Source organism: Ruegeria arenilitoris, from assembly GCF_013030985.1.
In the GTDB taxonomy this organism is placed as follows: domain Bacteria; phylum Pseudomonadota; class Alphaproteobacteria; order Rhodobacterales; family Rhodobacteraceae; genus Ruegeria; species Ruegeria arenilitoris_B.
The window spans coordinates 170,565-281,500 of record NZ_WPYP01000008.1 but is presented as its reverse complement, the minus strand read 5'-3'; the positions used below and the strand labels follow the sequence as shown (position 1 = coordinate 281,500).

At 59.1% G+C, this 110,936-nt stretch carries 118 protein-coding genes and 2 tRNA genes (2 of these 120 cut by a window edge); 53 read left to right on the top strand and 67 right to left on the bottom strand.

Annotated features, from left to right (window positions below; genetic code table 11):
• On the bottom strand, positions 1–1,985 hold the 5' portion of the coding sequence (locus GOX88_RS17165; RefSeq protein ID WP_170404467.1) for a hypothetical protein. It extends 361 nt beyond the left edge of the window; 1,985 of the gene's 2,346 nt are visible here — the first part of the coding sequence; its start codon is at positions 1,983–1,985; its stop codon lies off the left edge, out of view.
• A gap of 602 nt (positions 1,986–2,587) precedes the next feature.
• Here GOX88_RS17165 and GOX88_RS17160 point away from each other — a divergent pair.
• Positions 2,588–3,355 carry a helix-turn-helix transcriptional regulator gene (locus GOX88_RS17160; RefSeq protein WP_170404465.1) on the top strand — a complete coding sequence of 256 codons (768 nt, stop codon included), beginning with the start codon at positions 2,588–2,590 and terminating at the stop codon, positions 3,353–3,355.
• Entirely contained in the window at positions 3,348–3,845 is a 498-nt protein-coding gene (locus GOX88_RS17155; protein ID WP_170404462.1) for a hypothetical protein, read from the top strand. Before GOX88_RS17160 ends, GOX88_RS17155 begins: the two co-directional genes overlap by 8 nt.
• A 9-nt stretch (positions 3,846–3,854) precedes the next feature.
• Here the strand turns inward: GOX88_RS17155 and GOX88_RS17150 are convergent.
• A tRNA-Leu gene (locus GOX88_RS17150) sits at positions 3,855–3,939 on the bottom strand.
• Positions 3,940–4,467: 528 nt separating this feature from the next.
• Here GOX88_RS17150 and GOX88_RS17145 point away from each other — a divergent pair.
• The 12 genes from GOX88_RS17145 (at position 4,468) to GOX88_RS17090 (ending at position 14,051) form a co-directional block, all read left to right on the top strand.
• Positions 4,468–5,703: a tyrosine-type recombinase/integrase gene (locus GOX88_RS17145; protein ID WP_170404459.1), complete on the top strand. Its 1,236-nt coding sequence runs from the start codon at positions 4,468–4,470 to the stop codon at positions 5,701–5,703.
• A 169-nt stretch (positions 5,704–5,872) separates the two neighbouring features.
• Positions 5,873–6,118 carry a helix-turn-helix transcriptional regulator gene (locus GOX88_RS17140; RefSeq protein ID WP_170404456.1) on the top strand — a complete coding sequence of 82 codons (246 nt, stop codon included), beginning with the start codon at positions 5,873–5,875 and terminating at the stop codon, positions 6,116–6,118.
• 107 nt (positions 6,119–6,225) lie between these two features.
• On the top strand, positions 6,226–8,562 hold the full coding sequence (locus GOX88_RS17135) for a bifunctional DNA primase/polymerase (protein ID WP_170404453.1): 2,337 nt from the start codon (positions 6,226–6,228) through the stop codon (positions 8,560–8,562).
• 706 nt (positions 8,563–9,268) lie between these two features.
• Positions 9,269–9,673 (top strand): hypothetical protein, encoded by a 405-nt coding sequence (locus GOX88_RS17130; RefSeq protein WP_170404451.1) that lies wholly within the window; start codon positions 9,269–9,271, stop codon positions 9,671–9,673.
• A 300-nt stretch (positions 9,674–9,973) separates the two neighbouring features.
• Positions 9,974–10,243 (top strand): hypothetical protein, encoded by a 270-nt coding sequence (locus GOX88_RS17125; RefSeq protein ID WP_170404448.1) that lies wholly within the window; start codon positions 9,974–9,976, stop codon positions 10,241–10,243.
• Positions 10,236–10,466 (top strand): hypothetical protein, encoded by a 231-nt coding sequence (locus GOX88_RS17120; protein ID WP_170404445.1) that lies wholly within the window; start codon positions 10,236–10,238, stop codon positions 10,464–10,466. The genes GOX88_RS17125 and GOX88_RS17120 overlap by 8 nt, the downstream gene beginning before the upstream one ends.
• Positions 10,467–10,507: 41 nt before the next feature.
• Entirely contained in the window at positions 10,508–10,882 is a 375-nt protein-coding gene (locus GOX88_RS17115; RefSeq protein WP_170404444.1) for a hypothetical protein, read from the top strand.
• Between the two features lie 100 nt (positions 10,883–10,982).
• The gene (locus tag GOX88_RS17110; protein WP_170404441.1) at positions 10,983–11,615 is read left to right on the top strand and encodes a hypothetical protein; all 633 of its coding nucleotides are present in this window, start codon (positions 10,983–10,985) and stop codon (positions 11,613–11,615) included.
• Entirely contained in the window at positions 11,599–11,997 is a 399-nt protein-coding gene (locus tag GOX88_RS17105) for a hypothetical protein (RefSeq protein WP_170404438.1), read from the top strand. The genes GOX88_RS17110 and GOX88_RS17105 overlap by 17 nt, the downstream gene beginning before the upstream one ends.
• A gap of 2 nt (positions 11,998–11,999) precedes the next feature.
• On the top strand, positions 12,000–12,578 hold the full coding sequence (locus GOX88_RS17100; protein WP_170404433.1) for a hypothetical protein: 579 nt from the start codon (positions 12,000–12,002) through the stop codon (positions 12,576–12,578).
• Entirely contained in the window at positions 12,568–13,350 is a 783-nt protein-coding gene (locus GOX88_RS17095) for a terminase large subunit domain-containing protein (protein WP_170404430.1), read from the top strand. The genes GOX88_RS17100 and GOX88_RS17095 overlap by 11 nt, the downstream gene beginning before the upstream one ends.
• Positions 13,335–14,051, top strand: a complete 717-nt coding sequence (locus GOX88_RS17090; RefSeq protein WP_170404427.1) for a hypothetical protein — start codon at positions 13,335–13,337, stop codon at positions 14,049–14,051. The genes GOX88_RS17095 and GOX88_RS17090 overlap by 16 nt, the downstream gene beginning before the upstream one ends.
• 23 nt (positions 14,052–14,074) lie before the next feature.
• On the opposite strand, the gene GOX88_RS17085 is transcribed toward GOX88_RS17090, so the two are convergent.
• From GOX88_RS17085 to GOX88_RS17060, 6 genes are all read right to left on the bottom strand, one after another.
• Positions 14,075–14,491 carry a hypothetical protein gene (locus GOX88_RS17085; protein ID WP_254443354.1) on the bottom strand — a complete coding sequence of 139 codons (417 nt, stop codon included), beginning with the start codon at positions 14,489–14,491 and terminating at the stop codon, positions 14,075–14,077.
• Positions 14,488–14,874: a hypothetical protein gene (locus tag GOX88_RS17080; protein ID WP_170404424.1), complete on the bottom strand. Its 387-nt coding sequence runs from the start codon at positions 14,872–14,874 to the stop codon at positions 14,488–14,490. The genes GOX88_RS17085 and GOX88_RS17080 overlap by 4 nt, the downstream gene beginning before the upstream one ends.
• An 8-nt stretch (positions 14,875–14,882) precedes the next feature.
• The gene (locus GOX88_RS17075; protein ID WP_254443353.1) at positions 14,883–16,253 is read right to left on the bottom strand and encodes a hypothetical protein; all 1,371 of its coding nucleotides are present in this window, start codon (positions 16,251–16,253) and stop codon (positions 14,883–14,885) included.
• A 472-nt stretch (positions 16,254–16,725) separates the two neighbouring features.
• Complete coding sequence (locus GOX88_RS17070; RefSeq protein ID WP_170404421.1) at positions 16,726–17,349, bottom strand: hypothetical protein; 624 nt, start codon at positions 17,347–17,349, stop codon at positions 16,726–16,728.
• A complete protein-coding gene (locus GOX88_RS17065; RefSeq protein WP_170404417.1) occupies positions 17,346–18,065 on the bottom strand; it encodes a hypothetical protein in 720 nt (239 codons plus the stop codon). The genes GOX88_RS17070 and GOX88_RS17065 overlap by 4 nt, the downstream gene beginning before the upstream one ends.
• Positions 18,066–18,339: 274 nt before the next feature.
• Positions 18,340–18,415: transfer RNA gene (locus tag GOX88_RS17060), tRNA-Thr, on the bottom strand.
• Between the two features lie 180 nt (positions 18,416–18,595).
• Here GOX88_RS17060 and GOX88_RS17055 point away from each other — a divergent pair.
• Positions 18,596–19,471: a hypothetical protein gene (locus GOX88_RS17055; protein WP_170404414.1), complete on the top strand. Its 876-nt coding sequence runs from the start codon at positions 18,596–18,598 to the stop codon at positions 19,469–19,471.
• Between the two features lie 216 nt (positions 19,472–19,687).
• On the opposite strand, the gene GOX88_RS17050 is transcribed toward GOX88_RS17055, so the two are convergent.
• Entirely contained in the window at positions 19,688–19,957 is a 270-nt protein-coding gene (locus GOX88_RS17050) for a DUF2312 domain-containing protein (protein ID WP_170326790.1), read from the bottom strand.
• Between the two features lie 162 nt (positions 19,958–20,119).
• On the opposite strand from GOX88_RS17050, the gene GOX88_RS17045 reads away from it, so the two are divergent.
• Entirely contained in the window at positions 20,120–20,338 is a 219-nt protein-coding gene (locus GOX88_RS17045) for a hypothetical protein (RefSeq protein WP_170326791.1), read from the top strand.
• A 9-nt stretch (positions 20,339–20,347) separates the two neighbouring features.
• On the opposite strand, the gene GOX88_RS17040 is transcribed toward GOX88_RS17045, so the two are convergent.
• On the bottom strand, positions 20,348–20,563 hold the full coding sequence (locus GOX88_RS17040; RefSeq protein ID WP_170404411.1) for a hypothetical protein: 216 nt from the start codon (positions 20,561–20,563) through the stop codon (positions 20,348–20,350).
• Between the two features lie 244 nt (positions 20,564–20,807).
• On the opposite strand from GOX88_RS17040, the gene GOX88_RS17035 reads away from it, so the two are divergent.
• Genes GOX88_RS17035 through GOX88_RS17020 form a run of 4 tightly spaced genes read left to right on the top strand, consistent with a single transcriptional unit; the run spans position 20,808 to position 22,997 of the window.
• Entirely contained in the window at positions 20,808–21,671 is an 864-nt protein-coding gene (locus tag GOX88_RS17035) for an MBL fold metallo-hydrolase (RefSeq protein ID WP_170404408.1), read from the top strand.
• A 31-nt stretch (positions 21,672–21,702) separates the two neighbouring features.
• Positions 21,703–22,125 carry a YeeE/YedE family protein gene (locus tag GOX88_RS17030; RefSeq protein ID WP_170404406.1) on the top strand — a complete coding sequence of 141 codons (423 nt, stop codon included), beginning with the start codon at positions 21,703–21,705 and terminating at the stop codon, positions 22,123–22,125.
• Entirely contained in the window at positions 22,125–22,556 is a 432-nt protein-coding gene (locus tag GOX88_RS17025) for a DUF6691 family protein (RefSeq protein WP_170404403.1), read from the top strand. Before GOX88_RS17030 ends, GOX88_RS17025 begins: the two co-directional genes overlap by 1 nt.
• Positions 22,557–22,565: 9 nt before the next feature.
• Complete coding sequence (locus GOX88_RS17020; RefSeq protein ID WP_170404400.1) at positions 22,566–22,997, top strand: TIGR01244 family sulfur transferase; 432 nt, start codon at positions 22,566–22,568, stop codon at positions 22,995–22,997.
• 1 nt (position 22,998) lies between these two features.
• Here the strand turns inward: GOX88_RS17020 and GOX88_RS17015 are convergent, their stop codons facing one another.
• From GOX88_RS17015 to GOX88_RS16995, 5 genes are all read right to left on the bottom strand, one after another.
• Complete coding sequence (locus GOX88_RS17015) at positions 22,999–24,105, bottom strand: FliM/FliN family flagellar motor C-terminal domain-containing protein (RefSeq protein ID WP_170404396.1); 1,107 nt, start codon at positions 24,103–24,105, stop codon at positions 22,999–23,001.
• Between the two features lie 77 nt (positions 24,106–24,182).
• Complete coding sequence (locus GOX88_RS17010) at positions 24,183–26,861, bottom strand: sensor histidine kinase (protein WP_170404393.1); 2,679 nt, start codon at positions 26,859–26,861, stop codon at positions 24,183–24,185.
• Positions 26,849–27,163, bottom strand: a complete 315-nt coding sequence (locus GOX88_RS17005) for a hypothetical protein (RefSeq protein WP_170404390.1) — start codon at positions 27,161–27,163, stop codon at positions 26,849–26,851. The genes GOX88_RS17010 and GOX88_RS17005 overlap by 13 nt, the downstream gene beginning before the upstream one ends.
• A complete protein-coding gene (locus GOX88_RS17000; RefSeq protein ID WP_170326800.1) occupies positions 27,160–27,540 on the bottom strand; it encodes a response regulator transcription factor in 381 nt (126 codons plus the stop codon). The genes GOX88_RS17005 and GOX88_RS17000 overlap by 4 nt, the downstream gene beginning before the upstream one ends.
• A gap of 78 nt (positions 27,541–27,618) precedes the next feature.
• The gene (locus tag GOX88_RS16995) at positions 27,619–28,914 is read right to left on the bottom strand and encodes a helix-turn-helix domain-containing protein (protein ID WP_170404387.1); all 1,296 of its coding nucleotides are present in this window, start codon (positions 28,912–28,914) and stop codon (positions 27,619–27,621) included.
• A gap of 205 nt (positions 28,915–29,119) precedes the next feature.
• Here GOX88_RS16995 and GOX88_RS16990 point away from each other — a divergent pair, with 205 nt between their 5' ends.
• From GOX88_RS16990 to aat, 4 genes are all read left to right on the top strand, one after another.
• On the top strand, positions 29,120–29,656 hold the full coding sequence (locus GOX88_RS16990) for a LuxR C-terminal-related transcriptional regulator (protein ID WP_170404384.1): 537 nt from the start codon (positions 29,120–29,122) through the stop codon (positions 29,654–29,656).
• Positions 29,657–29,808: 152 nt separating this feature from the next.
• Positions 29,809–30,309: an acetyl-CoA carboxylase biotin carboxyl carrier protein gene (accB, locus tag GOX88_RS16985; protein WP_170404381.1), complete on the top strand. Its 501-nt coding sequence runs from the start codon at positions 29,809–29,811 to the stop codon at positions 30,307–30,309.
• Between the two features lie 9 nt (positions 30,310–30,318).
• Positions 30,319–31,668: an acetyl-CoA carboxylase biotin carboxylase subunit gene (gene accC, locus GOX88_RS16980; protein WP_170404379.1), complete on the top strand. Its 1,350-nt coding sequence runs from the start codon at positions 30,319–30,321 to the stop codon at positions 31,666–31,668.
• A 48-nt stretch (positions 31,669–31,716) separates the two neighbouring features.
• A complete protein-coding gene (aat, locus tag GOX88_RS16975; RefSeq protein ID WP_170404376.1) occupies positions 31,717–32,349 on the top strand; it encodes a leucyl/phenylalanyl-tRNA--protein transferase in 633 nt (210 codons plus the stop codon).
• On the opposite strand, the gene GOX88_RS16970 is transcribed toward aat, so the two are convergent.
• From GOX88_RS16970 to GOX88_RS16945, 6 genes are all read right to left on the bottom strand, one after another.
• Positions 32,304–32,672: a DUF2155 domain-containing protein gene (locus GOX88_RS16970; RefSeq protein ID WP_170404373.1), complete on the bottom strand. Its 369-nt coding sequence runs from the start codon at positions 32,670–32,672 to the stop codon at positions 32,304–32,306. The two genes, aat and GOX88_RS16970, sit on opposite strands and share 46 nt — an antisense overlap.
• Positions 32,669–33,121, bottom strand: coding sequence for an outer membrane lipid asymmetry maintenance protein MlaD (mlaD, locus tag GOX88_RS16965; RefSeq protein WP_170404370.1), 453 nt, complete (start codon positions 33,119–33,121; stop codon positions 32,669–32,671). Before mlaD ends, GOX88_RS16970 begins: the two co-directional genes overlap by 4 nt.
• A gap of 12 nt (positions 33,122–33,133) precedes the next feature.
• On the bottom strand, positions 33,134–33,517 hold the full coding sequence (locus GOX88_RS16960) for an NADH:ubiquinone oxidoreductase subunit NDUFA12 (RefSeq protein WP_170404367.1): 384 nt from the start codon (positions 33,515–33,517) through the stop codon (positions 33,134–33,136).
• A gap of 79 nt (positions 33,518–33,596) precedes the next feature.
• Entirely contained in the window at positions 33,597–33,959 is a 363-nt protein-coding gene (locus tag GOX88_RS16955) for a RidA family protein (RefSeq protein WP_170404364.1), read from the bottom strand.
• A gap of 63 nt (positions 33,960–34,022) precedes the next feature.
• Complete coding sequence (gene clpX, locus GOX88_RS16950) at positions 34,023–35,288, bottom strand: ATP-dependent Clp protease ATP-binding subunit ClpX (RefSeq protein WP_170332602.1); 1,266 nt, start codon at positions 35,286–35,288, stop codon at positions 34,023–34,025.
• 131 nt (positions 35,289–35,419) lie between these two features.
• Positions 35,420–36,052, bottom strand: a complete 633-nt coding sequence (locus tag GOX88_RS16945; protein WP_170384786.1) for an ATP-dependent Clp protease proteolytic subunit — start codon at positions 36,050–36,052, stop codon at positions 35,420–35,422.
• 308 nt (positions 36,053–36,360) lie between these two features.
• Between GOX88_RS16945 and GOX88_RS16940 the strand changes: the two genes are divergently transcribed.
• Positions 36,361–36,702 carry an ArsR/SmtB family transcription factor gene (locus GOX88_RS16940; protein ID WP_170404361.1) on the top strand — a complete coding sequence of 114 codons (342 nt, stop codon included), beginning with the start codon at positions 36,361–36,363 and terminating at the stop codon, positions 36,700–36,702.
• A 133-nt stretch (positions 36,703–36,835) separates the two neighbouring features.
• A complete protein-coding gene (locus tag GOX88_RS16935; protein WP_170404358.1) occupies positions 36,836–36,973 on the top strand; it encodes an entericidin A/B family lipoprotein in 138 nt (45 codons plus the stop codon).
• A gap of 1,112 nt (positions 36,974–38,085) precedes the next feature.
• Here GOX88_RS16935 and GOX88_RS16930 read toward each other — a convergent pair.
• The 6 genes from GOX88_RS16930 to lepA form a co-directional block, all read right to left on the bottom strand.
• A complete protein-coding gene (locus GOX88_RS16930; protein ID WP_170404356.1) occupies positions 38,086–38,532 on the bottom strand; it encodes a hypothetical protein in 447 nt (148 codons plus the stop codon).
• A gap of 171 nt (positions 38,533–38,703) precedes the next feature.
• Positions 38,704–39,189 carry a hypothetical protein gene (locus GOX88_RS16925; RefSeq protein WP_170404353.1) on the bottom strand — a complete coding sequence of 162 codons (486 nt, stop codon included), beginning with the start codon at positions 39,187–39,189 and terminating at the stop codon, positions 38,704–38,706.
• Positions 39,190–39,305: 116 nt separating this feature from the next.
• A complete protein-coding gene (locus GOX88_RS16920) occupies positions 39,306–39,485 on the bottom strand; it encodes a CTP synthetase (protein WP_170332614.1) in 180 nt (59 codons plus the stop codon).
• 419 nt (positions 39,486–39,904) lie between these two features.
• The gene (locus GOX88_RS16915) at positions 39,905–40,147 is read right to left on the bottom strand and encodes a hypothetical protein (RefSeq protein WP_170404350.1); all 243 of its coding nucleotides are present in this window, start codon (positions 40,145–40,147) and stop codon (positions 39,905–39,907) included.
• A 262-nt stretch (positions 40,148–40,409) separates the two neighbouring features.
• Positions 40,410–41,255, bottom strand: a complete 846-nt coding sequence (locus GOX88_RS16910) for a hypothetical protein (RefSeq protein WP_170404347.1) — start codon at positions 41,253–41,255, stop codon at positions 40,410–40,412.
• 98 nt (positions 41,256–41,353) lie between these two features.
• Positions 41,354–43,153 (bottom strand): translation elongation factor 4, encoded by a 1,800-nt coding sequence (gene lepA, locus GOX88_RS16905; protein ID WP_170404344.1) that lies wholly within the window; start codon positions 43,151–43,153, stop codon positions 41,354–41,356.
• 162 nt (positions 43,154–43,315) lie between these two features.
• Here lepA and GOX88_RS16900 point away from each other — a divergent pair, with 162 nt between their 5' ends.
• The 3 genes from GOX88_RS16900 (at position 43,316) to GOX88_RS16890 (ending at position 45,738) form a co-directional block, all read left to right on the top strand.
• Entirely contained in the window at positions 43,316–44,422 is a 1,107-nt protein-coding gene (locus GOX88_RS16900) for a Hint domain-containing protein (RefSeq protein ID WP_170404341.1), read from the top strand.
• A complete protein-coding gene (locus GOX88_RS16895; RefSeq protein WP_170404338.1) occupies positions 44,419–44,730 on the top strand; it encodes a hypothetical protein in 312 nt (103 codons plus the stop codon). Before GOX88_RS16900 ends, GOX88_RS16895 begins: the two co-directional genes overlap by 4 nt.
• 66 nt (positions 44,731–44,796) lie before the next feature.
• Positions 44,797–45,738 (top strand): LysR family transcriptional regulator, encoded by a 942-nt coding sequence (locus tag GOX88_RS16890; RefSeq protein WP_170404335.1) that lies wholly within the window; start codon positions 44,797–44,799, stop codon positions 45,736–45,738.
• On the opposite strand, the gene GOX88_RS16885 is transcribed toward GOX88_RS16890, so the two are convergent.
• Complete coding sequence (locus tag GOX88_RS16885; protein ID WP_170404332.1) at positions 45,735–46,178, bottom strand: low molecular weight protein-tyrosine-phosphatase; 444 nt, start codon at positions 46,176–46,178, stop codon at positions 45,735–45,737. The two genes, GOX88_RS16890 and GOX88_RS16885, sit on opposite strands and share 4 nt — an antisense overlap.
• Before the next feature lie 28 nt (positions 46,179–46,206).
• On the opposite strand from GOX88_RS16885, the gene GOX88_RS16880 reads away from it, so the two are divergent.
• Both GOX88_RS16880 and GOX88_RS16875 read left to right on the top strand, forming a co-directional pair.
• Positions 46,207–46,902 (top strand): NAD-dependent deacylase, encoded by a 696-nt coding sequence (locus GOX88_RS16880; protein ID WP_170404530.1) that lies wholly within the window; start codon positions 46,207–46,209, stop codon positions 46,900–46,902.
• 69 nt (positions 46,903–46,971) lie between these two features.
• Positions 46,972–47,580 (top strand): HdeD family acid-resistance protein, encoded by a 609-nt coding sequence (locus tag GOX88_RS16875; protein ID WP_170404330.1) that lies wholly within the window; start codon positions 46,972–46,974, stop codon positions 47,578–47,580.
• An 88-nt stretch (positions 47,581–47,668) separates the two neighbouring features.
• On the opposite strand, the gene GOX88_RS16870 is transcribed toward GOX88_RS16875, so the two are convergent.
• The 5 genes from GOX88_RS16870 to meaB all read right to left on the bottom strand — a co-directional run bounded on the left by GOX88_RS16870 (position 47,669) and on the right by meaB (position 51,617).
• Positions 47,669–48,142, bottom strand: coding sequence for a copper chaperone PCu(A)C (locus GOX88_RS16870; RefSeq protein WP_170404327.1), 474 nt, complete (start codon positions 48,140–48,142; stop codon positions 47,669–47,671).
• Between the two features lie 40 nt (positions 48,143–48,182).
• Complete coding sequence (locus tag GOX88_RS16865; protein ID WP_254436197.1) at positions 48,183–48,578, bottom strand: hypothetical protein; 396 nt, start codon at positions 48,576–48,578, stop codon at positions 48,183–48,185.
• Between the two features lie 358 nt (positions 48,579–48,936).
• A complete protein-coding gene (gene rpmB / locus GOX88_RS16860; RefSeq protein WP_039532366.1) occupies positions 48,937–49,224 on the bottom strand; it encodes a 50S ribosomal protein L28 in 288 nt (95 codons plus the stop codon).
• A gap of 119 nt (positions 49,225–49,343) precedes the next feature.
• Positions 49,344–50,528, bottom strand: a complete 1,185-nt coding sequence (locus GOX88_RS16855; protein ID WP_170404324.1) for a Hint domain-containing protein — start codon at positions 50,526–50,528, stop codon at positions 49,344–49,346.
• Between the two features lie 99 nt (positions 50,529–50,627).
• A complete protein-coding gene (gene meaB / locus GOX88_RS16850) occupies positions 50,628–51,617 on the bottom strand; it encodes a methylmalonyl Co-A mutase-associated GTPase MeaB (RefSeq protein ID WP_170404322.1) in 990 nt (329 codons plus the stop codon).
• Between the two features lie 130 nt (positions 51,618–51,747).
• On the opposite strand from meaB, the gene hrpB reads away from it, so the two are divergent.
• The 3 genes from hrpB to GOX88_RS16835 all read left to right on the top strand — a co-directional run bounded on the left by hrpB (position 51,748) and on the right by GOX88_RS16835 (position 56,381).
• Positions 51,748–54,201, top strand: a complete 2,454-nt coding sequence (gene hrpB / locus GOX88_RS16845) for an ATP-dependent helicase HrpB (protein ID WP_170404525.1) — start codon at positions 51,748–51,750, stop codon at positions 54,199–54,201.
• A gap of 151 nt (positions 54,202–54,352) precedes the next feature.
• Complete coding sequence (locus tag GOX88_RS16840) at positions 54,353–54,811, top strand: NUDIX hydrolase (protein ID WP_170404319.1); 459 nt, start codon at positions 54,353–54,355, stop codon at positions 54,809–54,811.
• A gap of 91 nt (positions 54,812–54,902) precedes the next feature.
• Positions 54,903–56,381 carry an inorganic phosphate transporter gene (locus GOX88_RS16835; protein WP_170404317.1) on the top strand — a complete coding sequence of 493 codons (1,479 nt, stop codon included), beginning with the start codon at positions 54,903–54,905 and terminating at the stop codon, positions 56,379–56,381.
• A 6-nt stretch (positions 56,382–56,387) separates the two neighbouring features.
• Here the strand turns inward: GOX88_RS16835 and GOX88_RS16830 are convergent, their stop codons facing one another.
• From GOX88_RS16830 to GOX88_RS16820, 3 genes are all read right to left on the bottom strand, one after another.
• Positions 56,388–57,362: a 2-dehydropantoate 2-reductase gene (locus tag GOX88_RS16830; RefSeq protein WP_170404314.1), complete on the bottom strand. Its 975-nt coding sequence runs from the start codon at positions 57,360–57,362 to the stop codon at positions 56,388–56,390.
• 66 nt (positions 57,363–57,428) lie between these two features.
• Positions 57,429–58,391: a pirin family protein gene (locus GOX88_RS16825; RefSeq protein ID WP_170404312.1), complete on the bottom strand. Its 963-nt coding sequence runs from the start codon at positions 58,389–58,391 to the stop codon at positions 57,429–57,431.
• 113 nt (positions 58,392–58,504) lie between these two features.
• Entirely contained in the window at positions 58,505–59,335 is an 831-nt protein-coding gene (locus tag GOX88_RS16820; RefSeq protein WP_170404309.1) for a phytanoyl-CoA dioxygenase family protein, read from the bottom strand.
• Between the two features lie 180 nt (positions 59,336–59,515).
• Between GOX88_RS16820 and GOX88_RS16815 the strand changes: the two genes are divergently transcribed.
• Positions 59,516–60,004, top strand: a complete 489-nt coding sequence (locus tag GOX88_RS16815) for a twin-arginine translocation pathway signal (protein ID WP_170404306.1) — start codon at positions 59,516–59,518, stop codon at positions 60,002–60,004.
• 6 nt (positions 60,005–60,010) lie between these two features.
• Entirely contained in the window at positions 60,011–60,607 is a 597-nt protein-coding gene (locus tag GOX88_RS16810) for a ferric reductase-like transmembrane domain-containing protein (RefSeq protein WP_170404302.1), read from the top strand.
• Here GOX88_RS16810 and argF read toward each other — a convergent pair.
• Together argF and GOX88_RS16800 are read right to left on the bottom strand one after the other, a co-directional pair.
• Positions 60,604–61,530 carry an ornithine carbamoyltransferase gene (gene argF / locus GOX88_RS16805; protein WP_170404299.1) on the bottom strand — a complete coding sequence of 309 codons (927 nt, stop codon included), beginning with the start codon at positions 61,528–61,530 and terminating at the stop codon, positions 60,604–60,606. The two genes, GOX88_RS16810 and argF, sit on opposite strands and share 4 nt — an antisense overlap.
• 72 nt (positions 61,531–61,602) lie before the next feature.
• A complete protein-coding gene (locus tag GOX88_RS16800; protein ID WP_170404298.1) occupies positions 61,603–62,790 on the bottom strand; it encodes an aspartate aminotransferase family protein in 1,188 nt (395 codons plus the stop codon).
• 293 nt (positions 62,791–63,083) lie between these two features.
• Here GOX88_RS16800 and GOX88_RS16795 point away from each other — a divergent pair, with 293 nt between their 5' ends.
• Positions 63,084–63,974, top strand: a complete 891-nt coding sequence (locus GOX88_RS16795) for a DMT family transporter (protein ID WP_170404294.1) — start codon at positions 63,084–63,086, stop codon at positions 63,972–63,974.
• Here GOX88_RS16795 and GOX88_RS16790 read toward each other — a convergent pair.
• Complete coding sequence (locus GOX88_RS16790; protein WP_170404292.1) at positions 63,956–64,759, bottom strand: ABC transporter permease; 804 nt, start codon at positions 64,757–64,759, stop codon at positions 63,956–63,958. The two genes, GOX88_RS16795 and GOX88_RS16790, sit on opposite strands and share 19 nt — an antisense overlap.
• A 125-nt stretch (positions 64,760–64,884) precedes the next feature.
• Between GOX88_RS16790 and GOX88_RS16785 the strand changes: the two genes are divergently transcribed.
• Both GOX88_RS16785 and GOX88_RS16780 read left to right on the top strand, forming a co-directional pair.
• A complete protein-coding gene (locus GOX88_RS16785; protein WP_170377923.1) occupies positions 64,885–65,460 on the top strand; it encodes a GcrA family cell cycle regulator in 576 nt (191 codons plus the stop codon).
• A gap of 223 nt (positions 65,461–65,683) precedes the next feature.
• Positions 65,684–66,301: a hypothetical protein gene (locus tag GOX88_RS16780; protein WP_170404288.1), complete on the top strand. Its 618-nt coding sequence runs from the start codon at positions 65,684–65,686 to the stop codon at positions 66,299–66,301.
• Positions 66,302–66,305: 4 nt separating this feature from the next.
• Here the strand turns inward: GOX88_RS16780 and GOX88_RS16775 are convergent, their stop codons facing one another.
• Positions 66,306–67,382 carry a DUF2235 domain-containing protein gene (locus GOX88_RS16775; protein WP_170404285.1) on the bottom strand — a complete coding sequence of 359 codons (1,077 nt, stop codon included), beginning with the start codon at positions 67,380–67,382 and terminating at the stop codon, positions 66,306–66,308.
• Positions 67,360–69,651 carry a xanthine dehydrogenase family protein molybdopterin-binding subunit gene (locus GOX88_RS16770; RefSeq protein WP_170404282.1) on the bottom strand — a complete coding sequence of 764 codons (2,292 nt, stop codon included), beginning with the start codon at positions 69,649–69,651 and terminating at the stop codon, positions 67,360–67,362. The genes GOX88_RS16775 and GOX88_RS16770 overlap by 23 nt, the downstream gene beginning before the upstream one ends.
• A gap of 151 nt (positions 69,652–69,802) precedes the next feature.
• Between GOX88_RS16770 and GOX88_RS16765 the strand changes: the two genes are divergently transcribed.
• From GOX88_RS16765 to GOX88_RS16755, 3 genes are all read left to right on the top strand, one after another.
• A complete protein-coding gene (locus GOX88_RS16765; RefSeq protein WP_170404280.1) occupies positions 69,803–72,964 on the top strand; it encodes a valine--tRNA ligase in 3,162 nt (1,053 codons plus the stop codon).
• Positions 72,965–73,079: 115 nt separating this feature from the next.
• Positions 73,080–74,264 (top strand): benzoate/H(+) symporter BenE family transporter, encoded by a 1,185-nt coding sequence (locus GOX88_RS16760; RefSeq protein WP_254443352.1) that lies wholly within the window; start codon positions 73,080–73,082, stop codon positions 74,262–74,264.
• A 39-nt stretch (positions 74,265–74,303) separates the two neighbouring features.
• Complete coding sequence (locus GOX88_RS16755) at positions 74,304–74,636, top strand: DUF1992 domain-containing protein (RefSeq protein WP_170404277.1); 333 nt, start codon at positions 74,304–74,306, stop codon at positions 74,634–74,636.
• Here GOX88_RS16755 and GOX88_RS16750 read toward each other — a convergent pair whose 3' ends face one another.
• Complete coding sequence (locus tag GOX88_RS16750; protein WP_170404275.1) at positions 74,637–75,419, bottom strand: crotonase/enoyl-CoA hydratase family protein; 783 nt, start codon at positions 75,417–75,419, stop codon at positions 74,637–74,639.
• 133 nt (positions 75,420–75,552) lie between these two features.
• On the opposite strand from GOX88_RS16750, the gene GOX88_RS16745 reads away from it, so the two are divergent.
• Positions 75,553–76,662, top strand: coding sequence for a pyridoxal phosphate-dependent aminotransferase (locus GOX88_RS16745; RefSeq protein ID WP_170404273.1), 1,110 nt, complete (start codon positions 75,553–75,555; stop codon positions 76,660–76,662).
• 84 nt (positions 76,663–76,746) lie between these two features.
• On the opposite strand, the gene GOX88_RS16740 is transcribed toward GOX88_RS16745, so the two are convergent.
• The 6 genes from GOX88_RS16740 to GOX88_RS16715 all read right to left on the bottom strand — a co-directional run bounded on the left by GOX88_RS16740 (position 76,747) and on the right by GOX88_RS16715 (position 85,548).
• Positions 76,747–77,937, bottom strand: coding sequence for a pyridoxal-phosphate-dependent aminotransferase family protein (locus tag GOX88_RS16740; RefSeq protein WP_170404271.1), 1,191 nt, complete (start codon positions 77,935–77,937; stop codon positions 76,747–76,749).
• Positions 77,938–77,988: 51 nt separating this feature from the next.
• Positions 77,989–78,621 carry a bifunctional 4-hydroxy-2-oxoglutarate aldolase/2-dehydro-3-deoxy-phosphogluconate aldolase gene (locus GOX88_RS16735; protein ID WP_170404269.1) on the bottom strand — a complete coding sequence of 211 codons (633 nt, stop codon included), beginning with the start codon at positions 78,619–78,621 and terminating at the stop codon, positions 77,989–77,991.
• 5 nt (positions 78,622–78,626) lie between these two features.
• A complete protein-coding gene (gene edd, locus GOX88_RS16730) occupies positions 78,627–80,432 on the bottom strand; it encodes a phosphogluconate dehydratase (RefSeq protein ID WP_174826149.1) in 1,806 nt (601 codons plus the stop codon).
• Between the two features lie 2 nt (positions 80,433–80,434).
• Positions 80,435–81,880 carry a glucose-6-phosphate dehydrogenase gene (gene zwf, locus GOX88_RS16725; RefSeq protein WP_170404265.1) on the bottom strand — a complete coding sequence of 482 codons (1,446 nt, stop codon included), beginning with the start codon at positions 81,878–81,880 and terminating at the stop codon, positions 80,435–80,437.
• Between the two features lie 139 nt (positions 81,881–82,019).
• Entirely contained in the window at positions 82,020–84,263 is a 2,244-nt protein-coding gene (gene ptsP / locus GOX88_RS16720) for a phosphoenolpyruvate--protein phosphotransferase (protein WP_170404263.1), read from the bottom strand.
• A 46-nt stretch (positions 84,264–84,309) separates the two neighbouring features.
• A complete protein-coding gene (locus GOX88_RS16715; protein WP_170404260.1) occupies positions 84,310–85,548 on the bottom strand; it encodes an aspartate kinase in 1,239 nt (412 codons plus the stop codon).
• 163 nt (positions 85,549–85,711) lie between these two features.
• Between GOX88_RS16715 and GOX88_RS16710 the strand changes: the two genes are divergently transcribed.
• Positions 85,712–86,065 carry a hypothetical protein gene (locus GOX88_RS16710; RefSeq protein WP_170404257.1) on the top strand — a complete coding sequence of 118 codons (354 nt, stop codon included), beginning with the start codon at positions 85,712–85,714 and terminating at the stop codon, positions 86,063–86,065.
• Here the strand turns inward: GOX88_RS16710 and GOX88_RS16705 are convergent.
• The 5 genes from GOX88_RS16705 to GOX88_RS16685 form a co-directional block, all read right to left on the bottom strand.
• Positions 86,059–86,697, bottom strand: a complete 639-nt coding sequence (locus GOX88_RS16705; RefSeq protein ID WP_170404254.1) for an SDR family NAD(P)-dependent oxidoreductase — start codon at positions 86,695–86,697, stop codon at positions 86,059–86,061. The two genes, GOX88_RS16710 and GOX88_RS16705, sit on opposite strands and share 7 nt — an antisense overlap.
• A 3-nt stretch (positions 86,698–86,700) precedes the next feature.
• Complete coding sequence (locus tag GOX88_RS16700; RefSeq protein ID WP_170404251.1) at positions 86,701–87,156, bottom strand: DUF1178 family protein; 456 nt, start codon at positions 87,154–87,156, stop codon at positions 86,701–86,703.
• A 71-nt stretch (positions 87,157–87,227) separates the two neighbouring features.
• Positions 87,228–87,692 carry an NUDIX hydrolase gene (locus tag GOX88_RS16695; RefSeq protein ID WP_170404248.1) on the bottom strand — a complete coding sequence of 155 codons (465 nt, stop codon included), beginning with the start codon at positions 87,690–87,692 and terminating at the stop codon, positions 87,228–87,230.
• 119 nt (positions 87,693–87,811) lie between these two features.
• A complete protein-coding gene (locus GOX88_RS16690) occupies positions 87,812–88,555 on the bottom strand; it encodes an EcsC family protein (protein WP_170404246.1) in 744 nt (247 codons plus the stop codon).
• 53 nt (positions 88,556–88,608) lie between these two features.
• A complete protein-coding gene (locus tag GOX88_RS16685; protein ID WP_170404243.1) occupies positions 88,609–89,103 on the bottom strand; it encodes a GNAT family N-acetyltransferase in 495 nt (164 codons plus the stop codon).
• 72 nt (positions 89,104–89,175) lie between these two features.
• Between GOX88_RS16685 and GOX88_RS16680 the strand changes: the two genes are divergently transcribed.
• The gene (locus GOX88_RS16680; RefSeq protein WP_170404240.1) at positions 89,176–89,781 is read left to right on the top strand and encodes a flavin reductase family protein; all 606 of its coding nucleotides are present in this window, start codon (positions 89,176–89,178) and stop codon (positions 89,779–89,781) included.
• A 132-nt stretch (positions 89,782–89,913) separates the two neighbouring features.
• On the opposite strand, the gene GOX88_RS16675 is transcribed toward GOX88_RS16680, so the two are convergent.
• Positions 89,914–91,548, bottom strand: a complete 1,635-nt coding sequence (locus tag GOX88_RS16675) for a SulP family inorganic anion transporter (RefSeq protein WP_170404237.1) — start codon at positions 91,546–91,548, stop codon at positions 89,914–89,916.
• A 207-nt stretch (positions 91,549–91,755) separates the two neighbouring features.
• Between GOX88_RS16675 and GOX88_RS16670 the strand changes: the two genes are divergently transcribed.
• Positions 91,756–92,628 carry an S-methyl-5'-thioadenosine phosphorylase gene (locus GOX88_RS16670; protein ID WP_170404234.1) on the top strand — a complete coding sequence of 291 codons (873 nt, stop codon included), beginning with the start codon at positions 91,756–91,758 and terminating at the stop codon, positions 92,626–92,628.
• On the opposite strand, the gene GOX88_RS16665 is transcribed toward GOX88_RS16670, so the two are convergent.
• Complete coding sequence (locus GOX88_RS16665; protein ID WP_254443351.1) at positions 92,625–93,497, bottom strand: alpha/beta hydrolase; 873 nt, start codon at positions 93,495–93,497, stop codon at positions 92,625–92,627. The two genes, GOX88_RS16670 and GOX88_RS16665, sit on opposite strands and share 4 nt — an antisense overlap.
• A gap of 249 nt (positions 93,498–93,746) precedes the next feature.
• Here GOX88_RS16665 and GOX88_RS16660 point away from each other — a divergent pair, with 249 nt between their 5' ends.
• Positions 93,747–94,376, top strand: a complete 630-nt coding sequence (locus GOX88_RS16660; RefSeq protein WP_170404231.1) for a LysE family translocator — start codon at positions 93,747–93,749, stop codon at positions 94,374–94,376.
• A 3-nt stretch (positions 94,377–94,379) separates the two neighbouring features.
• Here GOX88_RS16660 and GOX88_RS16655 read toward each other — a convergent pair whose 3' ends face one another.
• Complete coding sequence (locus GOX88_RS16655; protein WP_170404228.1) at positions 94,380–94,553, bottom strand: hypothetical protein; 174 nt, start codon at positions 94,551–94,553, stop codon at positions 94,380–94,382.
• Positions 94,554–94,658: 105 nt separating this feature from the next.
• Here GOX88_RS16655 and GOX88_RS23665 point away from each other — a divergent pair, with 105 nt between their 5' ends.
• The 3 genes from GOX88_RS23665 (at position 94,659) to GOX88_RS16645 (ending at position 96,061) form a co-directional block, all read left to right on the top strand.
• On the top strand, positions 94,659–94,793 hold the full coding sequence (locus GOX88_RS23665) for a hypothetical protein (protein ID WP_302477135.1): 135 nt from the start codon (positions 94,659–94,661) through the stop codon (positions 94,791–94,793).
• Positions 94,794–94,873: 80 nt separating this feature from the next.
• Positions 94,874–95,413, top strand: coding sequence for an adenine phosphoribosyltransferase (locus tag GOX88_RS16650; protein WP_170404226.1), 540 nt, complete (start codon positions 94,874–94,876; stop codon positions 95,411–95,413).
• Between the two features lie 168 nt (positions 95,414–95,581).
• Positions 95,582–96,061, top strand: a complete 480-nt coding sequence (locus GOX88_RS16645) for a fasciclin domain-containing protein (RefSeq protein WP_170326871.1) — start codon at positions 95,582–95,584, stop codon at positions 96,059–96,061.
• Between the two features lie 39 nt (positions 96,062–96,100).
• On the opposite strand, the gene GOX88_RS16640 is transcribed toward GOX88_RS16645, so the two are convergent.
• From GOX88_RS16640 to coxB, 11 genes are all read right to left on the bottom strand, one after another.
• Positions 96,101–97,513 (bottom strand): FAD-binding oxidoreductase, encoded by a 1,413-nt coding sequence (locus tag GOX88_RS16640; protein WP_170404223.1) that lies wholly within the window; start codon positions 97,511–97,513, stop codon positions 96,101–96,103.
• Positions 97,514–97,551: 38 nt separating this feature from the next.
• Positions 97,552–98,370, bottom strand: a complete 819-nt coding sequence (locus tag GOX88_RS16635) for an MBL fold metallo-hydrolase (protein ID WP_170404222.1) — start codon at positions 98,368–98,370, stop codon at positions 97,552–97,554.
• 102 nt (positions 98,371–98,472) lie between these two features.
• Positions 98,473–99,057: a GNAT family N-acetyltransferase gene (locus GOX88_RS16630; protein WP_170404220.1), complete on the bottom strand. Its 585-nt coding sequence runs from the start codon at positions 99,055–99,057 to the stop codon at positions 98,473–98,475.
• Positions 99,057–100,319, bottom strand: coding sequence for a M16 family metallopeptidase (locus GOX88_RS16625; protein ID WP_170404218.1), 1,263 nt, complete (start codon positions 100,317–100,319; stop codon positions 99,057–99,059). The genes GOX88_RS16630 and GOX88_RS16625 overlap by 1 nt, the downstream gene beginning before the upstream one ends.
• Positions 100,316–101,704 carry a threonine synthase gene (thrC, locus tag GOX88_RS16620; protein WP_170404216.1) on the bottom strand — a complete coding sequence of 463 codons (1,389 nt, stop codon included), beginning with the start codon at positions 101,702–101,704 and terminating at the stop codon, positions 100,316–100,318. The genes GOX88_RS16625 and thrC overlap by 4 nt, the downstream gene beginning before the upstream one ends.
• On the bottom strand, positions 101,701–102,378 hold the full coding sequence (locus tag GOX88_RS16615; protein ID WP_170404213.1) for an SURF1 family protein: 678 nt from the start codon (positions 102,376–102,378) through the stop codon (positions 101,701–101,703). The genes thrC and GOX88_RS16615 overlap by 4 nt, the downstream gene beginning before the upstream one ends.
• 156 nt (positions 102,379–102,534) lie before the next feature.
• On the bottom strand, positions 102,535–103,350 hold the full coding sequence (locus GOX88_RS16610) for a cytochrome c oxidase subunit 3 (RefSeq protein WP_170404210.1): 816 nt from the start codon (positions 103,348–103,350) through the stop codon (positions 102,535–102,537).
• Between the two features lie 22 nt (positions 103,351–103,372).
• On the bottom strand, positions 103,373–103,948 hold the full coding sequence (locus tag GOX88_RS16605; protein ID WP_170404207.1) for a cytochrome c oxidase assembly protein: 576 nt from the start codon (positions 103,946–103,948) through the stop codon (positions 103,373–103,375).
• Positions 103,948–104,109: a hypothetical protein gene (locus tag GOX88_RS16600; RefSeq protein WP_170326880.1), complete on the bottom strand. Its 162-nt coding sequence runs from the start codon at positions 104,107–104,109 to the stop codon at positions 103,948–103,950. The genes GOX88_RS16605 and GOX88_RS16600 overlap by 1 nt, the downstream gene beginning before the upstream one ends.
• Entirely contained in the window at positions 104,106–105,062 is a 957-nt protein-coding gene (gene cyoE / locus GOX88_RS16595) for a heme o synthase (RefSeq protein WP_170404204.1), read from the bottom strand. The genes GOX88_RS16600 and cyoE overlap by 4 nt, the downstream gene beginning before the upstream one ends.
• Before the next feature lie 72 nt (positions 105,063–105,134).
• A complete protein-coding gene (coxB, locus tag GOX88_RS16590) occupies positions 105,135–106,046 on the bottom strand; it encodes a cytochrome c oxidase subunit II (protein WP_170404202.1) in 912 nt (303 codons plus the stop codon).
• A 176-nt stretch (positions 106,047–106,222) separates the two neighbouring features.
• Between coxB and tldD the strand changes: the two genes are divergently transcribed.
• The 3 genes from tldD to topA form a co-directional block, all read left to right on the top strand.
• Positions 106,223–107,644 (top strand): metalloprotease TldD, encoded by a 1,422-nt coding sequence (tldD, locus tag GOX88_RS16585; protein WP_170404197.1) that lies wholly within the window; start codon positions 106,223–106,225, stop codon positions 107,642–107,644.
• Positions 107,645–107,872: 228 nt separating this feature from the next.
• On the top strand, positions 107,873–109,000 hold the full coding sequence (gene dprA, locus GOX88_RS16580; protein WP_170404194.1) for a DNA-processing protein DprA: 1,128 nt from the start codon (positions 107,873–107,875) through the stop codon (positions 108,998–109,000).
• A gap of 161 nt (positions 109,001–109,161) precedes the next feature.
• Positions 109,162–110,936: the 5' portion of a type I DNA topoisomerase gene (topA, locus tag GOX88_RS16575; RefSeq protein ID WP_170404191.1), read on the top strand. Its footprint extends 832 nt past the window's final position; only the first 1,775 of its 2,607 coding nucleotides appear in the window; it begins with the start codon at positions 109,162–109,164; its stop codon lies beyond the right edge, outside the window.

The following is a 110,936-nucleotide window of genomic DNA, read 5'->3' as shown; positions in this document are numbered from 1 at the left end:
GATGTGCCGTCAGATTTGGCCCAACCGGTCGATGTCGCATCGTTGTCCGAGCTGCCAGCGCCGCCGTAGCCCGAAATTGCCGCGGCCAGGCTGTCTGCGCTTCCGTCAGTGTCCGCTTTCGCGAATACTTCGGAATCTCCGCCGTTACCGGCGTCGTTGTCGGCATCTACAGATCCGGTGCCATCGGAACGCGCATCCTGGTCGATTGCGCCACCGCCGCCGCCGACGCCGTCAGCCGTCGCCGTGGCGATTCCGTCCGCGTCCGCGGTACCGTCGGTATCGTTGGTTCCACCGTTGCCGGCATCGGAGTCCGCATCCTGATCGTTGCGGGCCGTACCAACAACGTCACCAGCAGTCGGGGTTACAACCGGACCGGTTGCATCCTGATCGCCTACGCCTTGGGCGTCTGCGTCAGCATCGACGTTACCGCCGTTGCCGTTACCACCGTCGCCGGCACCACCAGGACCGTCACCACCGATACCGGTGCCGCCGCGACCTTCGCCAGCGTCACCGCCACCAGCGTTGGCGTTGCCACCTTCGTTGTTGTCACCACCACCGTTGCTGGCATCTGCGTCGCCCTTGTTCAGACCAACCAGACCGTTCAGTTGCTTGTTAGCTGCAACAGCAATGTCACCCTGATTAGCGTCACCGGCGGTACCGCCGCCACCGTTGGCGTCGCCGCCGTCACCCATGGCACCGTTGCCTTCGCCGCCGTCACCAGAGCCACCAGTACCGGTTCCGCCATCGGTATCTGTGATACCTCCGGCACCAGCACCTGCGAGGCCGAGACCGATGTTGCCACCCGAAGCATTGTCATTTCCTTCGGCTTCACTTTCGGCTTCGTTCTTGGCCAGACCAAGGTTACCTGCACCGCTGTCGCCGCCTTCTGCGCCGTCAGCCGATGCGTCGTTGGCTGCAAGGGCTCCGCCTTTGGCAAGTGCTACGCTGTCATTTTCGCCACCGGTCGACTGACCGTTGTTGCCAGCGCCCGACAGGCCAAGACCCAGTCCCAGCGATGCGGCAGTTCCGCCGTCACCACCGTCGCCGTCGGTGTCATTTACGTTCGACGAACCAGCATTTTCGGCCTTCGAAAGGCCGACTGCATCGCCAGAATTGCCACCATCACCAGAACCACTGGCGTTTGCTTCGGACTTACCAAAGTTCAGACCCAGGGTTGTTGCATCACCCGAGTCGCCACCGTTTCCGGCATCTGCGTCAGCGTCGGCGTCACCGGTCTTGCCGCCATCACCGTAGGCCTCGCCGCCTTTGGTGAAGGAAATAGCCTTACCACCTTCGGTTGCACCGCCGTCACCGGAGTTTCCTCCGTCTGCCTGCGATCCGATACCTTCGTCGGCGTAAGCTTTACCACCGGTGGCATTACCTGACTGCGAGAAGCTACCATAGTCATTCGACACCTCGGCATTGCCCAGGGTGTCGTCGTCTGACAGATGACCCAGTTGGTTGTTGATTGACAACATATCGTTGCCCTGACCATCCATTGAGATGTCCAGGTTCATATCGTCGCCAGGATCATAGTCAAAGTTGTTACCAACGGAGATGATGTCTTCGACAGAGCCAACGTTCTTCAGGTCGACGTCGATCTGGTCATCGTCGCGCGGAATCCACTCGCCGCCACCAAAGTCGATGTTGACTTGGTTCGAGTTGTCGTTGTCATTATCGCCGTTTTTCTGGGCCTGACCTTGTTTCTGACCTTGGCCTTGGTCCTGACCCTGACCGTTTTTGTTTTCAACGTCGTTGTCGTTCTTGTTTTCAACGTCGTTCTTGTTATCAACGTCGGTCTTCTGCCCCTGCAGCTGACCCTGTTGCTGACCTTGGTCCTGGTCGTTCTTGTTGTCGTTGTCTTGCTTGTTCACATCAGCATCGATTTCAGCGTGCTTGATATCAACGTCTGCTTTGACCGGAACATATGCCTTTTCGACATTCACTTCACCGATTGCGGTATTATGCGGTTGTTGACGTTTCATATTAAAATTCCACTTTTTAAGCGCCCGACCGTCATTCATCTACAAAACGGCTACTGGCGCAGTTGAAACAAAATTTATGCAATCAAGCGCAACACGCGCATGATGCGGTCTTGTTCAGTGAATTCGTCTTCCACCTCCCTTTCCCGGCTAAGCCGATGTGCTGACCGCGGAATTGAAATTCACGTAAATGCGCGATTCGCGGACACGTCAGGACATTGCTTCCCAAATTGAAGCAGGGTCATGGTTGCAGCAGGGAGGCGGCCTGAATAGCTGCCCTAAAGCATTAGACAGCCTATCAGATTGATTTTAAATATAAATTTCCGAAAACTACTCTGAAAATCCAAGCCTAGGCACGAAAATGAGGCCGAATTTCGGCCAAACGGTTAAAACCATATTTTTGCTCTACTTTTACGAGAGAACCGATGATGAACCTATACTAAAGTTCTAATCCCTATCGGCAGGACAACACGGAATGTTGATGAAAAATAGACTTTAGGGTATAGTTACTAGGCAATAGCAGTTAATTTACCGTTAATTTACGCACCGCGTGTTGTTTACGATTTCGCCGCAGATTAGGCGGCGTGGGTTTATAGGGGGAAGTAATGAGCAATCCATTGCAGGATAGTGCTGCCCAACTAAACGTTTGTTCCGAGGACTTTTCGATCAATTTCATCGGCAAGGAACTCTTCTATTCAAATCAAACTCTACGAAGTGTTCAGTCGGAGTTCGGCGTGTCCGCGCACCGCTATGAGGACATCGCCGATCTGAAACCGATAGGAGATCCGGGCTTGGTGGCCGGCAAGGTGGTGGTGGTCGATCAGATCATGCTGGATGATCTGCTTGCCCGTCCAGACGCCTATAAAGAAGCCGCCGGGACAGGCTGTCTGGCCTTCGCCTACCGCAAGGAGGACGCCGCGCGGTCATTGTTCGAAACCTGGGACCGGGCTCAGTTCGGAGATATCGGCTATCTCCCCATGAACGTCGCGCCGGATGTATGGCGCTCGATCTTGCGACTGCTGATGCATGAAGAGCTTTACCTGCCCAGCTTTCTGGCCGATTGCGTCTCTGCGCCCCGCCCCCAGAGCAAACCCCGCCTGCTGAGCAAAAGCCCCGTAGAGCCAAAACCGAGACCGAAAGAACCTCATCCGATCTATTCTCGGCTGACCCGGCGGGAAAAACAGGTTCTGCAACTGGTCTCGAAAGGCCAGAGCAACAAGATCATCGCAGCAAACCTCGGCATTACCGAGCACACGGTAAAGCTGCACATGCACAATGTTGCGGGCAAGATAGGCGTCAGCAACAGGACTGCGGCTGCGCAGTTCTATTTCGAAGTGACCGCAGACCAAACACACGGTCAGACCATTGAATGAAACACTCGAAACCCGTTTTGACCGCCTGATCCTACTGGTCGGCAAGTTGAACTACATGTGGACCAACACGGAAAGCCTGTTGATCCACCTGATCGCCGGCCTGAGCGGCACCAACAAGGATGTCGCGGTCATCATATTCCTGACCCTCAACACAACGCGCGCCCGGATCGATCTGGTCGAGCGGCTGGCCAAGATGGACGGCCGGCCGGCCGAAATCCGCGATCCGATTCTGGAGCACACCCAGCGGCTGAGCAAACTGTCCTTCATCCGCAACAGGTACAATCACTGCATCTACTCGTTCGATGCCGACAGCGGAAACCCCAAAACCATCCTGATGCGCATCGCGGATCGAAAGACCGACATAAAGCTGGGGCGCGAAGACACCGTTGACGAAAAGGCCATTCAGGAGATCGAAGACATCGTGGCTCAACTCTCTGCTGCGAACCGCGACATCTGGCGGCTGATCACCCAGCTGGGTTTTCCGGTCTGACCGGTTGAGTGGTGCGGATGGCGGGGATCGAACCCGCAAGCCCTAGGGCGAGGGATTTTAAGTCCCTTGCGTTTACCAGTTTCGCCACATCCGCGCGTCACCAAGGCCCCAAGGCCAGCGACGTCTGAGAACTCTTACTGCCAACCAAACTGATTGAAAAGCCGCTAAGTGAGCCTTTGCAAAGGGAACCTGTCAACTGCTCGTTTTGCGACAGGGTGACTGCTTCAACCCGAGCCGATCCGAGGTTCCGCTGCAGGATGACCGCCAGCCTAGCCACCGCACGTTCCGTCCAGAGGTTTCGGCTTTTGGTTCCCCATGTTCGCCCCCAAAACAATGAAGGCGCCCTTATTTGCGCCCCAAATCTCGGGCCGCCAGCCCGATGAAACAAGGAATAATGGCTCTGAAGTGACGATGGTGGTGCCCCCACACGGACTCGAACCGCGGACCTACTGATTACAAATCAGAAAAGTAGATTTATACGGATACTGCACGTTGGTGCAGTAATTTATAAAAAACAATACATTAAATGATATTTCAAACGATAATCAGTCGGTTGACACTGCATATTGGCGCAACTTAATGTCGCGTTTCGTTTGAAAATTGTTTGAAAAAGTGATCCCCCATGTCCCGCAATGAAACCCCAACTCTGAATTTCGACAGTGTTCCGCAGGTTCGCAAAGCCGCCAAAAACAAGCCAGAGACAGGCACAATTTGGTACAAGCACGAAGACCGAAAATACGAATGCCTTTACCTTGGTGTCGGCAAGAGAGCAGCCACCTGGTATTTCAAAGGCCGATTAAATGGAAAGTCTCAGCAGAAATCGCTGAATGCCACGTTCCCTGAGACAACGGCGGCACAGGCAATGTCTAAAATCAAGGCTCTGGCCGCGCATCGGGGGAACGCGGCCGGTGCTGAGATAAGAACGGTGCGTGATGCGTGGAACCATCACTGCGATTCTAGTCAGATGTCTGAAAAACACCGGCTGGATATGACAGGCAAATTGGAACGCTGGGCCGCTGACATTCTCGACAAGTCACCTACCGATGTTTCCACCATCATGGTTCAGCGAACAATAAATAGCATCGACACTGGCCGGGGTGATAACTCGGCAGCAACAAAAAGACATGTACGTGTCGCCCTGTCTTCCGCCTTTAACCGGCTGGAGATCAGAAATCCCGTCCAAGGAGTTACCGTTCCAAAGGCGAATGAACGCCCGCCTCTTTGGTACGATCTGTGCGACATTCACCGCGATCTGGACCCCGATGACTTATCGACGGTTTGGGGTGCGATTTGGGAGAAACGAGAACAGAACATTATACTGGGCACCGCTTGGGTCGTGATGCTGTTTACAGGTATCCGCGTCGAAGATGTGTGCTCGCTTCGCTGGTCAGCTGACGGAACAAATGGTTTCGTAGATTTGCAGCGCCAAGAGCTTGTGTTTCCAAAACTCAAATCGGGCGTCCGCAACCGGGCGTTACCAATCGGAGATGCTGTAAAGCAGGCCTTAACCGCCATCCGTCAATCAAACAGTGAAATGGTGTTTCCCGCCAACACGGTCACTGGTTATGTCGGCGGTGGGCACGGCCTTGAACCGCTCAAAGCTATGGTCAATGGCAAAAAAGTGAATGTCATTCGCCCCCATGACTCTCGAAAGTTTTTCCAAGAAGCCTGCAACGAGGCGCTTTTGCCTGATCACGTCATGCATTACCTACGCGGCGACAAGTCGGCACAAGGCGATGGAAAAATGCTGATGAAATACACGGCTCGCGTCGGAAAGAGTGCGCCCACAATGATCGAAACTGTGCTGTTCGAACGAATTAAGACAGCACCTGTTTTCGAAGTTGCAGTAGACGTTTGAGTGCACCATGAATGTGTTGCGGCCCATTGTGGGGCGCAACAGTGAAATCCATTGGCCCGCCATGACGGGCGATCCGATGGAGCGAAGGCCACAATAACCGTCATGGCGCAACAACGCGTCTTTTCAGGCCACCCTGTTTGGATGGACAGACTGAAAGGACGTAATCACTATGTCTGCCGAAGTATTGCGCGCGCTCGAACAGCGCATCGAAGAGTTGGAATTCCGGCTCAACCTCCCCAAACTCATGACCCCTCGTCAAGTTTGCGAATTCCTCCAAATTTCGGAACGCAAGTTTTACGAATGGAAAAGCGAAGGCGACGCACCGCCAGCAATGTACTGGTCGGAACGTACCATTCGGTATGACCGTGACGCCGTTATGGCATGGGCAAAAACTAAAGAAGTGGGGCAGGCTTGAGGCCCGCCCCATTGGTTTGGCGCTATCACGAAGTCAATGGGATAACTCGCTTATAGACGAGTCTGCGACAGTTCCGAACCAATGATGTGGGTCCAACCTGAAATGGTATGGAAAAATCACTTATCGAAGCTGGCTATCGGTTAGTCCCTCTGCTGGATGGCCAGAAACGCCCAAGAGACAACAATTGGGGTCAAAACAGTTACAGCGCTGACGACCTCGGAAATCAAGTCGGCCTCGTTGTCGAGAAAGGTATGGTTGATGTCGATCTCGACTGGCCTGAGATGCGCCGCATCTTCACCGACGGGAACTACAACACGCTTGTCTGGGGACGAAAAGGCGAAGTCACTCACCTAATCTATCGTAGTGACTTGGACCGGCCTGTGACCTTCAAGTTGCCCAAAGTGACGGGGGCACCTTTGCTCACCGGCGATCACGCGTACACCGTTTGCGAACTGCGCACTTCGTCGGAGGGGGAAGCCTATCAGGCAATGATACCCGGAAGCACACATCCCGACGGGGACAAACTTGAATGGATCAATCGGCAACTTCCAATTGAAATGCCAACCGATAGCCTCGTCGGACAGGCGGGTGCCTACGCTGCGGTTGCTGTGCTGACCCGCTTTTATCCCGGTGAAGGAATGCGCGATGAACTTGCGTTGGCTTTGACCGGGTGCATGGTCCGCGCAGAGTGGTCCGAAGAACAGATTACAAACTTCATGACGTATCTCTGCCGCTTGACTGGGGACGACGAAATCAAAATGCGGGCGTCAAAGGCGCGGCGCACTCTCAAGCGCCTCGAAGCCGGTCGCAAGGTTGCTGGTATTCCAAGAGCAGCCGAGATTTTGGGTATTCCCATTGAGTGGATGCAGGAGATCGCGTTTTGGCTCGGATGGAAAAAAAGCAATCCAAAGGGCACAGGCTCAGCAGTTTTTCTTTCCGCGCAAGTGGCCGAAGTCGCAAAGCAAGCATGGGATGCGCTGTCCGAGTATCGAATTGATGGTGATCCCGGGGTGTATGCCTATGGAGAGGCGCTCGCTCGCGTGGACGATGGTCGAATGCAGTTGCTGGATGGTTCGGGCCTAAAGTTCGAACTGAACCGTTGTACGACTTGGTACACAAGGGATGACCAAAAATGGAAACCCGTATCGGCCCCTGCGAACGTTGTTGAAGACATGCTGGCCGCGCGCCGCCGCGACGTGACCGTGCCAACTCTCAAGCAAGTCTCTATTGTTCCGACATTTACCAGCGACGGACGACTTCTGAACGAGAATGGCTTTGACGAAACGTCGGGGATCTTCCTCGACCTGCAAGTGTCGGTTGATGTGCCAACAGAGCCGACGCGTCAGCAAGTTTGGTCGGCGTTGAGGCAGCTATGGACACCAATTTCGCAGTTTCCATTCGAGGACAAATCGGACAAAGTTCATGCGCTCGCGATGATGCTCGAACCGTACATGCGCGACATGTTCGGGCCGACGCCCCTCTATTTCATCAATAAGCCAGCAGCGGGTACAGGGGCATCCCTGTTCATCGAAACATCACTGTTTCCCACGCTTGGTGCTTGGCCCGACGCCCAAACACCGCCCCGCTCTGACGACGAAATGAAGAAAACCCTCACAGCTTGTTTCGTCGATGGTATTCGGTGCGTCTATTTCGACAATGCCAATGTTCTGAACTCAGCATCGTTTGCGTCCGTCCTGACCGCTGAGGTTTATGCCGCCCGCATCCTAGGCGTATCGAAGATGCTCCGCGTACCTGTGCAAGTACAGTGGGTCGGCTCGGGCAATAACACCGACCTTTCAGGCGAACTATATCGACGCACCGTGGACATTCGCATGGATGCAAAGATGGCAAACCCCGAAGATCGGGACGTTTCAGGGTTCCGCATCAAAGACTTGAAGTCATGGGTGCGTGATCATCAGGCAGACCAGGTACGTGCTGCCCTGACGATCATCCAGTATTGGGTCAATCTTGGAATGCCAATGGGATCGGGGTCAAAAGCATCCTACGAGGCATGGGCGGCGAAGATGTCGGGACTGTTCGATTGTATCGGCGTCAGCGGTTTCCTTGATACGCCCGTGGAACGTCGGCCAGAAGACCCTGAGGAAGAAGTTGCGCGGGAATTGTTCATTGCGATGGACAAGGCGCATCGTGGACGAGTTAACCCCTCGGGGGATCGAAACGAGTATGGCGAGCCTGTGCGCCGCGCTGAGTGGTCGAAACCAGTACGAGCTGGTGATGTGGTCGATCTGGTTCGAGCGCTGAACATTGACTTCGATTTCGGCTTCAAGGACGAGCGAAAAGCAATGGGTGCGTTCTTGACCAGATTTAATGGGCGCATCTTCGAGTTCGAAGCCGATACCGGAAGGAACTTAGCTTTGAAGTTGTCTAAGCACGCGACAAGCCGTGGGACATATTGGTTCGTGGAGCGTAGCTTAGCGGGCTGATGGTGCACATGGTGCGGGCATGGTGCAGGCGGAAACTGCTTGGTTTTCAAGACGGTGACACCGTTTGCACCATCGACACCATCGGATCAGCGTATTTAGACGTAAGTGGTGGCGGATGCGAATTACCTACAAAACTGCTTATGCATGAAAACAATGGTGCAAACGGTGCACATGGTGTCAAACTCTTGATCTGCAATCGGAAATCCCCTGCACCATGGGTGCACCATCGACACCATGTTTGCAGCCGCCGCATTGCTTATGCTTCGTTCGCCCTGCTGATCCGACCTAGAATTCTCCGCCCGACTTGATGCAAGCCGGTCGCAACTGCCCCGAATTCCACAGCCCTACTGAATAGCATTCAGTAGTATCGGCATGTAATCCGTCAGCAAAACAAGACGTTTCTTGCGGTTGCTGCCATAGTTTCAAACGCACTTTCAAACATAGGCGGTTTAGTGAGCAGAAAGGTTGCAGATTCATGGGCACTTACAGGCAAATTCAGTTTGCACTTCACCAGCGTCCAAGTGCGCAGAAAGCCAGTTGCGGGTGGAGTTAACCTGTGCGGGAGAAATTGTATTAGGTTTGCGCAAGCAAACAACCAATGATGTTACGACAAATTTTCCCTTGGTTTTGTTTTTCACCCAGTACAAAGTTGTCAGGAAGCTACTGCTTTTGCTTCAGTTTAAGTTTATTCAAAGAGGGAATACCAATGAAAAGTTATCTCGCGATTGGCACCTTAGACCAAAAAGAGTTCGATGATCGTCGTGTTGATTTGAGCAATTCACCGGACGCGACAAAATCTGATGAAAATGACGTTCGAAAGATGGAAAACCTACTGGACTTGGCGGAGGGTGCGCTTTCGAATAAGACTTTTTACATTAGCAAATCGGATTGCTCTTGCGGGCGCACACTCACCTTTTACGACTTTGTTTTCACTTCACTGGTTGAGCAATGGCACGACCCGTCTTTCATTGCCCACACACTTGTTGGAAACAAACGGATCATTAACGAACCACGCCCGATCCGCTGCTCCGCCTGCGGTCTAAGAAAGGGTCATACCTACATTGAATACTCAAATGAAACTTACGGTTGCTGTCAGGAGTTCATTGAGTAGCCTGACCTGATGGCGCAGCCGACATCTATCGCGACAAGAGAAAAGTCGCTGTTTTTAAGTAGCTACTCCGTTTTTGAGTAGCTACTTCTTGATTTTGGTTTCTACACCGAGGCCTCAGCCACCTCATTTCAAACCACTTTCCACCTAAATCTCCCGCATCTCCACCTTCTTCTTCGGAACATCGCCCCAAAGCGAGGTGATACGCATCATTCGTCGGACCCGTTGACAAACCGCGCGTCTGAGGGTGGTTCGATGTTCCTTTTTCCCCTCGGGCGCGCTTCATCACCGAAGGACAAAGCGATGAAGATCAGTGCGCGTATTGAAGATGGCGACGCCATCCTGAGCCTCACCACCATTTCCAGCCGCTCCATGTTGAAGGTCAACGAGGCGGACCGATTGGCTGACGATCTGGAACGTTTCCTGATCGACCCCGACGCCGAAGCGATCAATCGCCACTACCGGCTTGTGCCTCACGGAACCGGCCTGAGCGTCCAAACCACTCAGGGCGATTTTGATCTCCCCTGGCGGCACATCACCTCTGTTGTGAACGGGCTGCGGGCCAATGTCTGATTGGCATTCACTGCCCCGAACTCAAAGCGCGTTGGCAGATGCACAACTGCCGACGCGTGGGGTGTTCAAGATCGGTAACGATCTGGCCCCGCGCCTTGTCTATGTCGTCTGGTTGGAACAGCCTGCCGACTGGCAACGTCGTTCTGCCGAGAACATCGTGTATGCCGCGATTGTGCGGCATGTGATGCCCGGAACAGTCTATCCGGGGTGTCCATGGGGTTGACGGGCACAGATCGCCCGCAGACGCCCGAAGAGGCGTTCGTTGTGGCAATCATCATGCAGGCCTATCGCGATCTGTTCATGCCGATACAAAAGAACGCTGCCAGCGCCGGTATCACGCAGTTGGAACAAGATCAGGCCATTTCATTTCTGACAGATCATCAGGGCGCGTTTGCGCGTCACCGAAATGATCTCTGCTCTCTCATCGGCTGGGACGGTGACGTACTTGCGGCCCGTGTTCGCCGGATGATGGAAGGTGAGGAATTCCCCATTGTCTCGGACAAAAACGCGTCCTCTTTCCGAAAACACACCCAAGGGGTCGAGCGAGTTCGGACGCGGTGGAAGTACCTGAAATCACCGCCTAAAAGACCTTCTTCTTCGGTTGAGAAGACCCGGGAGCAGGACCGATTGTTGGTCTGAGCAACGCCGACGCATCGCTCCTATCTGTCCAAACCAGATTGAGCGTGGCGTCCCGAATTGCGTCACGCTCAATTTTTGGTTGGACCCATAGGAGAATATCATGTCGGATGAGACCACGGCTGCCCTGCAAGCCCTGATCAAGCAGGTTGAAACGCTCACCACCACCGTGACTGACCAGCAGAAGCGAATGGACGGGCTGTATGAACACAACTCCCGTCTGCTCGATCAAATCAAAGACGGCAAACGGGATAGCACCTCGGCCAAGAAATCCATCGTGGATATTGTTCAGGAGGAGCGACAAGAGCAGAAAATGCGCGACGCAGGCCTTGAACGTGCTGCCGACGGCAACTGGTATCCCAAGGGCATCCGTCCTGCGCACTCCCTTACCCGCGAAGAAGCCCGTGATCCTGTGAAGTATCGCGAAGCAAAAGCCGCTGCTGAGAAGGCCGGGGCCAATCTGCACATCTTTGACCCAAGCGCATCGGGAGACGCGCAAAACCGTGGCCGACCGAATACCGCAACAACGCGCACCTCCGTCGTAAAAGACGAGGATGCCTGCCGCGTCTACATCCGCCGCGATGTGATGGGGTCGTCCGATTTCCGGGCGCAATATCGGAAGCTGCGAGAAGATGGTTTCACGCCTGTGTCGTGGGATCAGCCTGACGACCTTCCCCAGCATATGCAGACCAAACTACGCCTGATGGAGAATGCGGCCAATGCAAGTGACACCTGAGGACCGCGCCTGCATCCAGTTCGCTTTGCTTGTCTCCATTGGTTTGGGGCCAGAGGACGACATTATCGTTGCGCGCGACGGCCAGCATTATTTCTGGGAATCCGAACTGTTCAAGCTCGAGCCGTCAGGAAGCCCGCAAGACGCTGTTGTCGTCACGCTTGCTCAGGTGATGAAACTGCACCTTCATGGCTTCGGGTTTGCTGAGCTGCGCGACGATCTCGTCCGGTCGGGCGTCGGGGAACAGTTTGCAAAGCGCGTTCATGATCATTTGAGGTCTGTCTCCGTGGAGGAATGGGAGCGGCTACGAGAGCGTATCGTTTGGTACGGCGACGATAACGTTGCCCCGATCATTGGCTCAACCAAGGTTACAGGTGAGTCCTGATTATGGCGCAGGGTGGGAACAAGAACTCGGGCCGCAGGGCGATCATCGACATGCGGCCCGACAAGGACGAGATCATCAAGGACATTGTGCTAGGGCGACGATCTATGGCTGAAATCGCCCGTCGCCTTGGCGTCGATTATTCGACCGTCCAGCGGTATCGGGACGACAAGATCACCGAAGAAATGCGCCGGGAAATCATGGCCGAGACGCGCATTCAGGGGATTGAGGCAGATACCGACATCATCAACCAAGACCGCATGGACATCGCCATGACCTATGAGTCCTTGGCGCGGCGGGTGGAAAAGCTGATCACCAAGGCGGAGCAGAACGAAGACGACGGGTTTGCTCTGGCCGCAATGGAGGGATTGCGGAAAGTCCTGCGCGATATTGCTACCATGCAGGGCAAGCTGGCCCAAAACCTGACGGTCAACGTATCTCTGGCCGAGTCCAAGGAATGGGTCACGCTCCGCACCATCCTGCAAGAGGTTTGTGACGAGGTGCCCGCTGCCCGCGAACCGCTGCTGCGCCGGATGCGCCACCACGTTCTGTCGGTCAGTCGGGAGAACGGCGATGCCATTTGATGCCTTCCATGACTGGTGCCTTGGCCTCGAACGTGATCTCGACCCGGCGGCGAAGATGGCGCATTTCCTACAGCAGGAAATCCCGAACGCCTTGCCGGACCCTTGGCAGGTCGAAGCGATCACATCAGCCGCTCAGACCGTTGCCCTGCTGGTTTGTCGTCAGGCAGGTAAATCCTGTGTTCTGGCAACGCGCGGTGTTCGTGAACTTGAGCGCGGCGGCACAACCATATGTCTCGCGCCAGCAGAACGTCAGACACGCGAGATAACGCGCAAAGTGCAACTGTACCTGCGCGCGACCGATCTCGTGGTAGAGCGTGCGACACAGACAGAGATTGAATGTAGCAATGGCGGGCGGTTCATCGCCGTGCCAGCGTCCGGGGCCACGATCCGGGGTTACACCGCCGATCTGCTGCTTGTTGATGAGATGGCGTATCTGCCCGGTGCCAACGGCGGCGAAGATGTTGTTGTCGCCTTGCTACCGATGCTCAAGGACGATGGGCAGACATTCTACGCCAGCACACCAGCCGGGAAGAACAACCTGTTCGCGAGCCTGTTTCTCGAACCCAAAGACAGCGTGCATCGGATCAAGGTGCCCGGAACGTCGATCCCCCGCCTAGCGCCCCGTGTCGAACGTCTTCGTTCCCAGCTATCGGCCACACGGTTCAGGCAGGAGGTCATGTGCGAATTCCTGTCAGACGGCACGTCCTATTTCGACCTGTCCATCATTGAAAACGCGACCAGCATGGAGGGAGCAGTATGCCCGAGGATTTGAACCTGATCTATCGCCCTAACGGCGATGTGGTGAACGAAACGAACCAAGACCCGGCCATTCCCAGAGTTAAAGGCTATGTGCGGTATTGGATCGGGGCCGACCTTGGACAGGCCAATGACTTTAGCACCGTCTGCGTGATCAAGGATCAGCAGCTACCCATCTACGATGGATGCCAAGTCACTCTCGGGCAGCGCGACCGCACAATTGTCTATGCCGACAAGTTTCGCGGGGTGTCCTATGTGGATGTGGTGGATCACCTGATCAAGCTACGCAATGCCCCGCCATTCGGTGGCAAGTCGGACTTGGTTATCGACGGGACCAGCTTGGGCCGGGTCGTATCCGACATGCTGTTTGAGCAGAGCGTCCCACATACGGCCATTCAGATGACGGGCGGCTCGGACTACACGACCAAAGGCCGCTACTGCAACGCCTCCAAAACCCTGATGGTCGAAAACTTAGCCGTGTTGTTCGCATCGGGTGAATTGAAGTTTGCACACGACTTACCACTGCGCGATGAGATTGAGGAAGACCTGGCCTCGTTCACAACCCAGACAACGGCGGCAGGCAATCAGATCATCACCCAATCCCGCAATGCGTCAGGTCATGGCGATCTTGGGATCGGGCTGATCGTGGCGGCGTTCGCCTCGCAGTATTTGACCGGGCGGGCGATAAAGGTCAGCAGTTTAGTCGGAATGTACTAACTACGCATGCCGACGAAGAAACGCTATTCGTCTTCTTCTGCGTACTCTTCATACTCCTCACGTAGGCGAGCCAACAACTCCTTCGTTACCCATTTTTTACTCCCATCAACATATTGAACGTATCTGTCGTAAAAGGATTCAAGCGCCGACTTAAATTGAACCATGATCAACACGGCGTCGCTAACTTGTGGAAGTTCGTCGTCATCTAGTGTTTCAAGGTATTTCGCCTCTGGCTGTCCTTCCAAAACAGTCAATAGGTTTTCGAGTACCCGATTGACTATTTTAACTTTTGCCTTGCTCATTGTGGCGTCGGGCTTTTTTCGCGAAAGCTCTTTGACCTCACGAAGCAATGCCTCAAAAACGTCGTTGCTTGCTATGTACTCATCAACAACCGCCCAAGTTGTGATATAGTGATAATTGTACTCTTCTTCAAAACTCATTTCTTTTTCCCAATTTTTGTCGGAGGACCTGATCTAATGTCGCTTGCGACACCATTAACAACGTATTTCCAAACACCGCGTTCAACCATTACGTTGTCCGAGCGAAACCGCTCCGCTTCTTCCATGTATTGGGCAATCACCATTGTAACATCGCTGGTTGACGGAGCATCGTCTGAGTCGAACTGATCAAACTCTTCAAATGGTTTGTAGCCTTCTCCAAGGACTTCATTACCCATTGCGACTACTTTGTTGACCAGCTTCAACTTAAAAGCATTCATCGCGTCATTTGGGCTCTTCTTTGCCAATGTACCAATCTCGGCATGAAGACCTTGCAATTGGCCAATCAGCTTTTCGAGTCTTTCGACATCTTCCCTAGACTGCATAATTCCTCCTAAGGGCAAGCACGTCGAAATTCGACGTATTTCTTGTTAACAATATCAATTGGGTCACGCTGCTTACTTTCAAACACTTCGACCATTTGCTCCAAATCCGCGTCTGTCAAAGCAATGACCGATTTTCTTTGCCCAGCCCACAGATTAACGGTTCTGGTCATCTCTGCCTTTTTCAAAGGATTGCGGGTAACGAGCACACCGAACTTCCCTAAGTCATCAGTCAGGTAGCGGTTGATCTGGTCGATGTGCGTGCGTTCAACGGCTGCAACATTTTTCATTTCAAACGTGATCTGACGAGACCCATAGTCGTCCATCAATTCTTGCAGCAACGGCGTTGAACGCGTGTTGTAGAAGATCAAGTCGCGGATGGACACGCCGTCATCAGTTCGTGCTTGCTCCTGTGCGAAATCGAGTTTTGGGTACAACAACGACGGGAGCAGACGTCCAACAAGGTTTTCATATTTGATGTCTGCGCCGCCGGTTTTTCCGGTGGGCAACTTTTTGATCTGGGCAAATACTCGTTTCGCGGAGGTGACAGGAATTTGCGAAAAGAGCGGATCGTTTTCACAATCCTCAAAGCTGCGTTCTTTGGCCTGAATATACTGCTCAACAGCGCCGTAGTTGTGCCGATTATAGCTCAGTACTTTGACACGTGTAAGTTCCTCGGGATTATGGGAAACCTCATCCTGCGGGCAGTGCTTCTCAAAGTACTCATCGTAGTTGATCCAAGGCGCGAAGCGCATCCAACGCTTTGGCACAAGGATGATTGGTTCGTTGTTCTCAGGGTTCACGGGCAGCGTAACGCCGCTCTCTCGGACAAACTTGTTCGCACGGTAGTCGTATACATGTTCCACTGTGCACGACTGAGTTGGTATGTTGTGCCGTTCACACTGGTCAATCGTGAAGTCTATTAGGAAAGATTTCAGAAAGTTGCAGCTAATATCCGAAATTCGGTCCTTTGAAATGCCTTCGACAAAGAACTGAATTTCTTCAAAATGGCGAAACCCATGTTGCTGATAGTGGGGGATCGTTTTGAAGAGGGCGACGATCTCTTTGGCCTTTTCCGCGCCGATCCGCTTTCCCTTTCTTGTAAGCGAAGTTCCAAGGCCAACTTCGTCGCATTCGGACGCAATGACCAGTGTTTCGATTGCCTCAGCTTCCCGGCCTTGTGACGCCAGCAGACCCAAATGGTTGAAAGCGTTGATGAGGCTGGTGTGGAGCGATTGATCCTGCTGCGACGGTGAGCGCCAGAGCATAAAAGGGTCAAGGTAGAGTGGAATATCTTCGTCCAGAAATGGAATAGCAAAGTCGAGATCGACCTGAGCGGCATGAATGCCATGGTAGTCAGTAAGTCGTGGACGAATTAACAATTCTTGACCTGCGCCTCAAAGTTTTGCTGACAAATGGCGCGTGTTTCCGCTCGAGTCGCGCTATTCTCAGAATGATGGGGGTTCTTTTGACCATCATACCAGATATTGAGAATACAGCGCAATGGCACTCGCACAGAGGGAGTGCTAAATTCTTTCATCGGCAAGTGAGCCTAGCTAGCTTTCCCCAAGTACTGAATAGCAACGTCACTACATGCCTTAGACATAGCGTTAGCGACGCGACGCAGGTTCTTCTGCGTCACGGTTGCCCGCCATCGGGCATTACTCGCGGGTGCGGGCACTGTACTGTGCTCGAACAGGTGATAAATCCGCGTTTCATCTTCGAACTTCACTGGCTTGAGCAGCGGTTTTAGCTGCGAGAAGAACAAGATAGTATCGCTGGGTTGGTCTGGATGTTCCGAAAAGAGCTTCCAAAGGTCTTGCTCGAGAACTTTCCCATCGTACTCGATCTTATTCACGGTGCCCTCGGTCGTCCAACGACAACACTTGCGAGGCGCGCTGGCTTCACACGGTTTTTGAAGGCGTCGCCATAAACATCAAACGCTTGCCTAACCTTCTCAATGATGGTGTCCCGCGTGGGGCGCGGCGTTGTAGGTGCCTTCACTCTTTTACGCTTGACTGTAACATAGACAAATTCGTCATCCGCGTGAGTATCTTCGACATCCCAGCCGGAACCTAACGCACCGGCTACTGCGGTTTCCGCTTTTTCGATCTCGCTCGCTTTTGCTTCGGCGTCAGCGGAGGAAAACTCACGACGTTCCGCCGCCAACAACTTATGGCACTCGGGATAGAGGACTTCGTTGATTTCACCGCTTGTTTCAAATTCGCGAATTGCGCTCTCAACTTCGACCTTACGTTCCCTCAAACTCCTGACTTTGACCTCAAGGCGACGAAGCGCCTCTTCTGCCTTCAGATGCTCTTGTTCGGCTTTCAGGATTGCCTCGTCTGCTTCATCGAGCGTCGAGCTAAACAAGTCGTCCAATGACAGATTATATTCGCCTGCGACCAGTCGCCTAAGTTGGTCGGTCGCACTGTCACCGTCAGGGTGATAAAGGAAGCCATCACGCAGGTCAGTCATTCGACCCACTCCAAATCAGGAGCATCAGACCCAAGTGTTCTTTCAATCAACAAGCCGCGTCCATTGCCATGCCGAAAGCAAACGGGGCTACAGGTGAAGTCGATTTCCTTGGCTACTTTGATCATCTGGACAAACGCTTTGCGATCAAAGCGCATCGGGCGGACGGAGTTGTTTTCAAAGTCATCGACGTGTTCACTCGTCCAGCCATCAACGTGAGGCAAGGATTTCATGCGTGATACAACGTACCTCGGTGAAACAAAGACATCCTGATGCAACTTAGCAGGTGACAACGACCTACAAAGTTTTGAACGAGTCTGATCGTCCAGCGCCACCCCAGTGTCGAACCCCCAGTAGGTGTCAATTGCAGCGGAACGGTCGTTATTGGTCGGTTTGTAATTCCCAAACCATATGGGTTTCAAAAAACCCTTGCTGGATATGAAAAACCGTTGGCCGTCGTCCCACTCCAGACAAAAGTCTTCTTGGTCGTTGATCAGATATGAGGGGGCTGACCCAAAGGCTGACAAAGCTCGGATCACTTTGGCGTCGAACTTGAGATCGGGAAGAGCTTCGGCCGAAATCTCATAGTCGACAATCAAACTGTTGGTGATGACAAGCAGCTTACCGTTGATCAGATGAACCCATTCCTCGACAGGATTCCCTTTTCGCTGCACAAAAGGGAGCAGAAAGCTGAGGCCCTTGATCAAATCCGCAGGCAAGGGAAACCTATCTCCACCCAGCCAAATCGACTGGACAGGCTGAGAGTACGGTTCCGTGTTTTCCCACCTACTGAGCAAAGAAGCCTCCTGTTCGGCGGAACGCTAAAGCTCTGATGTGGCAAGATTTTGGCGCACCCTGGAAATTCTTCACTGAGTCGCCGACGCGTTTAAACGACGAGGCGATGAAGCTGCGAGCGTTTGAAAAACGTTTGAAAATTCGCGGCAGCCGATCTCGGCGCTTTCGAAAAATGCGTTTATTTTCAATGACTTGAAGTGGTGCCCCCACACGGACTCGAACCGCGGACCTACTGATTACAAATCAGTTGCTCTACCAGCTGAGCTATAGGGGCACTTGGTGTCGATTACTTTCTCCTGTTGTGGACTGCAAGCCCATTTTTTATCTTAACTTAGGGATTGGCGGTTTTCATGGCTGTGCAAAGATTCCTCCGTGCAAAGTGGCGTGGGTTTGACTGTTCTGGCCACAGACTGTAACCCGGCAAGCGGGGCAAAAGCAGGGGCAAGAACCGAAAATGCAGGTTGTTTTCCACGCAGGCGTAGCTTTTACCGACGAAGGTCGAGTGTTGGCCTCGTTGAAAAAAAACGCATCCGCCTTGGCGACGCATGGGGCTGCCTTTTTTGGCCCGCGACGATACAAACGCGTGTTCAAGCCAGCATTTGACAGATTCGAAACCGCACCAGGTGAACTCCTCGCCGAACAGACTATCAATGGCATTCTACCGAGCGGCGGAGGCACCCGGCGGGCAATCTACTCAAGCGGCAGTTTTGCAGGCGAACTGGAAATGGCGCTACAGGATGGCCAGTTGTACCCTTTCGCTGGCCGCAGAATGGCCTTGTTGGAGCAGAACTTTCACGACCATCAGGTTGAGTTGTTCATGGGGCTGAGAAACCCGGGTAGTTTCGTTCCAAAACTGCTGATGTCGCTGCCGGAACAAGCGCGAACCGACGCAATTCGGAATACCGATCTGAGCTGCCTGAGCTGGATCGGAATGATCGAGGACATCCGAGATCTTGCGCCCAGCGTTCAGATTACCTTGTGGGGTAACGAAGACACCCCCTTTATCTGGGGTGATATCATTCGCGCTCTGGCTGGCCTGAGCGAAGACACGCCCCTGGAAGACGAACACGATCTGTTGCTGTCATTGCTGGATGAAACAGGCCGGAGCGAAGTGCTGACGCTCACCGATCAGGATTCAGCCCAAAGCAAGGCGAGCCTGCACGAAAACATGGCTCGAATATTCGACGATCACGCGCAGCCGGAAGAAATCGAAGAAGAACTGCACCTGCCCGGTTGGAGCACCGAGATCGTCGACGCGTTTTCCGAGTTGTATGAGCAGGATCTTGAACGGCTTGGCACCATTCCCGGTGTTCGAGTTCTGAAACCCTGATCTCATTTCGAAATTTAGCTAGTTGAATCCGCAAATGCGCAACCATTCGGTTAGGGGCTTTGCGTACATAATATGGGTCAGAAATGCCCCAATTCTCCGAGCATTTAGCGGTAGCTTCAACTGGGAGAAGCTGACCTGTGGTGCGTGCCCCGGGTGGGCGAATTCCCTGCGGGGCACGCATGTTTTGCGCATTTAAAGGGGCCCGTCAGTCGGGCCTCAGCTCATGCCCAGCGCTTCTTTGTACATTTCCAGCACGGCTTCTTCTTCGGCGATATCGTCTTTGTCGCGTTTACGCAGCGCGATCACCTTGCGCATAACCTTGGTATCGTAACCGCGGGCTTTGGCCTCGGCCATCACCTCTTTTTGCTGTTCCGCCAGGTCCTTCTTTTCCGCATCCAGTCGTTCGAACCGTTCGATAAACTGACGCAGTTCGCCTGCGGTTACACGGTAGTTGGCAGAGGCCTGATCTTCGGTAATGTCGTCCATTTACGTCTCTCCCAGAGGGTAATTTCTGTTGCTTTGGCAGCGGGCAATATGCCGGATACATTGCCGCCGCCCGCGCCGCAAGCGCCCAATCGCTGGCAGGCTTGTGCGCGCGGGGGTTCTCGGTTAAGCGCAGAGGAACGTGACAAGCACATGTGGGGAACCATGTTCGAATTCATCACCTGGGGCGGTGCCGCCCTGTCGCTTGCCGGGCTGGTGGGCCTGATCTGGTGTATTGCGCACGTGATGAAGGCGCGCAAATCCGGCCTGTCGGACGAAGAATTGCGCGCCGTTGTTCAGGGTGTTCTGCCGTGGAATCTGGCTTCGTTGTTTCTGTCGGTGATTGGCTTGATGGTGGTAATCTTGGGGATTTCCTTTGGCTAACCTGCAAGCCTAAACCGGCAGATTATCAAACCGCGCTTCCATGGCATCTTCGCACAGGGCCGCATCCAGTTGCCGCAGACGCGACGGTATGTGCATACCCTCCTGACGCATCCGTTCGATCACTTTGGTCACACTTGGCTGAAGGGCAAGCCGTGTATCCAGGCACGCGCCGTTGAGCTTTTCTTCAAGTTGTTCAGCTTCTGAGTATAAATTGATTGATGACATTTCCATCCTCCCAAATGTCTTAATTTACTCCGATATATGTGACCATTTTAAGACCCGCCCAGATTACCCGAGAATCGCGCGGGAATCCGCCTGTCGGCCCTGCCGTTCCGGTTGTCCAAAAGCGAATTGACTAAACTTTACTCATAATGAGACTCCTTTGCCTTGACCAGTATCAAATTATGCATGTTGATTATGACATATTCCGTAATTAATATATGACATGGCGACACTGGTGGAGGGCCACATGACACCCATTGTGAAAGCGTTTTTTGATCCCGAGACCTTTACGGTTTCCTATCTGGCGCAGGAGCCCGAAGGACTTGCCTGTGCGGTCATCGACAGCGTTCTGGACTTCGATCACGCTTCGGGTCGCACCAGCACGCGCTCTGCCGATCAGATCATCGACCATGTGCGAAAGAATGATCTGCACGTCGACTGGATTCTGGAAAGCCACGTCCACGCCGATCATCTGTCAGCGGCACCCTATTTACAGCGGGAATTGGGCGGCAAAATCGGCATCGGTGATCAAATTGTCACCATTCAGGAAACCTTCGGCAAAATCTTCAACGAAGGCACAGAGTTTCAGCGCGACGGCAGCCAATTCGACGCCCTCTTTCGGGAAGGTGACAGTTTCCACGTCGGTCAGATGCGCGGTGACGTGCTGCATACGCCCGGGCATACGCCGGCCTGCCTGACCTATGTGATCGGCGATGCGGCTTTTGTCGGCGATACCCTCTTCATGCCGGACTACGGCACGGCGCGCTGCGACTTTCCGGGCGGGTCCTCTGCAATGCTGTATGACTCGATCCAGAAAATCCTTTCGCTCCCGGATGAGACGCGGGTTTTTGTCGGCCACGATTACAAAGCACCGGGGCGCGATGATTATGCCTGGGAAACGACTGTTGGCGAGCAGAAGGCGCTGAATGTTCACATCGGCCAAGGCCGTTCGATCGAAGAATTCGTCGAGATGCGCGACGCCCGAGATGCAACGCTGGCCATGCCGCGCCTGATCCTGCCGTCCCTGCAAGTCAATATGCGCGCGGGGCAGATGCCTCCGGCCGATGAACACGGCGACGTGTTTCTGAAGCTTCCCCTGAACAAACTCTGAATTTCTGGCCGCGAACGGTAAAGGATACAAAATGCAAATGGACTGGATATGGGGCCTTGGCGGAGGCCTTCTGATTGGGCTCGGCGCCGCCGTTTACCTGTTGGGCAACGGCCGCATCATGGGGGCTAGCGGCATTCTGGGCGGGCTGGTCGATAACAGCGACCGGTCGCTGGAACGGCTGAGCTTTCTGGCAGGCGTGATCGGGATGCCCCTGTTGTTGCGGCCCCTGCTCTCTCCGGCACCCGAGACACATCTGACCAGCAATATCGCCGTGGTGATCATCGCCGGGTTGCTGGTGGGCGCCGGCACACGCATCGCTAACGGTTGCACGTCCGGTCACGGTGTCTGCGGGATTTCGCGGTTTTCGCTGCGCGGCATTGTTGCCACCCTGATCTACATCGGGGCCGGAGTTGTGACGATCACCTTGTTTCGCCATGTCTTGGGGGTGATCTGATGCGTGCGCTTGTTTCTCTTCTCGCGGGTGGTCTGTTCGGCGCGGGCCTGCTGCTGTCCGGTATGACCAACACCACCAAGGTGCAAGACTGGCTGGATTTTTTCGGGCAATGGGACCCAACACTTGCCTTCGTAATGGGCGGAGCGATCCTGCCCATGCTGATTGCCTGGCGATTGACGGCCCATCGACGCCCCCTGACTGGTGGCCAGTTTCCGAAACCGGCCACACCCGAGCTGGACCGCCGTCTGATCCTGGGTTCGGTGCTGTTTGGGATGGGCTGGGCGCTGGCCGGGTTGTGCCCCGGGCCCGCCCTTGCCTCGCTCAGCTATGGTGGGATTGGCGGGATTGTCTTTCTGCTGTCCATGATCGCGGGAATGTACGCGGCACCGGCATTGGGCGCGCAACTGGACAGAGTCGCAAAGGCGGCCTAATCAATTGCCATGGAGATTCGCCCGATTACCCCCCGCTATGCCGTCTCACCGCAAATCACGGTCGAGGACATCCCAGCCATTGCCGAGGCCGGTTTTGTCAAAGTGATCTGCAACCGGCCCAATGTCGAGGTTCCGGCCAACATGCAATCGGATGCAATCGGTGAAGCAGTGCGCGCGGCAGGGCTGGAATACGAGGTTCTGGAGCTGACGCACCAGACCATGACGCCCGAGAATGTGGCCCTGCAACGCGAGCTGGCCGAAAGCTGCACCGGGCCGGTTCTGGCCTATTGCGCCTCGGGTACGCGCTGTTCTGTGGTTTGGGCGCTGGGCCAATGCGACCGGATGAGCACGGACGACATTCTGGATGCCACCACCAAAGCAGGTTACGCGCTGGAAAACCTGCGCCCGGCCCTTGATCAGATTCGCGGTGCTGCCGACTGATTTAACTCAGGTTACCTGGATCTGTGTCTGATAGCTTCAAACCGGCTAATTGCGAAATCTCAGCCACCATCTGATCTGAATCGGCGAAATTCAGGTTGGGCCCGATGTCGCTTGATGCTCCTGGATAGAAGGCGACCGGCATCTGCGATGTATCCGTCCGCGTGGTCTTGTCCATCTCAGGTTGCGACGTTGCCGTCGCGCGGGCGTCGAGAAACTCCGCAGCTTCGGATTGGGTCAGCGCCGTCAGCGGCGCGTATTCATTCAGACGCACGGCGCGCATCCCTCCACATTGCCCCAATCGGCCAACCGCAGCGCGGGTTCGGTCAATCGTAAGAACCTCTGCCCGGTCCAGGCGCGACCCCGTCAGAGGTAAAACCTCCCCCACTTTGAGCTGAGAAAGAGACGCCAGAGGCAGCGACATACGGCAGATCACCGTATTCAGCTCGGCCCGCAACACCCCCGATGCCTGTTCAAGATTTGGGCCGGTGTCCTCTTGCGTGACCTCGTCTGCATCCTCGGCAGACGGGTCCGGCAGGAACACGGAAATCTGTCCTTGCCGCAGACCGCCGCCCAGTTCCACGGTCAGGTCAAACACCCGATACGTGTCTTCGACCATGGCCAGAGAAAACGTGCGCAAATCGGCAAACCGGGCGGTAAATTCAAAACCCGACAAGCTGGATTGATCCCCCGGTGCCTCCACCAGATCGACCGCTCGCACCAGCGCGTCTTCGACCAATGGCGCCACCATTGCCCCGTCGGTATGGGTAAACGCACGGGGTGAGGGCTCGTCCGCCAACACCTCGCCAATGGTTTGCACCTGAACGATGGCCGAAACCGCCCCCAGATCCATGCAGATGGCTGCCGACGCCCCGTCGTCGGTCACAAACTGCAACAGCAGCCAGTCTTCCCCGACCTGATCCGCCAAGACGTCCGGAGTTCGATAGGATTGCTTCGCGCCGATAACGACCATGGGCAGCTGCAACCGCTCTCCGGCGGCGCGGGCAAAAGCCAGCCGCAGCGCCCGCAGGATCGAACGCGGCTTGTCGCCTTGTTCTTCCTGCCCCACTGAAAGCTTGCGCGCCAAAGCTGCGCTGACCGTCTGCGTCATGCCCGTAACCGCTGTTGGTTGTTGTCTCTGACCTTCGGTCTAACCCGGTTCAGGTTACGAATGTCTTTACATTCGTGTCACTGCGCCGCCTGTTGGTAGGCCATCGGCAGCCTGACACGGAACGCCGCGCCGCCCTGCCCCGGCAGATAGGTGATCTCGCCCCCCAGGCGCTGCATGATCTCGCGGCAGATCGCCAGGCCCAGCCCTGCGCCGCCAGCCTTGTCGACGCCCACGCGGGCAAATTTCTCGAATACCATCGAGCGGGCCTCGGGCGGGATGCCACTACCATTGTCGGCGAAATCAATCACCACCTGCCCGCCGACATCATGGGCCGAGATCGTCAGCACAGGCTCATCGGCGTCACAATATTTTTTTGCGTTGGAAATCAGGTTGATAAAGACCTGCCCCAGCCGATCCAGATCGGTTTGCAGCGGGATACGTTCAGCCGTTTTCGAGCGACGCACCGTCAGCGCCCGGCTGGACCCGGCCAGTGCGCTGGACACGGCCCGGTCCAGCACCGAGCGCAGCGTGTCGTCACCGACATTCAGGTTGACCCGCCCACTTTCCAACACGCTCAGGTCCAGAAGATCGTCCAACAAGCGGGTCAGGCGCAGGGCTTCGTCGTGGATGATCGCCGCATAGCGCGTCTGTTCTTCCCCACTCAGACCCTCGGTGTCGCGCATGATCTCGGAAAACGCGCGGATCGAGGTCATCGGCGTGCGCAGCTCGTGACTAACCTGGCTAAGGAAGCTGTCCTTCTGTTCCGAGATTTGCGTGAGTTTGGCATTCGCCTCCCGCAATTGCCGCGCGGTACGGGTCAATTCGGCGGATTTTACCTCTAGCTGGCTGGAGTACTCCAGCAACTGTGCGGATTCATCGGCCACGGCCAGAAGGTCCTCGACCGACACGGACGAGCCGCCGACGATCTGACCAATCATCGCGTGGGCCGTGGCTGCCCCGACAGAGCCGCTCAGCTCGCGCTCAAGCCGTTCCAGAAACGCGGGGGTCGGTTCCGGCAGGCTGGAACGCCCGCCCTGCTGTTCCGCTTCGGCCTGAAAAAACTCCTGCGCGGGGCCTGCACCCAGTATTCGCTGGGTCATGATCATCAGATCTTCGCTCTGCGCAACCGAGCCGGACCAACCGCGGGGCGCGACAGAGTGATCATAGACGTTGACGAATTGGGCGCCCTGCAGGCGCTCCAGCGGGCTGGGGAAACTCAGCAGCGAGGCGATGCAGAACGCGATAGTGTTGAGGGACAGCGACCACATCACGGTATGTACAATCGGGTCCATCCCTTCGATCCCGAACAGGGCCTGCGGGCGCAGCCACCCCAGACCGAACGGGCCGTTTTGCAATACCGTTTCGGGCATCAACACCCCGTCCATCCCCGGTAGAAGCAAGGTGTAGACCCACAGCAGGAACCCTACTGTCAGCCCCGCCAAGGCACCGGTCCGCGTTGCCCCGCGCCAGAACAGGCCACCGACCAGAGCGGGCAAAATCTGGGAAACCCCGGCAAAGGCAATAAACCCGATCGAGGCCAGGGCGGCCCCGCCCCCGGACAAGCGATAGTAATAGTAACCCAGCGCCATGATTACCGCGATTGACACCCGCCGCGCCAACAGCACCACGTTCCTGACGTCGCCGGATACGGAACCGGAGCCTTCCTGCGTGCTCAGCCAGATCGGCATGACCACGTGGTTCGACACCATTGTCGACAGCGCCATCGCGGTAACGATGACCATGGACGTGGCCGATGAAAACCCCCCTATAAAAGACAGCATCGCCAGCCAGTCATTGCCCTGAGACAGCGGCACAGTCAGCACGAACAGGTCAGGGTTCGAGCCTTCGGGCATCAGGTCCAGACCGACAACAGCGATGGGCACCACAAAGAGGCTCATCAGCAGCAGGTACAGCGGGAATGCCCATGCGGCCGTTCTCAGATGGCCCTCATCCGCGTTCTCGACCACCATGACCTGAAACATGCGCGGCAGGCAGACAAAGGCTGCGGCGGACAAAAAGATGAAAGTGGTCCAGCGTCCGGCGTCCACGTTCCATTGGCCGATCTCGGACGCGTCGATGCGGTCCATCATCGGCCCGACACCACCTGCGATGCCCCAAACCACAAAGGCCCCGACCGCAAGCAGGGCGAACAGTTTGACCACCGATTCCAGCGCGATGGCGGTGACAACCCCGTGGTGGCGTTCGTTGACGTCCAGATTGCGCGTGCCGAACAGGATCGCGAACACGGCCAACCCCGTCGCCACCCAGAACACGCTGGAACCTTCGCGATAAAGGCCCGTGGGATCGGCCTCGGCAAAAATCGAAAATGACAAGGTAATGGATTGCAGCTGCAGCGCGATATAGGGCGTGCCGCCCAGCACTGCCAGTATGGTCACGCAGATCGCCAGCGTGTTGGATTTGCCGTACCGGGATGAGATCAGGTCGGCAATCGACGTCACCCGCTGGCTGCGCCCGACCCGCACCAGTTTGCGCAGCCCCCACCACCAGCTGATCATAACCAGCGTAGGCCCGAGGTAGATCGTGACAAACTCCAGCCCCGACCGCGCGGCGTTTCCGACGGCACCGTAAAACGTCCAGGCGGTGCAGTAGATCGACAGCGACAGCGTGTAAACCAGCGGCGACCGCAGCCATGCCCCCCGCCCGGCGGCAGCCATCCTGTCGGCGGCGAAGGCGACGCCGAACAACAGCACCACATAGCCCAGGCAAACCAGAATCAGAATGTTCAGCGTTGCCATCGGTCCGTCTCGGGTTCGGATTCGTCATGGCCTGCCATGCGTCTGGCGGCAAATCCAAACACCAGGCTGGCCACGATCATCACTGCCCAGCATGTGAAGATATAAAAGATCGCTGAAGACAGAGACACGCCCTCCTGCGTGCCTTGACCGTCGGACCACAGCAACGGGATGGCCAGCAAGGCCGCCCCCAGAAAGGGCATCAGCCGTGCCGCGTCAGACAATCTGCGGCGGCGATAGCTCTGCCGTTCCAGAAACAGCGAAGGCCGGACGCCCGAAGGCTTACGGTCTTCGTCCGGACTCATGACTGCGTTGCCTGCGCGTGCAGGTCCCGCACAGCAGTCAGCATCTCGGTATTGGAAAACGGCTTGGTCATAAAACGACTGACTCCGGCATTTTCAGCCATCTCACGATCCCGGGACTGCCCCCGCGCGGTCAGCATCAGAACCGGCAAGCTCTGCATACCTTCCACGTCGCGCAGGTCTCGTAAAATCTCCATCCCGCTTTTACCCGGCAGCATAACGTCCAGAATCACAAGATCCGGGCTTGCGCCCTGAATGACCTGTAATGCATCGCTGCCTTCGGCGTGTGTTTCCACCAGCCAACCTTCGCGTGTCAGCAGGAACCGAATGGCCTCGGCGATGTTCGGCTCATCCTCGATTAGCAGAACCTTGCGGCTCATGATTATTTGTCCTCCCCGTGACTGGTCATAAACTGAATGACCCGTCGCCGCCAGCTTACGCGCAGTGTCAGGAAACTGTCAAAAACCTTCGCTCAGAATGGACGGTTCGCGGCGAGACGCGCAATCGCTGCTGGGACAAACCCTGCAGCTGGGACCGACCCTGGCAACCGCCTGTTCATCCTGCGCAACATCCTCGACCGACCGCACCAGCATTACTGACCGATAGACCGGCCCGTCATCAAAACCGGAAATGTGCTGCGGCCAAGCGTAGGCAAAGCAATCAAACACGGCGGCTGTCCGCCCTAGCTGCACGATGCGTTTGCGTATGGGCACCAATGGCCGGTTCAACGCCTGAAACAGAGGCCAGAGGGGGCAAGCCTCACCAAAGCGCGGCATGGCAAAACCGGGCACGGATTTGCTGAATAGGACACTGCCGGAGGCATCGCACACCACCAGCCCCGTCGGGCGCCCCAGATACCCGCCCGGCAACGTCGCCAGCCGCCTCAGCACCGTCGCAACATTCACCGAAAACCGCGCCGCCAGTTGCAGCGGGTCCAGCGGGGCCTCGGCCAGAGCGGCCTGCAATTGGTTCAGCGGCAAGGCACGAGCATCTGCGGCATAAACTTTGAGAAGTTCCATGGCCACGGACTTTGCAGCCGCCGACTCCAGAGCGCTCAGGTCTATGTCGGCCTCGCCTCCGCCCTCTTCGACCTCGGGGAAATAGTGCCCGCGGGCCTCTAAAAACGCTTCGACATCTTCCATCGGCACGCCACGGTGATCCCCGTCAGAATCGCTTTCGTCCAGATATGCCACCAACGACTTGGAGCTTTCGGCCAACCGCTCGGCATCCTGGTGCAGGTTGCTGTGAAAGCGATCCTGCCATTCGGGCTCAATGTCCTGCGTATCCGCCAGAATCGCAGCGGTTGAGCGAATCGCAGCCGCAGTCGACAGAACCTCGTGCATCGAGGCCGCCAGATGCGGGTCGTGGGTCAGGCGGTCCGACAACGTTTCCACCGTACGTTCCAGCGATACGACCCGGCGGTGCATCTGAGCCAACACGCCCGCCCATCCGGGGAACCGCCCGGCGAACTCTTCGAGCCCATCCAATTCCGCTTGCTGGCCAACTGCATCGGCCGCTGCCTCACGCAGAGCCGAGATCAGCGTGGCCTCGACCCCCTGCGTCAGCACCGACGGCTCCACAGTCAACGCCCCGGCGATATCGACCAACAGCTTACCGCCAATCCGGCGGCGGTTATGTTCGATAAGGTTTAGATAAGACGCTGAAATTCCAACCTGGCGCGCAAGTTCCGCCTGCCGCAGACCCGCGATCTGACGCCTTTCCCGGATTCGGCTGCCCGTCAGCGTGTCGCGCATGTTCTCACCCCTCCCAAAGCTAATCCAACTGAATTTCGCCCAGATTGATTTTCAGAACTCTTGATGTATTTCTAGTGGTTAAGGCAGAGTTTTCATAGGTCATTTACAAACTTGACAAAACACACTCACCCGAGGTGGGCAGCGCCCGCGCAGAATCTGCGCAGGCCCCCTTCTCATTCCACTGAAATCCCGGCACGATAGCCGCATGAGCGACCCCGCCTTTGAATATGCGCCAATCGGACTTGTTGAGCTGGAAAACCGGATCATCCGGCGCTGCAATCTGCAGTTCGCCCGCACCTTTGGCGGTGAGGTTGCGGATTACCGCAACATGCCCTTGCTGCACCTCTACCCTTCGGTAGCAGATTGGGAGCGCATCGGCGCACGCAGCCTGCAGGTTATGCGCGATACCGGCTACTACACCGATGAACGCGTCATGCGGCGGCGCAACAGCGATCTGTTCTGGTGTCGTGCGCGCGGACGCTCACTGACCCCGGACGACCCGTTCCGCCACGGCATCTGGAGCTTTTCAGACATCTCAGAAGAACGCCCCCTGGTCGAGCTGACCGCGCGCGAGCGCGAGGTCGCGATCCTGTCCTGCCGCGGCTTGTCCGCCAAAGAGATCGGGGCCGAGCTGAACCTCAGCTATCGCACGATCGAGGCCTACCGCGCCCGCCTTTTGGAGAAATTCGGGGCCCGCAAACTGCCCGAACTGGTGGCGAAACTTTCGGGAATGCCGCTTTAGGCCCTTTCGCCGCCTGAAATCTTCTTTAAAACCCTTACATCACAGGCTCAGACTGCGCTTTTCATGACCGGGCGCATGGCTTATAACGCTGCGTAATCAGACCAAAGCCCGCGGAAAACAGACGGGCCAAAGGGGAACCGTCGAGGACACTCATGACAGACACCAAACACGAAGCGGATGTGGCATTCATCAAAGCATTGGCTGAACTGCTGCGCGACAATGACCTGACCGAACTGCAGGTCAAACGCGAATACGGCGAGGAAGACAGCCTGAACGTGCGCGTCAGCCGTATGACCCAGCCTGCGGCCGCTCCGGTTCAGGTCGCCGTTCCGGCCGCAGCGCCTGTAGCAGCCCCGGCTGCCGCACCGGCCCCTGCCGCAGCAGAGGCACCCGCCGCACAGGAAGATCCGGCCAGCCACCCCGGCGCCGTGACCTCGCCCATGGTCGGAACTGTCTACATGCAGCCCGAACCGGGCGCGCCCGCGTTCATCTCGGTCGGCGCATCGGTGTCCGAAGGCGACACGCTGCTGATCGTCGAGGCGATGAAAACCATGAACCACATCCACGCGCCCAAGGCGGGCACCATCAAGCGCATTCTGGTCGGCGACGGCGACGCTGTGGAATTCGGCACCCCTCTGGTCATCGTTGAGTAAGGCGGACCCATGTTCGACAAGATCCTGATTGCCAACCGAGGCGAGATCGCCCTGCGCGTCATCCGCGCCGCGCGCGAGATGGGGATTAAGACGGTCGCCGTCCACTCCACCGCAGACAGCGACGCGATGCATGTGCGCATGGCGGACGAATCGGTGTGTATCGGCCCTCCGCCCAGCCCGCAGAGCTATCTGTCGGTTCCCGCGATCATCTCGGCCTGTGAGATCACCGGCGCGCAGGCGATCCACCCCGGCTATGGCTTCCTTTCCGAGAATGCCGAGTTTGTGCAGATCGTCGAAGATCACGGCATCACCTTCATCGGCCCCACCGCGGAACATATCCGTATCATGGGCGACAAGATCACCGCCAAGGAAACCATGAAGGCACTGGGTGTGCCTTGCGTTCCGGGCTCAGACGGTGGTGTGCCTGATCTGGCCACCGCCAAGAAGATCGGCGAGGAATTCGGCTATCCCGTCATCATCAAGGCCACCGCCGGTGGCGGCGGTCGCGGCATGAAAGTCGCGCAAAACGCGGGTGAGATGGAAAGCGCCTTCATGACCGCGCGCGCCGAGGGCAAAGCCGCCTTTGGCAATGACGAGGTCTATATCGAGAAATACCTCACCACACCGCGCCATATCGAGATTCAGGTCTTTGGCGATGGCAAGGGCAAGGCGGTACATCTGGGTGAACGCGACTGCTCGCTGCAGCGCCGTCACCAGAAGGTCTTCGAAGAGGCCCCCGGCCCTGCGATCAGCCCCGAAGAACGCGCCAAGATCGGTAAGACCTGCGCCGACGCCGTGGCCAAGATCAACTATATCGGCGCGGGCACCATCGAGTTCCTCTACGAAAACGGCGAGTTCTACTTCATCGAGATGAACACCCGCCTGCAGGTGGAACACCCGGTGACCGAGGGCATCTTTGGCGTCGATCTGGTGCGCGAGCAAATCCTTGTCGCCGCCGGCGAGGACATGTCGTTCGGTCAGGACGATCTGGAGATCAACGGCCACGCCATCGAGGTTCGGATCAACGCCGAGAAACTGCCCAACTTCTCGCCCTGCCCGGGCAAAATCTCGGCCTATCATGCGCCGGGGGGCTTGGGTGTGAGGATGGACTCGGCGCTGTACGACGGGTATTCGATCCCGCCCTATTACGACTCGCTGATCGCCAAACTGATCGTTCAGGGCCGTGACCGGGCCGAGGCGCTGGCGCGTCTGGAACGGGCCTTGGGTGAACTGATCGTGGACGGCATCGACACCACTGTGCCACTGTTCCACGCGCTTCTGCAGGAGCCCGACATCCACAGCGGAAACTACAACATCCACTGGCTGGAGCGCTGGCTTGCGGAGCATATGGCCGATTAAAACAAGCGGGCCGAAGGGCGCCTGCCCTTCGGCCTTCGGGCATTCTGTATGAGCCTTTCCCCGGAACTCTTGTTGCACGGCTATTCCATCGGCATTTTCCCGATGGCCGAACACCGTGACGCCGCAGAGCTGTTCTGGGTTGATCCCAAATCTCGCGGCGTCTTTCCCCTCGACGGTTTCCATGTCTCGCGCAGCCTTTCGCGCCGCATTCGCAAATGCGGGTATTCGATAACGATCAACCGGGACTTTTCCGGGGTTGTCGATGGCTGCGCAGATCGTGCGGACACGTGGATCAATGCCGAATTGCGGGACCTTTATCTGCAAATTCACCGCACTGGTCACGCGCACTCGCTTGAGGTGTGGGAGGCCGACCATCTGGTTGGGGGCGTCTATGGTGTTGCATTGGGGGCCGCGTTTTTTGGAGAGAGCATGTTTTCGCGCCGGACGGATGCGTCAAAGATCGCTCTGGCCTATCTGGTGGATCGCCTGCGGCAAACCGGATTTCAGCTGTTCGATACGCAATTTCTGACCGCACATCTGGCGTCACTAGGCGCGATTGAAATTCCCCGAACGCAGTACCGGCAGGAACTGGATGAGGCGATCAACGCCGCTGCAGATTTCACCGCGCCGCTGGCTCAATCAGCCGGAGGGGTCATACAGCGGATCACCCAGACGTCATAACGTGCATGATCCAACGCATTCAGCGCCGGGGATGTGGCAATCATCCAACCGTCAAACAATTCGTCCGACTTACCTTTTTCCCAGATCGTCAGGTAGGCAAAGGCATCACCGGTCGGGTTCTCGGCCGGATAGCGGCAATCCCCAAGCGCAACGTCCAGACCAAATACCACAGTAGTCTCACCGTTCTGCATTTCCACATCGACGGTTTGGCCGCTGACCTTGTCGAGGCCCCGCAGGATCGCCCCAGGGCCTGACTGCGCCTTTTGCTGCGCTGATGCACCCGTAGCAGCCAGCAGCGCCGCAATCAGGGCAAAACACCTCATTCGCTGCCGTCCCCGGCCACGAATTTGACCAACAGCGAAATCAGGCTGACCGCGCCTTGCGTATCTTCGACCTGATCGCCGGGTTCAAAATAGAACGGAGAACCGCCCGGCATCACCTCGACGAAGTTGCCGCCCAGCAGACCTTCGGATGAAATGATGATGGCGCTGTCATCCGGCACTTGGATGCCGTCCGCAATCGAGAAAGTGGTGTCAGCGCGATAGGTATCCGGGTTCAGGGTAACGCCCGTCACAGTGCCGATCTTGACCCCGGCCAGACGCACATCCGTGCCCACGCCAACACCTTCAAGCGAGCGAAACGACGCCTCGAGCTGATATCCCGCACTGCCCTGCGACAGGCCGGTGGACTGGCTCGCATAAACGCCAAAAGCAACGGCACAGGCCAGCACGGCCCCACCGACAAGAACTTCGGTTACGTTATAGGTCGACATCGCTCGCCTCGTTTATTCCGGGCTCCAAGCCTCGTAATCCGTGCGCTCAACCGGGTTTTGCCGACGCAGGGACCCTGCAGGGGTGTAGGCCAGAGCCGTCCCTGTCAGGTTCTCCTGATGTGGTTTTTCCCAGGATTTATGTTGCAGCGGCTTGTCTGTCGGCGGCTCGTCCCAGGTCCGGTGCAGCCAGCCGTGCCAATCGGGGTCGATCCGGCTGGCCTCGGCCTCACCGTTGAAAATCACCCAGCGCTTGCTGTCGTCGGCAGTGCGATAGAACACATTGCCTTCGTTGTCCTCACCGACCTTGACGCCCTTGCGCGTGGTATAGAACTGCGTGTTCAGGGTGGCTCCGTTCCACCAGGTTACGGCCCGCAAAAGACTGTTCAGGATACCCATCGGTTGCCTCCGACATTTCTGTTCCCGCAGATATGGACCAAAGGCTCGCCAAGGTCCAGTGCCACTAGGGCCGCACCTGCTATTCCGGCAAATAAGCCGTTACTTCGATTTCTATCCGGTACTTCGGTTCGATCAAACCACACTCGATCATGGACGTCGCCGGAGGGTTTTCGCCGAAGAATTCCCGCAGGATCGGCCAGCAGGGCTCGAACTCCGATCGGTCCGGCAGCATGTAGGTCACACGCACAACATCAGCAAAGCTTGCTCCGGCTTCGGTCAACGCCTTGCTGATCGTTTTAAGGGCTGACCGGCACTGCGCGGTCACGTCATCGCCCTGCCCGACCGTTCCGGCGACATGGACCCAGCCACCAGCAACCACCGCGCGGCAATACCCGATTTTGGCCTCGAATTCTCCACCTGACGAGATGCGTTTGATTGTCATAATGCCCCCCACAAGAAAACGGCGCGGTCAATGCCGCGCCGTGAATGGTAAATCGTTTTGAGCTTAACCTGCCGAGGCCGATTCCGCTGCATCTGCGTAGATGATCAAGGGCTGCTTGTCGGACGACACTGCCTCTTCGTTGACCACAACTTCGGTGACGTTCTTCATGCCGGGCAGTTCGAACATCGTGTCCAACAGGATATCTTCGAGGATCGAGCGCAACCCGCGCGCACCGGTTTTCCGTTCGATGGCCTTCTTGGCAATCGCCTTCAGCGCATCGTCGGTAAAGGCCAGTTCGGCATCTTCCAGTTCGAACAGACGCTGGTATTGCTTAACCAGAGCGTTCTTGGGCTTGGTCAGAATAGTGACCAGAGCATCCTCGTCCAGGTCCTCCAGCGTCGCCAGAACCGGCAGACGGCCAACAAATTCCGGGATCAGACCGAACTTCAGCAGGTCTTCGGGCTCCAGATCCTTGAAAATCTCGCCCACTCCGCGCTCATCATTGTCGCGCACATCGGCGCCGAAGCCCATGGCCGAGCCCTTGCCGCGCTGCGCGATGATCTTGTCCAGACCCGCAAACGCACCACCACAAATGAACAGAATGTTCGTGGTGTCGACCTGCAGGAACTCCTGCTGAGGATGCTTGCGGCCACCTTGCGGTGGAACCGACGCCACGGTGCCTTCCATCAGCTTCAAGAGCGCCTGCTGCACGCCCTCGCCCGAAACGTCACGGGTGATCGAGGGGTTCTCGGACTTGCGGGTGATCTTGTCGACTTCGTCGATATAGACGATGCCGCGCTGTGCGCGTTCGACGTTGTATTCACTGGCCTGCAGCAGTTTGAGAATGATGTTCTCGACATCCTCACCCACGTAACCGGCCTCGGTCAGCGTAGTCGCATCAGCCATTGTGAACGGAACATCCAGAATCCGCGCCAGCGTCTGCGCAAGCAAGGTCTTACCGCAGCCGGTCGGACCGATCAGCAGGATGTTGGACTTCGCCAGTTCGATATCGCTGCCCGCTTTCTGGGCATGATTCAGGCGCTTGTAGTGGTTGTGCACGGCCACCGACAGAACCCGTTTGGCCGTAGCCTGACCGATGACGTAATCGTCCAGAACCTCGCAAATGTCCTTCGGCGTCGGTACTCCGTCCGAAGACTTCAGACCGCTGGCTTTGGTTTCCTCGCGGATGATGTCCATGCACAATTCGACGCATTCATCGCAGATGAACACGGTCGGACCGGCGATCAGCTTGCGTACCTCATGCTGGCTTTTGCCGCAGAAGCTGCAATAGAGCGTGTTCTTGCCGTCGCCGCCTGAATTCGTCGCCATGTTCTACCTTTCGGGCTTCGTCCCTGCGGTCCCCTTCGGACCGCTTGCCGCCTGTTGGTGCAGCTTAGGCCAGCACCGAGACGGCTACAATCTCAAAATGTGCCCCGCGCAACCCGCGCGGGGGCTTAACCTTAGGCGTCGTCACCGTCCATTTTGGCGCGGTTTTCGACGATTTCGTCGATGTGACCCCAGTCTTTCGCCTCTTCCGGGCTCATGAAATTGTCACGATCAAGCGCTTTTTCAACCGCCTTTTTGGTCTGCCCGGTATGACGCACGTAGATGTCATACAGGCGATCTTTCAGTTTCTGCGTCTCGGCCGCGTGAATCATGATGTCGCTGGCCTGACCCTGATAGCCACCACTGGGCTGGTGCACCATGATGCGGCTGTTGGGCAGTGAGAACCGCATTCCCTTCTCGCCACCGGCCAGAAGAACCGACCCCATCGAGGCCGCCTGACCGATCACCAATGTCGAACATTTCGGCTTGATATACTGCATTGTGTCGTAAATCGACAAACCGCTGGTCACAACACCGCCAGGTGAATTGATGTAGATCGAGATCTCTTTGCTGGGGTTTTCCGCTTCGAGATGCAGCAACTGGGCGACGACCAGATGGCTCATCCCGTCATGGATCGGGCCGTTGATGAAAATGATCCGCTCTTTCAGAAGGCGCGAGAAAATATCGTAGGCGCGTTCGCCCCGGCTGGTCTGTTCGACCACCATCGGGACGAGCGTATTCATATAGGTATCAACTGGATCGAACATTCTGAACCTGCCTGCTTTGCAATGGATCGGGACACTACCCGAAGAAACGTTACCCGAGTCTTAGTGTCGCCACCGGGGGGCTGCAAGGGGGGCCAGGGACTTCAGGCCCTGCCACCGGGATTTGAGTGTCGAACCCGCTATTTCGTCGTCAGCACAGAGAGCGGTCTTCACGTATAGCCCCCTTACATCACATCATTTTGATTCATGCATATGGAAATACATGCTCAAAGTAAGTACCCAAGACACTCTAGTCCGCGAACCCGCACTCACCACCTCCACCTGGTTCGCGCGCAAACAAGGAGAAAACGATGGCCCTTCCCCAGCTTTCGCAAGACATGCCTCCCGAAACATTCGACAAGATGGTTGAAAACGCGACGCGCGCGTCGAATTTCCTGAAAGCCATCAGCCACGAAGGCCGACTTATGATCCTGTGCCATCTTGTGTCCGGCGAAAAATCCGTGACCGAGTTGGAAGAGTTGCTGTCCGCCCGGCAGGCGGCCGTGTCTCAGCAGCTGTCGCGTTTGCGGCTTGAAGGGCTAGTGACGCCCCGCCGCGAGGGCAAAGCGATCTACTATCGTCTTGCCGATGATCGCCCACGCCGCATGATCGAGCTGGTCTACGACATGTTTTGCGGCGAAGAAAAAGGCTGATCGCACACCTCTGTGGCGTTCCGATCACCATCTTCACCCCATCTACCCTCAATGGCTGAACAGGCCTCAAAGCACTGGTTCCATTCAGGGAAAACTGTTACGCAACACAGGACTGACACGAATGGAGACACCGATGATCCGTGCAATTCTGATTGGGCTTGCCCTGTTCACTCTCACCGCCTGCGAAACTGCCAAAGGCGCTGGCAAAGATATCGAGAAAGCGGGTGACGCGATTCAGGACGCGGCCTCGGACGTTCAGGAAAACCTTTGACGCTCTGAATGTCGTTAGCCTGCGAAGCCTGCCCCCTACGTACAGAAGATAACTCAGCTGACCCAGCGTAGGTTTCAGGGTTCCGGTGCATGGATGCGGCATTGCATTTCTGACTGAACAGCGGGGCTCTTGTGAACGCACAAGGCCCCGCTGTTTTTCAAACAAAGGTAAAGTGGCAGCCTGTTTCAAGCCGAAAGACGGCAAAAGGAAAAGGCGTCAGGTGCGTAGACGCGGTCTATGCACGTATCCTTGCGGACACTCCTGACGCCTTGCCGGGTCGACACGTCCGGGGGACGTCCCGAGCCAGTTGCCCTGGCCCTGATAAGGACCACGACCGCCATGCCGCACCGATAGGCACCACACAGCACGCGTCGGCCTTCTGAGAGGCTGAACCTCTGATCCGGGTACGAAACCCCGATCAAACGACCATCCACCGGTAAGTCTCTGCACAACAAGTCAGATCCTAAAACCTGCCCTTGCCGCGCTGACCCCCTGGCCTTTGCGCCCCACCCAGGTTCCTGAGAACCGTTGTGGTGGGATGATCGTTGCACCCGCGCCCGGGTCCGACAAGAAAATAGCACTGCAGCATGAAATTTAGACGGGGATAACGTGTTGATATCCACTGGGAGAATTTTGGGGATAACTCCGGAAGTCGCGCAGCTCTGCCGGTTTGAAGCAGGAAAACTCCGAGTGGCGTCAAAAGACCCATTCAAGCCAAGTTTCTGCACCTGCGAAGGGGTTGAGCAGACATCCGTGCGTGAAATCAGGGCACTCTGCCCCTCAGATTCCCGGTGCCGCGATTCGTCTCAGGCCTCATACGGTCTAGAGACATGGAAACGGAACCGGGGCCGGGGCGCGCCTCTGCCCATTCTACAACGCCGTGCTGAAGGTTCACGAGGTTCCGACGGTCCGTGCATGGCTACGCCGCAACCCGGCACGCTCCGATCCGAACACTGTCGCAGGTGGCGCAATGGCCGTCCGACCCGTCTCCTCCCGTCGGAGACATTGGTTCCGTTTCCTGAGAAGCGCTCTGGCCCAACCGGGATTACCAATTACGCGCTGCGACGAACAGCAGCCAGTACCCCCTACAGACCGATCGGGCCAGAGACACTTCAGTTCACCTGACGTTCCAGAACGGTGCTGTAGGTCGTTCCGTTACGCAGGCTACGGAAATCCGCAAAGATCTTTCCGTCTTCGTACCGGGCATCGATCAACGCATTCGCGCCGATGACCAGCGGTGAGGTTTCGACGATCCCGATGCTGCCGGATCCATCGAGGCTGATGGTGCCGGTGGCCTCATTCGCATTCCATTCGGTGTCGCCATCGCGCCGCCATTTGCTGGGACCCCAGAAGACGTTTTCTTCCTGAATCTGGATGTCCAGCATCCACTCGGCTTGATTGAACCGGGGTTCATCGCCGCGATAGGTATGGGATGGCGAGACGGTCGTATACGACCCCAGCCATGTGCCGCGCAGGTCCGGCGCGTCGGCCAGAGCGGCCGTTCCAAGGGTGAGGGTCGCGGCCAGAGCGGCTGCTCCGGCAGTCATGTATCTGGTCATTGGCTCTCTCCTCCAAAACTGTGGCCGTCCTTGGCCTGCTGAACAGATTGGAAGGGAAAGAGCCGGTTGCAACTTACCTAAGGGAAACTTCATCTGTGGTTCATTGAACCCTCAGACCTTTCAGGCGGACGGGGGCATATCCCCCGCCCTAACTCATTGTGAAACCTAAATTTATTCCACCGTGATACTGCCGGTGATCGTATTCACAAACTTCTTGGTATCGGGGTCGGTCAGAGACGAAAAGCTCCCGCCCCCCGTCGCGCTGGCCCAATTGCCCGAGCCGCCCGACACCGTCCAGTCACCGGTCAAGGCGCCATCCGCACCGATCCCCGTGGCCGTCCAGGTCATCACCGCTTTTTCGCCCGAGGCGGTGTCGAACACGCAATTCCCGGTGCCCGAGACCCCAGCCCCATTGACCAGCACCGCGCCGAAACAGGTACCCGACGCACCTTCCAGAGGGTGCCCGGCGGCGACCTCGAAACTGTCATAATCGGTTTGCGACTTGATCACCGCGTGGCCGTCCGCGATGGCATAGACCTGGTTCGCATTCGTCCCCGTGCCCTTGCCGGTGGCGTCAAAAGTCTCAGCCAGGGCCGGGCCTGCGAACAGGCCCAGAGTCAGGGCTGTGGTTGCGGTCGCTTTCAAGAACTTGTGCATAATAACCTCTCATTTCTGAGGGTCTTGCGTTGCAAGCATATAAAGAAAAGGCCGCCTGAACGCGGTCCCCCGCGCGGAGGATAACACATTCCGATCTTTGCGTCTAAACCGGGCGCTCAGCCTTCCAGCTTGCGGGCCACCAGAAATGAAACCGGGAACGCCGCGACAAAGCCGACAACCGCCGCGATCAGCAGGGTCGTCCACGCGGCGTGCCCCATGACCAGCACCGCAATCACAGCGCACCCGGCAAGGGTGGAACCAAGGAAGATATGAAGGATCAGCGTCAGGGGCGACATAGGGGCCTCGTTTTTTACCAGTCTGTTTTCGCGGACGTTAGAATCGAGGCCGGGCGTAGGTCCTTGATCTGGGTCAGTATGCGCGACATCACGACCTTCGCCATTTGCTTATTTTTTTCGTTTCCACTTAAAGTAGTAGAGGTAAGACGTTCCCACGATCACGACCGCGCAGATTGTATCGGAGACGAACCATGGTTCGAATTTAGTCCACCGGTAGACCAGCATGCCCGCCACTAGCAGGCACAAAATTGAGAATTCGATCTTGGGGTTGGAGTTGCGCATGGTCGTACAAATCTCAATCGCTTCCATTTTAAATGCAACCAAATAACGGTTGATAGGTAGAACTGAAGGTCACGACCGGCCCCCGGGCTGGCGCAAACGCTCAACCCGTTCACCAATCCGGATCCGGCAATATAGTGTCAGTTCAGACCAAGCAGTTCTTTGGCCTGGGCCAGAGTTGCAACCGACGCGTCATGATCACCTGCATCGTGCAGCGCGGCACCTTCGTCGCGCCATGTTTCAACCTGTGTGATCTGTTCCTCAGACAGGTCGGGGCCCGCAGCCAGAGCGGCATCGATAGCGGCAATGTCGGTGGGGCATTGATGGGCAAAGGCGGGCGCGGCGAAAAGGCAGAAGGCAGCGGCCAGAGACAGATGTTTCATGGATTCATCCTCCCGTGTTTTGGGGTGTGATGAGAATACCATGAAACGGGTCAGGCCCGGAGGGCGTCAGCGTCCAATGCAGCGGATCGGCAAGGGATGGCTGATGCGGAGACTTTCGATCGGACGGAGCCCCTGTGCGCAAACGCGCCTGCAACGATCGATCAGCGGAGCGGAGGGCGGTCGGCGCGGCCCGGCGGTGCTGCCGGGCGGGTCTATTTGCTTTCGAGTAGCTCTCAGCGCTTTTCAACTAGAGATAGTCTCTCTACTCTTCGTCAGGCAAATCAATCACCTCATAAACCTCAGTGATTTTGTATGCTACAGGTCTTTTGTTTCGTGAAACAACGATCACATCCACAACGAAGCCCTTCTTAAAAATATTATCGTCGGCCTCACGTACTTCGTGCTTTATGCGTTCCTTAGCCAAGTCGGAAGCATACATTATCGCTAGATCTTTTTTGGAAATTTCTTCTATGACTACTCGTTCGCCACTACGCTTGTCATTGGGCGCATCTTTTACGTCAGAGCGAGTGAAGATCATGAGAACACGCTCACGCGTATCTGTTTTTTCTTGCTCAAGCTGCTGATACGCAGACTTAAGCGTCTTTTCTGCAGCAACTGCTTGTTTAGAATTGAACTTAAATGCTGCTCTTACTTGGCGCTTTCCGTCTTCGAACGTTGCGGCCTCCAGCGTTGAAGAAGCGTCGGGATCACGTGCAATAGCGGCTACCGCATTGCTGAATGTATCCAAATCAGATTTCTGAGCATCTTTTGGAGCGTTTCCAGAAATGAGTCCGGAAATCCGTTCTTCCCATTTGTTTACGAACTCAATAGCTTGCCAAGCCTGGTCTGCATATTGGGCAACAATTGGCGCCGTAGACGCAATAACAGGCATCAAATCCGCAATGATTGACCCTTTTCTTACCTCTTTTACATAGATTTGCGCGTCATCTTCGTAATCAGGGTTGTCACGTATCTGAGTTCGGTATTCTCGTGCTAGCGATGTGAAAGCTCCTACAAAATCGCTCAATTCAATCGGTTGGCTGTTGTCTATTTTGAGGGTCAAAACGACAGGAGTAACTACATTATCAACTTCAATAACTTCTTCCATAAATCCAATGCGCCTTACTGAATACTTCTTGCAACTATCTCACGCAAAAGGGCGAGACAATCGTCTCGCCCTCACACAACCATCGATAGATCGATCTATCAAGAGTCCATCTTCAACGCAGAGATGAACGCCTCCTGCGGAATATCGACCTTCCCGAACTGGCGCATCTTCTTCTTACCGGCCTTCTGCTTGTCCAGCAGTTTGCGTTTCCGTGTGGCGTCGCCTCCGTAGCATTTGGCGGTCACGTCCTTGCGCAGGGCCGAGAGGGTCTCGCGCGCGATGACCTTGCCGCCGATGGCCGCCTGGATCGGGATTTTGAACATGTGGCGCGGGATCAGGTCCTTGAGCTTTTCGCACATCGCCCGGCCCCGCATCTCGGCCCGGTCGCGGTGAACCATGGTCGACAGCGCATCGACCGGTTCGTCATTCACCAGCACCGACATCTTGACCAGATTGTCCTCGGTATAACCGGTCATCTGATAGTCGAACGAGGCATAACCCTTGGTCACCGATTTCAGGCGGTCGTAGAAATCAAAAACGACCTCGTTCAGCGGCAGGTCATAGACGACCATGGCGCGGCTGCCCGCATAGGTCAGGTCCAGCTGGATGCCGCGGCGGTCCTGGCAGAGTTTCAGCACGTCGCCGAGGTATTCATCCGGCACCAGAATGGTCGCCTTGATGCGCGGTTCCTCGATATGGTCGACCTTGGACGGATCGGGCATGTCGGCGGGGTTGTGCAGCTCGATCATCTCGCCGTCTTTCATGTAGACGTGATAGATCACCGACGGCGCGGTGGTGATAAGCTCGATATCATATTCGCGTTCGATGCGATCGCGGATGACCTCAAGGTGCAGCAGGCCCAGGAAGCCGCAGCGGAAGCCAAAACCAAGGGCTGCAGAGGTTTCCATTTCGAACGAGAACGAGGCGTCGTTCAGCGCCAGTTTGTCGATCGCGTCGCGCAGGTCTTCGAATTCGGCACTGTCCACGGGGAAGAGGCCACAGAACACCACAGGCTGCGCGGGTTTGAAGCCCGGCAGGGCGATTTCGGTACCGTTGCGGTCATTGGTGATGGTGTCACCGACGCGGGTGTCCCGGACCTGTTTGATGGACGCCGTCAAAAAGCCGATCTCACCGGGCCCCAAGGAATCGACCATCTCCATCTCGGGCCGGAATACGCCGACGCGGTCGACATGGTGCAGGGTGTTGTTCGACATGAACTTGACCCGCATCCCCTTTTTCAGCGTGCCGTCCATGATGCGGACCAGAACGATGACGCCGAGATAGGCGTCGTACCACGAATCCACCAGCATCGCCTTGAGTGGCGCGTCCAGATTACCCTGCGGTGCGGGCAGTTGTTTCACGATGGCCTCGAGCGTCTCGTGGATGCCCTGCCCCGTCTTGGCGCTGACCTGAATGGCGTCGGTCGCGTCGATGCCGATCACGTCCTCGATCTGTTCAGCCACGCGGTCACAATCGGACGCGGGCAGGTCGATCTTGTTCAGCACCGGCACGATCTCATGATCGGCGTCAATGGCCTGATACACGTTGGCCAGCGTCTGCGCCTCAACCCCTTGGGTCGAGTCCACAACCAGAAGCGAGCCTTCGACGGCACGCATGGATCGCGAAACCTCATAGGCAAAATCCACGTGGCCGGGCGTGTCGATCAGGTTCAGTACATATTTCTCACCGTCATCGGCGGTATAGTCGATGCGGACCGTGTTGGCCTTGATGGTGATGCCGCGTTCACGCTCGATATCCATGCTGTCGAGCAGCTGTTCCTTCATGTCGCGATCCTTGACCGTTCCGGTCTCTTGGATGAGCCGGTCAGCAAGGGTGGATTTGCCATGGTCGATATGGGCGACAATGGAGAAATTGCGGATATGAGCGAGGTCTGTCATGGATCGGGATATGTCCGTAGATTGGCCCCTCGTCAAGCCGGGAAGCGCCCTGACAGGACGTTCAGAGCGCGTTATTGACCAGCCGCGTTTACTGTAAATTGAGGTCTGCCGGTGATTTTGCTAACAACCGATCAAAACACCGGTGAGAGAGCAGTGAACTAGATGGCTGATTATTCAATATTTGTTATGGGTGAAAGTCAGCTGTCAACCTCGTTGGCGCAGGGGCTGGACGGCCTCAATCAGGGCGACGGAAGCCACCTGATCGGCCAGACCATCACCATCGACACCCACGCGGCCACCGAAGTGTTCATTCGCGATGGCGGCAACGATGCCAATTTCGCCGACAATGACAGCAATCAGAGGCTGGATGGCGATCAAACGATTGACGGGACGTTATTCACCGATGGCACACGGGTCGAGGCCGAATACGGCATAACGCTGACAGACGGGGTAAACACCTATCAGGCCGTCGCCTTCAACGTGAACAACTCGTCCCCGTCCTATGCCACGGTAGAAGGGATTGCCTTCATTGGCGGCCCGGGTGAGTTTCCCCCGGCCGGTGTGGAACTGCAGGTTGTCAGCACGCAGGAAGGACCCAGCTTTGCGGCAGTCGATTACGTCACGCCGATCTGTTACCGCCACGGGACACTGATCCGCACCGATCAGGGGGATACCCCTATCGAGACGTTGAAACCCGGCGACGTGGTTTGGACGCAGGACGACGGGTTTGCCCCTGTCCGCTGGGTCGGTTCGCGGGATGTGATCGCAACCGGGCGGTTCCGGATGGTCGAAATCCCAACAGATGTGCTGACGAATTTTGCGCCCTTGATGGTGTCGCAACAGCACAGGCTTCTGGTCACCCATCCCCTTGCCGAACTGCATTTTGGTGTGCCCGAGGTCTTTGTGCCCGCCATCAGCCTTGTGGACTCTGGTCTCGCCGGCCTATCGGATGAAAAAACGGCCCGCTATCATCACCTACTGCTGGACCGGCACGCGGTGATCAAAGCCAATGGCGCAGCTTCTGAAAGCCTTCTTGCGTCACCGTCGGGCGCGTCTGATGACCCCGACGCCCTGTTTTTTCCCGATCTCGCGGCGCAAAACCGCAATGCGATGCAGACCGCAAGATTGGCCCTGAAGCGGCGCGACGCCACCTTTTTGATGCAGAAAATCTTGTCCATTGATCCAGTGGGGCGTTTGATTCATACTTCCGCCCAGACCGAATGGGGCGACAGATCCCTCCGGGCAGGCAAAAACGAGGCTCGAGCATGAAACAGTTCCTCTTAATCGCATTTTGCGCCACGTCGTTGACGGCAGTGGCTCCGGCACCTATCGAGGCTGCGCAGATAAAACGGGCATGTCTGGCGTCAGACCGCACGGCAGCGACGCGGGATCGGTGCAGTTGTATCCAGCGGGTGGCCAATCAGGCGCTGACCCGCAGCGATCAGAAGACGGTCGCCAAGTGGTTTAGCAACCCCCATCAGGCGCAAGAATTGAAGATGTCCAAAACCGCACGTGACGATGCGCTGTGGGATCGGTATCGGAATTTCGGCCAGATGGCACAGGCCATCTGCAGCTAAGCTCATCTCAATCCTTGACCTGATCCGCACTGCGCCCCAGAAAAGGCGCAGCGAAAGGTGTGTCTAATGGTTATGAAAGGGCTGACCCTGCGCGGGCTCGAAGTGTTCGAGGCCTTGGCGCGGACGGGATCGGTGGCGCAGGCCGCCGAGATCACGGGGCTCAGCCAGCCCTCGGTATCGCAGCAATTGCGTAACCTGGAAAACGCCCTGGGAACGGAACTGGTCGATCACGGACGCCGCCCGATGCGGTTGACGCAAGCGGGGCGCAGCTTTCTGGCCCGGACCGAGACGGTACTGGCCGAACTCCAGATGGCGCAAAGCGAGCTGACTGTGATGGATCTGGGCCATCTGACCACCCTATCCATCGGCCTGATCGACGATTTCGACAATGACCTGACCCCACGGCTGGCCACCCTGCTGGCCGACAGCCTGACACGTTCGAATTTCAAGCTGCTCACCCTGCCCAGCCTGGATTTATTCGAAGAGCTTGAGGCCCAGCGCCTGCATCTGATGGTATCGGCCCATTCCGGCGAGGTGCTGGAGGGCGTGGTCGAATACCCTCTGGTACAGGACCCGTTCATTCTGGTGACGCCCAAAGAGGCTGAAAACGCCATTCAGGAACTGCCCTTTCTGCGTTATGCCCGCGATCAATTGATCAGCCGCCAGATCGAGGCCCATCTGGCCCGGCAGCGGCTGGAATACGAAGAGCGGTTCGAGATCGGTTCCCATCTGGCTCTGATGGCAATGGTCGCGCGTGGGCTGGGCTGGGCGATCACCACGCCGCTGGGCTATATGCGGGCAACCCGATTTCACGACGCGCTTGAGGCCCACCCCGCCCCCTTCGGAGATTTTGCGCGCACGATTTCCCTGTTCACCCGCACCGACTGGTCCGATCAGGTTCCGCAAGAGGTTGCCGGCATGATGCGTCGCCTGATGCGCAACCAGATTGTCGACCCGGCGCTGGCGCAATTGCCATGGCTCACCGACCGTCTGAAGGTGATGGGCTAAGCCCGCAGATGCGCCTCGAGCCCCGCCACGGCGGCCTCGATCAGGTCCAGCGCCCCATCAAAATCCCGCGTATAGTAGGGGTCGGGCACATGATCAGCCCCCGACTGAAGCGCGAAATCGGTCAGCAGGCGAACCGGGGTCTCATTCCCCGCGGGCCGCAAGGTCTCGATATTCCTGATGTTCTCGGTATCCATACCGATGATCAGGTCGAACCGATCAAAATCATCAATCCCGAATTGCCGCGCCCGCAGGTCGCTCAGGTCGATACCCCGTGCCCGCGCCGCTGCCTGCATCGGCCCATAGGGCGGTTCACCGATATGCCAGCCCGAGGTCCCGGCACTGTCGGTCATGTAGTGTGGTGCACGGGCGCGAAACGCGCCCTCGGCGGCAGGGGAACGGCAGATATTGCCCAGACAGACAAAGAGGATACGGTGGGTCATGAGCCAAGGTGTAACGCGTGAGGCAAAGATGGAAAAGATCGTCATTCTGACAGGGGCCGGAATTTCCGCTGAAAGCGGATTGGGCACGTTCCGCGACGAAGACGGCCTGTGGGCGCAGCATCGGATCGAGGATGTCGCCACACCCGAGGGCTTTGCCCGCGATCCTGCTATGGTCCACAGGTTCTACAACGCCCGCCGGGTTCAGGCCTCCAAGGCACAACCAAACGCGGCACACAAAGCGCTGGCCCGCCTGCAGCAGGGATTCCGTGGTGACGTAGTGATCGTCACTCAGAATGTCGATAGCCTGCACGAGGCTGGCGGTGCCCAAAACGTGATCCACATGCACGGCACGCTGGCCGGGGCGCTGTGCGCAGCCTGTGATCACCGGTGGTCCTCTCCACCCGAGATGGCGGTAGGTGAGCCCTGCCCGGTCTGTGACGCCCCCACTGCGCGGCCGGATGTGGTCTGGTTTGGCGAAATGCCGTACCACATGGATGCGATCTATGACCATCTGGCCGATGCAGCCCTGTTCGCGGCCATCGGCACCTCGGGCCAGGTCTACCCCGCGGCTGCCTTCGTGCACGAGGCCCGCATGTCCGGTGCGCAGACGGTCGAACTGAACCTCGCCCCGTCGGATGGCGCGTCAAGTTTTGATGACGTTATCCTCGGTCCCGCATCCGAAACCGTCCCACGCTGGGTCGAGGGACTGCTGGGCCGACCATGATCGCGATCCCCGCAGACAGCGGCGAATTTTCCTGTTTATAGTAAAGGCCTAACACGCCCGGAGAGCATCATGACAGACCCCCAGTATCCACGCGAAGAGATTCTTGATGACAGCAGCCTGGACAGCCGCGACGCGCTGGGCGATCAGTTGGCAGGCCTGTGGTGGACTTTCCTGCTGCGTGGGGTTCTGGCCGGGGCGCTGGGCGTTGCAGCGCTGTTCTGGCCGACGGGCAGCATCTCTCTGCTGTTGCGACTTGTCGGCCTTTTGCTGGTGTTCGACGGCGGCTTGACCTTGCTGGGCTTCGGACGGCGTGGCCTGATCGGAGGCGTTGGTATCGGCGCGCTCCTGATCGGGCTGGTGCTATTGATCTGGCCCGAGGGCGTAGCCCGGCTGACCTTCTTCCTGCTGGGCGCGTGGGCGCTGATCATGGGGGTCGGCTCTCTGATGGCCTGGCGGCAGATGTCGGATCAACACCCCGATGCCGCTTCGGTCCGCAACTCGGGGATCGTGGCGCTGGTGATTGGGCTGGTGCTGATCTTCTGGCCCGGCAGCGGCATGGTGGCGCTGGGATGGGCCATCGCGTTCGGAGCCCTGGCCTTCTCGGCGGTGATGTTCTGGCTGACCGCGCGGTTCAAGCGCGCCCATGACCGTGTCGCGATGCGGGTGGTCAATCGCTGAACCGTTCGACCCAATGCAAACAGGCCGGGCAAAGCCCGACCTGACGCATGGATGAGGGCCGCAGAGCGGCCCGAAGACAGGCGTTCGCTCAGTTCGAATGCGAACCGTGACCGCCTTTGTCCTGACGCTCCAGATCGACGGGAACCTCGATCTCGACCTCACCCGCCTTTTCAAAGATCAGGGTCACGGGAATCGTCGCACCATGTTCGAACGGAGCGGTCAGGCCCATGAACATCACATGGTCACCGCCGCGTTTCAGCATGTGCATCTCGCCTGCCGGAATGACAAAGCCTTCCTCGACATGCACCATCTTGGCCACGCCACTGTCATCAACCTGGTGGGTATGCAACTCGACCCGCGCGGCAGCATCCGATTCTGCACCGATCAGCCGGTCATCGGTTTCGCCAGAGTTTTGGATCATCATGAAAGCCGCGCCGGCCTTGGCCGACTTGCCAGACGACCGGGCATAAGCGTCATTGACGGAAATTGCATCCTGCGCCCACGCAGAAGTGGCCAGCAGTGCGGTGGCCAAAGTGGCCAGAAGTTTGGATTTGAGGGACATTGCGCCTCTCCTTGTTCAAGTGTCTGATAAGAGTAAAGTTTCAGATCAGAACCGGAGGCGCACGGGCCGGTCTGTAAGGAACCGGAAGGGCAATCAGATTGTCTGCCTTGCGCAAGGGGGCTGGCCGACCGGCCTCCGGAACCACAGGCAGTTCGGGGCCCGAAACTGCAATCGCGCCCAACAGGGTCAGAGCATAATCCGGGCAGAAATGCGGAGGGTGCGCCGGTTGGCCTTCGGCGTCCATATAGACCACCACAGGACCCGAGCCAGTGCACAGCACCATCTGCCCCACCGCTCTGTCCATTCCACGCGACGCAGCCACACCCTGCCCCGTCAATATGACGAGCAGCGAAAGTGCCAAAGGCAGGAATCTGTTCAGAACGGTCTTCATCCTGCGCCAGATATAAGCCCGGCGCAAAGCGGGCTTCAAGCGCAATCGGATACGCCCGAAGCCCTCAAAGTTGGGTTTGGTGTCAGCCGTCCACACCGGGACGTTTGACAGACCCTTTGGTCAGGCTCGTATGCAACCTGTTCACCTGTCGTTGCATCCGAAAGCATGTCCCAAACGTCTTGCCAAAAAAGGCAGCCAACAGGGAGAGATAATCAGATAGTTTGAAAGACATGAGATAGAACTCCGCCAGATGAATATGACTAAACATAAAACAGGCAGAGCAAAGTGTATGTGAACAATGTCACCAACGAGGGAATTTTAGTTCCATTTTGAGAACAGGCCATGAAAGAAAAGACCCTGCACCTTGCGGTACAGGGCCGAAATCTTCGCAAGGAAAAAGGGCTTAGGCCGAGGCTTGTGCCTTGGCGATTTCCTTCTTCACTTTCAGCGCGTTTGCCGACAGCTCTTCGTCCTTGGCTTTGGCCAGGAACGCGTCCAGACCACCGCGGTGGTCAACCGAACGCAGAGCAGCAGCCGAGATGCGCAGCTTGACGCCACGGCCCAGAGTTTCGGACTGCAGGGTGACGTCGTTCAGGTTCGGCAGAAAACGACGACGAGTTCTGTTTTTGGCATGGCTGACATTGTTGCCAGTCATCGGGCCTTTTCCGGTCAGTTCGCAACGGCGCGACATGGTTTCTTCCTTTGTTTCTGGAGGCCGGGCATGATACCCGCGGCCAAATCACAAGGGGCGCAACCCGAAGTCGCGCCCGAAAACTGGTTGGATGCGTGTAGTGGGAATCGCAGGAAGGGTCAAGACGGATCACAGGAATTCTTTAAACCGTCGTCACTGACCGGGTAGGTTTGTGCCCGCAAAAGCGGTTTGTTGTTCTTTCGGTGCCGTTCCAACAGGCGCGCCTGCTGCCGTCCGCGCGGGATATAGCGCGCAGGCCTTGGTGTCAGTTGCATTTCGATCAGCTCAGGGAAAATCTCAAAAATCTCACGCCTTGCGTCCGCGCCCAGCGACTTCAGAGCCTCAGAGCCGGTGAAGAGGCTTTCGGTCGGGGCGTCTTCGGCAAAGATCACCTGATGGCGATCAAACAACAGGTGAAAATACTCTACCCCTGCCACGGTTTCATCGACGAAGATCCCCGACAAGACGGTCAGCTTGATTGCCGGGATCAGCACCTCGGATGTGCCGAACATGCGTTCCGCGATTTTCGACTGCACCAGCATCCTGTGTTGGCGCGAGACCAGCAGGTCCCGCCGGGGCAACCCGTTGCCCAGCGCCCCGGCCAGAATGCGAACCGGCCAAAGGCGTGGATTGTTCAGCAACGCGGCCCGGTCGAACCCGCGGCGACCAATCCACCGGATGCTTTGCAGCCCGTGCTCCATGGTGGGGATCATATCCCCGATCTGCAGCTCTTGAATCGGGTGCTTTCCGGCCTGAGTAAGAATAGACGTGTCACGGGTAAAACATGGAACGCCCGAGCCGTTTTCGAACGCCGAATACGTGACGACGATGCCGGACGGCAGGGTAAAGGTGCCGCTGGACAATGAATAGCCGACGCCATCCTCAACCGTGATGGTGCCGAAAACACTGTCATTGATCACGGTCCCGACGGGCAGGTTCAGCGTGTCCGTTCCGTTACCACCGCGAATATCGCCCCCAACGGACGTACTGCTGAAATTCAGGGTGTCGTCACCACCGCCCAGCCGAATGGACCCGACGGTCGAGCCAGTAATGTCAACGGTATCAGCATCCGCCCCCGATGCAACGCGACCGCCAACGGTGCTGTTGGTAACGGTTATGGTGTCACTTCCGGCATTGCCGAGCACGTTGTCGGCGATGACACTGTTGGTGACATCTATGTCATCGTCACCGCCCCGCCCCCGGATATTGTCAATGGGAGACCCCTGCGGATTCCCGTTCAGGGTCCCGCTGTTGTCTGTGACGTCGATATCGTCGTCGTTATTTGTCCCAACTATTCTGGGCATTCGGACTGGTCCAATACTTCAGGAGGCCAGACTAACACGTTTCCGCGCCACCGTCAGTTCATAACCCCGGCTTCAGTCCGAGTGTCCGTCGCGTAACAATCAGCCAGAACGTCTAACGGGTATAAGTGACGACAGCATGGATTCTGCAGCCGCCGACGGACTCAACCCACCTGCCCGCACTTGTGCGCCCAATTGCTCCATTTCCGCCCGCGCCTGAGCGGTGGACAATTGCGCCAGAAGGGCCGCGCGCACCTCTTGCTCGAACCAGTATTGCGCCTGCTCCGACCGGTTCGCGTCCCAGTGGCCGCTGTCCCGGCGCGATTGAGTGAGGGACTGCATTTCGGCCCACGCGCCCTCGAGCCCGTGTTCTTCAACCGCCGAGACCGTTATGGCCTTGGGGAACCCTTCCGGATCCTGTGGGCGTTTGCGCAACAGGCGCAGGGCGCCGGCGTAATCGGCACAGGTGCGGGTGGCGGTGGCCTTCAGGTCTCCGTCCGCCTTGTTGACCAGAATCATGTCGGCCATTTCCATGATGCCGCGTTTGACGCCCTGCAACTCGTCGCCACCCGCCGGTGCCAGCAGCAGCAGGAACAGGTCCGACATCTCGGACACTACGGTTTCCGACTGACCCACACCAACGGTTTCGATCAGCACCACGTCGAAAGCGGCCGCCTCGCACAGAGCAATCGCCTCGCGCGTGCGGCGCGCGACACCGCCCAAATGCGACTGGCTGGGGGACGGGCGGATAAAGGCGTTTTTCTCGCGGCTCAGGCGCTCCATCCGGGTTTTGTCACCCAGAATCGAGCCACCCGACCGGGCCGAGCTGGGATCGACCGCCAGAACCGCCACCCGCAGCCCCTGCCCGATCAGCATCATGCCGAAGCTCTCGATAAAGGTAGACTTGCCCACACCCGGCGTTCCCGACAGACCGATGCGCAGCGATTGCCGCTGGGACTTGGCGACATGGGCCAGCAACTCGGTCGCCTGCGCCCGGTGGTCTTCGCGGCCGCTTTCGACCAGAGTGATCGCACGAGCCAGCGCACGGCGCTCGCCATTCAAAATCCTGTCGCCCAGCTCAGCGGTGTTCATGCGCGTTCCCCTACCCGATTTTCGCCTTGATGGCGTAGCGGAACGGGGTTTGTCCAGTGCCAAGCACCATGAGAATTGCCGCAGCCTGTCGGAACTGGACCTTGCCGAACGGTTGGCGGATAAAGCCTGCATGACACGCTTGCCCATCGACGACGCCATCCCTGACCTGCTTGTCGCCCTCCGGGCTTCAGGCCGTGCCGTGTTACAGGCCCCTCCGGGTGCGGGCAAGACGACACGGGTGCCTCTGGCGATGCTTGAGGCGGGCGTGTGTGATGGCAAAATCGTAATGCTGGAACCGCGCAGACTGGCCGCACGCGCCGCCGCCGAACGGATGGCGGAAACCCTGGGTCAGCGCGCGGGCGAGACGGTTGGCTACCGGGTGCGTGGCGACGCCAAGGTTTCGAAATCCACACGGATCGAGGTGGTTACCGAGGGCATCCTGACCCGAATGCTGCAATCCGATCCTGACCTGCCCGGTATCGGTGCGGTGATCTTTGACGAATTCCACGAACGGTCCCTGAACGCCGATCTGGGGCTGGCTTTGTGCCTTGAGGTCACCGGCGCACTGCGGGACGATCTGGTCTTGCTGGCCATGTCCGCGACGCTGGATGCAGAACCCGTGGGGCGGCTAATGGAGGCGCCTCTGGTCACCTCCGAGGGGCGCAGCTATCCGGTCGAAACCCGCTGGTTGGACCGGCCTTTGGGGGTACAGGCAAGGCGGTTGGACGCTCTGGTCGAACTGGTAATTCAGGCCGAGCGGGACACGCGTAAAACCGGTGGGGGCGTATTGGTGTTCCTGCCCGGTGAGGGCGAAATCCGGCGGACCGAAGCCGCTTTGTCCGGGCGGTTGCCCGGCGATTGCGTGGTGCGCCCCCTGTTCGGGGCGATGCCCTTTGCCGCCCAGCGCGCAGCGATTGCGCCTGCTGAAACCGGTCGCAAAGTGGTGCTGGCCACGTCGATCGCCGAGACCTCTCTGACCATCCCCGACATCCGCGTGGTGGTGGACATGGGCCAGGCCCGGCGGGCCCGGTTCGATCCGGGCTCGGGCATGTCGCGGCTGGTGACCGAGCGCGTAACGCGGGCAGAGGCCACCCAACGCGCAGGCCGTGCCGGGCGTGTGGCCGAAGGGGTCTGCTATCGATTGTGGTCCAAGGGCGAAGAAGGCGCTCTGGCCGCCTACCCCCCGGCCGAGATCGAAGCCGCCGACCTGACCGGGCTAGCCTTGGAGCTGGCGGTGTGGGGCGCAGAACCGGGCGATCTGGCGTTCCTGACACCACCGCCCGAAGGCACCATGGCCGAAGCAAAAGCCCTGCTGAACATGCTCGGCGCGCTGGACAACAAAGGGCGGATCACCGAACACGGGCGCGCGTTGGCCGCGCTACCCCTGCACCCGCGTCTGGGGCATATGCTGGTACGCGCCGGGCCTGATGCCGCGCCTTTGGCCGCGCTGATGGCCGAACGCGACCCCCTCAAAGGTGCTCCGGTGGATATGTTGCTGCGGCTGGAAGCGCTGCGCGACATGCGCGCGTTTCAGCGCAATCGGATCTGGCAGGTGAACGCGGGCGCCGTGGATCGGATCAAGGCCGAGGCCAAGCGGCTGCGCACACGAGGCGGCTCCACCGACCTGAGCGCCGCTTCGATGGCCGCGCTGGCCTACCCTGACCGGATCGGGCAACGCCGCAAGGGCGATGTGCCGCGCTATGTTCTGTCTGGTGGTAAAGGGGTTGTACTGGACAATAGCGACACGCTGGCCGCCGCGCCCTACCTGGCGGTTACAGATACCGACGGCAACCCGCGCGAGGCGCGCGTACGCATGGCAGCCCAGATCTCGGAACGCGATATTCGCGACCTATTCACGGATCAGATCGCTTGGGTCGACAGTTGCGAATGGTCAAAGCGCGACCGGCGGGTTGTAGCACGCCAACAAGAGCGCCTCGGCGCAATCACTCTGAGCGACCGCATCTGGAAGGATGTCCCGGACGAGGCCGTGGCGCAGGCCATGCTGGACGGCGTGCGCGATCTTGGCCTGCGGCTGGACGGCGCTGCAGCACGGCTTGCCGCCCGTGTGGAACTGGTGCGGGCCGAAGGCGTGGATTTGCCCGATTTCACCATCGAGGGGTTGACCCAAACCCTTGAAGATTGGCTGTTGCCAATGCTCTCTGGCGTGCGCAATGCCGAGGAGTGGAAGCGGTTCGACTTGCTGCCCGCCCTGCGTGCCCGGCTGGACTGGAACCAGACGCAAGAGCTGGACCGCCGCGCGCCCGGGTCGTTTGAGACACCGTTGGGCCGCAAGGTGCCGATCGATTACGGCGGTGCGGTGCCCGAAATTTCGGTCCGCTTGCAAGAATTGTTCGGCGTTACACGACACCCTGTCGTTGGGGGCGAGGCGCTGAAGATCACGCTGCTGTCACCGGCGCAACGCCCGATCCAGATCACTCGCGACCTGCCGGGTTTCTGGGCGGGGTCTTACGCGGACGTTCGCAAGGATATGCGCGCGCAATACCCCAAACATCCCTGGCCCGAAGACCCAACCCAGGCCGACCCCACCCTGCGCGCCAAACGGCGGGGACAAAACCGCAATTGACCTTTTGATTAGATTATAGAGGTTTAGTCAAAATCGTTTACTGGCACGAGAAGCTCATGAATTTCCAGTGCATAAAGGCTCATTGAAGATGCAGCTTTTTGTTGTTATATCTCTGCGGCTCTACATTAACGTGCGAACAGAAGAATAGATTATGACAAAATGGTTGCGAAACATCTGGGAGGAGGTTGCACGACCCATTTTCCTGCGCCCCCGGCGGGTGCAGTTCGCAGCGCTGTGCACACGAGAAACCGAAATTGGGCCAGAGGTTCTGCTGATCACCAGCCGCGATACCGGGCGCTGGATCATCCCCAAGGGCTGGCCGATTGATGGCAAGGACGGTGCCGAAACCGCCCTGCAGGAGGCGTGGGAAGAAGCTGGCGTGCGTGCACCCGGCCCCGCCAAAGAGCCGATTGGCCAATTTACCTATGATAAAATCCTGAAAGACGGCACGGCCCTGCAGGTACTGACTAGTGTTTATCGGATCGACGTTCAGGACCTTTTGGATGATTTTCCCGAAGCGGGGGCGCGCAAACGGGTCTGGGTATCACCTGCGACGGCGGCCGAACGCGTCAACGAGCCGGAATTGCGCGACATACTGCTCCAACTGTAACAGTTTCGCGAAAATTTGATGACAAAGCGGTTGCCCAGACGGGTGAAACCGTCTAGCCGCGTGTGTCAAATTAAGTAAGCCGCAAAATCCCATGTCGAACATGACTACAAAAACCCGTTGGCAGGCGCTGGACAGCGACCTGCACCGTATCTCGCGTGTCGAAAATGCGAGTGTCCACGTGGCGCGCCCAATGCTGGCGCCCGGCATCGCGCTGGCCTTTATCGCGCTGGCCGGCCTGTCTGCAGCCATGTTTTTCGGACAGGCAGATGGCGGGTTGATCGTTGTCGCGGCAGCGGTTTTCGGCGCCTATATGGCCGTCAATATCGGCGCCAACGATGTGGCCAACAACATGGGCCCGGCGGTTGGAGCCAATGCCCTGACCATGGGTGGCGCGATCGTCATTGCCGCCCTTGCCGAAAGCGCAGGCGCGTTGCTGGCGGGTGGGGATGTGGTCTCGACCATTTCAAAGGGGATTATCGACCCGGCCTCGGTTCAAAACAGCGAGGTATTTATCTGGGCAATGATGGCCGCGCTGATTTCGTCGGCGATGTGGGTTAACCTTGCCACCTGGGTCGGCGCACCGGTTTCGACCACGCACTCGGTCGTGGGTGGTGTGATGGGCGCAGGCATCGCCGCGGCGGGCCTGAGTGCCGTCAGCTGGGGCACAATGAGCGCCATCGCCGCAAGCTGGGTGATCTCACCGGTATTGGGCGGGGTGATCGCGGCGGGCTTTCTGGCGCTGATCAAATCCAAGATCCAATATCAGGATGACAAAATCGCCGCCGCGCGCCGATGGGTTCCGATCCTTGTCGCTGTCATGGCGGCGGCGTTTGCCACCTATCTGTCCGTCAAGGGCCTGAAACGGATCGTAAAGATCGAGCTTGAGATGGCCCTGCTGATCGGCCTGGCCTCGGGCCTGCTGGTTTGGTCGGTGACAGTGCCGTGGGTGCGGCGCAAATCCGAAGGTTTGGAAAACCGCACCAAGTCCGTAAAAACACTGTTTGGTTTGCCTTTGGTGATCTCGGCCACCTTCCTCAGCTTCGCCCACGGCGCCAATGACGTGGCCAACGCGGTTGGCCCTCTGGCCGCGATCGTGCATACGGCGGAATTTGGCGATTTTGTCTCGAAAGTGGCGATCCCAAGCTGGGTGATGGTAATTGGCGCATTCGGGATTTCGTTCGGTCTGTTCCTGTTCGGCCCCAAACTGATCCGGATGGTGGGCAGCCAGATCACCAAGCTGAACCCGATGCGCGCCTTCTGCGTGGCACTGTCGGCGGCGATCACCGTGATTGTGGCCAGCTGGCTGGGTCTGCCGGTCAGTTCGACCCATATCGCCGTGGGTGCGGTGTTCGGAGTTGGTTTCTACCGCGAATGGCACTCGGACCGCCGCTGGAAGCAAACGAACCGCCAGCGTCCCGCCGAACAGCGGCTTGCCCGCGAAGAGCATCAGCGCCGCAAGCTGGTGCGTCGCTCGCATTTCATGACCATCGTGGCCGCCTGGGTTATTACCGTTCCGGCGGCTGCGGCCATGTCAGCGGCGATTTTCGTGTTCCTGACGGCCTTTATCTAACCGCGCCTAAGGTTTGACCTGATCCGGTGACAGAGCGATTTCGGGCGCTTGTTCGATCAGCGCCCGCACTTTGGTACAGATCGGAGTCGCCACTCCAGACTGCATGCCAAGGCGGATGATTTCGCCTTGCAGGCTGTCAATCTCAGTCAGGCGCCCCGCCATCAGATCATAGGCCATCGAAGTCCGCGCGTTGGGGTCGATGGTCAACATCCGTGCCGCGATACGGGTAAAGATCGGCGTCGGCAGGCGCAGGACATACGGCGTCATCCACGCAGGCAGAGGAGTCGTCGAGGCCACCGGGTGACCCACCGCCCTAAGAACCGCCAGAGCTTCGGTCATCTGATCCGCCATCAACCGCCGCCAGTTGCGGTCCAGTAGTTGCTTTTTCAGCGTCAAACCGGAGAGCGCGTTCAGCGCGTTGTTGAGGTTAATCACCAGCTTGCCCCATTGCACCGCGTCGATGTTATCGCTTTCAATCACCGGCAAATCAGGGCTGCTGAGCCTTTGCCCCAACGCACCGGGGCCATTTTGAATAACAATCTCGCCCGAGGTCGCCCGATGAAAGCAAGCCGGGTCGGTGGGCACCACGTTAAACGGCACCATCCCGGCGCGCACGTCGTGATCCGGCAAGGTCTCACGCAGCATCCGCGCGTTACCTATCCCGTTCTGCCAGGACAGAACCGGAGCAGTTATCGGCGTGTATTGCGTGATCCGGTCGGTAATCTCTGCGGTTGCGCTGGTTTTAACCGTCACGATCACGGCTTCTGCTGTGGCCAGACAGCTTGCGTCCTCGGTCAACGTCAGGTTCTGCGCGGCCACATGGCGGTCCAGGCCTGAGAAATCCGTGACTGTCAGACCCTTGTCGCCGATCGGGTCCAAAATGCGCGGTCGGCCCAGCAGGGTCACGTCATGGCCTGCATGGGCCAGCAGGCCCCCGCAATAGCACCCGATACTGCCTGCGCCTGCGATCACGATCTTCATGGTACACCTCCCCGGCGCAAAGGATCGCCGGGATCAGAGCGTCGGGCAAGGCCCCCTGACGTGTGGTCAGCGCGCCAATCGAGGCCGGGTGCGCTCCAACTCTTCCGAGATCGGAATGAACTCTTGATCATCCCCCGGAGGCAGGTGGAATGCGCCATTCGCCCAGTCGGCGGTTTTCCATTCGCGGGTGGCAGTCTCGATCTTTTCCTTCGAGGATGACACGAAATTCCACCAGATATAACGATCTTCGTTCAGCGTCGCGCCGCCCAGCAGCATAAGCCGTGCCCCTGACGGCCCCGCCTTGACCGAAAGGCGGTCGCCCGGGCGGAACACCATCATGCGACCTTCCTCGAACATGTCTCCGGCAATCTCGACCGCGCCCTGCGTGACGTAAACGCCCCGGTCCTCGTGATCGTCCGGCAAGGGAAACGCGGCACCGGGATCAAGCTGGACGTCCAGGTAGAAGGTTTCGGACAACATCGTGACCGGGCTGGTTTCACCATAGGCCGAACCGAGGATGAGACGGGCGCTGACCCCATCGTCCTGAATATGCGGCAGCGCAGCTTGTTTGTGATGCTCGAAATCGGGGGCCATATCCTCATGCGCCTCGGGCAGAGCGATCCAGGTCTGGATGCCGAACAGGCTGTGTTTCTTGCCGCGCGTTTCTTCGCTGGTGCGCTCGGAATGGGTAACACCGCGCCCGGCGACCATCCAGTTGACCTCGCCCGGGTAAATCATCTGATGCGTACCAAGACTGTCGCGATGTTCGAACTCGCCCTGATACAGGTAGGTGACGGTGCCCAGACCGATATGCGGATGCGGGCGCACATCTATGCCGCCATCGGTAATAAACTCGGCAGGCCCCACCTGATCAAAGAAGATGAACGGGCCGACCAGTTGGCGTTTGGCGGACGGCAAGGCACGGCGCACTTCGAACCCGCCAAGATCGCGGGCGCGTGGGATGATCAATGTCTCAAGTGCCGCGTTTTCCGACAGGCATTCGGGGGTGTGGGTCGGGTTCCAACTCATTCCAGCTCTCCTGCGATCAGTGGGTTAAGGTTCATAAATGAAGAATATAGAGCGCATTTTCACAGGAAAACTGGCAATTTTGCACAGTCAGGGTGCAGGGATTTTTGCGATATCTACGGCCACAGTCGGGGGAAGAACGGCCCGTCGATGCGATCCCCTTCTCTGTAACCCGCCGCCTCAAACTGTGCGCGTTCATCTTTGGCCCAATCACCGCGATACCGGATGATCCCGTCCGGCGCCGTCATCCGCAGGGTAAAGCGCCGGACCGTTTCGGTTGGTGTGACCGAAGACAAGCCACCATGCAGCGTGCGCATGTCGAAAAAGATGCAATCGCCCAACTGCATATCCCACTGCAACAGGTCATAGGCGTCCGGTTCGGCGTTGACATCGGGCGGTGGGTGATAGGTCAGGCCTGCGACCTCGGTCGGGTCATAGCTGGGATGCCCGTCTGCAAACCGGACCCGCATGAACAGCTTGTCCCACAGGTGCGAGCCTTTGACGAAGGCGATCCCGTTTTCCTTGCTCACCGGCTCCAGCGGCAGCCAGAGAACGCACATCGTGCCTTCGAAGTCGAAATAGGACAGGTCCTGATGGAACGGAGGGCGTGAGGTCGATCCGGCCTCACGCAGGAACCAGTTGTCCATGACAAGATTGATCGAAGGCGCGCTCAACAGTTGCGCAGCAAGCGCGGCGCAGGGGGAATGGCGCACAAAATCGGTGAATTGTGGAATTTTGTTCCAGGCCCAGTAATCCTCAAAATAAGCCGGGGCGCTAGGGTCTTTGGTATGGCGGGTAAAGTTGTCGGTTGGGTCGGCAAGATCCGCGTCGATCCCCGCGCGCAACAGAGAAAGCCAATGGTCCGAGAATCTCGAGCGCAGGACAACGGCTCCGTCGCGTTTGAAGGCTGTGATTTCGTCGGGTGACACCGTTTGCATCTTGTCCATCAGGCAGCCTTTCGGATCGGTGTGGCAAGGATGGCACCCCTGTTCACACAAGGTCAAAGAAATTCGCGCGGGGCGATCACAGGGCCGTGAAACCCGCCTCGGAAAAAGCGTGAACCGTGCTATCTTTGCGCCGTGGCGCGTTGCGATCCTATTGGATGACACCTTGCAGGAGGTCCCGACATGACGAATACTCGCTTTTCCCGTCGTTCCCTGATCGCCCTCGGTGGCGCTGTTCTGGCGACCGGCACAACTGGCCTGCTGCTGCCTGCGCGTGCGGCAGGGCTGGCCCCGACGCCGTCCATGCGCGGTGGGTCCAACAACTATCGCCCCGGCGCGCCCATCGTTGATCGGATCGGCGGCGGCGGATTCTGGATGACAGGCACCGTGCGGCGCGCGGGTGACGGAGCCCCCCTGCCCGGCCAGCGCATCCAGATTTGGGCGCACACAACCGAAGGGCACGAACGCGACCCGCAGAGCCACGGCGCAACGCTGACCGATGCAAACGGACAGTTTCGGCTCGAGATGCCGCAGATCGTGCCTGCATTCGGGCAACCGCACGGCCATCTGGCCTATGACAGCGGCGAGTTCGAGACGGTGTTCCTGCGGCCGATCATGGCGAGTTCTAAGGACAAGACCCTTGCCGCGCATTTCGTCTTGCAGCCCCTCTGACCCTTCGTGACACGTGCCCTGCTGATCTGGACAGTTCTGGCCCTCGTTCTGGCAGTGCCACTGATCGCGGCGGCGAACAGCCCGCTTCTGGCCTGGCGTGATCCGGTCTACATCATTGCAGGGTTTGCGGGCGTGGTTGGTATGGGGTTGCTACTGCTGCAGCCCCTTCTGGCTGGTCGGTACCTGCCCGGGCTTTCTCCGCTGACCAGCCGCCGATTGCATCGATGGATTGGCATCGCGTTGGTAACCGCCATCCTGATCCATGTCGGAGGTTTATGGATCACCAGCCCGCCGGATGTCGTGGACGCTTTGCTGTTCGTCTCGCCCACCCCGTTTTCTGCTTGGGGCGTCATCGCGATGTGGGCGGCCTTTGCAGCCGCCTGTCTGGGGCTTTACAGACAACGTCTAAAACTGCGGTTCCGGGTCTGGAGGTTGTGTCACACGGCACTTGTCGCTGTGACCATCACGGGCAGCGTCGTGCACGCGATGCTGATCGAAGGCACGATGGAGATCATGACCAAAACCACCCTTTGCGCGCTGGTCTTGTTGGCGAGCGCCCGAACGCTCGCCAAACTGCGCGTTTGGGATGTGCACAGGCGTTAAACGCCCAGACACCAGCGCATTACCGCCTTTTGCGCGTGCAGCCGGTTTTCAGCCTCATCAAAGATCACCGAGTTCGGGCCGTCCATGACTTCGGATGTCGCCTCTTCCTCGCGGTGCGCGGGCAGGCAGTGCATGAACAGCGCGTCTGGCTTGGCGTGCGACATCAGCTCGGTGTTTACCTGATACGGGCGCAGCAGGTTGTGGCGGCGTTCCTTGGCCGACTGGCTGTCGTGCATCGACACCCAAGTGTCAGCGACCACCAGATCGGCGTCTTCAACGGCTTTGAACGGGTCACGCTCGACCACGATTTTCGAGCCCTTCTGGCGGGCAAATCCCATGAACTCTTCCTCGGGGTCGAATTGGGCTGGCCCGGTGAAGGTCAGGTCAAAACCGAACTGACCCGCCGCGTGCAAGAACGAGGCGCAGACATTGTTGCCGTCGCCGGTCCAGACAACCTTTTTGCCAGCAATGGGGCCGCGGTGTTCCTCGAACGTCAGCACATCGGCCATGATCTGGCAGGGGTGGGTGCGGTCAGTCAGGCCGTTGATCACCGGCACGTCGGAATACTCGGCCATCTCGGTCAGGATCGTTTCATCAAAGGTTCGGATCATGATCATGTCGACATAGCGCGACAGCACGCGGGCAGTATCCGCAATCGTCTCGCCATGGCCCAGCTGCATGTCCTTACCGGACAGCACCATGGTCTGCCCCCCCATCTGACGCACACCAACATCAAAAGACACACGGGTCCGGGTCGAGGGTTTTTCGAAGATCAGCGCAACCATGCGGCCCTTGAGCGGTTGGTCATCATCCGGCGCGGCTTTCGGACGGCCCAGACGGGCCTGCTTCATCTCACCGGCCTGATTGATCATTGCCCGCAGATCGTTTGCATCAGTTTTGTGGATATCGAGAAAATGGTTCATTTCGTTTCGCTTTTGGCTGTTGGCGGTGGGGGCCAGCCCCACACAACCGGAGGAATTGGGAAAAGATGACTGTCAGGCGGTCGCTAGCTTGCCTTCGACCTGCACGGCGGCCTTGTCGAGGCGGATCATAGCCTGCGCGATGTCATCCTCGGTCAGGGTCAGTGGCGGCAGCAAGCGGATCACGTTGTCGGCGGCGGGAACGGTGATGACCTCGTTGTCATACCCTGCATTCACCACGTCCGTGTTGGTCACCTTGCATTTGATACCCAGCATCAGGCCAGCGCCCCGAACCTCTTCGAACACCTCCGGGTGATCAGCGACCAGACCTTCCAGCTTTTGGCGCAGCAGACCGGCCTTGCGGTTCACACCTTCCAGAAAGGCAGGCGTGGCGACCTGATCGATCACCGCGCAACCGACGGCGCAGCCCAGCGGGTTGCCGCCATAGGTCGAGCCATGCGTGCCTGCCGTCATTCCGCTGGCGGCGTCTTCGGTGGCCAATACGGCGCCCAGTGGGAAGCCTCCGCCTATGCCTTTGGCGACCATCATGATGTCCGGGGTGATCCCCGCCCATTCATGCGCGAACAGCTTGCCGGTACGGCCGACGCCGCATTGCACCTCATCCAGGATCAGCAGCAGGCCGTTTTCGTCGCAGATCTGGCGCAGGGCCTTCATCTCTGCGTCTGGCACCGGGCGGATACCGCCTTCGCCTTGCACCGGCTCGATCAGGATCGCGGCCGTCTTGTCGGTGATGGCATTGGTGACGCCGTCGAGGTCTCCGAACGTGACATGCACGAATCCGGGCAGCAGCGGACCGAAGCCCTTGGTCATCTTCTCGGATCCGGCCGCCGCGATACCGGCCGAAGACCGACCATGGAACGAGCCGCTGAAGGTGATGATCTCGACCTTTTCGGGCTGGTCTTTGTCATAGAAATACTTGCGGGCCATTTTCACGGCCAGTTCGCAGGACTCCGTGCCCGAGTTCGTAAAGAACACCGTATCGGCAAAGGTGTGCTCGACCAGCTTGTCGGCCAACCCCTGCTGTTGCGGGATATTGTACAGGTTCGACACATGCCACAGCGCGTGTGCCTGCTCGGTCAGCGCATTGACCAGCGCCGGATGCGCATGGCCCAGCGCGTTCACCGCGATCCCGGCGCCGAGGTCCAGAAAACGTCGGCCATCCGCCTCGGTCAGCCAAGCACCCTCGCCCTTCACAAAGGTCAGGGGCGCACGATTATAGGTCGGCAGAACGGACGGGATCATCGGATCATCCTTTTCGATATGTTGAGCCCCGTGAGTGATACACGAAGGCAGGGTTCGTCAACAGATTTGGTGGGGTTTGCGCGGATTTACAGCGCGCAATGGATCAATCAGGCCGGTTACGCGGCAATGCGTCGGCGTCGGAGTCGCAGGATATGTGCGTGTTTGATCATGTCGCGCCGTATAGCGGGACGCAGACAGTCTGAAAACCCAGAAAAACGCAGCACACGAAATTTCATCCTGAGACGTGTGTTTCCTGCTTGCTATTTCCCCGATGCGGGCCCACCGCTAGGGGCATGACACCCGTGCGCCAGAACCCTGCCCTTGCGGCCTTGCTGATCGTGACCGCCTGCGCGTTCATCGCGGGCACAACGTTGCTGGCCAAAGCGCTGGGGACAGATACGCTGGGCCCGGCACTGCATCCGATACAGATCAGCCACGGACGGTTTCTGTTTGCCTTTCTGGTGATCGTCAGCGCGATTGGCATCCTGCGGCCAAAGCTGCGCCGCCCGCATTGGGGGCTGCATATCGGGCGGACCAGTTTCGGGTGGGTCGGAATCACGCTGGTATTCGCCTCGGTTGCGTTCATCCCCATGGCGGATGCCACGGCGATTTCCTTTCTGAACCCGGTCTTCGCGATGGTGCTGGCCGTCCCGTTGCTGAAAGAGGGCGTAGGCCCATGGCGCTGGCTGGCTGCTGCGGTGGCACTGACCGGAGCACTGATCCTGCTGCGCCCGACACCCGACAGCTTTCAGCCCGCCGCGTTGCTGGCGCTGGCCGCTGCGGCGTCGATTGGCATGGAGCTGATTTTCATCAAAAAGCTGTCGGGCCGCGAGATTCCGATCCAGATTCTGTTGGTCAATAACGCGATGGGGCTGATGATCGCCTCGGTCGCGGTCAGTTTCGTGTTTCAGATGCCCACGCCACAGCAATGGGCAGCACTGGTCGGGATCGGCGTGCTGATGGCCTGCGCTCAGGCCTGTTTCGTCAACGGTATGGCCCGCGCGGATGCGTCATTTGTGGCTCCGATCAGCTATGCCACGCTGATCTTTGCCGCTTTCTATGACTTTGCGGTGTTCGGCGTGATCCCGGACGCGGTCAGCCAGATTGGCTCGGCCATCATCCTGACCGGCGGGCTGATCCTTGTCTGGCGCGAAACGCGGCAGCGTCAGGCCTTGAGCCGATAACCCGTGCGCAGCATCTGCCATGTGATCGCACCGACCACCAGTGTCGCGCCAGTGCAGACGAGCATGCCCAACCACGGAGAACTGTCGGACACGCCGATCATCCCATAGCGCAGCCCGTCAATCAGATAGAACACCGGGTTCAGATGGCTCAGGCGGTTCAGAATAGGCGGCAGCGCCTCGACCGAGTAGAAGGTGCCCGACAGAAAGGCCAGCGGCGTGACGATGAAGTTGGTGATCGCCGCCATCTGATCGAACTTGTTGGCGAAGATACCGGCAAACAGGCCCAGCGCACCCATGAACGTGCCCCCAAGGATCACGAAAATCAGGGTGATAAACGGGTTCTGCGGCGCGATGGACAGGAACACCAGAAACGCTGCAGCGACGACAAAGGCGATCAGGACACCTCGGGCAATGCCTCCGGCCAAATAGCCCAGCAGGATTTCCAACGGCGACAGCGGTGGCATCAGCGTGTCGACGATGTTGCCCTGAACCTTGGCAATGATGATTGAGGACGAGGTATTGGCAAAAGCATTCTGGATCACCGTCATCATCATAATGCCCGGCGCCAGAAAGATCAGGAACGGAACCCCCATCACGTCGGACCGTCCCGGACCAATGGCGATGGTGAAGATCAGCAGGAATAATCCTGCCGTCACCAATGGTGCCAGCAAAGTCTGCGTCCATACCGCCAAAAACCGTAGGGTTTCGCGTTTGGCCAGCGTGTAGAGGCCCATCCAATTGACCGCCCCAAACCGGCGCGCGTCCTGATCGATAAGATTTTGCATGCCTGCCCCATAGCTGATTCGAAGACCGCTTGTAACTCGGCCCACAGTGATTAAAATAGGGGGCTGAGACGAATTCCCAAGGCGGCCCGAATCCGGGGCCGCTTTCCGCTTTTGAAAGGCAACCGATGTCCTGGACTGACGAGCGCGTAGAACTTCTGAAGAAAATGTGGGGCGAGGGCCAGTCTGCCAGCCAGATCGCCAAAGAACTGGGCGGCGTGACCCGCAACGCCGTGATCGGCAAAGTGCACCGTCTGGGCCTGTCCAACCGCGCAACCGGTGCAACGCCGGCCAAGGCTGAGCCCAAGGAAAAACCGGCCCCCGCGCCCAAGGCCGAGGCCAAGCCGAAGCCCGCACCCAAGACCGAACCGGCGCGCCCCGCGCCTGCCCCGGCGGCCGAGGCGAAACCCGCCGTTCCCGCCCGCCGTCAGATCATCCCGGCAGGCCAGCCGCTGCCGCCGCAGCCTTCGGCCAACGAGATCAGCCCCGAGGCGCTGGCCAAGGTCAACGAGGTTGAGAAAAAGGCCAAAAAGCTGACGCTGATGGAACTGACGGAAAAGACCTGCAAATGGCCGGTGGGCGATCCCGCGACCGAGGATTTCTGGTTCTGCGGCCTGCCCGTTGAAGCCGGTAAGCCCTACTGCGAGGCGCATGTAGGCGTGGCCTTCCAGCCCATGAGCTCGCGCCGCGACCGTCGCCGGTAAGCTTGATCTGGCAAATAGGCTAGCCGCTCGCCCTACGGCGGGCGGCCAACCTTACTACTTTGTTTTCTTTTCAAGAGTTTTTCAGATTCAGTTCAGGTTAAATCCTAAATACCTTTTCTGCGGCTACGCCACCCTGATCTTTTTGGCCTATTTCCAGCCATTGGATCGCACTGCCTTCGAACCGGACTATTCCTTTGGAACTTTCCAATTTTGGATACAAGCCATGTATCTTGTGGTCTGGATCGCGCCGGCGGTGCCGTTGATCCTTGCAGCCATGATTCTCATGGGACTGCGCCGGATACCCGCTTTTCTCGCCCACACCCTTTTCGGTGTCACTCTTCTTCTTGGAGTTTTCTTCACACTAACTTCTGGCGTACTCTCTCTGTTTTCCACCACTCAACTGCTCCATGGTCTTACCTTGACGATAGCGTTGGGGTTCGGGTTCCTCATCTGGTCGGGAAAAGGCGGAAAAGTACGTCCCTCACGTATTGCAAAGCTTGGAATAGCGGTGTCGGTTATCGCAGCGCTGTGGTCTTTGCTGACCGTCCCGATGATCCTTATTCAAACACATGTGATCGCGGATGGTTCACCCTATTGCATCGCCGAACATGCGGAAAACTCTCCGATCGAAACCTTGCACCAACTGCGTGGGTTTTCATTCTACACAACAGAGACCGACTACAAGTCGACTTCCGAATGGCACTTTCACGGTCTGCTTATTGTCGATGATCCCGAAGAAGAACGTAACTATAATTGGTCCCCGAGACGATGGCGTTTCGATCTGGTCGAGCGTCCGGATACACTGATCAAACCAGTCAGAAACGTTTGCGTCCCAAGCTGACCTTCTACTGCGCCGGGTGCGAGGGCAAATCCGGCATCGGCACCCAGCCCGGCAGCTCATCCGGTGCGACCGAGACATGCAGGCGTTCTGACGGATCGCGCCCGATTTTCCGGTGCTTGCGCAGCAGAAAAATCTTGCCCCAGCCGCGCCAGGTTCCAACTGAAGGCGCCGCGGTCGCAGTCGGGAACCGGTCGCGCCAGCCCTCCGGCAGCGGCAGTCCGTGCAGTTCGGCCTTGTCCAGCATCCAGATCAGGGAAATGTTGCTGAGCGGCCGTGCCTCTTCGAACCCGTTCAGTTGCCCACCGACATCGCCATGGGTGCCACGGAACCAAACCTGTTCGACGTGACCATTGAAATCAGAGGTACACTCCCACAGAACCGGCTCATAAACCTCGCGCGTCTCGTCCAGCGCCATGGCGTGATAGCCGTGCCGGGTGGCAGGCCCAAGCTGATGGTTGTGGAAAGCGTGCTTTTCTTCGGCCCGGCGCCACAGCAGCGGCAGGCGCAGGCCCAGCGCCTTGACCGTGTCCCAGACACCGATCATCTCGATGGCGATTTCTTCGTGGCAGAACTGACGGCGGAAATCCCGGGCTGCGGTGCCGTCGGGATTGCATTCGTAGTGGCGGTAGGCCTGTTTGATATTGCGCACGGTGGCGTGCTCGGCCTTGAGCAGGCCAATCATGTCGATCACCCCGGCAAGGCTGCGCACGCCGTAAGCCCCGCGCGAATAACCGATAAAGTAGATCCGATCACCGGGTTTGTAGCGCGACGCCAGATAGCCATAGGCGCGGCGAATCTGCCGGTTGATCCCGCGCCCCATCATTACGTCCAGCGAGGTTTTCCAGCTTTCCCACTGGACCCCTGCTTCGTAGAACACCGAGACCTTGCCACCCATCTCCTGACACAGGCGGAAAGCCTGACCCGCATGGGTTTCAAATCCTGGCTCCAACGTCGACATGGTGCCGTCGAGGATGATGACATGGCTGACAGGCTCGCGATGAGGTGTCTCGGCCGAGTGCTCGGACCGCAGAGGCCGTCCGAGCCATCCCAGTACCTTTCTACTCAGCCGCGACAGAACCATGCGTCAACAATTCCCATACTCTGTTGGGTGTGAAAGGCATATCCGCCTGCCGCACCCCGTAATCCCAAAGCGCGTCCTGAACCGCGTTTGCCACAGCGGCCAGCGCGCCCACGGTGCCGGCCTCTCCGCAGCCTTTCATACCCATCGGGTTGGAAGTTGACGGAACCGGTGCCGAGGTAAACTTTATCATGGGTATCTCGGCCGCGCGGGGCAAGGCGTAGTCCATCAACGAAGCCGTGAGCAGTTGCCCTTGCGCATCATGCACAACGTGCTCGGTCAGGGCCTGTCCTATGCCCTGGACCACACCGCCATGCACCTGCCCTTCGGCCAGCATCGGGTTGATTAGGTTACCAAAATCATCAACGACTGTATAGTGGTCCACCCATGTTTCACCGGTGTAGGAATCGATAACAATTTCGGCAACATGCGCCCCGTTGGGATAGCTGCGCGCATCCAGGTTGGCGCGCGCTTCGTGTTGCAGCAGATCGGTACGGCCATCGGCGCGGGCCATCTTGGCCGCCTCGGTCAGGGTCGGCGTCAGGTTGGACCCGGGCGCGCGGAATGTTTCGTGATCAAAGCTCACGTCAGCCTCCTCGACCCCCATCTTATCGGCCAGATACGGCGTGAATGCGGCGATCATGACGTCGATTGTGGCCAATGTCGCCGTGCTTTGCACCGTGACCGAGCGCGACCCACCGGTGCCGCCCCCGTGGGGCAGCTGGTCGCTGTCGCCCTGAATGATGGTAATCCGGTCCACTGGAATGCCCGTCTGGTCCGACAGAAACTGGGTATAGGCCGTCTCATGCCCCTGCCCGTTTGACTGGGTGCCAACATAGAGGTTCACGGTGCCATCCTCACAAAACGCTATCTTTGCGTTCTCGGAAGGGTCACCCAGAATACTTTCGATATAGTAACAGAGGCCCTGCCCCCGGATCAGGCCACGCTCGGCATCGGCGGCCTTGCGTTCGGCAAAGCCCTGCGTCTGGTCGCCCACACGGGTCAGGACCATGTTGAAATCGCCGACGTCATAGGTCTCGCCAGTGGCTGACGTGTAGGGAAACTTCTCGGGCCGGATGAAGTTCTTGCGCCGCAGCTCCCACGGATCGACCCCTAGTTCACGTGCCGCGCGATCCATCAACCGCTCAAGCACATAGATCGCCTCGGGTCGTCCCGCACCACGATAGGCATCGACCTGCGTGGTGTTGGTGTAAAACCCCTCGACCCGCATATAGGTCGTCTGAACGTCATAAACCCCCATCAGAACCTTGCTGAACAGGTCGGTCTGGATCGCCTGAGCGAAATGGCTGTTGTAAGCGCCCAGGTTGACTTTGCTGTGCACCCGGTAGGCGGTGATCCGGTGATCGGCGTCAAAGGCCAGATCGGCCAGCGAGGTCAGATCGCGGCCGTGATGGTCCGACAACATCGCTTCGGACCGGTCAGACATCCAGTGGACGGGCTGACCCAGATTCATCGCAGCCACGGCGACACAGAAATACTCGGGATACGGCATCACCTTCATGCCGAACCCACCACCCACATCGGGGGTGGTGACGCGGATGGCTTCAGGTTTCAGCTTCAGCTTTTGTGCCAGTTGCGCCCGCATGGCCCAGACACCCTGACCACTGTAAGCAAACTGCAACCTCCCATCTACCCAATGCGCCTGACAGCCGCGTGGTTCGAGCGAGGTGATGATCACCCGATTGTCTGCCACGTTCAGCGAAACGGTATGAGCGGCCTGCTGGAACGCGGCCTCGGTCGCCGCTTCATCCCCCAACCCCCAGTCAAAGGCGCGGTTGTCAGGGGCCTCGGGATGTAGCATCTCCCCTCCGGCGTCGATATCCAGCTTGGCGGGCAGGTCGTCGGTGTCCAACCAGATCATCTCAACCGCATCGCGCGCCTGAATCGGGGTTTCGGCAATCACCACCGCCACCGGCTCACCGACAAACCGCACCCGGTCTTTCGCCAGCATATGCCGGTCGGGTGCCGCCGCCTTGGACCCATCCCGATTGGCTACCGTCGCCGCGTTCATCACGGTATCGATCCCTGCCCCGGCCAGATCATCCAGCGTCATGACCAGCCGCACGCCGTCCGCCTCTCGCGCGGCGTCCAGATCCAATGCGGTGATCCGGCCATGCGCAACCGGGCTGCGGAAGAAGGCAGCGAACAGCGCGTCACCTGGCACATCATCATCCATGTACTGCCCCTGTCCGGTCAAAAACCGCTGATCCTCGACCCGTTTGACCGGCTGGCTTTTTCCGAACTTGTCCATCGGATGCTCCTGTCGCTGCCTCACAGCCGACATTAGGTGGCACCGGTTCGTTGTCCAGTGCGTCCAACTCTGCCCCCTTGGCCCTTCCCCTTCGCTTGCGCATTCGTTATTGCAGGCGCTGACCTAGGATTGATGACGCAGGACGCACCCCATGGCGATGGAAAAGACATTCAACGCGGCCGAGGCCGAGGCCCGCATCTACGAGGCCTGGGAACAGGCCGGAGCCTTCAAGGCAGGCGCGAACAAATCGCGCGACGAAAGCTTTACCATCATGATCCCGCCGCCCAACGTGACGGGGGCACTGCACGTGGGCCATGCGTTCAACAACACCCTGCAGGACATCCTGATCCGCTGGCACCGGATGCGCGGTTTCGACACGCTGTGGCAGCCCGGACAGGACCACGCCGGCATCGCCACGCAGATGCAGGTCGAAAAAATGCTGGCCACCACCCAGCAGCCCGGACGCCGGGAATTGGGCCGCGAGAAATTTCTCGAGAAAGTCTGGGAATGGAAAGGCGAATACGGCGGTACGATCATCGAGCAGTTGAAACGCCTCGGCTCCTCCTGCGATTGGTCCCGCAACGCCTTTACCATGGCCGGTGCGGCGGGTGATCCGCGCACAGGCCATGAGTACTCGGCCAACTTCCACGACGCGGTGATCAAGGTCTTCGTCGACATGTACGAAAAGGGTCTGATCTATCGCGGTAAGCGTCTGGTCAACTGGGACCCGCACTTTGAGACCGCGATCTCGGACCTTGAGGTCGAGAATATCGAAGTCGCGGGCCATATGTGGCACTTCAAATACCCGCTGGCCGGGGGCGAGACCTACACCTACGTCGAAAAGGACGAGGACGGGAACATCATCCTCGAGGAAGAGCGCGATTATATCTCGATCGCCACGACCCGCCCGGAAACCATGCTGGGCGACGGCGCGGTTGCGGTTCACCCGTCGGATGAGCGTTACGCACCAATCGTCGGGAAACTCTGTGAAATCCCGGTTGGCCCGAAAGAACACCGCCGCCAGATTCCGATCATCACCGACGACTATCCTGATCCCGACTTCGGCTCAGGCGCGGTAAAGATCACCGGCGCGCATGACTTCAACGACAACATGGTCGCCAGGCGCGGCGGCATTCCGATGTACCGCCTGATGGACACCAAAGGTGCGATGCGGGCCGATGGTGCGCCTTACGCCGACGAGGCAGGCAAAGCGCAAGAATACGCACGCGGTCGTGAATTCACCGAGAACGAGATCGACGCGATCAACCTCGTCCCCGATCACCTGCGCGGACTCGACCGGTTCGAAGCACGCGCGAAGGTGGTGGAAGAAATCACCGCCGACGGTCTGGCTGTCATGTGCCGCGCGGATGACGCACGTCTGGGCTCGACCGCGCTGAAGCCCGAGCATGAAGGTGCCGACAAGCTGGTCCCGCTGGTCGAGAGCAAACCGATCATGCAGCCTTTCGGCGACCGCTCGAAAGTTGTCATCGAGCCGATGTTCACCGACCAGTGGTTCGTCGACGCCGAAAAGGTCGTCGGCCCCGCGCTGGACGCGGTCAAGGACGGCACGGTCAAGATCATCCCCGAGTCGGGCGAGAAAACCTATTACCACTGGCTGGAAAACATCGAGCCCTGGTGCATCTCGCGCCAGTTGTGGTGGGGTCATCAGATTCCGGTTTGGTATGGTCTCGACCTGTCCGCCGATGACTTCATCGACGATGAAAACGACGGCGACCTTGATCTGGTCGAGTTGGGCCGTTTGCTGAACGAAGGCGGTATGCTGCACCGTGGCAATGTCATGGAATGCGCAGCGAGCCTTGAGGCCGTTACCGAGAAGTTCCTCGATGACAATGCCAACATCCCCAGCCCGTTGAGCCACGCGACCGTTATCGAAGTCGCAGACAAACAGGAAGCGATCCATCAGTTCGCTGAAAGCCTTGCTCAATACGCTGTCGAACAAGATCCGACCAAGTTGGTCTATCCGGTCTGGCGCGACCCCGACGTCCTCGATACCTGGTTCTCCTCCGGCCTCTGGCCCATCGGTACGCTGGGCTGGCCCGAACAGACCGAGGAGCTGGAGCGCTACTTCCCCACGGACGTTCTGATCACCGGCTTCGACATCCTGTTCTTCTGGGTCGCCCGGATGATGATGATGCAACTGGCCGTGGTCGATCAGATCCCGTTCCACACCGTCTATCTGCACCAGCTTGTCCGCGACGAGAAGGGCAAGAAGATGTCCAAGACCACCGGCAACGTCATCGACCCACTGGAGATCGTGGACGAATTCGGTGCCGACGCGCTGCGATTCACCAACGCCTCGATGGCGGCAATTGGCGGCGTGCTGAAACTGTCCCGCGAGCGCATCACCGGTTATCGAAACTTCGGCACCAAGCTGTGGAACGCCGTTCGCTTTGCCGAGATGAACGAGGTCTTCACCGACGCCGTCCCGCAACAGGATGTGGCCGACCTGAAGCCCAAGGCCGCCGTGAATCGCTGGATCATCGGCGAAACCGCCCGTGTACGGGAAGAGGTCGATGCGGCGCTGGAAAGCTATCGTTTCAACGATGCGGCCAACGGGCTTTATGCCTTTGTCTGGGGCAAGGTTTGCGACTGGTACGTGGAGCTGTCGAAACCTCTGCTGCAGGGCGACGACGCCGCGGCGCAGGCCGAGACTCGCGCCACCATGCGCTGGGTTCTGGATCAGTGCATGGTCCTGCTGCACCCGATCATGCCCTTCGTCACCGAAGAGCTCTGGGGCCTCACCGGCAACCGTGCAAAAATGATCGTTCACGCCGACTGGCCATCCTACGCCGCCGCTGATCTGGTAGACGCGGATGCGGATCGTGAGATGAACTGGGTGATCTCGGTGATTGAAAACACTCGTTCGGCCCGCGCGCAAATGCGGGTTCCGGCAGGCCTCTATGTGCCGATGCTGGTGACCGAGATCGACGCAAGCGGCCAATCCGCATGGGACCGTAACGAGGCGCTGATCAAGCGCTTGGCGCGGATCGACAGCCTGACCAAGGCCGATGAGCTGCCCAAGGGCACCATCTCGATCGCCGCCCCCGGTGCATCCTTCGGCCTGCCGCTGGCGGATATCATCGATATCGGTGCGGAAAAGGAGCGGTTGGAGAAAGCCAAGGGTAAGCTGGCCAAGGAACTGGGCGGCCTGCGCGGGCGTCTGAACAACCCAAAATTCGTGGCCTCGGCCCCGGAAGAAGTGGTTGCGGAAGCCAAAGCCAACCTCGCTGCCCGCGAAGAGGAAGAAGAGAAACTGAACGAAGCGCTCGCCCGTCTGGCCGAGATCGCCTGATCTTCATCTTTTCATAAACACTCAAATTCCAACCCCACCACCAGATCCGGCGGTGGGGTTTTCTTTTGGCTCAAGGGACTTGCCCCCAAAGCCGAACCCTTGTTAGCAATTGCCGATGACAAGCCCCGAGGTCAAAATGGCGCGCGCCTTTCCCCCAATTCAAACAATCTCGACCGGGCTGGTTGTGGCCATTGTCGGGTTCTTCAGCTCATTCCCTATCGTGTTGCAGGGATTGGCGGCCATGGGGGCATCCCCGGCCGAATCCGCTTCGGGCCTAATGACGGCCGCGATCACCATGGGTCTAACGGCAGTCGGGCTTAGCCTGTGGTACCGGCAACCCATCAGCGTCGCGTGGTCGACGCCCGGCGTCGCGCTGTTGGCGGTGTCGGCGCTACCAGCGGCAGGATTCTCTGAGGCCGTGGGGGCGTTCCTGTGTGCGGGCGCGCTGACCGTCCTGGCCGGGCTTTGGCGTCCATTGGGGCGATTGGCCGCGGCGATCCCAACGACGCTGGCGCAAGCGATGTTGGGCGGCGTTTTGCTACCCCTGTGCATCACCCCCTTCAAGGCCGCCGTTGACCTGCCCTGGCAAGCCTTGCCGGTGATCCTGACATGGTTCATCGCCGGGCGGATCAACCGACTGTTCGCCGTCCCTGCGGCGGTGATCGCCGCAGCAATTGTCGTGATCCTGAACGCAGGCGATACATCGGTTGCCCCATCTCATTTTATGGCCGTACCGGTCTGGACCATGCCGACGCTCTCGCTGGCCTCGATCATTGGCATCGCAATCCCGCTTTTCATCGTGACAATGGCCACTCAGAATATCCCCGGAATCGCCGTGATGCGCAGCTTTGGGTATGCGCCCGTGCCGGGAAAGCTGTTCTCATCTGTCGGAGCGGCCAGCATTTTGTCGGCACCCTTCGGTGCTCCGGCGACCTGCCTTGCCGCGATCACCGCCGCGATGTGTTCCAACGAGGACAGCCACCCCGACCCGAACCAACGCTATTGGTCAGCGGTGATGGCAGGTGTGTTCTATTGCCTGTTCGGCATCTTCGCGGTGGCAATTACCGGGTTCGCCGTACATGCCGATCCTCTGCTGATGGGTACACTGACCGGAATCGCACTGATCGGAGTGCTGGCAAACGCAACCCATGCGGCGCTTGAAGTGCCCGCAGAACGAGAGGCCGCGATTCTGACCTTTGCCATCACTGCCTCGGGGATATCCGTCTTTGGTTTGGGTGCTGCCGTCTGGGGGCTGCTGGCCGGTGGCATTGCCTATTTGGTGACGAACCGAACGCGCTAGCCGCTTTCGCCTGTCGCAAGTCTGGAGTATCGTGTCGCCATGTTTGGATCGCTTGGAAAACTGATCGAACGCCAGATCAAAAAAGCGCAGGCCGAGGGCCAGTTGCAGGGTCTGGAAGGCGAAGGCCACCCACTGCCCGACCGATCGGGTGAGGCCCAAAGCGACCCGGCCATCGCAGCCGGGCACCGGATTATGGCGCAGGCCGGTGTGCTTCCCGAAGAATTCGAGATCCGGAAAAAGCTGGATGCTGCCCGAAAAGACTATGCAGCGCTCACCAACCCGGATGATCGCAAAGCGGCCATGGCCCGAATCGCGGATCTAGAAATGCAGTACAACATGGCACGCGACGCGCGGCGTGCCTTTATGCGCTGATCACTTGAACTCGGGTTTGCGGCCCTGCATCTGCGCCATCACCACCTCCATCTGATCGGGTTTGCCAATCAGTTCGACCTGTTCGGCGGATTCCTCCATCAAAACCTCGGCGCGGGACTTGCTCTCAGCCACTTCGATCAGGCGCTTGGCAGCACGGATGGCCGAGGGGCTTTTGCCTGCAATGTCTTCTGCAATCGCTTGCGCCTCGGTCAGCGGATCGTCCGATAGTTTCGTGACCAGTCCCCAGTCTGCCGCTTGCTGCGCGCCGATTGGGCGTGCGGTGTAGGTCAGCAAACGCAGCACGTCCGAGCGGACAAGCCGCGGCAGAAGGACCATCCCGCCCATGTCGGGGATGATGCCCCATTTCATCTCCATCACAGCCAGCTTGGCCTCGGGGTGGGCGATGCGGATATCCGCGCCCAATGCGATTTGCAGACCGCCGCCATAAGCCACGCCCTGAATGGCGCAGATCACCGGCACGGGAACACGCCGCCAGACCAGCGCCAGCTCCTGCATCTCGTTGGCGTCTTCGTGGCTGCGCGCCATCAGCCATTCGGTCGGGTCCATATGGGCCATCTTGGCAAAACTTGCCATGTCGAGCCCGGCGCAAAAGCTTTTGCCTTCGCCCGACAACACCACGGCACGCACGTTCGAGACCGCAACCTCTTGCCCGGCAGACAGTAACGCCTTGATCATCGCGTCATCCAGCGCGTTCATCTTGTCGCCGCGTGTCAGCGTGACATGGGCGATGTGATCTTTGTATTCGACGGATACGCGTGACATGTGGGCCTCCCAATCTCTGTTACCCCAAACCATGCCCGGAAGGATCGGTAAGTTCCACTACAACGTCGGGGCACGACTAACAGCGATTTCACAGGTGGTTGCCTGACAGGGGACCATGGGGTTATCTCGCATCATGACTGACCCACGCTATACCCCGCTTACCCTGTCATTGCCCGCGACCGTGCCCTTTGTCGGGCCCGAGACACAAGAGCGTCAACGCGGCGTGCCCTTTGTGGCCCGGCTGGGCGCGAATGAGAGCATCTTTGGCCCCTCGCCCCGTGCGATCGAGGCGATGGCGGCGACAGAAGTCTGGATGTATGGCGACCCCGAGAACCATGATCTGCGACACGCGTTGGCGGATCATCACGGGGTGAGGCCGGACAACATCGTGGTGGGCGAAGGCATTGATGGCCTACTGGGATACCTCGTGCGATTGCTGGTCGGGCCGGGAGATGCGGTCGTCACCTCGGACGGCGCTTACCCTACCTTCAACTACCACGTGGCCGGGTTTGGCGGCGTGTTGCACAAGGTGCCGTATAGCGGCGACCACGAGGACCCAGCAGCACTGTTCGCCAAGGCCGCGGAAGTGGACGCAAAGCTGGTCTATCTGGCCAACCCCGACAATCCGATGGGCAGTTGGCACAGGGGCGCGGACATCGTCGCCGCGCTGGAGGCTCTACCCGAAGGATGTCTCTTGGTGCTGGACGAGGCCTATGTGGAATGCGCGCCCGAGGGCACCGCGGCTCCGGTTGCGGCGGATGATCCGCGTGTGATCCGGATGCGCACGTTTTCCAAGGTCTACGGCATGGCCGGGGCGCGGGTTGGCTATGCGATAGGTGCACCGGGATTGATCGAGGCGTTCAACAAGGTGCGCAATCATTTCGGCATGAACAGGGCCGCCCAGGCAGGCGCTCTGGCTGCGTTGCAGGATGCTGAATGGCTGGCCCATGTGCAGGCGCAGATCAGCACATCCCGCGACCGGATTGGGCAAATCGCACGGGATAACGGGCTAGAGTCCCTGCCCTCGGCCACGAATTTTGTCGCCATCGATTGCGGTCAGGATGGGGCCTTTGCAAAGGCGGTTTTGGAGGCATTGGTGGCGCAAGGCATTTTTGTACGCATGCCCTTTGCCGCCCCCCAAAACCGCTGTATCCGAGTCAGCTGCGGTCAGTCGGCTGATTTGGACGCGTTTGCGGCCGCGCTGCCGAATGCCTTGGCGACTGCGCGGGGAGGCAAACAGTAAAGGGGGCTGTCTGCCCCCTCTTGGCCCGTTGGGCCAATTCACCCCCAAAGGTATTTTCAGCCAGATGAAGCCAGGAATTGTGGCTTATTGAGATAGAACTGCGGCTGCGGCCTCGAGCGCGCCTTTGCCGCGTGGGATGTTCTGGGCGGCCATTGCGGTCTCTATACCCCCCAATATCGCCATCACCATCTGACCGTTCACGTGGCCCATGTGGCCCAGACGAAAATAGCCGTTCCAATCCTCCATCCCCAGGCCGATACCCAGTGTCAGCCCCAGCTGTGTCTCGGTAAACTGGCGCAAAGGCGTGCCGCGTTCATCCGTCAGGCGCAGGGTCGTCACGGCATGGCTGCGATGGGCACGGTCGGCGACGTTCAGGTGCAGCGCACCGCTTTCTGCCCAGGTTTCGCAGGCTGTCCAGATTGCAGTTGCAAGGCGTTCGTGGCGGGCCCAGACATGCTCCATGCCTTCTGCGTGGATCAGGTCCAGCGCAGCGCGCAGGCCGTACAAGTGATGCGTCGGCGCGGTGCCGTTGAAATACTGATAGAACAGTTCGGGTTTCGCGCGCGGCTGCCAGTCCCAGTACTGAGACACACGCGGCATCTCGGCCCGCTTGGCCTGAGCTTTGTCGTTGAAGAACACGAACCCAACGCCTGCCGGAGTCATCAGGCCTTTTTGGCAAGCGGTGACCATGGCATCGACGCCCCAGGCATCCATCTCGAACCGGTCGCACCCCAGCGAGGCGATACAGTCCGCCATCAGCAGCGCCGGGTGGTTCAGGTCGTCCAGCAGCGCCCTCAGCGCTGGGATGTCGTTGCGGATCGAGCTTGACGTGTCCACATGCACCGCCAGAACCCCTTTGATCCGGTGGTCGGTATCCGCGCGCAGAGCGTCAGCAATGCGCTCCATATCCCATGGCGAAGACGTGCCGAAATCGATCAGATCGACCTTGGCACCGATTGCATCGGCCATCTCGGCCCAGCCATGGGTGAACCGGCCCGAGGCCGGTGCCAGCACGGTTTCTCCCGGCGCAATCACGTTGGACAGCGCGGCCTCCCACGTGCCGTGTCCGTTAGCGATATAGATGGCAACGTTGTGTTCGGTCCGAGCCACCCGTCGCAGATCACGGGTCAGGGCCGGCATCATCTCGATCAGTTCGCCGTCATAGATATTGGGCGACGGGCGGTGCATGGCCTGCAGCACCGCATCGGGCATGACCGACGGGCCGGGAATAGCCAGATACTCGCGCCCCTGCGCGAGAGAAATTGGGTTTGTCATGGGGTCAACCTGTTTGAATTGACGCCCACCCTAGCGCAGCAACAGGTAGCGTCAATCCGCCAGCTTGGCGGCCTCACGCGCAAGTGCTTCGATTCCGGCCCAATCGCCGCCCAGAACCATCTGCTTGGGCGCGACCCAGCTGCCGCCGGCGCAAATGACGTTTGACAGCGACAGGTAGTCCCGCGCGTTCGCGGGCGACACTCCGCCGGTCGGGCAGAAGGTGATCTGCGGCAGAGGTGCGCCGATGGCTTTCAAGGCAGGCGCCCCACCCGATGCCTCGGCCGGGAAGAATTTCAGCATGTCATAGCCCTGATCCAGTAGGCGCATTGCTTCGCTGGCCGTAGCCGCACCCGGCAGCAACGGCAGACCTTCTGCCTCACAGGCGGCGATCAGAGCGTCGGTCGCGCCGGGTGAGACGCCGAACTGCGCGCCAGCTTCCTTGGCGGCCCGCACATCATCGGGGGTGACCAGCGTGCCTGCCCCGACGACTCCGCCGGGCACCTGCGCCATCTCGCGGATAACATCCAGCGCCGCAGGCGTGCGTAGGGTGACTTCCAGAGCGGGCAAGCCACCGGCGACCAGCGCTTCGGCCAGAGGACGCGCGTGTTCGGCATCATCAACGACAAGAACGGGCACAATCGGCGCAAGGGCACAGATTTCGCGGGTACGTTGGGTTTTCGACATGGGGATTATGCTCCGAAAATGCTGGCACCGGCGTCGGCGGAACCGACATTGTTGCGGAAGGCGGCAAACAGATCGCGTCCGGTGCCATGTTGATTGGCCGACAGATCAGCGGTGACAGGGGCGCGGTCCAGCACGCCCGGGGTGAGGATTTCCAGATCCCCCTTCACCGCGTCAACGCGCAGCAGGTCGCCGTCCTGCAGGTAGGCGATCGGGCCGCCTTCCAACGCCTCGGGGCAGACATGGATGGCGGCGGGAACCTTGCCCGAGGCACCGGACATGCGGCCATCGGTGACCAGCGCCACCTTTTGCCCACGGCCCTGCAGGATCGACAGCATCGGCGTCAGCGAGTGCAACTCGGGCATACCGTTGGCCTTGGGACCCTGAAAACGGACGACAACAATAACGTCATCTTTAAACTCGCCAGCCTTGAAGGCGGCTTTGACCTCATCCTGATCGTGGAAGACACGCACTGGTGCTTCGACAACCTGATGTTCGGCGGCCACGGCCGAAACCTTCATGACGGCGGTACCCAGATTGCCGGTAAGACGCGAAAGGCCTCCGGTGGGCTGGAACGGGTCCTTGGCGGGGCGCACGATCTTGTCGTTCAGGCTGTGGCCTGCGCCCTCTTCCCAAGTCAACTCATCACCCTTCAACTTGGGCTCTTTGGTGTAGTTGTGCAGGCCCTGCCCCGCCACGGTGAGCGTGTCGGGGTGCAGCAAGCCATCCTCAAGCAGCGTACCGATGCAGTAGCCAAGGCCGCCAGCTGCGTGGAAATGGTTCACGTCGGCCAAACCGTTGGGATAGACCCGCGCGATCAGGGGCACCACGGCAGAGATGTCGGAGAAATCTTCCCAATCCAAGACGATACCCCCTGCACGCGCCATGGCGATCAGGTGGATCAGCAGGTTGGTCGAGCCCCCCGTCGCCATCAGGCCAACGATGCCATTCACAAAGGCACGTTCGTCCAGCACCTGATAGACGGGCGTATAATCGTTGCCCAACGCGCTCAGCGACAGGGCACGGCGGGCGCCTTCTTGCGTCAGCGCATCCCGCAGTGGAGTGTTCGGGTTGACAAAGCTGGAGCCCGGCAGGTGCAACCCCATGAACTCCATCAGCATCTGGTTGGTGTTGGCGGTGCCGTAGAAGGTGCAGGTGCCGGGACCGTGATATGCAGCCATTTCGGCTTTCATGAGTTCGTCGCGGCCGACCTCTCCAGCGGCGAATTTCTGGCGGATTTTGGCCTTTTCATCGTTCGGCAAGCCGCTGGTCATCGGGCCGGCGGGCAGAAAGACCGCGGGCAGATGCCCGAATGCCTGCGCACCAATGATAAGGCCGGGTACGATCTTGTCACAAACACCAAGGAAGACGGCCGCGTCATAGGTGTTGTGGCTCAGCGCCACTCCGGTCGCCAAGGCGATCACGTCGCGCGAGAACAGCGAAAGCTCCATCCCGGCCTCGCCCTGCGTGACGCCGTCGCACATTGCGGGCACGCCGCCGGCAACCTGTGCCGTTCCGCCTGCAGCCCGGATCGCGTCACGGATCAGGCCGGGATAGCGTTCGAACGGTTGGTGGGCCGAAAGCATGTCGTTATACGAGGTGACAATGCCCAAGTTACCCGCCGTACCCGTCGCCATCGACTGCTGATCCTGACCCGCACCGGCATAGGCATGGGCCTGACCGCTACAGGACAGATGCGCACGCGCCGGTCCCTTTGACCGGGCATGCTCCATGCGTTCGATATGTGGGCCGCGCAGGTCGGCGCTGCGGTCGATAATCCGTTGGGTGACATCGGTGATAACAGAATGAACCATGATTAACCTCCGATCTGACGCCAGCGACGACCGTCGCGATGCATCAGCATCAATGCTTCTTCTGGGCCTGAACTGCCCTGATCGTACCGCGCAGGACGATCGCCCCGCTCTTCCCAACCCTGAATGATGGGATCGACCCAGGCCCAGGCGGCCTCGGCCTCATCCCCGCGCATGAACAAGGTCTGATCGCCGCGGATGACGTCCATCACCAGACGTTCATAGGCATCTGGCGCGCTGGCCTCGGCGCCCAGCGCGTCGGCAAAGCTCATGTCCAACGCGACATCGGACAGGCGGAAGCCGCCCGGGCCGGGGTCTTTGATGGTGGTGCGCAGAGTGATGCCCTCATCCGGTTGCAGGCGGATCACCAGCACGTTTCCGTGCAGCGGGCCGACATTCGGGAAAATCGTATGGGGCGGATCGCGGAAGAACACGGCGATCTCGGATTCCCGCGCCCGCAGGCGTTTGCCGGTGCGCAGATAGAACGGCACCCCGGCCCAGCGCCAGTTGCCCAGGTGAACCTTGAGCGCAATGAAACTCTCGGTCCGGCTGGAAGGATTGCCAACATGGTCGACATAGCCGCCTTCGCCATGTTCGGCGCGATACTGACCACGCGCGATGTCTTTCTGTTCAACCGGTTCCAGCGCCTCGATCACCTTTACCTTTTCGTCACGCACCGCGTTTGGCGAGAATTTCGAGGGCGGCTCCATCGCCGTCAGGCACAGAAGCTGCACCAGATGGTTCTGGATCATGTCCCGCATCGCTCCGGACTGGTCATAATATCCGCCGCGCCCCTCGACGCTGACGGTTTCGGCGACAGTGATCTGTACGTGGTCGATATGGGTCGCGTTCCACAGCGGCTCGAACAGAGAATTTGCAAAGCGCAGGGCCATCAGGTTCTGCACCGTCTCTTTGCCCAGATAGTGGTCAATTCGGTAAATCTGATGCTCTTCGAAACAGGCGCGCAGACCCTTGTTCAGCGCCTTGGCCGAGTCCAGATCGTGACCGAACGGCTTTTCCACCACAATGCGACTATCCGGCGTGGCAAGCCCGTGATCATGCAGTCGTTGCGCGATGCCCGAGAACAGGCTGGGGCCGACGGACAGGTAGAAGGCACGCACCACATCCGGGCGCAGAGATTTCGTCAGCTCGGACCAGCCCGCCTCGCCCATCGCATCAACCGGAACATATTCGACCCGGCTTAGGAACTGATCCAGCACGTCCTTTTTGAATTTGGGCGCGAATTCCTTCATCGAGGCGCGGATCTGTTCGCGAAATGCGTCGCTGTCCATATCCGATCGGGCGGTGCCGATGATCCGGGCATCCTCGGGCATCTGCCCCACTTCAAACCGGTGATAGAGGCCCGGCAGAATCTTGCGCTGTGCCAGATCGCCAGTGGCGCCGAACAACACCAGATCGAACGGGTTGACCGGAATTACGCGTGAAACCATCGACGGGCTCCTTCAGTTTTCACCTGAGCCACCATAGCATCCCCAGTTCGTGGTGCCTGTGACATGGGTTATGTTATCGCTAACATTCGCGCTTTGAATAGGCAATGCGGATGCAGAAAGCAAGACCGGATTTGGAAATTCAGCTCTGATTGCGCAGCCAGTCCATGACGGCGGGGCGTACAGACTGCTCTCCTCGGTGGCGCGCGTCGGCGATAATCTTGCGCAGCGATTGCAGGTCAGCCCGTAGCAGAAGGCTTTTGACCGGACCAATCGAAGCCGGACGCATCGACAGCGACCGAATGCCCATTGCAGCCAGGCACAGCGCCTCGACCGGGCGGCCCGCATCCTCACCACAGAAGGATAGAGGCGTATCCGAGATGTTGCAGCGCTCAACGATCCGCTCGATGAAACTGAGGAAGCTCACATTCAGCGTATCGTAGCGGCGTCGCACCAGTTCATTCTCGCGGTCGGCAGCAAAGAAGAACTGCTTCAGGTCGTTGCCGCCGATCGAGACAAAATCGACCTCGTCAAAGAACTTCTGCGGCGCAAAGGCAAGTGACGGCGTTTCCAGCATCGCGCCGACTTCGATCGTCTCGGGCAGGACGTGGCCAAGGCGCTTTTCACGCTCGATGGTCTTGTTGACCTCCCACTTCGCCTCGCGGAATTCGTCGGCCTGCGCCACGAAGGGGAACATGATCGTCAACGGCCGACCATTGGCAGCGCGCAGCAGGGCCTGCAACTGCATCCGCATGACCCCGCGCTTGTCCAGCCCGACACGAATCGCGCGCCAGCCCAGCGCCGGGTTCGGCTCGGCCACGTGTTTCATATAGGGCAGAACCTTGTCCGAGCCGATATCCAGCGTCCGGAACACCACGCGCTTGTCGCCTGCGGCATCCAGAACCCGCTGATATTGCGCCACCAGTTCTGACCGTTTCGGCATCTGGTTGCGGATCAGAAACTGCAACTCGGTCCGGAACAGGCCCACGCCTTCGGCCCCGGAATTGCCCAGCGAAGGCAGATCGGCCATCAGGCCCGCATTCATCACCAGATTGATCCGTTCACCATCCCGCGTAACGGTCGGGGTTTCGCGGATCGAGGCATAACGCTCCTGCGCCTTGGCCTGCATGGCGATCTTGTCGCGGAAGGCGCTGACCACGGTATCTTCGGGGCGCAGATGCACGACACCATGATCACCATCGACCAGGATGTGGTCGCCGTTCAACGCCTCGGTGGTTATACGGCCCACATGAACAACCAGCGGAATCGCCAGTGCACGGGCGACAATGGTGGCGTGGCTACCGACCGAGCCTTCCTCAAGAACGATACCTCTCAACGACCGACCGTATTCCAACAGATCACCGGGGCCGATATTGCGGGCGATCAGGATGGGGTCGGGCGGCAGGTCGGCGCCATCGGTTTTGCCCTGCCCGGTCAGGATACGCAGCAACCGGTTGGACAGGTCGTCCAGATCGGCCAGTCGTTCACGCAAATAGGGATCGGTCACCTGCCCCATACGGGCGCGGGCCTGTGATTGCTCTTTCTCGACCGCGGCTTCAGCGCTGAGGCCGCGGGCGATGTCCTCTTCCATCCGCCGCATCCAGCCTTTGGAGTTGGCAAACATGCGGTAGGCTTCCAGAACCTGAAGCTGCTCCTTGTCAGCCCCCTGCGAAATCTCCAGCATCTTGTCGACGCCGACGCGCAATTCCTCAACGGCATCTGTCAGGCGCTCGCGCTCACGATGCGGGTCGTCGGCAATGGGGTTGGTCACCACTACGCGTGGTTCATGCAGCCAGACATGGCCCTCGGCTGAACCTTCCTGTGCCGGCCCGCCGTTCAGCTGCACTGATTGCTGGTGCAGCGGCGACAGGGCAGCACCTTCACCGACAAAGGCACCCAGTTCAGCCATTTCGGCCAAAACCATGGCCACGACTTCCAGCGCATAGACCTCGTCCGCAGAAAACTCGCGCGCTTCGCGGGATTGCACCACCAACACACCCAGTTTTTCGCCCAGACGCTGAACCGGAACACCAAGGAAGGACGAGAACCGCTCTTCCCCGGTTTCTGGCATATAACGGAAACCTTTGGCCGACGGCGCATCTGCCGTGTTCACGACTTTGCCGGATTGGGCGACGCGACCTACCAGCCCCTCGCCCATGCGCATCCGGGTCTTATGCACCGCTTCTGGCGCCAGACCTTCGGTGGCGCACAGCTCCAGCGTATCTTCATCGCGGAACAGATAGATCGAACAGACCTCAGCCCGGATGCTGTCCGCAATCAGGCTGGTGATCCGGTCAAGACGTTCCTGACCGGCGGCTTCGCTCGCCATCTCTTCGCGCAGCCGCCCCAGCAGCTTGCGGGATTCTGTTTCGGTGCCGTCCGCCATGGCCCAACCAATTTAGTGTGTCAGGCGAAACCCTTGGCTGAGATGCTCAGGCCGCCTTGTCCAGTTCAAAGGCATCATGCAGTGCCTGAACCGCAAGTTCCATGTATTTCCTGTCGACAAGGACGGAAATTTTAATCTCAGAGGTTGTGATGACCTTGATGTTGATCCCCTCATCCGAGAGTACCTTGAACATTTTGGCCGCAACACCGGACTGAGAGCGCATCCCGATGCCCACAACCGAGACCTTGCAGACGTCCTGATCCGCAACCAGTTCGGCATAGTTCAGCTCGCCCGCGTCCTTGATTGCCAGCAGGGCTTTTTCCGCCCGCGCCACCTGATCGGTGGGGCACGAGAAAGTCATGTCCGTGCGCCCCTCATCCGAGATGTTCTGCACGATCATATCGACGTTTACGCCCTCATCGCTGAGCGCAGTAAAGATGGTCGAGGCGATACCGGGGCGGTCCGCCACCGATACGACGGTCATCTTGGCTTCGTCACGGGAATAGGCCACACCGGCCACGACATTGGATTCCATGATATCCTCCTCGTCAACGACCAGCGTACCGGCCTCGTCGGATTGTTCTTCGAAACTTGAGAGAACGCGCAGTTTCACCTTATAGCGCATCGCCAGCTCGACCGAGCGGGTCTGCAGCACCTTGGCCCCCAGCGAGGCCAGTTCGAGCATTTCCTCGAACGAAATGCGGTCCAGCTTGCGCGCCTTTTCACAGATGCGCGGGTCAGTGGTATAGACGCCATCCACATCCGTGTAGATGTCGCAACGCTCGGCCCCAAACGCAGCCGCGAAAGCAACCGCGGTCGTGTCCGAACCACCCCGGCCCAGCGTGGTGATGCGGCCTTCGGGGCTGATGCCCTGGAAGCCCGCAACAACAGCCACCTTCATGCCTTCGTCGAACTTCTGGTTCAGGTTCTCGGTCGGGATTTCCTCGATCCGGGCCTGGCTGTGGGCGCTGGTGGTTTTCAGCGGAACCTGCCAGCCCTGCCAGCTGCGGGCCGGGACATCCATTTCCTGCAGCGTCAGCGCCATCAGGCCAGCGGTCACGTTTTCGCCCGAGGACACCACCGCATCATATTCGCGCGCGTCATACAGCGGAGAGGTCTCGTCGACCCAGCCGACCAGTTCGTTGGTCTTGCCGGACATGGCCGAAACGATGACGATCACATCATAGCCCTTGGCCACCTCTACGCCGATGCGTTTGGCCGCGCGGCGGATGCGGTCAAGGTTGGCAACCGATGTGCCACCGAATTTCATAACGAGTAAGGGCATGGGGGTGGTCTCTCCGCGCCTTGGAATTCAGGTCCCGTGCGTCTTATGCGAGGGGGGCCTTAAGGGCAAGGGTTCAAAACCGCCCCGAATGCCGCATCGGACCGCTTTACATCCGGCAGTGGGGGTGTCAGCCTTAGATGACGAATTTTCCAAGAGGTTTTCCATGCTCCGCCTTGCCATCGCAGCCGTCCTGCTGTCTTCGCCCGCTTTTGCGCAAGTTGCCACTCTGGCCGCAACCGACGGCAAGAATGCATTGGGCACTGTGCCCTGCGCCGCAGGCGGTGAACCGCTGAGCAGTTGCCATGCCGAGCTTCGCCACCATGACGATGGCACCACAACGCTGGCTGTTTCATTGGGCGCCGGCGAGGTGCGCAGCATCTATTTTACCGATGGCGTGCCAACGTCCAGCAGCTCTCCCGCCACGATCAGCCACGAAACGCGCGGTGACCTGACAGTGGTTTTCATCGACCCGGATGAGGTTTACGAAATCCCCTCGGCAGCGCTGATCCGTCAGTAAACGTGGGGGCGGCCGTCCCAGGTTTCGAAACAGCCTGAGGTCTCCAGTGACAACGCATCAAACCGCTCGATCAGGCCCTTTGCAGCCTGATCCGAGGTGATCTCGGCAGCCGGCCCGCCCATTTCCGTCTTCACCCAACCGGGGTGATAGATGCCCACTGCGATGCCGTCCGCGTGCAGATCGGTGGCCAGATTCCGCCCAAGGTTAAGCGCGGCGGCCTTTGATGCGCGGTAAATATAACTGCCGCCCGGTGCCCGCGTGTGTGACGCCATTTGCGATGACAAAATCACAATCTTTCCGCGCGCCGCACGTAGGTTGGGCAGCAAGGCCTGGACGGTCAGGAACACACCGGTGACATTGGTGGCAAAGCTCTGCGCCCACATGTCAGCAGGATAGCCGTCGATGCCCTGCTCCTTGTCCAGATAGACCCCGGCATTGCAGATCAGCAAATCAACCGGCTGGTCCGCCAAATGCGCCGCCATGTCAGCGTGTTGCGCCGGGTCGGCGACATCCAGCACCACTTGCGCAGACCCGTCCCGTGCTGTGCCAGTCAGCGTGTCGCCCCGCGCCCGGTAGTGATCCGCCAGCGTTCTGCCGATCCCGCGACCGGCGCCGGTGATCACAACATGCATGGGTCAGTTGGTCTTTCTGCTGGGAACAAACGGCAGCGGAGCCACCGGCACCCCATCATCAATTAGGGCCTGAGCCTCTTCCGGCTTGGCCTCACCATAGATCGCCCGTTCGGGAGCGTCTCCCAGGTGAATCTTGCGCGCTTCGCTGGCGAAATCCTTACCGACATAGTCCGAGTTCTCTTCGACCTTACGGCGCAGCTCGGTCAGCACCTTTTCGACATCGGGCGCCGGGGCCGCCACATCTATCGTGTCCGCCTCTGGCATCGGCGCCAAGGGCCGCGCTTCGGCGTTGCGAGCAGGACGCACGCGTGGTGTCATGATGGCCTTTTCAACATCGCAACATCCGCACACCGCGCATGTCACCATGCCCGCGGATGCCAGTTTGTCGTAAGCGGCGGCCGATTGGAACCAACTGTCAAACGTGTGGCCGTTGCTGCACTTCAATGCGTACTGAATCATGGTCCGTCCAAATGTCGGTTGCCGAATAGATACCGAGGGACATGGCAAGATCAAGCCCCTCCAGTGACAGCTCAGTGCCTAACAGGCTCAAGCTTTCGTAACAATATTGCCAATTCGCGGGAATTGACCTTTTGGGCCGCCTTTTTCGGTGAAAACCACTTTCTGTCCCGCTGCCCGCATTCGGGAAACCGCGACGAGACGGATTGCACCAATAGGGGAAATACATCCACGGCGCACAGTACAGGCCCCTTTTTGGGGCGGAATTTCTGGTAATGGAACCGCCCCATCGTTTTCGTGTCGCACAGACCGCGAATACCGGCTTCTTCCCAAGCTTCCTGGCGGGCCGTCTCGGACGGGGTCAGACCGTCGATCAGCCATCCCTTGGGAATGATCCAGCGATGGGATTTACGTGTGGTGATCAGCAAAACTTCGGAACGCCCCTTTTCGATGCGATAGCATAGCGCGGCCGATTGCTGCCGCACCGGCAGATGCCGGGACTTTCGCGAAACATATGGCGCAAGTCTGGCGTCAATCACGCTGACCGCCTTTCAATTGGAATCCTTGCCTATTTTCCCGCAGTTTTTTTGCTTATTTAGCGGGCCCTCAGATAACGGATACCATATAAGGCGTTTTTCTCCAAGCCCTTGGGCTTGGGTCACATACGCGCCGTCAGTTTTCGCACCAGATCATCATGCGGAATATCGGCATCAATCGCCAATCGCCGCAGGCCAAAATGCACACGGGCGATCTGCTGGTAATAGCGCGTATAGACATAGTTGGTGCTGCCCCCGGCAATCGCCCCCAGCACCGGCACGGACTGCGCCGCCAGTTTCTGCCCCAGCACGACAGACAGGCGAGGAGCAACTGCCGCGACCAGCTTTTGCATGGCCGGTCCAGTCAGTGTCAGCCTAACGGAAAAGAACCCAAGATCGGCGCCATCGTCATTGGACAAAGGCCCGGCCGCCGACAGAACGCGCACGCAGTCGAATTTCACGCCTTCCTCGGATGGGTCAAACCCCTCGCGCGCCGCGGCCCCCTGTATGGAACGCAACAGCATCGCAGTGGTCGCCGGTAGCTCCATCAGAGCGGTGGAAACACCGCCCAAGCCCCCTGCCGCGCCCATGGCAGTGGTCACCGCCGTGTTGACCCAAGGGCGCTGATCAGGAACGGCTCGCCGTGACCCTTCTGCCGCGTGCATCGCCAGCCACAGGGCCTGTTCCGTCGCACCGGTCAGACCCTGCCTGATCGGATCGGGCAACTGATCCAGCAAAGATTCAGCCGACCCGCCCAGACTGTTCAACAGTTTGACACCCGGCCCTCCGGCGGACCTGTAATACCCGGCCAAACGGTCCAGTTCGGCCTCGGCATCCAGTTTTTCGACAAGAACCACGTCCTGCATAAACACCCTCCTGCCCTTTAGACATCGGGATTTAAGGCCGACGTTTCAATAGCTCAGCGGCTCCAGGGGGTCACCAAACCATGAACGCCCTCCCAAACGCCGGGCGACAATTCCAGCCCCAGAACACGATCCGGGTTGGTGGGCGGCGGCATCTCTACTCCGCTGAGGCGGGAAAACCCAAACCGGGCGTAATAGGGCGCATCACCGACCAACATGACGCGATCCCACCCCAACGAGCGGCCAGCTTCAATGCCTTCGTGGATCAGAAATCCACCCAGTCCCTCGCCCTGATGGGTGGGGTGCACGGCCACCGGCCCCAGCAGAAGCACATCATGTTCACCAACATGTACCGGCCAGAACCGGATCGCCCCCGCAAGAATACCCTGCCCATCGCGCGCCACCAGAGACAGGCCCGAAACAGGCGGCACATCATCGCGCAGACGATAAGAAGACAGCGCCTCGCGCCCCGGCGCAAAGCACAGGTCATAGAGGGCTTCGACCTCCCACCAATCCTCCGGCTCTTCCGGCCTGATCCCGAACTGCTGCACCCCGGCCCTCTTTTCCTTGCTGGCATTCGCCCTAGCACTTCGGTACGGCTTGAGCAAACGCTTGGAGATCAGATGTTCTACCGCCCCGAAGACGGCCACGGCCTGCCGCACAACCCCTTCAACGCCGTTATCACCCCCCGCCCGATCGGCTGGATTTCCACCCGCAGCCCGGACGGGATCAACAATCTGGCCCCTTATTCCTTTTTCAACGGTGTCGCCTACACGCCGCCGCAAGTGATGTTCGCGTCAACTGGTACCAAGCACGACCAGGACAGCGGCAAGGACAGTGTGTCGAATATCGAGGCGACCGGCGTGTTCTGCGTAAACGTGGTTGCCCACGCGCACCGGGATGCGATGAATGCCAGTTCCGCTGGCCTGCCCAAACATCACGACGAATTCGAACACGCCGGTCTGACACCGGTTGAATGCGAGACTATCTCTTGCGCCCGAGTCGAAGGCGCTCCGGCCGCACTGGAATGCAAGCTGACGCAGATCGTTACTCTGCCGGGCGTGTCAAATCGGGTCGTATTCGGCGAAGTCACCGGCGTTCACCTGCGCGACGATTGTCTGAAGGACGGAGTTTTCGACGTCACAACCTTCCAGCCGCTGGCACGGCTTGGGTATCGGGACTACTCGATTGTCACCGAGTTATTTTCACTGAGCCGTCCAGACGATTGACCTGCCTTTGGGGGCGCTGCCCCCGCCACCCGTCGGGCGACTCCCCCGACGTATTTTCGGCCAGATGAAGCAGGGATCCTTTATTCATCTGGCTCCAAATACCTCGGAGCGCGAGGCAAAGCCTCGCATAAATCAGTGACCGCCGAGGATACCGGTGCGGACTGAATAGTCGACGGCCAGCTCGTAATCCGGATCGTCATCACTGTCGACCATCAGATGGCCAGCCTTGTTCAGCAGCTTGTGGCAATCACGGCTGAGGTGGCGCAACATCACACGCTTACCCGCAGCCTCGTATTTGGCGGCGATGTTTTCGATGGCTTGCAGGGCCGACTGGTCGACAACACGGCTTTCGGCAAAGTCCACAATCACTGTATCGGGGTCGTTCGGCACATCGAACAGTTCGACAAACCCCTCGGACGAACCAAAGAACAACGGCCCTTCGATCTCATAGACCTTTGCGCCCTCTTCCGTGGACGACTCACGCGTGACAGCGTGAATACGCTTGGCATTGTTCCACGCATAAGCCAACGCCGAGACGATGACGCCGACGACGACGGCAACCGCAAGGTCCTCCATCACGGTCACAACGGTGACCAGTACGATCACGAAAGCGTCGGTCAGCGGCACTTTGCGCAGGATTTTGAACGAGTTCCAGGCAAAGGTCCCGATGACCACCATGAACATCACTCCGACAAGCGCGGCCAGCGGGATTTGTTCGATCAGGGGCGAGGCGAACAGGATGAAGATCAGCAGGAACAGCGCCGCCGCGATGCCAGCAATGCGCGTACGGCCGCCGGATTTCACGTTGATCATCGATTGCCCGATCATCGCACAACCGCCCATACCGCCAAAGAAACCGGTGGCCACGTTTGCGACGCCCTGCGCGATACACTCTTGCGAGGCTCCGCCGCGCTTGCCGGTGATTTCACCCACAAGGTTCAGAGTCAGCAAGGATTCAATCAGGCCGATTGCGGCCAGGATAACGGCGTAGGGCAAAATGATTTCCAAGGTTTCCCAATTCAGCGGCACCATCGGAATGTGGAACGCGGGCAGCCCACCCTCAATCGAAGCCAGATCGCCGACGCGTGGCACGTCAAGCCCAAAGCCGATCACAAGCGCGGCCACAACCAGAATACCCGCCAGAGGTGCAGGAACGATGCGCGTGATACGCGGCATGACCCAGATCACCGCCATGGTCAGCGCCACCAGCCCCAGCATCGTGTAAAGCTGCAGACCCGAGAGCCACTCGCCCCCGCCAACGCCGTGGCCGGTGTTTTCCATGGTGCCCGGCACTTTGAACTGCCCCATCTGGGCCAGAAAAATCACGATCGCCAGACCGTTCACAAAGCCCAGCATCACCGGATGCGGCACCAGACGGATAAACCGTCCCCAATGCATGGCCCCGGCTATCAGTTGCAGGATGCCCATCAGCACTACGGTTGCGAACAGATATTCGACCCCATGTTCAGCGACCAGCGCCACCATCACTACGGCCAGCGCCCCGGTTGCGCCCGAGATCATGCCCGGACGACCACCGATCAGTGCGGTAATCAGACCAACCATGAAAGCCGCATACAAACCAACCAGCGGATGCACCCCGGCAACAAAGGCAAAGGCCACTGCTTCGGGCACCAGTGCCAACGCCACGGTCAGACCGGACAACAGCTCGATCCGCAGGCGCGAAACAGTCAGCCCCTCGTCTGGAACCCAACGCAAGTCGGGTTTGGCAATACGATTGGCAAAGCTTGCCAGCATGGCTCGGGGCATGGGACGGTCCTGTCGGTCTGTTTTGTTCGCGCGAAAGGGGCCTTTTAGCGGTCAAACCCCACCTGAGATACCGCGTCAGGCGGGACCCTGATATGCACCAGACGCATACCGGACCAGCGCCCAACACAAACCGTTGAAGCCACTTGCCAAATCCTCTGTCGCCCCGCAGAAATTCCTCAACGGATTTTTTTCATGCGGAGAGCAGCCATGACCCAGACCAAAATCGCCATCATCGGCGGATCAGGCATATATGAGATCGACGGGCTGGAGAATGCGGAATGGGTGACGGTGGAAACGCCCTGGGGCGATCCGTCGGATCAGATCCTGACCGGATCGCTGAACGGCGTGGGCATGGCCTTCCTGCCCCGCCACGGGCGCGGGCATGTGCATTCGCCGACCGAAGTCCCCTATCGCGCCAATATCGACGCGCTGAAGCGGCTGGGGGTGACAGATGTGATCTCGGTTTCGGCCTGCGGGTCGTTCCGCGAGCATATGGCGCCGGGGGATTTCGTGATCGTCGATCAGTTCATCGACCGGACGTTCGCGCGTGAAAAGAGCTTTTTCGGCACCGGGTGCGTGGCCCATGTCAGCGTCGCCCATCCAACCTGCCCACGTCTGTCGGACGCCTGTGAAACCGCGGGCAAGGCGGCGGGTATCACCATTCACCGCGGCGGAACCTATCTGGCTATGGAAGGACCGCAGTTCTCGTCCTTGGCTGAGTCCAAGATGTATCGCGAACAATGGGGCTGCGATGTGATCGGCATGACCAACATGCCCGAGGCGAAACTCGCCCGCGAGGCCGAGCTTTGTTATGCCTCGATCGCCATGGTCACCGATTACGACAGCTGGCATCCGGACCACGGAGAGGTCGACGTGACCGCCATCATCGCTACCCTGACCGGCAATGCCGAGAAAGGCCGCGCGCTGATCAAAGGCCTGCCCGATCTGCTGGGGGCTGAGCGCGCGCCCTGCCCCCATGGCTGCGACCGGGCACTGGAATATGCTATCCTGACTGCGCCGGAAAAGCGCGACCCGGCTTTGCTGGCCAAACTGGATGCGGTTGCCGGTCGGATTCTCTAATCCTGCTGTTGCCCCAGCGCGCTTTGTACCTCGGCCCAGAGCCCATGCGACCACAGGTCGTTATGGGTTCCCCCGGGGATAACGTGCAACTGAGCGGCGTCCCCTGACATCTCTGCCAGCGCCTTACCGTGATGCAGCGGGATGGTCTCGTCTTCGGTCCCGTGGAAGATCAGGGTCGGCACGGTAATGCTGTCTATCAAGTCACGGGTGGCAAACTGATCCTTCATCAGGGCCGAGACTGGCAGAAACGGATAGCGTTCGGCCGCCACATCCACGGTGGCGGTAAACGGCGCTTCCAGCACCAGCAACTGCGCGGTGGGGCGCTCTTCGGCCACCGCAGCCGCAACACCCGTTCCAAGGCTTTGGCCGTGCAGGACAATGTCCGCGCCTTCAGCCTCCAGCCGGTCGAACAACTGCACCCCATCCGAGATCAGCGCCAGTTCCGAGGGCTCGCCCCCGCTGCCCGGAAAACCGCGATAGCTGGGCGCAAGCAGGCCAAAACCGGTGTTGAGGATCTCACGCATACGATCGGCCCGGTCGCCCAGATTGCCGCTTTGACCATGAAAGAACAGAACCGTCGGCGCGTCCTCGATGGCTGGCGGAGCGGACCATGCGGTCAGCACCACGCCGTCGGACATGGGGACCGTGATCACATCCACATCGGCCAGCCCAACGGCCTTGGGGTCGGGCAGTTCCCCGGACGGTTTGTACAGCAGCGCGTTCTGGTTTGCGTACATATACCCAAGTATCCCGGCGTATAGCGCGCCCCCGATCAGGAACAAGAGGATCAATACACGCCTTACCGGCCATGCTCTCGACCGGGCGGGTTTTGAAAACATTCCGATGTGATCCGGTTGTACTTGCGCCATTTTTCGCCTCCGATCCCCTCGTGTCTCTTAGGTTGGGAAGCCGGGTGCGTGTTTCAAGGAAGATGCACAAGCCTTAATTCAATCTTTAACCTGCACAGGCCGGGCGCCTTTTTTGGGGGGCAGCCCATCGGGACACGCGCCCTGATCCTTTCTGTGAGTTCACCTGAAGCAGACGCCTGAGCCATCCACGAAAGGCTTGACCTTACCGCCGCGTCGGGGCTTGGTGAGGAAAGAAACACAGGAACCCCCATGTCCATCGACCTTTGGCTGGCCTTTGTGGCCGCATCAACCGCCTTGCTGCTGATCCCCGGCCCGACCGTTTTGCTGGTGCTCAGCTATGCACTGTCAAAAGGGCGCAGCGTTGCCGTGGCCTCGGCCACCGGGGTCGCGGTGGGGGATCTGGTAGCCATGACCGCGTCGTTGCTGGGCTTGGGCGCGCTGGTACTGGCCTCGGCGACGCTGTTTTCCGTGCTGAAATGGGTGGGCGCCGCCTATCTGGTGTGGCTGGGCATCAAATTGCTGCGCAGCGCGCCCTCGGGCGGGTTGCAGACAGTGGAAACCGGGCGCGATGTCACCGCCCGCAGCGTCTTTGGCCACGCCGGCGCCGTCACCGCGCTAAACCCGAAATCCATCGCATTCTTCATTGCCTTCGTTCCACAATTCCTGCGCCCGGCGGAACCCTTGGGCCCGCAATTCGCCATCCTGATTGCAACATTCGTCGGCCTCGCCTGGCTGAACGCGCTGGCCTACGCACTGCTGGCCGACAGGCTGCGCCAAATGATCGGGCGGGTCGGTGTCATCACTGCGATGACTCGGTTCGGAGGGCTGACTCTGATCGGAATGGGGGTTGCGACCGCCGTCCTGCGCCGCCCGGCCTGACGATCAATCCTCGGCGTGTTCTTTCATGAAACTGCGGATGAACCGGCGGATTTCCCGTGCGGCTGAGGTATCAAGTTCCTTGCAAAGTTCGACAAAAGCGTCGCGCTCATCCTTGTCCAGACGCAAGACCAACTGACTGTTTTTCTTGGTAGAACCTTTACCGTCTTTCTTTGTCACGTTCTTTTCCCCGTCGAACACTTGATTCTATTAGCGATGCAATGTATATACATCGCATAGAAGTTGTAGATATCGAGCACCTAACAATAAAAAAGGATCATGGCAATGAACCTTCATGCTGCTCAGGCATTTCTTTTGCGAGACCAGCGCAACTGGCGCAAACCGCATCTGTCGTGGCTGCCTGCCGCGCTCTATCGGTACAAAAGCTTGCCGAACTCTGTTTCGCAACGTCGCAAGTGAGGCGGCGGTAATCTTTCCTTGCAAGGCTGACCCCAATGGGCCAAACACGCCCGCGTGTTTTGACGCCAGAGGGGTTGGCCATGTCCAGAAACAAGTCGGTCAAGGATTACATCCGAACCATCGTTGATTTCCCGCATGAAGGGATCATGTTCCGGGACGTCACCACCCTGTTCGCCGACCCGCGCGGGTTCCGCATGGCAATCGACCAGATGTTGCACCCCTATGCGGGAGAACAGATCGACAAGGTTGTCGGCCTTGAGGCGCGCGGCTTCATCCTCGGTGGCGCGATTGCGCACCAGCTGAGCGTCGGTTTTGTCCCGATCCGCAAGAAGGGCAAGCTGCCGGGCACCACCATCAGCCAAGACTACAAGCTGGAATATGGCGAGGCCATCGTTGAGATCCACGACGACGCCATTCAGCCGGGCGAGAAAATCCTTGTGGTCGATGACCTGCTGGCCACCGGAGGCACCGCCGCCGCCGGGATCAAGCTGATCGAACGGCTGGGCGGTGAGATCGTCTCGTGTTCCTTCATCATCGACCTTCCGGAACTGGGCGGTAGCAAGGTGCTGGAGGAGATGGGTATGGACGTACATATTCTGTGCGAGTTCGAAGGGCTGTAAGCGCCCTGCGTTCACAAGATTGTGAGTGGAAATCCGGGCAAGCGCAGGCTTAGCGCGATGTAACCCGATATCAACCCGATCCCATGGGCACATTCAGTGATCTTATTGCGAGGGTCACCCGTACCCCTGTTGATGCCAGATGAGGCATTCGAACAAGGGAATTGTATCATGTTTCGCAAACTCGCTATTGCTGGCGTGACCAGCGCTCTGCTTGCCCCTACCGCTTTTGCTGGCGACAACAAAGACATCGTTGACACCGCTGTCGGTGCCGGAAGTTTTGAAACTCTCGTTGCCGCCGTTCAGGCTGCTGATCTCGTGGACACGTTGAAAGGCGAAGGCCCGTTCACCGTGTTCGCCCCCACGGATGAGGCGTTCGCGGCCTTGCCCGAAGGCACCGTGGAAACGCTGCTGATGCCCGAGAACAAAGATCAACTGGTCGCGGTCCTGACCTACCACGTGGTGCCGGGCAAAGTAATGTCGGGTGATCTGTCTGACGACATGACAGCCGCCACGGTTCAGGGTGGAGACATCACCATCGATCTGGACAACGGTGTGATGGTGAATGATGCCAACGTCGTTCAGGCGGATATCGAGACCTCGAACGGCGTAATTCACGTGATCGACAAGGTCATCCTGCCGGGCTCGTAATCGCCCCAACGCGGCCCGTCACAGCCAAGGGCCGCGTCATTACCTCAAAACCGCGCCCGGGTTCATGATCCCCAACGGGTCCAGCGCGGTTTTGATGGCGCGCATGGCAGCCAGCTTTGTCGCATCTCCGTATTGCTCCAGATCGCCCGTTTTGAGCCGTCCGACCCCGTGCTCGGCACTGACAGACCCGTCAAACGCGTGGACCAGGTCATGCACGGCATGTTTCACCTCCTGCCTTTGCCCATCGAATTCCGCCCGGTCATGACCCAGCGGTGGGAACACGTTGTAGTGCAGATTGCCGTCCCCCAGATGCCCAAAGCAATTGATGCGGAATGGTCCAAGCGCGGCCACCACCTCGGCGCCGCGAACAATGAACTCGGGAATCCGTGAGATCGGGACCGAGATATCGTGGCTCGAAACCGAACCAATCAAACGGTTCGCCTCGGGGATACGTTCGCGCACGGCCCAGAGATCCATACGCTGCGCCTCGCTCTGCGCGATGACCGCATCACCAACCAATCCAGCCTTGTCCGCTGCGGTGTAGAGCGTCTCCAGCGCCTCAGACGGCGCGTGCCCGGAGAACAGGCCCAGCTCGATCAGCACGCACCATTCCGGCTGGGTGGCAAAAGGCTGCCGCACGTCCGGCAGCACCTCTGTCAGGAATTGCAAACCCTGCCGATGGATCAGCTCAAACGTACTGATCCCGTCGCCCAACTGATCTCGCGCCAGCGCCAGCAGCTCGATCGCCGCCTGGGGTGAGGCGACCTGCAACATCGCAGTCCCCACCGCTTCGGGCCGTGGAAACAGATGAAGCGAGGCCGCCGTGATGATCCCCAGCGTGCCTTCAGACCCGATCAGAAGGTCGCGCAGATCATAGCCGGTGTTGTCCTTGCGCAACCGGCTGAGCCCATGCCAAATCTCACCATTCGGCAAAACCGCCTCCAGCCCCAGACACAGATCACGCGCATTGCCATAGCGCAGCACGTTCACCCCGCCCGCATTGGTGGCGAGGTTCCCACCCATCCGGCACGACCCCTGCGCTGCCAGTGCCAGCGGGAACAACCTGTTAGCCTCCTCAGCGGCGGCCTGCACATCGGCCAGAATCGCGCCTGCCTCGGCGATCAGAATATTCTCGGTCGGGTACACCGCGCGGATCGCCGTCATCCGTTCCAGAGAGATCAACAAAGGTGCAGGCCCGTCGGGCATGACCTGCCCGCCAACCAGCCCGGTGCCGCCGCCATAGGGCACCACCGGCACCTGCGCGTCCGAGGCCAGCCGCACCAGTGCCGACACGTCCTCGACCGTGCGCGGCAGGGCAAGCAGCCCCGCGTGCCCGGCAAACCGGCGGCGCGGTTCTTCCAGGTAGCGTTCGGTGACAGGGCGCAGGATATCGTCGCCCAGATCAGCCCGGATCAGTTTGGCAAGGGTCTCATCGGCAGGATTCAGTGTCATACCCATTCCTTGCCCAAGCGGCCCTCTCGCCACAAGCCCTATTCCAATTCTATCAGATAGCGCGGCTCAAGCACCACGACTGTGGGCCGATCCGGCAGTGTCTGCAGCGAAACAACCAGTTCCGAAACGCCGTCACGTTCGACCGGAAAGTCATTTCGGATATCGACCAGAAACCGATCCAGCGAAAAGCCGGAGAACCAGTGCATCGGGATGATGACCGAGCTTTTCAGCCGCTTCAGAACCGAGATCATTTCGGGCAGCGGCATGGTCGTTCCGCCATCCACCGCGGCCATCACCACATCCAGCCGCCCCAAGGCCGCGAACTGTTCATCCGATGGCACATGATGCAGATGGCCCAGATGCCCGATGCACAGGCCTTCAATTTCAAACACAAAGATCGAATTACCTCGCTCTTCCACCCCACCATAGGGAGAGCGGATATCGGTCGAGACATTGCGCACCAGCATCTCACCCAGATCGAGGTGATGCTCGATCCCCTGCCCGAAATCTCCCCAACCGGGCAGTACATGCGGAATGGCCGGATCGGGATGCGCGGTCCAATGGGTGCTGTGCGCGTGGTTCATGGTGACCACATCCGGGATCAAATCAGCGCTGCCGATAAAGCCGGTGAAATCGGTCACTGCACTCAACCCGCCCTGTGTCTGGATCAGAAACGAGGCATGGGCAACATAGCTGATCCGTACCGAGTAGTCCGGAATCGGGTCTTGCCACGCGGCTTTGTGAACAAACTCAATACCAGGCGCTGCATCCGCGATGGCGATACAATGGCTCGGCCGCCGCTCCTGCGCCGCAGCCCCGCCCGAAATCACCACCAATGCCGCAACAATCCAGCGCATGGGGGAAGTGTAGCGCAGATCACCCCCAAGTCATGCCCCTTGTTCATCTGGCAATAAATATCCCGGGGGAGTCGCGGCCTGCCGCGGCGGCGGCAGAGCCCCCTACCCCGCGTCTGTTTTCCCACGCCGGTCCGACCGCAGGCTGGCATAGAGCACATGCGTCCGCCAGCGTCCGTTGATCTGCAGATACGACTGAGCTACGCCCTCGTATTTGAAGCCCGAGCTTTCCAGCAACCCACGTGAGGGCTTGTTTTCGGGCAGACAGGCGGCCTCGATCCGGCTCAGGTCCAGACGGGTAAAGGCGTGGTGCACCACGGCGCCAATTGCCTCGCGCATAAAGCCGTTGCGGGCGAAGGCCTCGCCGGTCCAATAGCCCAGCGTCCCCGCCTGCGCAGGGCCGCGCCGGACGTTGTCGAGTGTGATTGCCCCCACCAGCACATCATCTGTTCGGCGGAACAGAAACAGCGGGATCGCCGTGCCGCTGGAAACCGACCGCTGCGCCCAATAGACCCGGTTGGTAAAAGACTTCCGGCTCAGATGATCCTTGGCCCAGACCGGCTCCCACGGGGTCAGGTATTCCTTGGACGCACGCCGCAGCGCCGCCCAGTCGTTAAAGTCGGAATGCACGGGCGGGCGCAAGCTCAGGCGCTCGGTTTCGAGTTTCAGCTTGCGTCTGCCCAACAGCATCACGCCGCACGCCTCTCCTGCAATTCCGCCAGGGTGGGCGCACCTGACACCGGACCATAAAGCGCCAGCGCTGCCGGGGCCTTGACGGCCATGTCCTCGGCAAAGGCACGCACGTCCTCGGTGCTGACCGCATCGATCTTGGCAACCGTATCCTCAAGCGAGGGCACCCTGCCCCAGATTTGCACCAAGCGCGCCAGACGTTCCGCCCGGTTCGACGGGCTTTCCAGACCCATCAGCATCCCGGCCTTCATCTGGGCACGGGCGCGGGCGACCTCTTCGGGGCTCATGTCCTCGGCAGCGCGCTTCATCTCGTCGATTGTGATGGTGGCCAGTTCCGCGACCTGCTCGGCCGAAGTGCCGGCATAGATCGTGGTCGTCCCGGTGTCCGCATAGGCCCCGGTTTGCGCGAATATCGTGTAACACAGCCCACGCGTTTCCCGCACTTCCTGAAACAGGCGCGAGGACATACCGCCGCCCAGAGCGGTGGAGTAAATCTGTGCGGTATATATCGCATCGTCGCGATAGCCGGGGCTTTCCAGTGCCAGCGCGAAATGTGCCTGCTCCAGCTCTTTCTCCTGCCGCGCTTCGCCACCGGTGAACTGGGCTGCTTCGGGGATCAGGCCTTTGCGCGGCTTTAGATGGCCAAACATCTCTTCGGCCATCTTCATCAGAGCGTCGTGATCCACTGCCCCAGCGGCAGACAAGATCATCTGCTCGGGGCCGTAATGCTCGGCCACGAATCCCGACAGGTCCTCACGCGAGAAAGCACTCACCCGCTCGGTCGGGCCAAGAATGGTGCGGCCCAACGGCTGGTCGTGATAGCTCTGCTCCTGCAGCCAGTCAAAGATCACGTCGTCAGGCGTGTCATAGGCCTGACCGATCTCTTGCAGGATCACGCCGCGCTCGACCTCGATCTCGCGAGGATCAAAGATCGGGTTCAGAACGATGTCGCCGATCACATCCATCGCCAGCGCCACATCGTCTTTCAGAACCCGCGCGTAATAGGCCGTTACCTCGCGCGATGTATAGGCGTTGATATAGCCGCCCACATCCTCGATCGCCTCAGCGATTTGCAGCGAAGAACGCCGCTCGGTTCCCTTGAAGGCCATATGCTCAAGGAAATGCGCGATACCGTTCTGCTCGATCCGCTCATGCCGCCCGCCGGCGGTTACCCAGATGCCGATGGCCGCAGATTGCAGCCCCGGCATATTTTCACTGACGATACGAAATCCGTTCTTCAGTTGGTCTTGTCTGACTGTCACTCAGCGATGTGCCTTCTGATATGATCCTCGAGGGTGCCCAGGTTGTTGGCAATGCGGGTCACCCGTTCCGGACGTTCATACAGATCAGACATGCGGGAGGGAAGAGGCGGATGTTCGCCGCTCGCCTTCTCGACCGCTGCCGGGAATTTCGCCGGGTGCGCGGTGGCCAGTGTGATCATCGGCACATCCTCCGCGCGGTGCTCTTCCGCAACCTTGATGCCGACGGCGGTGTGCGGGCAAACCAGCTCGGCGCTGTGGGCCAGCGTGTGCTTGATTGTTTCCAAGGTTTCGTCCTCGGATACGCGGCCCGAGTCAAAGCTTTCGCGCAGGGCTTCCATCGCGCCCTGGCTGACGTTGAAGCCCCCGGTCTTGAGCTCATCCATCAACTGAGCGACAGCACTGCCATCCTCGCCATAGGCATAATACAGCGCGCGCTCAAAGTTCGAGCTGACCTGAATATCCATCGACGGGCTGATCGAGGGGATGGTGTCACCCTTGAAATACCCCTCACCAGACAGGCAGCGGTGCAGAATGTCGTTCTGGTTGGTTGCCACGACCAGACGATCGATGGGCAGCCCCATGCGTTTGGCCAGATAACCCGCGAAGATGTCGCCGAAATTGCCGGTCGGCACGGTAAAGCTGACCTTGCGATGTGGGGCGCCAAGGCTGACAGCTGCTGAAAAGTAATAGACGATCTGAGCCAGAACGCGGGCAAAGTTGATCGAGTTCACGCCCGCCAGTTTCACACCATCGCGGAAGTCGAAATCGTTGAACATGTCCTTCAGCGCGGCTTGGCAGTCGTCGAAGTCTCCGTCCACGGCCAGAGCGTGAACGTTACTGTCCGCAGGTGTGGTCATCTGGCGGCGCTGCACCTCGGACACACGGCCATGTGGGAATAGGATGAACACATCCACAGCATCGAGCCCCCGGAACGCCTCAATCGCCGCCGAGCCCGTGTCACCGCTGGTCGCGCCGACGATGGTCACGCGGTCTCCGCGCCGCTTCAGGGCCACCTGAAACAGCTGGCCGATCAGCTGCATGGCAAAATCTTTGAACGCCAACGTCGGCCCGTGGAACAGCTCCAGCAGGAAGTGGTTCTCGTTCAACTGCTTCAGCGGCGCGCGGGCGTCATGTCCAAAACCTTCATAGGCGCGGGCAATGATGGCCTTGAACTCATCCTCGGCAAACGAGCCGCTGACATAAGGCCACATCACCCGAAACGCGATTTCCTCATAGGGCAAACCGGCCAGCGCCGCGATCTCGTCCTGCGACATCACTGGGATCTCGGCGGGCAGGTACAGGCCGCCGTCGCGGGCCAGCCCGGTCAGCATCGCCTCTTCAAAGGTCAGTTCAGGCGCTTGGCCACGGGTCGAGATGTATTTCATTGCTCTTCACTTTCAGAAGGGGCGCGGTTGCGCCACAGGAAATAACCGGTCATCGCGGCCCAGACCAGAGCCAGACCAAACCATGTGATTGCATATTGCAAGTGATCGTTGGGAATACCCGCCGTATCCACCGGCAGAGGCGTCACCCCCGGGTCGGTTTCCGAACGGGCGATCAACAACACAGGCTCCGCCCCCAACGCAGCCGCCAGATTGGGCACGTCCCGGGCAAACCAGATGTTGTCGTCGATATCCGGTTCGGGGGTATAGCTGTCGATCTCATCCGGCCAGTGCAGATTGCCGGTGACCTCCATTGGGCCCGTCAGGCGATCAGCCTGCTTGGCCGTCGTCGGCACAAACCCCCGGTCGACAAGAATGGTCCGGTCTTCCGTGCTGAAGGACTGGATGATCCGATACCCTGCCCCTACCTGTTTGACCGAAACCAGAACGTGGATTTCCCCCGGCTCCATGTCGCCGACCACCGTAACGGGAAGAAACTTGTCGTCTTCCTCCGAAACCGTCTGGGGCAAGTCAATCGGCTCAGCTGCTATACGCGCCTCAATCTCGGCCAACACATCCTGCTTCCATGTCAACCGCTGCACCTGCCAGACGCCCAGCCAGACCAGCACGCCCAGACCGGCAAGACCAAAGATCAGCGAAAAGAGAATGCGGCGCATTTATAGACCATGTTGCAAAGCCGGAACCGGCGTCTTGTTAAGGGGCACGCGGACCGAATTGCAACCACGCAATTGTATCGGGCGCAATCTTGCGCCCTGATCGCGAAAAAGCCGCCCCAAAAGGGCGGCTTTTGCAATTGAACAGCCTGACCGGCGTTACATCAGCGGGGCCTGACCCCAGATGTAAACGGCGAAGAACAGGAACAGCCAGACGACGTCAACAAAGTGCCAGTACCAGGCCGCGGCCTCGAAGCCGACGTGCTTTTCAGGGGTAAAGTCACCGCGCAGCGCCCGGATCAGACAGACGGACAGGAAGATCGTCCCGATGATCACGTGGGCGCCGTGGAAGCCGGTTGCCATGAAGAAGTTCGAATAGAACTGGTCGCCACCGAATTTCCAGCCGTCATGAGCCAGCAGTTCAAAATACTCAAAGCCCTGCAGGAAGGTAAATGCGATGCCCAGCGCGATACCAATGGCCAGACCCTGCACCAGCGCCCTGCGGTCATTGTTGTGGACCAAAGCATGGTGCGCCCAAGTGATGGCGCAGCCCGACAGCAGCAGAACCAGCGTGTTGATCAGCGGCAGATGGAACGGGTCAACCGCATGGATATCCGGTTGGATGTACTCGGTGCCTGCATAGTCGTACATCGGGTACATGCGATGTTTGAAGAACGACCAGAACCAGGCGAAGAAGAACATCACCTCGGACATCACGAACAGGATGAAACCATAGCGCAGGCCGATGCGGACGACCGGCGTGTGATCCCCCGCGCGGCTTTCGGCCACCACGTCGGACCACCAGGCAAACATGGTGTAAAGAACTGCCACCAGACCGGCCCAGAACATGAACGAGGTGATGCCGTGCATCCAGAGGACAGCTCCGAACAGCATCACAAAACCGCCGACCGCGCCGAATAGCGGCCAGATCGACGGGGTCAGAATGTGATAATCGTGGTTTTTAGCGTGTGCCATCAGCGTCCCTCACCTACAGGCGTTAGTTCGTGTTTGTATCTGCCTGCGTTTCAAGGGCGGCGTAGCCCTCGGGCAGGTCTATTTCGTAGAATGTATACGACAGAGTGATCGTATGCACATATTTGGCTTCCAGATCCTCGACCATTTCGGGATCGACGAAGAAGCTCACCGGCATCTGAACCCGTTCACCGGGTTGCAGCACCTGCTCTTCAAAGCAGAAACAGGCGATTTTCTGGAAATACCCTCCGGCTGAATAAGGCGCGACGTTGTAGGACGCCTGCCCGGCAATCGGGCGGTCGGTCGGGTTGTAGGCCTCATAGAAGGCCAGCCCGGTCTCGCCGATGCGCACTTCCATCTCACGTTCGACCGGTTTGAACTCCCAAGCCATGCCCTTGGCTTTGGAGGCATCGAACCGGACGGTCACGGTGCGGTCCAGAATGTCTTCGGGCGCTTGCGCGGCCACGCCGGTGGTGCCGCCAAAACCGGTGACACGGCAAAACCAGTCGTAAAACGGCACCGCAGCCCAGGCCATGCTGCCCATCAGGACAACGACACCCACCGTCTGCGCCACCGTTTTCTGCGGACCGGTCAATGCCATCAGTTCTGCACCTCCTGCGCGGGTACACCCATGCTAGTTCCCGAAACCTTGACGATGGTCAGGCCAAAGATGATCACGATGAAAGCCGCCAACGTCAGACCGACCCCAAGATTGCGGCTAAAGCGGCGTTCGTGCAGTTCGTGGCTTTTGCGCAGGCTCATGACCACCCTCCCAAGCCATAGGGTTTCAACAACGCTTCGGCCAGAATCGCACCGAAGTGCAGGAAAAGATAGAGCAACGACAGCTTGAAGAAAGAGCGCTCGACCCTGAAATTATCCGCCTCTGCATCGTCTTCGGTCCGGCGCGAGATCTGCCACGCGCCGCGCAAGAACAGGGCGTTCATCACCACCGCAACGGTTAGGTAGATCGGGCCACCAATGCCCGAGAACGCAGTGCCAACAGCCAGCAGCGCCAGCAGCGCGGTATAGATCAGAATATGCCAGCGGGTCGCGCGGCGGCCGTGGGTCACGGTCAGCATCGGCACACCCGCATCGTCGTAATCCGAGCGCATAAACAGCGCCAGAGCCCAGAAATGCGGCGGGGTCCACATGAAGGTCAGGGCAAACATCAGCCACGGCTCAAGCGACATCGACCCGGTGGCGGCAACCCATCCGATCACCGGCGGGAAAGCCCCTGCCGCGCCGCCGATCACGATGTTCTGCGGCGTCGAGCGCTTTAGCCACATCGTGTAGACGACAACATAGAAAAAGATGGTAAAGGCCAGAAACGCACCGGCGAACCAGTTCGTCGCCAGCCCCAGCATGATCACGGACAGGCCGGACAGCGCCAATCCGATCGCCAGAGCTTCGCCCTCTTCAACCTTGCCGGACGGAATCGGGCGGCGCTTGGTACGCTTCATTACCTTGTCGATATCCGCATCCCACCACATGTTCAGCGCACCGGACGCGCCACCGCCAATGGCAATGAACAGGATGGCACAGAAGCCCACAAACGGATGCACCGGAACCGGCGCAGCCAGCAGACCGACCAGAGCCGTAAACACGACCAGAGACATCACGCGCGGCTTCAACAGGGCGAAATAGTCGCCAAAGCTGGCCTCGTCCGCGTGCGCCGTGGCGGTCACAGTGCTGGCATTGATGCTTGCGTCGCTCATATCCGGTCCTTTTGGGGCGAAAGCTGCGCGATCCCCGCGCAGCCTGCATGTGTTTACTAGGCCTTTGGGGGCTTAGTTCGAGGCAACCTGATAGGCCGCAGGCTGGCCTGCATACTCTTCCTGAGCGCTCTGCAGCCATTGCTCATACGCCTCTTCGCTGACCACTTTGACGGTGATCGGCATATAGGCGTGGTCCTTGCCGCACAGTTCCGAGCACTGGCCGAAGTAGACGCCTTCCGTGTCGGCCTGGAACCACAATTCGGCCAGTCGGCCCGGCACGCCGTCCTGCTTTACACCGAAGGACGGGATGGTCCACGAGTGGATCACGTCGGATGCGGTGACCTGCATGACGATAACCTTGCCGACCGGGACAACAACGGCGGTGTCGGTCGCCAGCAGGAATTCATCTTCGCCATAACCCGCATCGGCCAGCTTGGCGCGCATTGCATCATCCAGAACAAACGGTGTCACGTCGGCATCCGCCGGGCGAGCTCCTGCATCCAGCGTGGCCGGGTGGCCCAGCAGATAACTGTCGAATGCAAAATCGTGGTCGACATATTCGTAGGTCCAGTACCACTGGTTGCCCACAACCTTGATCACCACGTCGCCTTCGGGAATCTCTTGCTGCTTGAACAGAACCGGCAGCGAGAAGGCACCGATAAAAACCAGAATAAGAATCGGGCCCAGGGTCCAGGCGATCTCAACCGGGGTATAGTGCGAGAAGCGCGCCGGTGTCGGGTTCGCACGCTGGTTGTAACGCACGATGCAGTAGATCAGGAGCCCCGCAACGAACAGGCAGATCGCTGTGATGATCACCAGAATCATGCCGTCCAGCCGTTGAATCCCGTCGGCAAGGCTGGTGGCCGCGGGCTGGAAACCCATGCCGCCGTCAACCGGTTTGCCAATAATCTCAAGCTCCTGAGCCATGGTGGGAAGGCTGGAGAGGGCTGTCATGAACCCCGAAAGCATCAAAGCATTCTTCATTTTCTGTCCTGATCGTTTGATCTTTGCGTCCCTGTCGAAAAGGTGTGAATCGGTCGCACCTCTCCCGTTGTCTTTGGCAAAGTTAAAAACCATATTCCGGATGTTAGATAAAGCAAAATGCTTGCGTCAAACAGACGCTATTTTTGATCTGGATCAAACCCGAAAGGTCCCAAGTGATGCCCAACGACCCGTTTCGCCCCTTTGAAAGCGCTCTTCCGCAGGACGAAGCGCTTGCGGTTTTGCAATCTGCCACTGCCGGGGCCGAGGACGGAGAGCTGTTCGTCGAACGGCGAAAATCCGAGGCTCTGGTCTTTGATGACGGACGCCTGAAGACTGCGTCCTATGACGCATCCGAAGGGTTCGGCCTGCGTGCCGTTCAAGGTGAGGTTGCAGGATACGCCCATTCCACCGACGTCTCGATTCCGGCGCTGAAACGGGCGGCTGAAACCGCGCGGCTGGCTGTGGGCGACGGTGGCGGCACGCTGGCCGAGGCACCGCGCGCCACCAATGCGCGGCTTTATACGGACGAAGACCCGATCGAGTCCGCCAGCTTTCCGGTAAAGATCGAGACCCTGCGCGAGATCGATGCCTTCTCCCGCGACCTTGACCCGCGCGTTGTTCAGGTCAGCGCATCGCTCATGGCCGCCGTGCAAGAGGTCGAAATCCTGCGCCCTGACGGCGTTCTGGTGCGAGACGTGCGCCCGATGACGCGTCTGAACGTGTCGGTCATCGTGGAGCAGAACGGCCGCCGAGAGAGCGGCTCGGCGGGTGGTGGAGGTCGCGTCGGTCTCGATGGCCTGATCGACCCGGCCGATTGGCAGGACAAAGCGCGCGAGGCGCTGCGGATCGCGCTAGTCAATCTGGACGCCGTCCCTGCCCCGGCCGGTGTGATGGAGGTCGCCCTCGGCCCCGGGTGGCCCGGTATCCTGCTGCACGAGGCCATCGGGCACGGGCTGGAAGGCGATTTCAACCGCAAGGGCAGCTCGGCCTTTGCCGGGCTGATGGGGCAACAGATCGCGTCCAAAGGCGTGACGGTAGTGGATGACGGCACCATCGCGGATCGGCGCGGATCGATCACGGTGGATGACGAAGGCACACCAAGTTCGCGAACCGTTCTGATCGAAGACGGCGTTCTGACCGGATACATGCAGGACCGTCAGAACGCCCGTCTGATGGGTGTCGCGCCCACCGGAAACGGGCGGCGACAGAGCTATGCGCACAAACCCATGCCGCGCATGACCAATACGGTGATGCTGGGCGGTGACGCTGATCCTGCGTCTTTGGTTGCAGATATCAAAGACGGCATCTGGGCCGTGGGTTTCGGCGGCGGTCAGGTGGATATCACCAACGGCAAGTTCGTGTTTTCCTGCACCGAGGCCTATCGCGTTGAAAACGGCAAGATCGGCGCAGCGGTCAAAGGCGCGACACTGATCGGCGATGGGCCGTCGGCGTTGAATCGTATTCGCGGGTTGGGCAACGACATGGCGCTTGATCCGGGCATGGGGACTTGTGGCAAGGACGGTCAATGGGTGCCGGTCGGCGTCGGCCAGCCCACGGTTCTGATGGATGGTCTGACGGTCGGCGGATCAGCGGCCTAAGAGAGAATCGGCGCCCGTCACGGTTAACGCCGCAGTTTTGAAAATTCTGATTTTCTGCGCCCGCCTGATTTTCACCTCATGCGGGCGCTTTTAATTTATGCTTGAAAATCAATTCATTGCGAACTTCCACACATCAAGAATAGAAAATTATCTGAATAATTTGACTGGATTCACAAGCTGTTAACCCCTGCAGCCGTAAACCAGTTCTGCAATCAGGCGGAGCAACGGATGACCGAAGAGCAGCTTTCTTCCTTTCACCCCACACTCCCACCCACCACGGAAGAGGATCGGTTTTCCTGGCTTCGTCTGTTGCGCTCGCGCAAGGTTGGTCCGGCGACGTTTCGTCGGCTGCTGCGGGAACATGGCTCGGCGCAGAACGCGCTGGCCGCGCTGCCTGAAATGGCACGTGCTGCCGGAATTGAAGGGTATGAAATTTGCCCACCCGGCGTGATTGAGGCGGAGCTCAAGGCCGCAAAAGCCGCAAATGCGCGGCTTTTGTGCCTTGGGTCCGCTGATTTTCCTGGTGCGTTGAACGATCTGTCCGACGCCCCTCCGATGCTGTGGGCGATTGGCGATGCGTCTTTGCTGCGTAAACCCTGCATTGCGATGGTCGGGGCGCGCAACTGTTCCTCGCTGGGTGCGCGGATGGCGCGCGGGCTGGCCACCGATCTTGGGAAACAGGGCTTTGTCGTTGTGTCCGGGTTGGCACGGGGAATTGACACTTCTGCACATATGGCCGCCCTGGATACGGGCACTGTGGCGGTCATGGCTGGCGGCGTGGACGTGATCTACCCCGCCGAAAACACCGATCTGGCCAAAAACATCGCCGAATCGGGGCTGCGCGTGTCCGAGCAACCGATGGGCGTAACCCCGCAGGCCCGGCACTTTCCGCGCCGCAACAGGATCATCTCGGGGCTGGCTCAGGCAGTTGTGGTGGTCGAAGCCGCCGCCAAATCCGGCAGCCTGATCACCGCGCGGGATGCCTTGGATCAGGGGCGCGAGGTTCTTGCCGTGCCCGGCCACCCTTTCGATGCACGCGCGGCCGGTTGCAATCTACTAATCCGCGACGGAGCTACCTTGGTCAGGTCCGCGGAAGACGTTGTCGAAGCATTGCCGCGACAACAGGCCGATATGTTCGAAGCCCCCGAACCGGCGACAGAGCCAGATCCCGCACCTTCAGGGGCAGCGCTGCACCGCGAGATTCTGGCCCGGCTGGGGCCGTCTCCAATTGCCGAAGACCAGTTGATCCGCGACATCGCGGCCACGGCGGGCGAGATTGGTCCGGCCCTGGTCGATCTGGAACTGGACGGGCGCATTCAGCGCCAGCCCGGCGGATTGTTATCCCTGACCGCTTGACGGTGCGGTTCGCAGAACACGCTGAAAATTCTACCCCTATCGCGCTGAAATCGCCTTCAAATTTCGGTTTTTAAAGGAACGCATTGACAATTCGCTCTTGCCCTACACATTTTGCACGATCATAGAAGGCGCCTAATTCGTCGAGCGAGGTTTTCCCTTAAATGCCTGTAGTTGTTGTAGAATCCCCAGCAAAAGCCAAGACAATCAATAAGTATCTTGGCTCCAACTACACGGTTTTGGCGTCATACGGACATGTGCGGGACCTGCCCCCAAAGGACGGATCGGTCGACCCCGAGCATGAATTTGCGATGAAATGGGAGGTGGGAAATGACAGCCGCAAGCATGTCAAGGCCATCGCCGATGCACTGAAGGAAGACAACGCCCTGATCCTCGCCACCGACCCCGATCGCGAGGGTGAGGCGATCAGCTGGCATTTGCAGGAAGCGCTGACCAAACGCCGCTCGATCAAGAAGGACACACCGGTCAGCCGCGTGACCTTCAACGCGATCACCAAGGACGCGGTGACCGAGGCAATGCAAAACCCGCGTGAGGTCGATATGCCACTGGTCGAGGCCTATTTGGCCCGCCGTGCGCTGGATTATCTGGTGGGGTTCAACCTGTCTCCGGTTCTGTGGCGCAAGCTGCCCGGTGCGAAATCCGCGGGCCGAGTGCAATCGGTCTGCTTGCGCCTGATTGTTGAGCGCGAGATGGAGATCGAGGCGTTCAAACCGGTCGAATACTGGTCGGTGCGCGCCCTGTTCGAAACGCCGCGCGGCCAGACTTATGAAGCCCGTCTGGTTACTCTGGCCGGCAAGAAACTGGACAAACACGATCTGGCGAACGCCACACAGGCCGAATTGGCTGTACAGGCGATCACCAGCCGCGCGCTCAGCGTCACTTCGGTCGAGGCCAAACCCGCTGCCCGAAACCCCAGCGCGCCGTTCATGACCTCGACCCTGCAGCAGGAAGCAAGCCGCAAGTTCGGCATGGGTGCGCGTCACGCGATGCAGGTGGCGCAGCGGCTCTATGAGGCGGGTTACATTACCTATATGCGGACCGACGGTATCGATATGGCGCCCGAGGCCGTGGCGGCCACTCGTGATGCGATCAAAGACCGATATGGCGACGAATACGTGCCGGACAGCCCGCGCATGTACAAGAACAAGGCCAAGAACGCGCAAGAAGCGCACGAGTGTATCCGCCCCACGGATATGTCGCGCGACGCCAAGGCGCTGAAGGTCACGGATGAGGATCAGCGCAAGCTCTATGATCTGATCTGGAAGCGCACCATCGCCTGTCAGATGGCTGCCGCCCGGTTGGAGCGGACGACCGTTGAAGTCGGCAGTGCGGACAGTCAGGTCGGCCTGCGCGCCACCGGTCAGGTGGTTCTGTTCGACGGGTTCATGCGCGTTTATGAAGAGGGCCGCGATGATGTGGCTGACGACGACGAAAAGCGCCTGCCGCAGATCATGCAGGGTGATCCGGCCCCGTTTGCCAAGACCTCTCTGAAAGATCAGTTCGCCAAAGCCGAGGACAAGGCCGCCGTTCTGTCCGACAACGAGGCTGTTCTGGCCTTGCAACACCACACCCAGCCGCCGCCGCGATACACCGAGGCCACCTTGGTCAAGCGCATGGAAGAGCTGGGCATCGGACGCCCCTCGACCTATGCCTCGATCGTGACCACGATTCAGGACCGGGAATATGTGCGCAAGGACAAGAACAGGCTGATCCCCGAAGAAAAAGGCCGGATCGTCACCATCTTCCTACTGAACTTCTTCCGCCAATATGTGGGCTATGAGTTCACCGCCAACCTGGAGGAGCAACTGGATGACGTCAGCGCCGGCGACCGCGACTACAAGGACCTGCTGGGCAAGTTCTGGCGCGATTTTTCGGCCGCGATTGGTGAGACATCCGAGCTGCGCATTTCCGAGGTGCT

What these genes read in the sequence shown, in the direction of transcription:
- GOX88_RS16830 (WP_170404314.1), bottom strand. Translation starts at nt 57,362, where the DNA reads ATGAAGATCGTGATCGCAGGCGCAGGCAGTATCGGGTGCTATTGCGGG.
- GOX88_RS16915 (WP_170404350.1), bottom strand. Translation starts at nt 40,147, where the DNA reads ATGAAACATCTGTCTCTGGCCGCTGCCTTCTGCCTTTTCGCCGCGCCC.
- GOX88_RS17135 (WP_170404453.1), top strand. Translation starts at nt 6,226, where the DNA reads ATGGAAAAATCACTTATCGAAGCTGGCTATCGGTTAGTCCCTCTGCTG.
- GOX88_RS16855 (WP_170404324.1), bottom strand. Translation starts at nt 50,528, where the DNA reads ATGCCCAGAATAGTTGGGACAAATAACGACGACGATATCGACGTCACA.
- GOX88_RS16765 (WP_170404280.1), top strand. Translation starts at nt 69,803, where the DNA reads ATGGCGATGGAAAAGACATTCAACGCGGCCGAGGCCGAGGCCCGCATC.
- GOX88_RS17140 (WP_170404456.1), top strand. Translation starts at nt 5,873, where the DNA reads ATGTCTGCCGAAGTATTGCGCGCGCTCGAACAGCGCATCGAAGAGTTG.
- GOX88_RS16770 (WP_170404282.1), bottom strand. Translation starts at nt 69,651, where the DNA reads ATGGACAAGTTCGGAAAAAGCCAGCCGGTCAAACGGGTCGAGGATCAG.
- GOX88_RS16660 (WP_170404231.1), top strand. Translation starts at nt 93,747, where the DNA reads ATGTCCATCGACCTTTGGCTGGCCTTTGTGGCCGCATCAACCGCCTTG.
- cyoE (WP_170404204.1), bottom strand. Translation starts at nt 105,062, where the DNA reads ATGAGCGACGCAAGCATCAATGCCAGCACTGTGACCGCCACGGCGCAC.
- GOX88_RS16665 (WP_254443351.1), bottom strand. Translation starts at nt 93,497, where the DNA reads ATGGCGCAAGTACAACCGGATCACATCGGAATGTTTTCAAAACCCGCC.
- GOX88_RS17080 (WP_170404424.1), bottom strand. Translation starts at nt 14,874, where the DNA reads ATGCAGTCTAGGGAAGATGTCGAAAGACTCGAAAAGCTGATTGGCCAA.
- accB (WP_170404381.1), top strand. Translation starts at nt 29,809, where the DNA reads ATGACAGACACCAAACACGAAGCGGATGTGGCATTCATCAAAGCATTG.
- GOX88_RS16605 (WP_170404207.1), bottom strand. Translation starts at nt 103,948, where the DNA reads ATGGCATTGACCGGTCCGCAGAAAACGGTGGCGCAGACGGTGGGTGTC.
- GOX88_RS16690 (WP_170404246.1), bottom strand. Translation starts at nt 88,555, where the DNA reads ATGCAGGACGTGGTTCTTGTCGAAAAACTGGATGCCGAGGCCGAACTG.
- ptsP (WP_170404263.1), bottom strand. Translation starts at nt 84,263, where the DNA reads ATGGCGGACGGCACCGAAACAGAATCCCGCAAGCTGCTGGGGCGGCTG.
- rpmB (WP_039532366.1), bottom strand. Translation starts at nt 49,224, where the DNA reads ATGTCGCGCCGTTGCGAACTGACCGGAAAAGGCCCGATGACTGGCAAC.
- GOX88_RS17040 (WP_170404411.1), bottom strand. Translation starts at nt 20,563, where the DNA reads ATGTCATCAATCAATTTATACTCAGAAGCTGAACAACTTGAAGAAAAG.
- GOX88_RS17160 (WP_170404465.1), top strand. Translation starts at nt 2,588, where the DNA reads ATGAGCAATCCATTGCAGGATAGTGCTGCCCAACTAAACGTTTGTTCC.
- GOX88_RS16635 (WP_170404222.1), bottom strand. Translation starts at nt 98,370, where the DNA reads ATGCGCTGGATTGTTGCGGCATTGGTGGTGATTTCGGGCGGGGCTGCG.
- GOX88_RS16970 (WP_170404373.1), bottom strand. Translation starts at nt 32,672, where the DNA reads ATGAGGTGTTTTGCCCTGATTGCGGCGCTGCTGGCTGCTACGGGTGCA.
- GOX88_RS16790 (WP_170404292.1), bottom strand. Translation starts at nt 64,759, where the DNA reads ATGCAAAATCTTATCGATCAGGACGCGCGCCGGTTTGGGGCGGTCAAT.
- GOX88_RS16920 (WP_170332614.1), bottom strand. Translation starts at nt 39,485, where the DNA reads ATGTCGCCCCTGACGCTGATCCTTCATATCTTCCTTGGTTCCACCCTT.
- GOX88_RS16900 (WP_170404341.1), top strand. Translation starts at nt 43,316, where the DNA reads ATGGCTGATTATTCAATATTTGTTATGGGTGAAAGTCAGCTGTCAACC.
- GOX88_RS17110 (WP_170404441.1), top strand. Translation starts at nt 10,983, where the DNA reads ATGTCGGATGAGACCACGGCTGCCCTGCAAGCCCTGATCAAGCAGGTT.
- thrC (WP_170404216.1), bottom strand. Translation starts at nt 101,704, where the DNA reads ATGAAATACATCTCGACCCGTGGCCAAGCGCCTGAACTGACCTTTGAA.
- GOX88_RS16935 (WP_170404358.1), top strand. Translation starts at nt 36,836, where the DNA reads ATGATCCGTGCAATTCTGATTGGGCTTGCCCTGTTCACTCTCACCGCC.
- GOX88_RS17145 (WP_170404459.1), top strand. Translation starts at nt 4,468, where the DNA reads ATGTCCCGCAATGAAACCCCAACTCTGAATTTCGACAGTGTTCCGCAG.
- GOX88_RS16645 (WP_170326871.1), top strand. Translation starts at nt 95,582, where the DNA reads ATGTTTCGCAAACTCGCTATTGCTGGCGTGACCAGCGCTCTGCTTGCC.
- mlaD (WP_170404370.1), bottom strand. Translation starts at nt 33,121, where the DNA reads ATGTCGACCTATAACGTAACCGAAGTTCTTGTCGGTGGGGCCGTGCTG.
- GOX88_RS16955 (WP_170404364.1), bottom strand. Translation starts at nt 33,959, where the DNA reads ATGACAATCAAACGCATCTCGTCAGGTGGAGAATTCGAGGCCAAAATC.
- clpX (WP_170332602.1), bottom strand. Translation starts at nt 35,288, where the DNA reads ATGGCGACGAATTCAGGCGGCGACGGCAAGAACACGCTCTATTGCAGC.
- GOX88_RS17055 (WP_170404414.1), top strand. Translation starts at nt 18,596, where the DNA reads ATGCAGGTTGTTTTCCACGCAGGCGTAGCTTTTACCGACGAAGGTCGA.
- GOX88_RS17015 (WP_170404396.1), bottom strand. Translation starts at nt 24,105, where the DNA reads ATGACGCAGACGGTCAGCGCAGCTTTGGCGCGCAAGCTTTCAGTGGGG.
- GOX88_RS17035 (WP_170404408.1), top strand. Translation starts at nt 20,808, where the DNA reads ATGACACCCATTGTGAAAGCGTTTTTTGATCCCGAGACCTTTACGGTT.
- GOX88_RS16705 (WP_170404254.1), bottom strand. Translation starts at nt 86,697, where the DNA reads ATGCATGTTGTGATCACCGGCGCCGGTCGCGGGATCGGCAGAACGCTG.
- argF (WP_170404299.1), bottom strand. Translation starts at nt 61,530, where the DNA reads ATGAACCATTTTCTCGATATCCACAAAACTGATGCAAACGATCTGCGG.
- GOX88_RS16890 (WP_170404335.1), top strand. Translation starts at nt 44,797, where the DNA reads ATGGTTATGAAAGGGCTGACCCTGCGCGGGCTCGAAGTGTTCGAGGCC.
- GOX88_RS17130 (WP_170404451.1), top strand. Translation starts at nt 9,269, where the DNA reads ATGAAAAGTTATCTCGCGATTGGCACCTTAGACCAAAAAGAGTTCGAT.
- GOX88_RS17000 (WP_170326800.1), bottom strand. Translation starts at nt 27,540, where the DNA reads ATGAGCCGCAAGGTTCTGCTAATCGAGGATGAGCCGAACATCGCCGAG.
- GOX88_RS17005 (WP_170404390.1), bottom strand. Translation starts at nt 27,163, where the DNA reads ATGAGTCCGGACGAAGACCGTAAGCCTTCGGGCGTCCGGCCTTCGCTG.
- GOX88_RS17085 (WP_254443354.1), bottom strand. Translation starts at nt 14,491, where the DNA reads ATGAGTTTTGAAGAAGAGTACAATTATCACTATATCACAACTTGGGCG.
- GOX88_RS16775 (WP_170404285.1), bottom strand. Translation starts at nt 67,382, where the DNA reads ATGGTTCTGTCGCGGCTGAGTAGAAAGGTACTGGGATGGCTCGGACGG.
- GOX88_RS23665 (WP_302477135.1), top strand. Translation starts at nt 94,659, where the DNA reads ATGAACCTTCATGCTGCTCAGGCATTTCTTTTGCGAGACCAGCGCAAC.
- GOX88_RS17090 (WP_170404427.1), top strand. Translation starts at nt 13,335, where the DNA reads ATGCCCGAGGATTTGAACCTGATCTATCGCCCTAACGGCGATGTGGTG.
- GOX88_RS16735 (WP_170404269.1), bottom strand. Translation starts at nt 78,621, where the DNA reads ATGTCGAAAACCCAACGTACCCGCGAAATCTGTGCCCTTGCGCCGATT.
- GOX88_RS17105 (WP_170404438.1), top strand. Translation starts at nt 11,599, where the DNA reads ATGCAAGTGACACCTGAGGACCGCGCCTGCATCCAGTTCGCTTTGCTT.
- accC (WP_170404379.1), top strand. Translation starts at nt 30,319, where the DNA reads ATGTTCGACAAGATCCTGATTGCCAACCGAGGCGAGATCGCCCTGCGC.
- meaB (WP_170404322.1), bottom strand. Translation starts at nt 51,617, where the DNA reads ATGAACACCGCTGAGCTGGGCGACAGGATTTTGAATGGCGAGCGCCGT.
- GOX88_RS16630 (WP_170404220.1), bottom strand. Translation starts at nt 99,057, where the DNA reads ATGCTGTTGGGCAGACGCAAGCTGAAACTCGAAACCGAGCGCCTGAGC.
- GOX88_RS16755 (WP_170404277.1), top strand. Translation starts at nt 74,304, where the DNA reads ATGTTTGGATCGCTTGGAAAACTGATCGAACGCCAGATCAAAAAAGCG.
- GOX88_RS16670 (WP_170404234.1), top strand. Translation starts at nt 91,756, where the DNA reads ATGACCCAGACCAAAATCGCCATCATCGGCGGATCAGGCATATATGAG.
- GOX88_RS16870 (WP_170404327.1), bottom strand. Translation starts at nt 48,142, where the DNA reads ATGTCCCTCAAATCCAAACTTCTGGCCACTTTGGCCACCGCACTGCTG.
- tldD (WP_170404197.1), top strand. Translation starts at nt 106,223, where the DNA reads ATGCCCAACGACCCGTTTCGCCCCTTTGAAAGCGCTCTTCCGCAGGAC.
- GOX88_RS16710 (WP_170404257.1), top strand. Translation starts at nt 85,712, where the DNA reads ATGCTCCGCCTTGCCATCGCAGCCGTCCTGCTGTCTTCGCCCGCTTTT.
- GOX88_RS17070 (WP_170404421.1), bottom strand. Translation starts at nt 17,349, where the DNA reads ATGACTGACCTGCGTGATGGCTTCCTTTATCACCCTGACGGTGACAGT.
- GOX88_RS16995 (WP_170404387.1), bottom strand. Translation starts at nt 28,914, where the DNA reads ATGCGCGACACGCTGACGGGCAGCCGAATCCGGGAAAGGCGTCAGATC.
- GOX88_RS16700 (WP_170404251.1), bottom strand. Translation starts at nt 87,156, where the DNA reads ATGATTCAGTACGCATTGAAGTGCAGCAACGGCCACACGTTTGACAGT.
- lepA (WP_170404344.1), bottom strand. Translation starts at nt 43,153, where the DNA reads ATGACAGACCTCGCTCATATCCGCAATTTCTCCATTGTCGCCCATATC.
- GOX88_RS16600 (WP_170326880.1), bottom strand. Translation starts at nt 104,109, where the DNA reads ATGAGCCTGCGCAAAAGCCACGAACTGCACGAACGCCGCTTTAGCCGC.
- zwf (WP_170404265.1), bottom strand. Translation starts at nt 81,880, where the DNA reads ATGGTTTCACGCGTAATTCCGGTCAACCCGTTCGATCTGGTGTTGTTC.
- GOX88_RS17095 (WP_170404430.1), top strand. Translation starts at nt 12,568, where the DNA reads ATGCCATTTGATGCCTTCCATGACTGGTGCCTTGGCCTCGAACGTGAT.
- GOX88_RS16750 (WP_170404275.1), bottom strand. Translation starts at nt 75,419, where the DNA reads ATGTCACGCGTATCCGTCGAATACAAAGATCACATCGCCCATGTCACG.
- GOX88_RS16940 (WP_170404361.1), top strand. Translation starts at nt 36,361, where the DNA reads ATGGCCCTTCCCCAGCTTTCGCAAGACATGCCTCCCGAAACATTCGAC.
- GOX88_RS16825 (WP_170404312.1), bottom strand. Translation starts at nt 58,391, where the DNA reads ATGAGTTGGAACCCGACCCACACCCCCGAATGCCTGTCGGAAAACGCG.
- GOX88_RS16800 (WP_170404298.1), bottom strand. Translation starts at nt 62,790, where the DNA reads ATGATCCCGTCCGTTCTGCCGACCTATAATCGTGCGCCCCTGACCTTT.
- GOX88_RS17010 (WP_170404393.1), bottom strand. Translation starts at nt 26,861, where the DNA reads ATGGCAACGCTGAACATTCTGATTCTGGTTTGCCTGGGCTATGTGGTG.
- edd (WP_174826149.1), bottom strand. Translation starts at nt 80,432, where the DNA reads ATGGTTCATTCTGTTATCACCGATGTCACCCAACGGATTATCGACCGC.
- GOX88_RS16640 (WP_170404223.1), bottom strand. Translation starts at nt 97,513, where the DNA reads ATGACACTGAATCCTGCCGATGAGACCCTTGCCAAACTGATCCGGGCT.
- GOX88_RS16885 (WP_170404332.1), bottom strand. Translation starts at nt 46,178, where the DNA reads ATGACCCACCGTATCCTCTTTGTCTGTCTGGGCAATATCTGCCGTTCC.
- GOX88_RS16925 (WP_170404353.1), bottom strand. Translation starts at nt 39,189, where the DNA reads ATGCACAAGTTCTTGAAAGCGACCGCAACCACAGCCCTGACTCTGGGC.
- GOX88_RS17020 (WP_170404400.1), top strand. Translation starts at nt 22,566, where the DNA reads ATGGAGATTCGCCCGATTACCCCCCGCTATGCCGTCTCACCGCAAATC.
- GOX88_RS16990 (WP_170404384.1), top strand. Translation starts at nt 29,120, where the DNA reads ATGAGCGACCCCGCCTTTGAATATGCGCCAATCGGACTTGTTGAGCTG.
- GOX88_RS17030 (WP_170404406.1), top strand. Translation starts at nt 21,703, where the DNA reads ATGCAAATGGACTGGATATGGGGCCTTGGCGGAGGCCTTCTGATTGGG.
- GOX88_RS16960 (WP_170404367.1), bottom strand. Translation starts at nt 33,517, where the DNA reads ATGGGTATCCTGAACAGTCTTTTGCGGGCCGTAACCTGGTGGAACGGA.
- GOX88_RS16610 (WP_170404210.1), bottom strand. Translation starts at nt 103,350, where the DNA reads ATGGCACACGCTAAAAACCACGATTATCACATTCTGACCCCGTCGATC.
- GOX88_RS17045 (WP_170326791.1), top strand. Translation starts at nt 20,120, where the DNA reads ATGTTCGAATTCATCACCTGGGGCGGTGCCGCCCTGTCGCTTGCCGGG.
- GOX88_RS16615 (WP_170404213.1), bottom strand. Translation starts at nt 102,378, where the DNA reads ATGCGCCGCATTCTCTTTTCGCTGATCTTTGGTCTTGCCGGTCTGGGC.
- GOX88_RS16675 (WP_170404237.1), bottom strand. Translation starts at nt 91,548, where the DNA reads ATGCCCCGAGCCATGCTGGCAAGCTTTGCCAATCGTATTGCCAAACCC.
- GOX88_RS16840 (WP_170404319.1), top strand. Translation starts at nt 54,353, where the DNA reads ATGACAAAATGGTTGCGAAACATCTGGGAGGAGGTTGCACGACCCATT.
- GOX88_RS17120 (WP_170404445.1), top strand. Translation starts at nt 10,236, where the DNA reads ATGTCTGATTGGCATTCACTGCCCCGAACTCAAAGCGCGTTGGCAGAT.
- GOX88_RS16895 (WP_170404338.1), top strand. Translation starts at nt 44,419, where the DNA reads ATGAAACAGTTCCTCTTAATCGCATTTTGCGCCACGTCGTTGACGGCA.
- coxB (WP_170404202.1), bottom strand. Translation starts at nt 106,046, where the DNA reads ATGAAGAATGCTTTGATGCTTTCGGGGTTCATGACAGCCCTCTCCAGC.
- GOX88_RS16910 (WP_170404347.1), bottom strand. Translation starts at nt 41,255, where the DNA reads ATGGAAGAAGTTATTGAAGTTGATAATGTAGTTACTCCTGTCGTTTTG.
- GOX88_RS16875 (WP_170404330.1), top strand. Translation starts at nt 46,972, where the DNA reads ATGACAGACCCCCAGTATCCACGCGAAGAGATTCTTGATGACAGCAGC.
- GOX88_RS16880 (WP_170404530.1), top strand. Translation starts at nt 46,207, where the DNA reads ATGGAAAAGATCGTCATTCTGACAGGGGCCGGAATTTCCGCTGAAAGC.
- GOX88_RS16835 (WP_170404317.1), top strand. Translation starts at nt 54,903, where the DNA reads ATGTCGAACATGACTACAAAAACCCGTTGGCAGGCGCTGGACAGCGAC.
- GOX88_RS16680 (WP_170404240.1), top strand. Translation starts at nt 89,176, where the DNA reads ATGTTCTACCGCCCCGAAGACGGCCACGGCCTGCCGCACAACCCCTTC.
- GOX88_RS17100 (WP_170404433.1), top strand. Translation starts at nt 12,000, where the DNA reads ATGGCGCAGGGTGGGAACAAGAACTCGGGCCGCAGGGCGATCATCGAC.
- GOX88_RS16820 (WP_170404309.1), bottom strand. Translation starts at nt 59,335, where the DNA reads ATGGACAAGATGCAAACGGTGTCACCCGACGAAATCACAGCCTTCAAA.
- hrpB (WP_170404525.1), top strand. Translation starts at nt 51,748, where the DNA reads ATGACACGCTTGCCCATCGACGACGCCATCCCTGACCTGCTTGTCGCC.
- GOX88_RS16930 (WP_170404356.1), bottom strand. Translation starts at nt 38,532, where the DNA reads ATGACCAGATACATGACTGCCGGAGCAGCCGCTCTGGCCGCGACCCTC.
- GOX88_RS17125 (WP_170404448.1), top strand. Translation starts at nt 9,974, where the DNA reads ATGAAGATCAGTGCGCGTATTGAAGATGGCGACGCCATCCTGAGCCTC.
- GOX88_RS16715 (WP_170404260.1), bottom strand. Translation starts at nt 85,548, where the DNA reads ATGCCCTTACTCGTTATGAAATTCGGTGGCACATCGGTTGCCAACCTT.
- GOX88_RS16945 (WP_170384786.1), bottom strand. Translation starts at nt 36,052, where the DNA reads ATGTTCGATCCAGTTGATACCTATATGAATACGCTCGTCCCGATGGTG.
- GOX88_RS17050 (WP_170326790.1), bottom strand. Translation starts at nt 19,957, where the DNA reads ATGGACGACATTACCGAAGATCAGGCCTCTGCCAACTACCGTGTAACC.
- GOX88_RS17025 (WP_170404403.1), top strand. Translation starts at nt 22,125, where the DNA reads ATGCGTGCGCTTGTTTCTCTTCTCGCGGGTGGTCTGTTCGGCGCGGGC.
- dprA (WP_170404194.1), top strand. Translation starts at nt 107,873, where the DNA reads ATGACCGAAGAGCAGCTTTCTTCCTTTCACCCCACACTCCCACCCACC.
- GOX88_RS16760 (WP_254443352.1), top strand. Translation starts at nt 73,080, where the DNA reads ATGACAAGCCCCGAGGTCAAAATGGCGCGCGCCTTTCCCCCAATTCAA.
- GOX88_RS16740 (WP_170404271.1), bottom strand. Translation starts at nt 77,937, where the DNA reads ATGACAAACCCAATTTCTCTCGCGCAGGGGCGCGAGTATCTGGCTATT.
- GOX88_RS16745 (WP_170404273.1), top strand. Translation starts at nt 75,553, where the DNA reads ATGACTGACCCACGCTATACCCCGCTTACCCTGTCATTGCCCGCGACC.
- aat (WP_170404376.1), top strand. Translation starts at nt 31,717, where the DNA reads ATGAGCCTTTCCCCGGAACTCTTGTTGCACGGCTATTCCATCGGCATT.
- GOX88_RS16795 (WP_170404294.1), top strand. Translation starts at nt 63,084, where the DNA reads ATGACACCCGTGCGCCAGAACCCTGCCCTTGCGGCCTTGCTGATCGTG.
- GOX88_RS16785 (WP_170377923.1), top strand. Translation starts at nt 64,885, where the DNA reads ATGTCCTGGACTGACGAGCGCGTAGAACTTCTGAAGAAAATGTGGGGC.
- GOX88_RS16780 (WP_170404288.1), top strand. Translation starts at nt 65,684, where the DNA reads ATGTATCTTGTGGTCTGGATCGCGCCGGCGGTGCCGTTGATCCTTGCA.
- GOX88_RS16815 (WP_170404306.1), top strand. Translation starts at nt 59,516, where the DNA reads ATGACGAATACTCGCTTTTCCCGTCGTTCCCTGATCGCCCTCGGTGGC.
- GOX88_RS16650 (WP_170404226.1), top strand. Translation starts at nt 94,874, where the DNA reads ATGTCCAGAAACAAGTCGGTCAAGGATTACATCCGAACCATCGTTGAT.